This window comes from Vibrio sp. Vb339 (genome assembly GCF_902751245.1).
In the GTDB taxonomy this organism is placed as follows: Bacteria; Pseudomonadota; Gammaproteobacteria; order Enterobacterales; family Vibrionaceae; genus Vibrio; species Vibrio coralliirubri.
Genome location: NZ_CADDIS010000002.1, coordinates 518,910 through 634,252, shown reverse-complemented (window position 1 = coordinate 634,252; position 115,343 = coordinate 518,910). Strand labels below are relative to the sequence as shown.

At 43.6% G+C, this 115,343-nt stretch carries 83 protein-coding genes and 1 pseudogene (2 of these 84 cut by a window edge); 46 read left to right on the top strand and 38 right to left on the bottom strand.

All coding sequences use genetic code 11. The features are described from left to right. Nucleotides 1–13,035 carry the 3' portion of a retention module-containing protein gene (locus tag HRQ85_RS11515; protein WP_172379663.1) on the top strand. 4,887 nt of this gene lie to the left of the window's left edge, so only the last 13,035 of its 17,922 coding nucleotides appear in the window; its start codon lies beyond the left edge, outside the window; its stop codon occupies nucleotides 13,033–13,035. 73 nt (nucleotides 13,036–13,108) lie between these two features. On the opposite strand, the gene HRQ85_RS11510 is transcribed toward HRQ85_RS11515, so the two are convergent. From HRQ85_RS11510 to HRQ85_RS11490, 5 genes are all read right to left on the bottom strand, one after another. Continuing rightward, a complete protein-coding gene (locus tag HRQ85_RS11510) occupies nucleotides 13,109–13,873 on the bottom strand; it encodes a transporter substrate-binding domain-containing protein (RefSeq protein ID WP_050633389.1) in 765 nt (254 codons plus the stop codon). A gap of 303 nt (nucleotides 13,874–14,176) precedes the next feature. After that, nucleotides 14,177–15,943 carry a sodium:solute symporter family protein gene (locus tag HRQ85_RS11505; RefSeq protein ID WP_048607084.1) on the bottom strand — a complete coding sequence of 589 codons (1,767 nt, stop codon included), beginning with the start codon at nucleotides 15,941–15,943 and terminating at the stop codon, nucleotides 14,177–14,179. An 860-nt stretch (nucleotides 15,944–16,803) separates the two neighbouring features. Further along, nucleotides 16,804–17,430, bottom strand: coding sequence for a bifunctional 4-hydroxy-2-oxoglutarate aldolase/2-dehydro-3-deoxy-phosphogluconate aldolase (locus tag HRQ85_RS11500; RefSeq protein WP_017069898.1), 627 nt, complete (start codon nucleotides 17,428–17,430; stop codon nucleotides 16,804–16,806). 73 nt (nucleotides 17,431–17,503) lie between these two features. Then, complete coding sequence (locus HRQ85_RS11495; protein ID WP_172379662.1) at nucleotides 17,504–18,436, bottom strand: sugar kinase; 933 nt, start codon at nucleotides 18,434–18,436, stop codon at nucleotides 17,504–17,506. Between the two features lie 34 nt (nucleotides 18,437–18,470). Further along, entirely contained in the window at nucleotides 18,471–18,806 is a 336-nt protein-coding gene (locus tag HRQ85_RS11490; RefSeq protein WP_009846518.1) for a cupin domain-containing protein, read from the bottom strand. A 333-nt stretch (nucleotides 18,807–19,139) separates the two neighbouring features. On the opposite strand from HRQ85_RS11490, the gene HRQ85_RS11485 reads away from it, so the two are divergent. Next, nucleotides 19,140–21,329 (top strand): heparinase II/III domain-containing protein, encoded by a 2,190-nt coding sequence (locus HRQ85_RS11485; RefSeq protein ID WP_086969640.1) that lies wholly within the window; start codon nucleotides 19,140–19,142, stop codon nucleotides 21,327–21,329. Between the two features lie 2 nt (nucleotides 21,330–21,331). Continuing rightward, nucleotides 21,332–23,485 carry a heparinase II/III domain-containing protein gene (locus HRQ85_RS11480; protein ID WP_172379661.1) on the top strand — a complete coding sequence of 718 codons (2,154 nt, stop codon included), beginning with the start codon at nucleotides 21,332–21,334 and terminating at the stop codon, nucleotides 23,483–23,485. Nucleotides 23,486–23,764: 279 nt separating this feature from the next. On the opposite strand, the gene phnE (HRQ85_RS11475) is transcribed toward HRQ85_RS11480, so the two are convergent. The 4 genes from phnE (HRQ85_RS11475) to phnD all read right to left on the bottom strand — a co-directional run bounded on the left by phnE (HRQ85_RS11475) (nucleotide 23,765) and on the right by phnD (nucleotide 27,375). Continuing rightward, nucleotides 23,765–24,595 carry a phosphonate ABC transporter, permease protein PhnE gene (phnE, locus tag HRQ85_RS11475; protein WP_050621206.1) on the bottom strand — a complete coding sequence of 277 codons (831 nt, stop codon included), beginning with the start codon at nucleotides 24,593–24,595 and terminating at the stop codon, nucleotides 23,765–23,767. A gap of 10 nt (nucleotides 24,596–24,605) precedes the next feature. Then, on the bottom strand, nucleotides 24,606–25,460 hold the full coding sequence (gene phnE / locus HRQ85_RS11470) for a phosphonate ABC transporter, permease protein PhnE (protein WP_228012849.1): 855 nt from the start codon (nucleotides 25,458–25,460) through the stop codon (nucleotides 24,606–24,608). Further along, nucleotides 25,457–26,275, bottom strand: coding sequence for a phosphonate ABC transporter ATP-binding protein (gene phnC, locus HRQ85_RS11465; RefSeq protein ID WP_017069947.1), 819 nt, complete (start codon nucleotides 26,273–26,275; stop codon nucleotides 25,457–25,459). Before phnC ends, phnE (HRQ85_RS11470) begins: the two co-directional genes overlap by 4 nt. A gap of 143 nt (nucleotides 26,276–26,418) precedes the next feature. Further along, nucleotides 26,419–27,375 carry a phosphate/phosphite/phosphonate ABC transporter substrate-binding protein gene (gene phnD, locus HRQ85_RS11460; protein ID WP_048607068.1) on the bottom strand — a complete coding sequence of 319 codons (957 nt, stop codon included), beginning with the start codon at nucleotides 27,373–27,375 and terminating at the stop codon, nucleotides 26,419–26,421. Between the two features lie 266 nt (nucleotides 27,376–27,641). Here phnD and HRQ85_RS11455 point away from each other — a divergent pair, with 266 nt between their 5' ends. The 5 genes from HRQ85_RS11455 to HRQ85_RS11435 all read left to right on the top strand — a co-directional run bounded on the left by HRQ85_RS11455 (nucleotide 27,642) and on the right by HRQ85_RS11435 (nucleotide 37,220). Next, nucleotides 27,642–28,361, top strand: coding sequence for a FadR/GntR family transcriptional regulator (locus HRQ85_RS11455; protein ID WP_048613948.1), 720 nt, complete (start codon nucleotides 27,642–27,644; stop codon nucleotides 28,359–28,361). A gap of 730 nt (nucleotides 28,362–29,091) precedes the next feature. Then, entirely contained in the window at nucleotides 29,092–30,870 is a 1,779-nt protein-coding gene (locus tag HRQ85_RS11450) for a sodium:solute symporter family transporter (protein ID WP_048613949.1), read from the top strand. 220 nt (nucleotides 30,871–31,090) lie between these two features. Next, nucleotides 31,091–33,169, top strand: a complete 2,079-nt coding sequence (locus HRQ85_RS11445) for a DUF4962 domain-containing protein (protein WP_017063616.1) — start codon at nucleotides 31,091–31,093, stop codon at nucleotides 33,167–33,169. A gap of 653 nt (nucleotides 33,170–33,822) precedes the next feature. Further along, entirely contained in the window at nucleotides 33,823–34,704 is an 882-nt protein-coding gene (locus HRQ85_RS11440; protein WP_048607064.1) for an NAD(P)-dependent oxidoreductase, read from the top strand. Nucleotides 34,705–35,687: 983 nt separating this feature from the next. Next, nucleotides 35,688–37,220 carry a polysaccharide lyase family 7 protein gene (locus HRQ85_RS11435; RefSeq protein ID WP_172379660.1) on the top strand — a complete coding sequence of 511 codons (1,533 nt, stop codon included), beginning with the start codon at nucleotides 35,688–35,690 and terminating at the stop codon, nucleotides 37,218–37,220. Between the two features lie 194 nt (nucleotides 37,221–37,414). Here HRQ85_RS11435 and HRQ85_RS11430 read toward each other — a convergent pair whose 3' ends face one another. Beyond that, entirely contained in the window at nucleotides 37,415–38,173 is a 759-nt protein-coding gene (locus tag HRQ85_RS11430) for an oligogalacturonate-specific porin KdgM family protein (protein ID WP_172379659.1), read from the bottom strand. A gap of 545 nt (nucleotides 38,174–38,718) precedes the next feature. Between HRQ85_RS11430 and HRQ85_RS11425 the strand changes: the two genes are divergently transcribed. Further along, nucleotides 38,719–39,756 (top strand): polysaccharide lyase family 7 protein, encoded by a 1,038-nt coding sequence (locus HRQ85_RS11425; RefSeq protein WP_172379658.1) that lies wholly within the window; start codon nucleotides 38,719–38,721, stop codon nucleotides 39,754–39,756. Between the two features lie 236 nt (nucleotides 39,757–39,992). On the opposite strand, the gene HRQ85_RS11420 is transcribed toward HRQ85_RS11425, so the two are convergent. From HRQ85_RS11420 to HRQ85_RS11410, 3 genes are all read right to left on the bottom strand, one after another. Next, nucleotides 39,993–41,360, bottom strand: coding sequence for an MATE family efflux transporter (locus HRQ85_RS11420; RefSeq protein WP_172379657.1), 1,368 nt, complete (start codon nucleotides 41,358–41,360; stop codon nucleotides 39,993–39,995). Nucleotides 41,361–41,508: 148 nt separating this feature from the next. Next, entirely contained in the window at nucleotides 41,509–42,231 is a 723-nt protein-coding gene (locus HRQ85_RS11415; protein ID WP_048613964.1) for a FadR/GntR family transcriptional regulator, read from the bottom strand. A gap of 174 nt (nucleotides 42,232–42,405) precedes the next feature. Beyond that, nucleotides 42,406–43,182, bottom strand: coding sequence for an SDR family NAD(P)-dependent oxidoreductase (locus tag HRQ85_RS11410; RefSeq protein WP_048607046.1), 777 nt, complete (start codon nucleotides 43,180–43,182; stop codon nucleotides 42,406–42,408). Between the two features lie 342 nt (nucleotides 43,183–43,524). Here HRQ85_RS11410 and HRQ85_RS11405 point away from each other — a divergent pair, with 342 nt between their 5' ends. The 3 genes from HRQ85_RS11405 (at nucleotide 43,525) to HRQ85_RS11395 (ending at nucleotide 47,130) form a co-directional block, all read left to right on the top strand. Further along, on the top strand, nucleotides 43,525–44,244 hold the full coding sequence (locus HRQ85_RS11405) for a FadR/GntR family transcriptional regulator (RefSeq protein WP_048607044.1): 720 nt from the start codon (nucleotides 43,525–43,527) through the stop codon (nucleotides 44,242–44,244). A gap of 280 nt (nucleotides 44,245–44,524) precedes the next feature. After that, a complete protein-coding gene (locus HRQ85_RS11400; protein WP_172379656.1) occupies nucleotides 44,525–46,387 on the top strand; it encodes a DUF294 nucleotidyltransferase-like domain-containing protein in 1,863 nt (620 codons plus the stop codon). Continuing rightward, nucleotides 46,387–47,130, top strand: coding sequence for a 3'-5' exonuclease (locus HRQ85_RS11395; RefSeq protein WP_082152323.1), 744 nt, complete (start codon nucleotides 46,387–46,389; stop codon nucleotides 47,128–47,130). Before HRQ85_RS11400 ends, HRQ85_RS11395 begins: the two co-directional genes overlap by 1 nt. Nucleotides 47,131–47,269: 139 nt before the next feature. Here HRQ85_RS11395 and HRQ85_RS11390 read toward each other — a convergent pair whose 3' ends face one another. The 3 genes from HRQ85_RS11390 to HRQ85_RS11380 all read right to left on the bottom strand — a co-directional run bounded on the left by HRQ85_RS11390 (nucleotide 47,270) and on the right by HRQ85_RS11380 (nucleotide 51,466). Then, the gene (locus tag HRQ85_RS11390) at nucleotides 47,270–48,019 is read right to left on the bottom strand and encodes an oligogalacturonate-specific porin KdgM family protein (RefSeq protein ID WP_048613970.1); all 750 of its coding nucleotides are present in this window, start codon (nucleotides 48,017–48,019) and stop codon (nucleotides 47,270–47,272) included. An 852-nt stretch (nucleotides 48,020–48,871) separates the two neighbouring features. Continuing rightward, the gene (locus HRQ85_RS11385) at nucleotides 48,872–50,425 is read right to left on the bottom strand and encodes a methyl-accepting chemotaxis protein (protein ID WP_172379655.1); all 1,554 of its coding nucleotides are present in this window, start codon (nucleotides 50,423–50,425) and stop codon (nucleotides 48,872–48,874) included. 429 nt (nucleotides 50,426–50,854) lie between these two features. Continuing rightward, nucleotides 50,855–51,466: a toxin-antitoxin system YwqK family antitoxin gene (locus tag HRQ85_RS11380; protein ID WP_172379654.1), complete on the bottom strand. Its 612-nt coding sequence runs from the start codon at nucleotides 51,464–51,466 to the stop codon at nucleotides 50,855–50,857. A gap of 509 nt (nucleotides 51,467–51,975) precedes the next feature. Between HRQ85_RS11380 and HRQ85_RS11375 the strand changes: the two genes are divergently transcribed. Together HRQ85_RS11375 and HRQ85_RS11370 are read left to right on the top strand one after the other, a co-directional pair. Then, entirely contained in the window at nucleotides 51,976–53,748 is a 1,773-nt protein-coding gene (locus HRQ85_RS11375; RefSeq protein ID WP_017061461.1) for a sodium:solute symporter family transporter, read from the top strand. Nucleotides 53,749–53,833: 85 nt separating this feature from the next. Continuing rightward, a complete protein-coding gene (locus HRQ85_RS11370; protein ID WP_172379653.1) occupies nucleotides 53,834–55,450 on the top strand; it encodes a polysaccharide lyase 6 family protein in 1,617 nt (538 codons plus the stop codon). 153 nt (nucleotides 55,451–55,603) lie between these two features. Here HRQ85_RS11370 and HRQ85_RS11365 read toward each other — a convergent pair whose 3' ends face one another. Further along, nucleotides 55,604–56,116, bottom strand: a complete 513-nt coding sequence (locus HRQ85_RS11365) for a peptide-methionine (S)-S-oxide reductase (RefSeq protein ID WP_172379652.1) — start codon at nucleotides 56,114–56,116, stop codon at nucleotides 55,604–55,606. A gap of 239 nt (nucleotides 56,117–56,355) precedes the next feature. On the opposite strand from HRQ85_RS11365, the gene HRQ85_RS11360 reads away from it, so the two are divergent. The 3 genes from HRQ85_RS11360 to tnaA all read left to right on the top strand — a co-directional run bounded on the left by HRQ85_RS11360 (nucleotide 56,356) and on the right by tnaA (nucleotide 61,388). Continuing rightward, entirely contained in the window at nucleotides 56,356–57,468 is a 1,113-nt protein-coding gene (locus HRQ85_RS11360; protein WP_172379651.1) for a YcjF family protein, read from the top strand. Then, the gene (locus HRQ85_RS11355) at nucleotides 57,455–59,149 is read left to right on the top strand and encodes a GTPase family protein (RefSeq protein ID WP_172379650.1); all 1,695 of its coding nucleotides are present in this window, start codon (nucleotides 57,455–57,457) and stop codon (nucleotides 59,147–59,149) included. Before HRQ85_RS11360 ends, HRQ85_RS11355 begins: the two co-directional genes overlap by 14 nt. A gap of 766 nt (nucleotides 59,150–59,915) precedes the next feature. Then, a complete protein-coding gene (tnaA, locus tag HRQ85_RS11350) occupies nucleotides 59,916–61,388 on the top strand; it encodes a tryptophanase (protein ID WP_172379649.1) in 1,473 nt (490 codons plus the stop codon). Between the two features lie 119 nt (nucleotides 61,389–61,507). On the opposite strand, the gene HRQ85_RS11345 is transcribed toward tnaA, so the two are convergent. Beyond that, on the bottom strand, nucleotides 61,508–62,392 hold the full coding sequence (locus HRQ85_RS11345) for a LysR family transcriptional regulator (RefSeq protein ID WP_172379648.1): 885 nt from the start codon (nucleotides 62,390–62,392) through the stop codon (nucleotides 61,508–61,510). Between the two features lie 254 nt (nucleotides 62,393–62,646). Between HRQ85_RS11345 and HRQ85_RS11340 the strand changes: the two genes are divergently transcribed. Continuing rightward, nucleotides 62,647–62,886, top strand: coding sequence for a hypothetical protein (locus tag HRQ85_RS11340; protein WP_017101685.1), 240 nt, complete (start codon nucleotides 62,647–62,649; stop codon nucleotides 62,884–62,886). A gap of 213 nt (nucleotides 62,887–63,099) precedes the next feature. Further along, the gene (locus HRQ85_RS11335; protein ID WP_172379647.1) at nucleotides 63,100–63,417 is read left to right on the top strand and encodes a Dabb family protein; all 318 of its coding nucleotides are present in this window, start codon (nucleotides 63,100–63,102) and stop codon (nucleotides 63,415–63,417) included. Nucleotides 63,418–63,509: 92 nt separating this feature from the next. Here HRQ85_RS11335 and HRQ85_RS11330 read toward each other — a convergent pair whose 3' ends face one another. Together HRQ85_RS11330 and HRQ85_RS11325 are read right to left on the bottom strand one after the other, a co-directional pair. Beyond that, nucleotides 63,510–64,721 (bottom strand): DUF3103 domain-containing protein, encoded by a 1,212-nt coding sequence (locus HRQ85_RS11330; RefSeq protein ID WP_172379646.1) that lies wholly within the window; start codon nucleotides 64,719–64,721, stop codon nucleotides 63,510–63,512. A 430-nt stretch (nucleotides 64,722–65,151) separates the two neighbouring features. Then, nucleotides 65,152–67,821 carry a family 20 glycosylhydrolase gene (locus HRQ85_RS11325; RefSeq protein ID WP_172379645.1) on the bottom strand — a complete coding sequence of 890 codons (2,670 nt, stop codon included), beginning with the start codon at nucleotides 67,819–67,821 and terminating at the stop codon, nucleotides 65,152–65,154. Between the two features lie 493 nt (nucleotides 67,822–68,314). Here HRQ85_RS11325 and HRQ85_RS11320 point away from each other — a divergent pair, with 493 nt between their 5' ends. Continuing rightward, the gene (locus HRQ85_RS11320) at nucleotides 68,315–69,784 is read left to right on the top strand and encodes a transglycosylase SLT domain-containing protein (RefSeq protein ID WP_367646128.1); all 1,470 of its coding nucleotides are present in this window, start codon (nucleotides 68,315–68,317) and stop codon (nucleotides 69,782–69,784) included. A 338-nt stretch (nucleotides 69,785–70,122) separates the two neighbouring features. On the opposite strand, the gene HRQ85_RS11315 is transcribed toward HRQ85_RS11320, so the two are convergent. Then, nucleotides 70,123–70,665, bottom strand: coding sequence for a DUF3332 family protein (locus HRQ85_RS11315; protein WP_048613988.1), 543 nt, complete (start codon nucleotides 70,663–70,665; stop codon nucleotides 70,123–70,125). A 310-nt stretch (nucleotides 70,666–70,975) separates the two neighbouring features. Between HRQ85_RS11315 and HRQ85_RS11310 the strand changes: the two genes are divergently transcribed. Beyond that, on the top strand, nucleotides 70,976–71,875 hold the full coding sequence (locus HRQ85_RS11310) for a LysR family transcriptional regulator (protein WP_050621181.1): 900 nt from the start codon (nucleotides 70,976–70,978) through the stop codon (nucleotides 71,873–71,875). 73 nt (nucleotides 71,876–71,948) lie between these two features. Here the strand turns inward: HRQ85_RS11310 and HRQ85_RS11305 are convergent, their stop codons facing one another. From HRQ85_RS11305 to HRQ85_RS11280, 6 genes are all read right to left on the bottom strand, one after another. After that, nucleotides 71,949–72,788: a class III extradiol dioxygenase family protein gene (locus HRQ85_RS11305; RefSeq protein WP_050644737.1), complete on the bottom strand. Its 840-nt coding sequence runs from the start codon at nucleotides 72,786–72,788 to the stop codon at nucleotides 71,949–71,951. A gap of 2 nt (nucleotides 72,789–72,790) precedes the next feature. Next, entirely contained in the window at nucleotides 72,791–73,144 is a 354-nt protein-coding gene (locus HRQ85_RS11300) for a protocatechuate 4,5-dioxygenase subunit alpha (protein WP_052878534.1), read from the bottom strand. Between the two features lie 5 nt (nucleotides 73,145–73,149). Beyond that, entirely contained in the window at nucleotides 73,150–74,028 is an 879-nt protein-coding gene (locus tag HRQ85_RS11295) for an amidohydrolase family protein (RefSeq protein WP_172379644.1), read from the bottom strand. A 15-nt stretch (nucleotides 74,029–74,043) separates the two neighbouring features. Next, a complete protein-coding gene (locus tag HRQ85_RS11290) occupies nucleotides 74,044–75,141 on the bottom strand; it encodes a 4-oxalomesaconate tautomerase (RefSeq protein WP_172379643.1) in 1,098 nt (365 codons plus the stop codon). Further along, on the bottom strand, nucleotides 75,134–75,811 hold the full coding sequence (locus HRQ85_RS11285) for a 4-carboxy-4-hydroxy-2-oxoadipate aldolase/oxaloacetate decarboxylase (RefSeq protein ID WP_172379642.1): 678 nt from the start codon (nucleotides 75,809–75,811) through the stop codon (nucleotides 75,134–75,136). The genes HRQ85_RS11290 and HRQ85_RS11285 overlap by 8 nt, the downstream gene beginning before the upstream one ends. An 89-nt stretch (nucleotides 75,812–75,900) precedes the next feature. Further along, the gene (locus tag HRQ85_RS11280) at nucleotides 75,901–76,914 is read right to left on the bottom strand and encodes an amidohydrolase family protein (protein WP_050621175.1); all 1,014 of its coding nucleotides are present in this window, start codon (nucleotides 76,912–76,914) and stop codon (nucleotides 75,901–75,903) included. A gap of 251 nt (nucleotides 76,915–77,165) precedes the next feature. Between HRQ85_RS11280 and HRQ85_RS11275 the strand changes: the two genes are divergently transcribed. Together HRQ85_RS11275 and aroQ are read left to right on the top strand one after the other, a co-directional pair. Then, a complete protein-coding gene (locus HRQ85_RS11275; protein ID WP_253918854.1) occupies nucleotides 77,166–78,005 on the top strand; it encodes a shikimate dehydrogenase family protein in 840 nt (279 codons plus the stop codon). Between the two features lie 23 nt (nucleotides 78,006–78,028). Then, on the top strand, nucleotides 78,029–78,472 hold the full coding sequence (gene aroQ / locus HRQ85_RS11270) for a type II 3-dehydroquinate dehydratase (RefSeq protein ID WP_172379641.1): 444 nt from the start codon (nucleotides 78,029–78,031) through the stop codon (nucleotides 78,470–78,472). A 343-nt stretch (nucleotides 78,473–78,815) separates the two neighbouring features. Here aroQ and HRQ85_RS11265 read toward each other — a convergent pair whose 3' ends face one another. The 6 genes from HRQ85_RS11265 to HRQ85_RS11240 all read right to left on the bottom strand — a co-directional run bounded on the left by HRQ85_RS11265 (nucleotide 78,816) and on the right by HRQ85_RS11240 (nucleotide 85,597). Beyond that, nucleotides 78,816–80,639, bottom strand: a complete 1,824-nt coding sequence (locus tag HRQ85_RS11265; RefSeq protein WP_172379640.1) for a bifunctional sugar phosphate isomerase/epimerase/4-hydroxyphenylpyruvate dioxygenase family protein — start codon at nucleotides 80,637–80,639, stop codon at nucleotides 78,816–78,818. A 9-nt stretch (nucleotides 80,640–80,648) separates the two neighbouring features. After that, nucleotides 80,649–81,719: a Gfo/Idh/MocA family protein gene (locus tag HRQ85_RS11260; protein WP_172379639.1), complete on the bottom strand. Its 1,071-nt coding sequence runs from the start codon at nucleotides 81,717–81,719 to the stop codon at nucleotides 80,649–80,651. Between the two features lie 58 nt (nucleotides 81,720–81,777). Next, complete coding sequence (locus HRQ85_RS11255; RefSeq protein ID WP_172379638.1) at nucleotides 81,778–82,710, bottom strand: AEC family transporter; 933 nt, start codon at nucleotides 82,708–82,710, stop codon at nucleotides 81,778–81,780. Between the two features lie 15 nt (nucleotides 82,711–82,725). Further along, nucleotides 82,726–83,991, bottom strand: a complete 1,266-nt coding sequence (locus tag HRQ85_RS11250; protein ID WP_172379637.1) for a TRAP transporter large permease — start codon at nucleotides 83,989–83,991, stop codon at nucleotides 82,726–82,728. Nucleotides 83,992–84,000: 9 nt separating this feature from the next. Beyond that, nucleotides 84,001–84,495, bottom strand: coding sequence for a TRAP transporter small permease (locus tag HRQ85_RS11245; RefSeq protein WP_172379636.1), 495 nt, complete (start codon nucleotides 84,493–84,495; stop codon nucleotides 84,001–84,003). 103 nt (nucleotides 84,496–84,598) lie between these two features. Beyond that, nucleotides 84,599–85,597, bottom strand: coding sequence for a TRAP transporter substrate-binding protein (locus tag HRQ85_RS11240; RefSeq protein WP_050621285.1), 999 nt, complete (start codon nucleotides 85,595–85,597; stop codon nucleotides 84,599–84,601). A 451-nt stretch (nucleotides 85,598–86,048) separates the two neighbouring features. Between HRQ85_RS11240 and HRQ85_RS11235 the strand changes: the two genes are divergently transcribed. From HRQ85_RS11235 to HRQ85_RS11220, 4 genes are all read left to right on the top strand, one after another. Beyond that, the gene (locus HRQ85_RS11235) at nucleotides 86,049–87,260 is read left to right on the top strand and encodes a LysR family transcriptional regulator (RefSeq protein WP_052878527.1); all 1,212 of its coding nucleotides are present in this window, start codon (nucleotides 86,049–86,051) and stop codon (nucleotides 87,258–87,260) included. A 174-nt stretch (nucleotides 87,261–87,434) separates the two neighbouring features. Further along, nucleotides 87,435–88,379, top strand: coding sequence for a DUF1932 domain-containing protein (locus tag HRQ85_RS11230; RefSeq protein WP_253918853.1), 945 nt, complete (start codon nucleotides 87,435–87,437; stop codon nucleotides 88,377–88,379). Between the two features lie 187 nt (nucleotides 88,380–88,566). Then, nucleotides 88,567–89,520: a Gfo/Idh/MocA family oxidoreductase gene (locus HRQ85_RS11225; RefSeq protein ID WP_172379635.1), complete on the top strand. Its 954-nt coding sequence runs from the start codon at nucleotides 88,567–88,569 to the stop codon at nucleotides 89,518–89,520. Between the two features lie 108 nt (nucleotides 89,521–89,628). Further along, nucleotides 89,629–90,654 carry an aldo/keto reductase gene (locus HRQ85_RS11220; protein ID WP_253918852.1) on the top strand — a complete coding sequence of 342 codons (1,026 nt, stop codon included), beginning with the start codon at nucleotides 89,629–89,631 and terminating at the stop codon, nucleotides 90,652–90,654. A gap of 182 nt (nucleotides 90,655–90,836) precedes the next feature. Here the strand turns inward: HRQ85_RS11220 and HRQ85_RS11215 are convergent, their stop codons facing one another. Continuing rightward, a complete protein-coding gene (locus tag HRQ85_RS11215) occupies nucleotides 90,837–92,660 on the bottom strand; it encodes a M4 family metallopeptidase (protein WP_172379634.1) in 1,824 nt (607 codons plus the stop codon). Nucleotides 92,661–93,332: 672 nt separating this feature from the next. Here HRQ85_RS11215 and HRQ85_RS11210 point away from each other — a divergent pair. From HRQ85_RS11210 to HRQ85_RS11155, 12 genes are all read left to right on the top strand, one after another. After that, nucleotides 93,333–94,835: a reverse transcriptase domain-containing protein gene (locus HRQ85_RS11210; protein ID WP_172379633.1), complete on the top strand. Its 1,503-nt coding sequence runs from the start codon at nucleotides 93,333–93,335 to the stop codon at nucleotides 94,833–94,835. Nucleotides 94,836–95,089: 254 nt separating this feature from the next. Continuing rightward, entirely contained in the window at nucleotides 95,090–95,980 is an 891-nt protein-coding gene (locus HRQ85_RS11205; RefSeq protein ID WP_172379632.1) for a hypothetical protein, read from the top strand. A gap of 402 nt (nucleotides 95,981–96,382) precedes the next feature. After that, on the top strand, nucleotides 96,383–97,801 hold the full coding sequence (locus HRQ85_RS11200) for an SLC13 family permease (RefSeq protein ID WP_172379631.1): 1,419 nt from the start codon (nucleotides 96,383–96,385) through the stop codon (nucleotides 97,799–97,801). 6 nt (nucleotides 97,802–97,807) lie between these two features. Continuing rightward, nucleotides 97,808–99,163 carry an ATP-binding protein gene (locus HRQ85_RS11195; RefSeq protein ID WP_172379630.1) on the top strand — a complete coding sequence of 452 codons (1,356 nt, stop codon included), beginning with the start codon at nucleotides 97,808–97,810 and terminating at the stop codon, nucleotides 99,161–99,163. Then, the gene (locus HRQ85_RS11190) at nucleotides 99,150–99,623 is read left to right on the top strand and encodes a response regulator (RefSeq protein ID WP_017070648.1); all 474 of its coding nucleotides are present in this window, start codon (nucleotides 99,150–99,152) and stop codon (nucleotides 99,621–99,623) included. Before HRQ85_RS11195 ends, HRQ85_RS11190 begins: the two co-directional genes overlap by 14 nt. Nucleotides 99,624–100,079: 456 nt before the next feature. Continuing rightward, nucleotides 100,080–100,580: an opioid growth factor receptor-related protein gene (locus tag HRQ85_RS11185; RefSeq protein WP_172379629.1), complete on the top strand. Its 501-nt coding sequence runs from the start codon at nucleotides 100,080–100,082 to the stop codon at nucleotides 100,578–100,580. Between the two features lie 200 nt (nucleotides 100,581–100,780). After that, complete coding sequence (locus HRQ85_RS11180; protein WP_172379628.1) at nucleotides 100,781–101,221, top strand: hypothetical protein; 441 nt, start codon at nucleotides 100,781–100,783, stop codon at nucleotides 101,219–101,221. A gap of 61 nt (nucleotides 101,222–101,282) precedes the next feature. Further along, on the top strand, nucleotides 101,283–101,783 hold the full coding sequence (locus HRQ85_RS11175) for a hypothetical protein (RefSeq protein WP_172379627.1): 501 nt from the start codon (nucleotides 101,283–101,285) through the stop codon (nucleotides 101,781–101,783). A gap of 69 nt (nucleotides 101,784–101,852) precedes the next feature. Continuing rightward, the gene (locus tag HRQ85_RS11170) at nucleotides 101,853–102,302 is read left to right on the top strand and encodes a GNAT family N-acetyltransferase (protein WP_172379626.1); all 450 of its coding nucleotides are present in this window, start codon (nucleotides 101,853–101,855) and stop codon (nucleotides 102,300–102,302) included. After that, the gene (locus HRQ85_RS11165; RefSeq protein ID WP_172379625.1) at nucleotides 102,295–102,687 is read left to right on the top strand and encodes a hypothetical protein; all 393 of its coding nucleotides are present in this window, start codon (nucleotides 102,295–102,297) and stop codon (nucleotides 102,685–102,687) included. The genes HRQ85_RS11170 and HRQ85_RS11165 overlap by 8 nt, the downstream gene beginning before the upstream one ends. An 89-nt stretch (nucleotides 102,688–102,776) precedes the next feature. Next, the gene (gene cyaB, locus HRQ85_RS11160; RefSeq protein ID WP_172379624.1) at nucleotides 102,777–103,328 is read left to right on the top strand and encodes a class IV adenylate cyclase; all 552 of its coding nucleotides are present in this window, start codon (nucleotides 102,777–102,779) and stop codon (nucleotides 103,326–103,328) included. 27 nt (nucleotides 103,329–103,355) lie between these two features. After that, nucleotides 103,356–103,838 carry a tetratricopeptide repeat protein gene (locus tag HRQ85_RS11155; RefSeq protein ID WP_050644720.1) on the top strand — a complete coding sequence of 161 codons (483 nt, stop codon included), beginning with the start codon at nucleotides 103,356–103,358 and terminating at the stop codon, nucleotides 103,836–103,838. A 33-nt stretch (nucleotides 103,839–103,871) separates the two neighbouring features. Here HRQ85_RS11155 and HRQ85_RS11150 read toward each other — a convergent pair whose 3' ends face one another. Beyond that, complete coding sequence (locus tag HRQ85_RS11150) at nucleotides 103,872–104,318, bottom strand: hypothetical protein (RefSeq protein WP_172379623.1); 447 nt, start codon at nucleotides 104,316–104,318, stop codon at nucleotides 103,872–103,874. 84 nt (nucleotides 104,319–104,402) lie between these two features. Here HRQ85_RS11150 and HRQ85_RS11145 point away from each other — a divergent pair, with 84 nt between their 5' ends. Beyond that, complete coding sequence (locus HRQ85_RS11145; RefSeq protein WP_048606983.1) at nucleotides 104,403–104,840, top strand: MarR family winged helix-turn-helix transcriptional regulator; 438 nt, start codon at nucleotides 104,403–104,405, stop codon at nucleotides 104,838–104,840. A gap of 102 nt (nucleotides 104,841–104,942) precedes the next feature. On the opposite strand, the gene HRQ85_RS11140 is transcribed toward HRQ85_RS11145, so the two are convergent. Next, entirely contained in the window at nucleotides 104,943–105,971 is a 1,029-nt protein-coding gene (locus HRQ85_RS11140; protein ID WP_172379622.1) for a methionine synthase, read from the bottom strand. 45 nt (nucleotides 105,972–106,016) lie between these two features. Continuing rightward, nucleotides 106,017–106,994 carry a DUF1852 domain-containing protein gene (locus HRQ85_RS11135; RefSeq protein ID WP_050653353.1) on the bottom strand — a complete coding sequence of 326 codons (978 nt, stop codon included), beginning with the start codon at nucleotides 106,992–106,994 and terminating at the stop codon, nucleotides 106,017–106,019. Between the two features lie 343 nt (nucleotides 106,995–107,337). Between HRQ85_RS11135 and HRQ85_RS11130 the strand changes: the two genes are divergently transcribed. The 3 genes from HRQ85_RS11130 to HRQ85_RS11120 all read left to right on the top strand — a co-directional run bounded on the left by HRQ85_RS11130 (nucleotide 107,338) and on the right by HRQ85_RS11120 (nucleotide 111,209). Beyond that, nucleotides 107,338–108,147: a sulfite exporter TauE/SafE family protein gene (locus HRQ85_RS11130; RefSeq protein WP_029235341.1), complete on the top strand. Its 810-nt coding sequence runs from the start codon at nucleotides 107,338–107,340 to the stop codon at nucleotides 108,145–108,147. A 227-nt stretch (nucleotides 108,148–108,374) separates the two neighbouring features. Then, complete coding sequence (locus HRQ85_RS11125) at nucleotides 108,375–109,379, top strand: metal-dependent hydrolase (RefSeq protein WP_172379621.1); 1,005 nt, start codon at nucleotides 108,375–108,377, stop codon at nucleotides 109,377–109,379. A 210-nt stretch (nucleotides 109,380–109,589) separates the two neighbouring features. Beyond that, nucleotides 109,590–111,209, top strand: coding sequence for an endonuclease (locus HRQ85_RS11120; RefSeq protein WP_172379620.1), 1,620 nt, complete (start codon nucleotides 109,590–109,592; stop codon nucleotides 111,207–111,209). 407 nt (nucleotides 111,210–111,616) lie between these two features. Here the strand turns inward: HRQ85_RS11120 and HRQ85_RS11115 are convergent, their stop codons facing one another. Continuing rightward, complete coding sequence (locus HRQ85_RS11115; protein ID WP_172379619.1) at nucleotides 111,617–112,591, bottom strand: helix-turn-helix domain-containing protein; 975 nt, start codon at nucleotides 112,589–112,591, stop codon at nucleotides 111,617–111,619. Between the two features lie 393 nt (nucleotides 112,592–112,984). Here HRQ85_RS11115 and tatA point away from each other — a divergent pair. From tatA to HRQ85_RS11100, 3 genes and pseudogenes are all read left to right on the top strand, one after another. Continuing rightward, nucleotides 112,985–113,104: pseudogene (gene tatA / locus HRQ85_RS11110) on the top strand (twin-arginine translocase TatA/TatE family subunit); the annotation flags it as partial. Nucleotides 113,105–113,115: 11 nt separating this feature from the next. Beyond that, entirely contained in the window at nucleotides 113,116–114,429 is a 1,314-nt protein-coding gene (locus HRQ85_RS11105; RefSeq protein WP_172380056.1) for a membrane dipeptidase, read from the top strand. Nucleotides 114,430–114,542: 113 nt separating this feature from the next. Continuing rightward, nucleotides 114,543–115,343: the 5' portion of a hypothetical protein gene (locus HRQ85_RS11100; RefSeq protein ID WP_172379618.1), read on the top strand. The gene runs 39 nt beyond the window's last position; the window shows 801 of its 840 coding nt (coding positions 1–801); the start codon lies at nucleotides 114,543–114,545; its stop codon lies off the right edge, out of view.

Below are 115,343 nucleotides of genomic sequence, written 5' to 3'. Positions count from 1 at the left end.
AAATCGAATGGTTTTGTGGTCGAGATAAAAGAAGATTCAGCGAATCCAGGTACTTATATCGGCTTCATTACTGATGGTTCAAATGCTGAAATTCCAGTGTTCACGATTAGCTTCTCGACCTCGACTCTTGGTGAATACACCTTTACTTTATTGGAAGCGTTAGATCATGCAGATGGTCTAGCGAACAATGATCTGAGCTTTGATCTTCCGGTCTATGCGGTAGACAGCGATGGCGATGATTCTTTGGTGTCTCAACTCAATGTAACCATCGGCGATGATGTTCAAATCATGCAAGACGGTACGTTAGATATCGTTGAGCCAAATCTGGCTGATGGTACGGTAACAACCAATACCATTGATGTAATGCCAAACCAAAGTGCTGATGGTGCAACGGTTACTGAGTTTTCTTTTGGTGGTATCGTTAAGACGTTGGATCAGAGCATCGCAGGCGAACAGCAATTCAGTTTCACAGAAGGTGAGTTGTACATCACCCTTCAAGGTGAGATGCGCTTTGAGCCCAACCGTAACTTAGACCATTCCGCGAGCGAAGACATTGTTAAGTCGATAGTCGTGACATCCAATGACTTTGATAACGATCCGGTGACTGCGACCGTAACTTTGACCATAACCGATGGCGACAACCCGACTATCGATGCGGTGCCGAGTGTTGCACTTGAAGAAGCTGATCTGGCTGATGGCTCATCACCAAGTGGTAGTGCGGTTAGCCAAACAGAAACCATCACTTTTACCAACCAAAGTGATGATGTTGTAAAATTCCGCATTGAGCCGAGTGAGTTTAATACTGGCGGTACTCTGAAGTCTGATGACTTAGTTATTGAGATTCGAGAAGAGCCTGCGGGTTCGGGTAACTACATCGGCTTCACAACGGACATTTCAAATGTAGAAACCACGGTCTTCACACTTGCATTTAGCAGCACGACTTTAGGTGAATACACCTTCACGCTTATAGAAGCGATTGACCATACACCAATTCAAGGTAATAACGACCTAACATTCAACTTGCCGGTGTACGCGGTCGATAGTGATGGCGATGACTCTCTGATGTCGCCTCTGGCTGTAACGATTACCGATGACATTCAAGTCATGGTGGATGGCGCTCTCAGCATTGAAGAGCCGACAGTGGCTGACTTAGCCGCGGGTACGCCGACAACCACGACCGTCAATGTTCTTGATCAAGAAGGGGCAGACGGCACGACCATTACCCAAATCAATTACGATGGCACAGTGTTTACGCTTGACCAGAGTAATGCGGGTGAGCAAAAGTTTGTGGTTGCTGAAGGCTCACTCTATATAACGCTGCAAGGCGATGTGCGCTTTGAACCAAACCGCGATCTTAATCACACGGGCGGGGATATCGTTAAGTCGATAGTGGTCAGTTCAAGTGACTATGATAGTGATGTGGTGACTTCGACAGTCACGCTAACCATTACCGATGGCGATCTGCCAATCATCAACGTCATTCCTGGCGTGAGTCTTTCTGAAGTCGATCTGGCTGATGGTTCTGCGCCAACGGGTAACCCAGTATCGATGACTCAAGTGATTACCTATACCGAGGGTAGTGACGATGTTAGTCATTTCAGAATTGACCCTGCTCAGTTCAATACTTCGGGGGCTTTGAAGTCGAATGGCTTAGAGGTTGAGATTAAAGAGCAGCCAGCGAACTCTGGAAACTATATTGGCTTTGTAAAAGACGGTGCTAACGTAGAAACCAACGTCTTCACAATCAGTTTCTCAACCACCAATTTAGGGCAATACACGTTTACGCTGCTTGAAGCGTTAGACCATGTGGATGGCTTGCAGAACAACACCTTAAACTTCGATGTACCTGTGATAGCGGTGGATACCGATGGTGATGAGTCTGCGATGTCACCAATGACAGTGACCATTACCGATGATGTACAAGGTGTACAAGACGGGTCCTTGAATATTGTTGAGCCTTCACTGGCTGATCTCGTGGCGGGTACTCCAACTACGCCAACCATTGATGTTATGCTGACTCAAAGTGCTGATGGCGCAAAGGTCACCCAATTTATTTACGATGGTGGTACTGCTGTCACCTTGGATCCGAATGTAACGACAGAGCAGGTGTTTACCGTAACCGATGGTTTACTGTACATCACGATTGAAGGCGAAGTTCGTTTTGAGCCAAATCGAAATCTGGATCATTCAGCGGGTGATATTGTTAGAACGATTGTGGTAACGACCAGCGACTTTGATAACGATACTGATACCGCGGATGTCACATTGACGATCCAAGATGGGATTGATCCGGTTATCGATGTTGTTCCTAGCGTGAACTTATCGGAAGTGAACCTAGCAGATGGCTCAACGCCGAGTGGTTCTGCGGTGAGTTCAACACAAACCATTACCTACACCGTGGGTAGTGATGACTTAAGCCACTTTAGAATCGCGACCAACGAATTCAATCCTGGTGATGTGCTGAAATCAAATGGTCTTGTTGTTCAGTTAAAAGAAGATCCTGCTTCACCTGGCGACTATATCGGGTTTACTGATGACGGGGCCGGTAACGTAACTAATGTATTCACCATTGATTTTGATAGTGTCAGTAAAGGTCAGTTCACCTTCACGCTGATTGAGGCACTCGATCACCTTGATGGCGCGCTTAATAACAATCTTAACTTCAACTTACCTGTTTATGCAGTTGATACTGATGGTGATGACTCTGCTAAGCGTGATGTTGTTGTCACCATTCAAGATGACCTACAACAGATGCAAGATGGCACGTTAACCATCACAGAGCCAAATACTGGCACACCAACTACCTCGACCGTTGATGTTTTACCTACGCAAAGTGCCGATGGGGCAACCATTACACAGTTCACTTATGACGGTGGGTCTGCGATTACCTTAAATCAAAACATCAGCGGTGAGCAGGAATTTGTTTTCACTGAAGGCTCACTGTTTGTCACTTTGGATGGCGATGTGAGGTTTGAACCAAATCGTAATCTTGACCACTCTGCAGGCGACATTGTTAAGCTGATTGAATTTTCTTCATCTGATTTTGATAAGGATATTTCCTCTTCAACGGTAACACTCACTATCGTTGATGGTGATGGGCCAACGTTGAATGTCGTGCCGAGTGTTAGCTTGTCTGAAAGCTTACTGGCTGATGGTTCAACACCGAGTGGCAACCCAGTCAGCGTGACCCAAACCATTACTTCACTCGCGAGCAGTGATGACATCGAGAAGATTGTCGTCGAAGTAGGGTTGTTTAATACCAGTGGTGCATTGAAGTCTGATGGTCTTGAATTGAGCTTGCGTGAAGAGCCTGCTGGTTCAGGTGATTACATAGCATTCACAACGGATGGCTCCGGTGTTGAGAAAGTTATCTTCACCCTAGAATTTGATAACACTAACCCTAGTGAGTACACGTTTACTTTGTTAGAGCGTTTGGATCATGTCGACGGACTAGGAAACAACGACCTCAGCTTTGACTTGTCGGTGCATGCGCAAGACACCGATGGCGATATCTCACCGTCTAAACCGCTTTCTGTGACCATCAGTGATGACGTTCAATTGATGCAATCTGGTGCGCTTAGCATTACAGAGCCAAGTACGGGTACGCCAACTACAACGACATTTGATGTGATGCCTGCGCAAAGTGCTGATGGCGCCACCATAACCAAATTTACTTATGGTAGTCAGCCTGAAGAATCTCTAGTGCAAACCAATACTGGTGAGCAAGAGTTCGTATTTACAGAAGGTTCATTGTTTATCACGCTTGAAGGCGATGTGCGCTTTGAGCCTAATCGAAATCTGAATCATTCTGGTGGTGACATCGTTAAGACGATTACCGTCACATCAGAAGATAAAGACGGTGATATTGTTACTTCGACAGTGACACTGACGATTTCAGATGGTGCTCCACCGGTAATTGATACGGTTCCAACGGTGGCATTGGAAGAAGCGAACCTCGTGGATGGCTCATCTCCGAGCTTACCTGTGAGCCAAACTGAAACCATTACTTTCACAACAGGAAGTGATGATGTGAGCCATTTCCGTATTGATACCACTCAGTTCAACACGTCTGGTGAATTGAAATCGGATGGCTTAGTGGTTCAGCTTAAAGAAGATCCAGCCAACAGCGGAACCTATATTGGTTTCGTTGAAAGTGGAGGTGTTCAAACGGATATCTTTACCATCACTTTTAGTAGTGTGGTGCTAGGCGAATACACGTTCACTTTATTGGAAGAGCTCGACCACCTGCCTGTACAAGGCAATAACGATCAAGTATTCACTCTGCCAGTGATCGCGGTCGACCAAGACAATACCGATTCTGTGATGAAACCTTTGACCGTTACTATCACCGATGATGTGCCTGTCATTACCGACACGACAGCGACCAGCACATTTGTGGTTGATGAGGATGATCTTGGGTCTGTGGTTTCTCAAGCAACAGGTGCATTTGTTACCACAGAAGGTGCTGACCAAGTAGAGGTTTACGAACTGCGTAATATCTCTGCGCTTGAAGCGACATTGACCTCTGGAACAGAAGCGATTTCTATTACAGAAGTCACGGGAGCAGCGAACACAACGACCTATCAAGGTACGACGACAAGCGGAACTCCTATCTTCACGCTCGCGCTAGCGAATGACGGCTCTTATACCTTTACGTTGCTAGGTCCTCTAAACCATCCAACAAGCCCGAATTCCAACACCTTAACGATTCCATTTGATGTCGTTGCGGTTGATGGTGACGGTGATGATTCTAACCAATATGCATTGCCAATCGAGGTGCTAGACGATGCGCCAGTAATGAGTGCGCCAACCGGTGAAACGGTTGTTGATGAAGATGATCTTACCGGGATTGGCTCGGATCAATCTGAAGACACCATTATTAACGGGCTATTCACCGTTGATGAAGGTGCTGATGGTGTTGTTAAGTACGAGTTGGTCGATGAAAACTTAGCTATCGCGGGCTTAACCTCTGATGGCGAAAGCATAGAGTGGCTGCCTGTTTCACTTAATGGCACAACATTTACTTACGTTGCTCAAACAGTAACCAGTAACGAAGCGGTGTTTGAGATTATTTTCGATACCTCGGATAACAGTTATCAGTTTGAATTGTTTAAACCCCTTAAGCACCCTAATGGTGCGGATGAAAACGCGATTGACCTTAACTTTTCTGTTGTTGCAGAAGATTTTGATCAAGACCAATCAAACGCGATCGATCTGAAAATCACGGTGACTGATGATGTCCCATTGGTGACAACTCAATCGATCACACGAATTGAAGGCCAGGGCTATGGTAATTCCAAAGTTGACATGTTTGCTAATGCGACGGATGTCGGCGCGGATGGCGCGGTACTGAGTCGAATTGAGGGTATAACAAGTAATGGCGCAGATATTGTTTTCCGTACAGGAAATAACGGGCCGTACAGCAGCAGTTTCGATTTAAATAGCGGCAGTCAACAGGTACGAGTTTACGAGCAAACCGATGACGGTAGCGGTGGCGTGGACACCCGTGAGCTAGGGCGTTTACGTATCAACTCCAACGGTGAGATTGAATTTAGAGCTAGCGGCTATCTAGATCATGACGGTGAAACAATCGACTTCTCTATTAACGTGATTGCTACGGATGGAGACTTAGACACCTCTGAAACACCGTTAGACATCACGATTACGGATAGGGATTCTTCAAGAATCGCGCTGAAAGTGACGACCTTCGAGGATGCGGGTAGAGACTCAACGATACCTTATGCAACGGGTGATGAACCAGATCTTGAGAATGTTCAAGATAACCAAAGTGGTCTTCCTAATGCGCCTGCACAAGTTGCACTGCAAGTGAACCTATACGACCAAGATAACACTGAATCAATAGGTCAGTTGACGATAAAAAGCCCGAATGGAGGTGATAGTCACCAAGGTACGTTCTATTACTTTGATGGTACTTCTTACCATGAGCTAGTACCTGAACCAAATGGGAGCATTATATTTGGTCCTCCTCAACTTGAGCAAAGCTTTGCTCCAAATCCGAATGAACCAAGACAAACTATCGCGACGATAGACAATCTATTCTTCGTCCCTGATCAGCACGCTAGTTCAAATGAAACTGGTGGGCGCGTTCGTTATGAACTCGAAATTGATAACAATGGCACGCTTGACCACACAGTAAACTCAAACTTCAGAATTGAAATTGAAGCGGTAGCGGATATTGCAACTTGGGATGACACCAGTAGCACGTATCAGTATCAAGTGAACGAAGATGAAGACAACGTTACCTTGCAATTAAACGCAGAGTCACAAGATAACAGCCGCACTGAGACGATTACCTATGAGCTAGAAGCCGTTCAAGGTGATGGGAAGTTTGAGTTGCTAGATCAAAACGGTAACGTTCTTACTCCGATCAATGGTGTTTATATTATTGCAGCTGGTGATATCAATAGCACCGTAGTTAACCCAATCGATAACTTCTCTGGGCAAATTGAGTTTAAAGCGACGGCAATTACTGAAGAGACGCTTAATCCATACGATGATTCAGCTAACGGCGGGTTAGACAAAACGACCGCTCGCTCTGTTGAGCAAAATATTATCATTGATGTGACTGCTGATGCGGATCCTGGTTCATTCAGTGTTAATAGGATTCGTATTAACGAAGACAATATTGATGACCCAGACTACTCAGGTCCTCTGGACAACAAAGATGCCTTCACGCTAGACGAAGTCATCACAATGAACGGCTCAGTGGACACTGATGGTTCCGAAGAGTTATTTGTTCGTATCAGCAATATTACCGAAGGTGCGGTGCTTTATTTCCTTGGAACAACGACCCCAGTTCCTACAATCACCATTAATGGTGTCGATTATCAGGAAGTGGCGTATTCCGATCTAGCCAACGTAGAAATTGTTCCGACTAAACACAGCAATGTTGACTTCACGTTTGAGGTTACGGGTGTTGTAAAAGATACCGCGAACCTCTCTACTGGTGCACAAGTTGATGAAGAGATCCTAGGGACTAAAACGGTTAACGTTGAGGTTAAAGGCGTTGCTGATACTCCATACGGCGGTACCAACGGTACGGCTTGGACAGCAATCACCGATGGCACAACATCTGGCGTTCAAACCACAATTCAAGAGAGTCAAAATGGCGATAGCTTTGCTGAGCTTGATTTCACTGTATTGTCGGGCGAGAGAAGGCCAGATAGCGGCACAACACCATTACCTGACGACGGTTCAGAATCCATAACCGTTATCCTCTCGGGTATTCCTGATGGCGTTATTCTGGAAGACGGTGACGGTACCATTATTGACCTTAACTTTGTCGGTTACGAAACCGGTCCGGGTGGTAGCCCCGATCTTTCTAAACCTATCTACGAAGCGAACATCACTGACGCAGGTAAAACCTCAGGAATCCGCATCAGACCTGTCGATTCTTCAACAGAGAACATTCACATTCAGGGTAAAGTGATCGTGACTGAGAATGACGGTCATACGCTTACGTTTGACCAAGAAGTGCGAGTGTTAGTCGAACCTAGAATCGATACCTCAGCGACGTACAGCACAGTCACTAATGGCGATGAAGATACGGCGATCAGTATTGATTGGCATCCAGAGGGCACTGATTATATTGATGATGATGAGCATTTCACTTCTATTGTTATCAGTGACATTCCGACAGATGTTGAAAGTGTTGTGGTTAATGGCGATGTAACTTGGGTTTACGATGCTTCAGCAGGCACTTTAACCATTACGCCGAAGAGTGGACAGACGGCAGAAGAGTTTACTCAAATTGCACTGAACAATAATTTTATTCAGATCACACCCGAACAAGACTCGAGCGCCGACTTTACGCTTAATACGGTTGTCATGATCGAAGAGCGAGATCATGAGTATGTTGATGCGACTGATCCTGGTCAGGGCATCGCTACCGCGACAATCACGGGCTCGATTGATGTTGTCGTACGTCCAGTCGTTGAGCCGCAAGACGCTAGCAACAAGCTTATCGTCGATGATGTGCTGGGTACTGGAGCACTAGCAACCGTAGTTGCTGATGCAAACACTGGCGTGCTTAAGTTCACTACCAATAGCGATAATACATCGGTTACGGATGAGTTCGTCATTCGATATCAAGAAACAGATGCTTCGTCCGTTATCGAAGAAGTGGATCAGTTAGTTATTCAATTAACAAATGTGGACGACTCGGCTCTATCAGATGCTGTACTCAATCAACTGCTCGTTATTGGCGCTGCTTATGAAGGCAATGGGCGCTGGGTTGTAACGAATGAAGACATATTTAGCATAAGTGCACCGAACGGCCTTGTTCTTCCTTCAGGAAACAGCGGGGCTGGAGGGTTCAATGACATCAAGATGGACATCTTTAGTACGGTGATAGACCGAGGTGATGGTGCTGAGGTTGAGTCATCTACGGCCGCTCGTAGGGACGGAGAAGTCACTCTGTCATTCCCTCAGGTGGTGGCAGGGAGCAACAAGGTTGCTGCCGATATTGCGATTGTGCAAGACAGTGTGATAGACGCGGTTGAAGATACTCAACTTGATCTCGGTGCGGCACTAAATGGCATTTTGAGCTTTACGGGTCGCGATGATTCTACTGACCAAGTGACGGTGATCATTGATGGTGTTTTGGTTATTGATGCTACTACATCATTCCCCATTAGCCTTTCGGGAAGAAGTGATGTTGACTTTGTGAATGGAAAGTATGTTTATGAGACGACCGTTGAACAGGGTGTAGCTGTCGATTCATCGGGTTTGTTATTGAACCTGCCGCCAAACTACTCAGGTGATTTTAGATTGCCAATGACCATTGTGACCAAAGACATACTCTCAGGTGATGAGAAAACTTTAGTGACCGAAGTCGTCATCAAAGTCGCGCCAGATGCGGAGACGGACCCAACGATTGAGGTGAATGTCGTGGGTTCTCTTGATGATGCCTTTAATCCTGTTGATACCGACGGTCAGGCAGGGCAAGATCCGGTGGGTTATGAAGACACCTATATTCAGCTCGATTTCAATTCGACCATTTCGGATCAGGTTTCCGGTGTCGAAGGTGGCCAAGAAGTGTTTACGTCCATTACTTTGACGTTGGACGAGCCTTCTATAGGTGCATTTTATGACAACACGGGTACTTCATTAGGCACATCAGTTACGTTTAATCAGGCTGAAATCGCGGCGGGGGCGCTCGATAATGTGTTCTTTAGGGCGATAGAAAATTACCCAACGGGTAATGATATTAACCAAGTGCAGGTTAATGTTAGCGGTACAGTCACAGATACCGCAACCTATAACGATTCAGCCTCTCCGGTAGGCACGGCAAGTGACTCCGATACCTTTAATACCAGCGTCAGCTTTGAAGTGATTCCAGTCGTGGACGATGTGCTCGTAACAGGACCGGGTAGCGATCCTGATGTTATCGAGATTACGGGCACTGAAGACCAGCTCATTTCTTTGTCGGGCACAGGACCTGTATCGATTGCACTGACTGACCTTGATGGATCAGAACAGTTTGTGTCGATTAAGTTTACAGATGTCCCTGATGGCTTCCAAATGCGTGCAGACGCAACCTCGGCATACACAGTCAAGAACAACGGTAATGGTGAGTGGAGTGTTCAGCTACCTCAAGCATCAGGGTTATCATTCGATTTAAGTGAGATTTCGATCTTGCCGCCTAAAAACTTCAGTGGTACCGCTGAGTTTGGTGTGGAAGTCTTCACTCAAGAATCGTTGCTGGGTGTGCCTACTGCGGCGGCAAACTTGCCAAGCTTCAAACTGCATGTGGTACCTGTTGGTGATGATGTCGATACTAACCCGACTGATTCTGTAACAGGCAACGAAGGGCAGAATATTGATATCGAAATCAATGCGACTATTTTAGATAAAGAGTTGTCGGCCACAGGAAGCGGAACGTATACCGAAAATGCACCTGAAACCCTTCGAGTCGAAGTGGCAGGCGTTCCTCAAGATGCATCTATCTACTACCCTGACGGAACCACCTTGGGTAGTTATGACCCTATTACACAGCTCTGGACTCTAGATGTTTCAGCTCAGTCGCTCGATAAGATCGTATTTAACTCTGGCGAACATAATAGTGATGCGGGTAATGCTCTAGGTATAAATGGTCCACTGCAGATTACCGTTCGTTCTGTGGATACAGATGCTGATAACACAGAGTATTTAGGCACACCAACGAGTTTCGATGTTGATTTAGTGATTGACCCTATCAACGATCAACCGACATTTGTGAATGTGACCAACATAGAAACGCCGGAAGACATCAGTATCGCTATCGACAACTTTAGTATCTACGACGTTGATGCTAACTTTGATAATCCAGACGCTCCGTATGTTCTTACGTTGCAAGTCGATCAAACACTGCCGGGAGCGCAAGGTGTGTTTGAGTTTACGAGCTCACCTGACGTGACGTTTGTATTGCAACCTGATGGCTCATTGGTGATTACCGGTAAAGAAGCCGATATCAATACCGCATTGACCAATGGAGCAGTGACGTTCAAACCCGATCCAGACCAGAATTACCTCAACCAGAGTGGTTTAGTCACGATCAATGCAACGCTCGATGATGGTGGTAATAACGGCTTGATTGACGCGGGTGATCCGAATACTGCTCAAACTAATCAAACTACGTTCACCATTAAGGTGACGGAAGTGAACGATACGCCTGTCGCGACTAATGTTGATTTAGGTTCGATTGCGGAAGATGGTCAAATCGTGATTGTTGAAGGTGACTTGATTGCAGCGAGTTCTGATCTAGAAAACCATAACCTCACGGTAACCGGCGTAACTCTTACTCAAGGGCAAGGTCAGCTAACGCGCTTTGAAAATGCTGGTGGTGCTGATGACGCTGGGATTACGGGGCCATTCTGGATATTCATTGCAGATAATGATTTCAACGGCGACGTTAAATTCAATTACTCCATTATCGATGATGGTACAACCAATGGTGCGGATGATTTTAAAACCGATAGCGCTGAAATCAGCCTTGTGGTGACAGAAGTCAACGACCAGCCAGTGGCATCGGACATTGATTTGGGCACCATGCTTGAAGAAGGTCAGCTGGTCATTAAAGAGGAAGACCTGATTTCCGCAACCACTGATCCGGAAAACGACACGATTACTGTGAACAGTTTGGTGCTCGATCAAGGTCAGGGCCAATTACAACGTTTTGAGAACGTGGGCGGTGCTGATGATGCTACGATCACTGGCCCGTACTGGGTATTTACCGCAGCCAACGAATACAACGGTGATGTTAAGTTCACTTATACCGTTGAGGACGATGGTACAACCAACGGCGCTGATGATTTCTTAACAGATACCGGCGAAATTAGCGTTGTGGTAACGGAAGTGAATGATCAGCCAGTGGCAACGGATATCGACTTAGGAAACATCCTTGAAGAAGGGCAGTTGATCATCAAAGAGGAAGATCTGATTGGCGCAACGAGTGACCCAGAGAGCGACACGATTACCGTGACTAATCTGGTGCTCGATGAAGGCCAAGGCCAATTACTGCGCTTCGAGAATGTTGGCGGCGCTGATGACGCTATGATTACTGGCCCGTACTGGATATTTACGGCTGCTGATGAATACAACGGTAACGTTAAGTTCACCTATACCGTCGAGGATGATGGTACAACCAACGGCGCTAATGATTTCCTAACGGATACTGCAGAGATCACAGCGATTGTCGACGGAGTGAACGATACGCCTGTTGTTAATGGTGACAGTGCCACTACGGTTATTGACGAGGATGCTGGTCAGCTATTGAGTGGTATCAATGTCAGTGACCCAGATTATGTGGATGCATTTTCTAATGACTTAATGACAGTCACGCTGACAGTGGATTACGGTACATTGAACGTATCACTTCCGGCAGTGACGACAGTGATGGTCAACGGCAACAACACTGGTTCGGTTATCTTAGTTGGTACTTTGAGTGACCTAAATGCACTGATTGATACGCCAACCAGTCCAAACGGTGTCTACCTCGATGCGAGCTTGTCTCCAACCAATAGCATTGGCTTAGAAATCATCGCCAAAGACAGCGGTAACCCTTCTGGTATCGCGATTGAAACCGCACCAGTGGTTTATAATATCGCAGTGACACCAGTCGCTAATGCGCCAACCTTGTCTATTGATCCGGCATTCAACTATGTGAGAAACATTACGACCAGCTCATCTGTGGTCGCTAATAGTGGAGTCGCTTTAGTTGGAATTGTCGCTGCATTGACGGACATTACTGAAGAGTTAACGTTGAAGATCAGTGATGTTCCGGATGGTGTTGATGTAACCAGTGATGTGGGTACGGTTTCGCTGGTGGGTGATACTTGGATAGCGACGGCTGATGCGATTGATAGTCTCAGACTCGTCGAGCAACCATCAGCTGGTAAGCCGTTAACTCCGGGTAATTACACCTTGAAGGTTGAGGCGGTATCTGAAGAAACGGACAATAACGATATTGCGATATCTCAAAACATTGATCTAAACCTCAATATAGTTGCGAACCCAATAGATCTCGATCTGTCTTCTGAAACAGACGATGTGCAACTTTTAGCGAGTAACTTTGATACTAACCTCACTGGCGGATCAGGAAATGACCGACTTGTGGGTGGATCGGGTGACGATACGCTGGTTGGCGGTGACGGTAACGACACCCTGATTGGCGACGGAGGCTCAGACATTCTGACTGGTGGCGATGGTATGGATTCGTTCGTATGGCTTAACATCGAAGATGGTGTTGAAGATACGATTACCGACTTTGATTTATCGGAAGGGGACAGTATTGATTTGAGAGAAGTGTTGCCAGAGCTTAAAAACACATCTCCAGACATGACAGCGTTACTGCAGCAAATAGATGCGAAAGTGGACGGGGATGACATTGAGCTTACGATCAACCCGGATGGCTTAGGTACCACGGAACAGGTGATTGTGGTTGAAGATCTTGCTCCTCAGTTAACACTAAGTGGCAACATGCCTTCGGACATTCTGGATGCATTGGTACAGCAGAATGTGATAACTCACGGTTAAGTGAACCATTAAACCAAAACGAAAGAGGCCAGCATTGCTGGCCTCTTTTTTGTCATTATGTAATCGAAAAGAGTTACTTAAGGGAGTTGTGGATCAGGAACTCTTCTTCAACACCTTTCAATTTCATTTCATCCATAATGAAGTTCACCGTGTTCAACAAACGTTGTTCGCCTTTAGGAATCAGGTAGCCGAACTGACTGTTGGTGAACGGGGTTTCGCAGCGGGCCGCTTCAAGACGTTCGTCAGTTACCTGATAGAACAGACCTTCAGGGGTTTCTGTCACCATCACATCAACTTTGCCTTCCGCTACTGCTTTTGGTACGTCGAGGTTGTTCTCGTAGCGTGTGAAGCTTGCGTTCTGCAAGTTCGCGTCGGCAAAGATCTCGTTAGTGCCGCCAATGTTCACGCCCACACGAACAGAAGAAAGGTTCACTTTCTCAATGCTGTCGTACTGTTCTGCGGTGCCTTTCGCAACCAAGAAACACTTACCAAAGGTCATGTAGCCTTGAGTTTGTTCCGCGTTTAACTGACGCTGCATTTTACGCGTAATGCCACCCATCGCGATGTCGTACTTATCGTCGTCTAGGTCGGTCAGTAGATCTTTCCATGTGGTACGAACAATCTTCAATTCAACGCCTAACTGCTCTGCAACATGCTTAGCTACGTCAATGTCATAACCAGAGTAGGTTTTGCCGTCGAAGTAAGAGAAAGGCTTGTAGTCGCCAGTAGTGCCCACACGCAAAGTGCCTGATTTTTGAATGTCTTCTAGCTGGTCAGCTTGTGCGACACCAGAAAGTGCCAGAGCAATGGAGGCGAGTAATAGTGATGTTTTTTTCATTGTAATTGTCTGTTGTGTTTGTGTTGTCATTCAAAGTAACAGAAACAATCAGAGAAAGAGATCAAACCATTGGAAAGGTTGGAAAAGAAGATAAAACGAGGGCAGGAGATAGGTATTTCTACGCTTTATGCGCATTAATCGAGATGCGTTTCATATTCTATTTTGATAAACCGAAGACAAACAAAAAGCCCATGTTATCGAATAACATGGGCTTCATTTTGGTTTAACTTGTTAGCTGCTTATTTAGCTGTTTAGCTGTTTAGCTGTTTAGCTGTTTAGCTGTTTAGCTGTTTAGCTGTTTAGCTATTTGGCAACTGACTCGTTGTTCATCTTAGCCGGAGCTTTAGATGCGTTAACCAGTAGGATACCAACGGTTAGTACCATCGAACCACATAGTAGGAACAATAAGCGTCCTGTTGGTTCGTTTGGAATCAGAGCCATTGCTAGGATACCGAAACCGGCTGTGCTGATAAGCTTACCAAGCATTGAACGCTGTTTAGTATCTAGGTTTTGTTGCTCTTCGCCTTCCGCTACAAGCGGCGTGTTCCAGTTAGTAAATAGTTGGTCAACTTCTTTCTCACGCTCTGGCGATAGGCCTTTGTAGAAGCGAGAAGTCATGATGAAGTAACCACCTGTGAACACTACGTGAGCAGCTAAGCTAAGACCTACTTTTAAGTCGCTCCATTCACGGCCTGTAAGGGCTGTTTCTAGACCAAATAGGTTCTCGATGTCTTCTGCTTGCAGAGAGATACCGAAGATGTAAGAAACAAAACCACCAACCACTAGAGTAGACCAACCAGCCCAGTCAGGTGTCTTACGAATCCACATACCTAGTAGTACAGGGATTAGCATTGGGAAGCCAATCAACGCACCTACGTTCATTACGATATCGAACAAGCTTAAGTGACGCAGAGAGTTAATGAATAGACCAATCGCGATGATGAAAATACCCATCATGATAGTCGTTAGCTTACTTACAATAACCAGCTCTTTCTGAGTCGCATTTTTACGAAGAATTGGGCTGTAGAAGTTCATTACAAAGATACCAGCGTTACGGTTCAAACCTGAATCCATAGAAGACATCGTTGCAGCGAACATTGCTGACATAAGAAGACCAACCATACCTGCTGGCATTACGTTTTGTACGAATGCTAGGTAAGCAGCATCACCGGCTTTGTCGCCCATTGATGTGTATTGCTCAGCAAACTCAGGCATGAATGCACTTACGTACCAAGGTGGTAGGAACCAAATTAGTGGACCAACAACCATAAGGATACATGCTAGGCCCGCCGCTTTACGTGCGTTTTCACTGTCTTTTGCACATAGGTAACGGTAAGCGTTGATGCTGTTGTTCATTACACCGAACTGCTTCACGAAGATGAATACAACCCAAAGGATGAAGATGCTCATGTAGTTTAGGTTGTTACCTAACATGAAGTCACCGTCGAAGTTAGCAACGATGTTAGTTAAGCCGCCACCGTGGAAGTAAGCTGCTACCGCACAAGTGATTGTCACGGCCATGATTACAAGCATTTGCATGAAGTCAGAAGCAACAACCGCCCAAGAGCCGCCCGTTACTGCCATCAATACTAGAACCATACCCGTTACCACAATGGTCGCTTCCATTGGGATATTGAATACCGCTGCTACAAAGATAGCTAGACCGTTTAGCCAGATACCTGCAGAGATAAGGCTATCCGGCATACCTGCCCATGTGAAGAACTGTTCAGACGTTTTACCAAAGCGCTGACGAATAGCTTCGATCGCCGTTACCACACGAAGTTGGCGGAACTTTGGAGCGAAGTACATATAGTTCATGAAGTAGCCAAAAGCATTGGCTAAGAATAGGATTACAATAACGAAACCGTCATTGAACGCGCGTCCTGCGGCACCTGTAAACGTCCATGCTGAAAATTGTGTCATGAAGGCAGTTGCACCAACCATCCACCACAACATTTTGCCGCCCCCTCTGAAGTAATCACTTGTAGAGGTGGTGAACTTACGGAACATCCAACCAATCGCGATTAAAAAGAAGAAGTAGGCGAGAACAACAAAAGTATCAATAGTCATCTTTTCAGCCTTTTAAATATCATAATTAACTGGGCTTAGATTAACGCGTCTCAAGGTTTATTTGTACTACAATATGCCTTTAGTATGATCTAGGTCGCATTGATTTTTCGAGCGCCAATGCGTGACCATGTAAGTATTTGTTTTAATTGAATTTAAATGTGAGTGCATTTTGTTTGAGATCTAAAATAAATTGAGGATTAAATGTTCATATGTATTACAATATAAGCAAAGGCGCTTACTTTACCTTATCTATAAGATTTTAATTATAACCGTAACAAATGTGCTACAAATTGGTGTGTTGTGCGACGACATTCACGTTAACTTGGAACTCTATACTGAAAATTTTTGTATTGAGATTTCAAGTGTAGCTAATTGTTTTCACTTCGCTATTTTCTGTTTATCTGCGGCTATGAAGCCTTTCTATGCCATTTGTTCATTTTTTGTGCTTTAGAGGCGCGTATTTGGAATTTTTGTCACTGAGTAGGCGTTAAACTGGACGGGCGGGACACATTTTGCGGCTCACTTTGTCTATTGTGGTCTTCAGTGCATGCCATGAGAGATGTTTGACGACGTATCGAAAAGGAACATTGCTGGGTAAGGGGCTGGATAAGAAGCTAGATCGGCGATAGGGGGCCACCAGTAACGCTTCGTTAGATGCGTGCTGAAGTCGATTGAACGCTTACATTACTCCTTCTTGCCTGTCTTAGCCGCGGAGCTGTACGAGCCCATAGAGAGAAAGGCGATAAGGTGTGGGGGAAACAGAACGTTGATTGAGCATGTTTACGGTTAGTCAGCGCAATAAACGCCAGATAACAAAAAGCCCCACCGAGGTGAGGCTTCATCACTCAATCTAAAATAGATTAAGCGTTAACGTGATCAACTGCATCACGAACAAGCTTGCCTAGTTCGTCCCACTTACCTTCGTCGATAAGGTTAGTTGGAACCATCCAAGTACCGCCACACGCAAGTACAGAAGGGATCGATAGGTATTCATCAACATTCTTCAAGCTTACGCCACCAGTAGGCATAAATTTAACAGGGTAAACCGCTGTTAGTGCTTTAAGCATACCAGTACCGCCAGAAGGTTCAGCAGGGAAGAACTTCAACGTGCGAAGGCCCATTTCCATTGCTTGCTCAACTAGGCTTGGGTTGTTAACACCCGGTACGATTGCAACACCCTTATCGATACAGTATTGAACAGTGCGCGGGTTGAAACCTGGGCTTACGATGAAATCAACGCCAGCTTCGATAGATGCGTCAACTTGCTCGTTAGTCAGTACAGTACCTGAACCAATTAGCATGTCTGGGAATTCTTTACGCATGATGCGAATCGCTTCGATTGCGCATTCTGTACGTAGCGTGATTTCTGCACATGGCATGCCGTTTTCAACAAGTGCTTTACCTAGAGGGATAGCGTCTTCAGCACGGTTGATAGCGATTACAGGAATTACTTTTAGGTTTGCTAGTTGTTCATTTAATGTCGTCATGAATTCTTTCTCACGTTAAATGTGGGCTTGCTTTCAACTAAGCAAACCCTTGATTAATAGTTAAAGTGCGTAATTATAGAGACAGATCAGGCGTCGCTTCTAGAGGAATGATAGCACCTGGATGCTGAATCACAGTTCCTGCCACAATATGACCTGCGAACGCTGCATCACGTGCATTGCCACCGCTTAAGCGCTTAGCTAGGAAGCCCGCGCTGAACGAGTCGCCAGCCGCTGTAGTATCAACAATATTGTCTACTGGGTTTGGAGCAACGTACTGAGCGCTTTGGCTTTCAACTACTAGGCAGTCTTTAGCACCACGTTTAATGATGATCTCTTTCACACCAGATTCAGACGTACGTGCAATACACTGTTCAATGCTTTCGTCGCCATACAACTCTTGCTCGTCATCGAACGTCAGTAGAGCCGTGTCTGTGTACTTAAGCATCTTCAAGTACCAAGAAATCGCTTCTTGTTGGCTTTCCCAAAGTTTTGGACGGAAGTTATTGTCGAAGAATACTTGGCCGCCTTGCGCTTTAAATTTGTCTAAGAAGTTGAATAGCTGCGTGCGTCCATTCTCTGTCAAGATAGCGAGCGTAATACCACTTAGGTAAACCGCATCAAAAGAGAATAACTTATCAAGTAGAGCAGGTGTGTCTTCCTGGTCAAACATGAATTTTGCTGCAGCATCATTACGCCAGTAGTGGAAACTGCGTTCACCAGTTTCATCGGTCTCGATGTAGTAAAGCCCTGGTTGTTTGTGATCAAGCTGAGCAATTAAGCTAGTGTCGATACCTTCCGCTTGCCACTTTTCTAACATGTCGGTACTGAATGGGTCAGTGCCTAGTGCTGTTACGTAGCTCGTGTTGATATCTTGCTCTTTTGTTAAGCGAGACAAGTAAAGTGCAGTATTTAGTGTATCGCCACCGAAACTTTGCTTAAGCCCGTCTTGTTTCTTTTGTAGCTCAACCATGCACTCGCCAATGACCGCGATGTTTAATGATTTCATATGCTTACCTTAGCAACTGAGGTTGCGCTAGTTATTATTTTAGGAAATCTTCACGCGCAGGGTTGAAGATATCAAGAAGGATGCTGTCTTGCTCTAGTGCAACTGCACCGTGCATCATGTGTTTACGAGCGAAGTAAGCATCACCTTCTTTAAGGACTTTCTTTTCGCCTTCAATCTCAGCTTCGAAGCTGCCACGAACTACGTAACCGATTTGGTCATGGATTTCGTGAGTATGAGGGTGGCCAATCGCGCCCTTATCAAAACATAGGTGTACTGCCATTAGATCGTCAGTGTAAGCAACGATTTTACGCTTAATGCCGCCACCAAGTTCTTCCCATGGGTTTTCATCTAGGATAAAGAAAGAGTTCATTGTGTATCTCCTAATCTGTTTAAATCTTTTAAGTGTTACTTAACTTGCATCCATCATAAGGGAATGAGCTTAATTGTAATACAATATATCTAAATTTGTGTGATATTGATCAAGCGATACTTTATATAGCGTAAATAAATCAACAACTTAATAAATGGCTGATATTTACCATTAGTCATTTACATCAATGACTTATGGCTAATTGTGTGACTCTACTCATCATTTGGCGACGAACAGGTATAATTAAAGCTCATATTGTATTACTTTATATGGAGTTTGAAAATTTAATCAAAGTTTAAGCAGATAAACTCTTTATTGAGGGTGACAAAGAATATGACGACTAAACCAGTATTGTTAACTGAAGCAGAAATCGAGCAGCTTCATCTTGAAGTGGGCCGTTCTAGCTTAATGGGAAAAACCATTGCAGCGAACGCGAAAGATCTAGAAGCATTCATGCGTTTACCTATTGATGTCCCAGGTCATGGTGAAGCTGGGGGTTACGAACATAACCGCCATAAGCAAAATTACACGTACATGAATCTAGCCGGTCGTATGTTCTTGATCACTAAAGAGCAAAAGTACGCTGACTTTGTTACAGAATTACTAGAAGAATACGCAGATAAATACCTAACGTTTGATTACCACGTACAGAAAAACACTAACCCTACCGGTCGTTTGTTCCACCAAATCCTGAACGAACACTGCTGGTTAATGTTCTCAAGCTTAGCTTACTCTTGTGTTGCTTCAACCCTGACACAAGAACAACGCGACAATATTGAGTCTCGCATTTTTGAACCAATGTTAGAAATGTTCACGGTTAAATACGCACACGACTTCGACCGAATTCACAATCACGGTATTTGGGCAGTAGCAGCTGTCGGTATTTGTGGTCTTGCTTTAGGTAAGCGTGAGTACCTTGAAATGTCAGTGTACGGCATTGACCGTAACGACACTGGCGGCTTCCTAGCGCAAGTTTCTCAGCTGTTTGCACCGTCTGGCTACTACATGGAAGGTCCTTACTACCACCGCTACGCGATTCGCCCAACGTGTGTGTTCGCTGAAGTGATACACCGTCACATGCCTGAAGTGGATATCTACAACTACAAAGGCGGCGTGATTGGTAACACAGTACAAGCGATGCTGGCGACGGCTTACCCGAACGGTGAGTTCCCAGCTCTGAATGATGCTTCTCGTACTATGGGCATCACAGACATGGGTGTTCAGGTTGCAGTAAGTGTTTACAGCAAGCACTACTCTTCTGAAAACGGCGTAGACCAAAACATTCTTGGTATGGCGAAGATTCAAGACGCAGTATGGATGCATCCATGTGGTCTTGAGCTATCTAAAGCCTACGAAGCAGCTTCTGCTGAGAAAGAAATCGGCATGCCTTTCTGGCCAAGTGTTGAATTGAACGAAGGCCCTCAAGGTCATAACGGCGCGCAAGGCTTTATCCGTATGCAGGATAAGAAAGGCGACGTTTCTCAACTTGTTATGAACTACGGCCAACACGGTATGGGTCATGGCAACTTTGATACGCTGGGTATTTCTTTCTTCAACCGTGGTCAAGAAGTACTGCGTGAATACGGCTTCTGTCGTTGGGTGAACGTTGAGCCTAAATTCGGCGGCCGTTACCTAGACGAAAACAAATCTTACGCTCGTCAAACAATTGCACATAACGCAGTAACGATTGATGAAAAATGTCAGAACAACTTTGACGTTGAGCGCGCGGATGCAGTACATGGCTTGCCACACTTCTTCAAAGTAGAAGACGAGCAAATCAATGGCATGAGCGCATTTGCTAACGATCATTACGAAGGTTTTGACATGCAACGCAGCGTGTTCATGCTAAACCTTGAAGAATTAGAATCTCCGCTACTATTAGATCTTTACCGTTTAGATTCTGAGAAAGGCGGCGAAGGTGAGCATCAGTACGACTACTCACACCAATATCAAGGTCAGATTGTTCGCACTAACTTTGAATACCAAGCAAACAAAGAGCTGAACACTCTAGGTGAAGACTTCGGTTACCAACACCTATGGAACGTGGCAAGCGGTGATGTGAAGGGCACAGCACTGGTAAGCTGGCTACAGAACAACACCTACTACACGTGGCTAGGTGCAACGTCTAACGACAATGCTGAAGTTATCTTTACTCGCACTGGCGCTAACGACCCAAGCTTCAACCTACGTTCAGAGCCTGCGTTCATTCTACGCAGCAAAGGCGAAACAACATTGTTTGCTTCTGTTGTTGAAACGCACGGTTACTTCAACGAAGAATTCGAGCAATCAGTTAATGCACGTGGTGTTGTGAAAGACATCAAAGTAGTGGCTCACACGAATATCGGTTCGGTAGTTGAGATCACCACAGAGAAATCAAACGTGACAGTGATGATCAGCAACCAACTTGGCGCGACTGACAGCACTGAACATAAAGTAGAACTGAACGGCAAAGTATACAGCTGGACTGGCTTCTACTCAGTAGAAACAACTTTAAACCCAGAATTAGCAGAGCAGGGGAAATAATAATGAGCTATCAACCACTTTTACTTAACTTTGATGAAGCAGCAGAGCTTCGTAAAGAACTTGGCAAGGATAGCCTTTTAGGTAACGCACTGACTCGCGATATTAAACAAACTGACGCTTACATGGCGGAAGTTGGCATTGAAGTACCTGGTCACGGTGAAGGCGGCGGTTACGAGCACAACCGTCACAAGCAAAACTACATCCATATGGATCTAGCGGGTCGTTTGTTCCTTATCACTGAGGAAACAAAGTACCGTGATTACATCGTTGATATGCTAACAGCGTACGCGACGGTATACCCAACACTTGAAAGCAATGTGAGCCGTGACTCTAACCCTCCGGGTAAGCTGTTCCACCAAACGTTGAACGAGAACATGTGGATGCTTTACGCTTCTTGTGCGTACAGCTGTATTTACCACACCATCTCTGAAGAGCAAAAGCGTCTGATCGAAGACGATCTCCTTAAGCAAATGATCGAAATGTTCGTTGTGACTTACGCACACGACTTCGATATCGTACACAACCACGGCTTATGGGCAGTGGCAGCGGTAGGTATCTGTGGTTACGCGATCAACGATCAAGAGTCTGTAGACAAAGCGCTTTACGGCCTGAAACTAGACAAAGTAAGCGGCGGTTTCCTAGCACAACTTGACCAACTGTTTTCGCCAGACGGCTACTACATGGAAGGTCCTTACTACCACCGTTTCTCGCTACGTCCAATCTACCTGTTTGCAGAAGCGATTGAACGTCGTCAGCCTGAAGTTGGTATCTATGAATTCAACGATTCAGTGATCAAGACAACGTCTTACTCTGTATTCAAAACAGCATTCCCAGACGGTACATTGCCAGCTCTGAACGATTCATCGAAGACAATCTCTATCAACGATGAAGGCGTTATCATGGCAACGTCTGTGTGTTACCACCGTTACGAGCAGACAGAAACTCTGCTTGGCATGGCTGATCACCAACAAAACGTTTGGGTTCATGCTTCAGGTAAAACATTGTCTGACGCTGTTGATGCAGCAGATGACATCAAAGCATTCAACTGGGGTAGCCTGTTTGTAACCGACGGCCCTGAAGGCGAAAAAGGCGGCGTAAGCATCCTTCGTCACCGTGATGAGCAAGACGACGACACAATGGCGTTGATCTGGTTTGGTCAGCACGGCTCTGATCACCAGTACCACTCTGCGCTAGACCACGGTCACTACGATGGCTTACACCTAAGCGTATTCAACCGTGGCCACGAAGTGCTGCACGATTACGGCTTCGGTCGTTGGGTAAACGTGGAGCCTAAGTTTGGCGGTCGTTACATCCCTGAGAACAAGTCTTACTGTAAGCAGACGGTTGCTCACAACACAGTAACGGTTGATCAGAAAACGCAGAACAACTTCAACACAGCACTGGCTGAGTCTAAGTTTGGTCAGAAGCACTTCTTCGTAGCAGACGACCAGTCTCTACAAGGCATGAGCGGCACTATTTCTGAGTACTACACTGGCGTAGACATGCAACGCAGCGTGATTCTTGCTGAACTTCCTGAGTTCGAAAAACCGCTAGTGATTGATGTGTACCGCATCGAAGCTGACGCTGAGCACCAGTACGACCTACCAGTTCACCACTCTGGCCAGATCATTCGTACTGACTTCGATTACGACATGGAAAAAACGCTTAAGCCATTAGGTGAAGATAACGGTTACCAACACCTATGGAACGTGGCTTCAGGTAAAGTGAACGAAGAAGGTTCTCTAGTAAGTTGGCTACATGACAGCAGCTACTACAGCCTAGTAACCAGCGCTAATGCGGGCAGCGAAGTTATCTTTGCTCGCACTGGTGCTAACGATCCAGACTTCAACCTTAAGAGTGAGCCTGCGTTCATCTTACGTCAGTCTGGTCAAAACCACGTGTTTGCTTCTGTATTGGAAACTCATGGTTACTTTAACGAGTCTATCGAAGCCTCTGTAGGCGCTCGTGGTCTGGTTAAATCAGTGTCTGTTGTTGGCCATAACAGTGTCGGGACTGTTGTGCGCATCCAAACGACATCTGGCAACACTTACCACTACGGTATTTCAAACCAAGCTGAAGACACGCAGCAAGCAACTCACACTGTTGAGTTTGCGGGTGAGACATACTCGTGGGAAGGATCATTTGCTCAACTGTAAATGATTGACACGCAAGTTATTTAACGATGGCTTGTGTTGATGTGGTGCTTTGCGGGAACGAAGCGTCACATTGAATTCAGTCGTGATTGCAAAATCGTTCGTTGATACCAACAACGACTGAATACATCGGGAATAAGTCAAACCGAGTAACTCACTGCGAGTTACTCGGTTTTTTTATGCGTGTAGGAGACAGAATAGAACGTTTCAACAAACGAAAAGCCTACTCAGTGAGTAGGCTTTGATCTTAGCTAACCGTTTATTTGACGTTGTTTTTATTATTTAGATAAGGGCTTTTCTTGCTTTGGCTGCCACCCATTCGGAGAAGATGACCGTCACTAGAATCGCACAGAAAATCACAGTCACTTGAGGCCATGCCAGCATCGCCATCGATTCTTGCAATTTCAAGCCGATACCGCCAGCACCGACCAAGCCTAAAACTGTAGACTCACGAATATTGATATCCCAACGGAACAAGCTCGTGCCGATGAAGCTTGGCATCACCTGCGGAAGAATGCCGTAGTTCAATACTTGCAGCGGAGAAGCTCCGGTCGATTGGATTGCTGACATCTGTGTTGCGTTCACTTCTTCAATCGCTTCGTACATTAACTTCGCCACGAAGCCAATTGAACGTAGCGCTATCGCAATGATACCGGCTAACAAGCCTGGGCCGATGATTGCTACCAATAACAATGCCCAAATTAACGAGTTAATTGAACGACTTGCCGCGATGATGAACAGCGCGATAGGTCTGATAAACGTCATGCTTGGCGTTGTATTACGTGCAGCTAAGAACGCAACTGGAAACGCGAGTACGATCCCTAACAGTGTGCCAAGTGTCGCGATGTTAATGGTGTCCCACAACGGGCTCCAAAGAGACTCCAAGTAGCTCCATCTTGGTGGCCACATACGTGAAGAGATATCAGCAAATTGATTCGGTGAGTCAGTCACAAAGTACCAAATCGTATCCTTGTTCATGACTTGCCATGCGAATACTGTCAAAGCAACAAAGCAAAGCCAGCCCAGCCAAAGCATTAGGCTCTGTTTACTGTCGTAACGCTGCCATTGGGTACGATTGATGGCGCTTGTCGGTGTTTCATTTAGCGTGCTCATTGGTCGTTCCTTACTGCACATGCTTACGGATGATGGTTGATAGGTATTCACACAACATCACAATCACGATAATAATCAATAGAATAGCGGCTGCTGCGCTGTATTCGTAACGGTCCATAGCTGTGTTTAACGTTGCGCCGATACCACCTGCGCCAACAATGCCAATCACGGCAGACTCACGGAAGTTGATGTCGAGTCGGTACATCGAAAGGCCAATAAAGCGCGGCATCACCTGTGCTTGAATGGCGTAATTCACCTGTTGTAGCCAGCTTGCGCCAGTCGCGCGCATTGCAGTGAGTGGTGCAGGGTCAATGGCTTCAATCTCATCAGCAAACAGTTTTGCTAGAAAGCCAATGGTCGCGAAGGTTAGCGTGACAAAACCTGCAAAGGTACCAAAGCCAAACAGTGCGACACACAGAATCGCAACGATGATCTCTTGTAAGCTACGAGCGATTGAAATGAACGCACGACAGAATAGGTAAACAGGAGTCGGAGCAAGGTTTTTGGCTGCGCCTAATCCGAATGGTATAGAAAGAAGGACACCCGCCACGGTCGATGTGAGCGTCATGGTTAAGCTCTCAATCAAACCTTGCGAGATGTTGTTCCAACGGCCACCAAAATCTGGGTTCATGAAAGCCAAAATGAACTGCCAGCCGCGTTCGCTGCCTTCGTAAATTCGAGCCCAGTTGACGTGTACCGATTGAGTCGCAAGGTACAAGTAAACCGCGACCATGATGATTAAGCTCCAGCGCAGCCACGGGCTAGAAATCAGTGGCGGCTTTGTCCACTGTGTCGGGTATTGTTTGGAATTCTGTTTTCCTGACTTTAAATGCTGCTGAACTTGATTTGGATATGGTTGAGTCATATTGTTGCCTCAGACAGGCGAGGGCTCGTGATGATGAGGTCATCGGCCTCTTCTTCTGCTTGTTGGCTCCAGTCTTCTTCACCGTAGATTTGCGTTAAAACATCTTCAGTGAGCAGGTTTGGTTTGTCATCAAACACGACGCAACCTGCATTCAAGCCGACAACACGGTCAACAAACTGCTTTGCTAATTGAACATCGTGAATATTGATGATGGCAGGGAGCTGTTGCTCTGAACAAATCTCACTGATCAGTCGCATGATTTGGCGCGCAGTACGTGGATCAAGTGCGGCTGTTGGTTCATCAATCAACAGTAATTTCGGTTTCTGCGCAAGTGCGCGTGCAATACCAACACGTTGACGCTGACCACCCGACAGAGCATCGGCCCTTTTATTGGCGTGTTCTAATAATCCCACACGGTCGAGTAGCGCATAAGCGGCTTGGATATCCGATTCCGGGAAACGACGAGTAAAGCTTTGCCAGAAATTCACGTAACCCAAACGTCCTGAAAGTACGTTTTCCATCACCGTTAAACGCTCAATCAGCGCGTACTCTTGGAAAATCATCCCGATTTCACGGCGTGATTGTCTCAATTGTCGCTTAGACAGCGTTTCTAGATTGGTATTGGAAAAGATCACTTCGCCGCTGGTGGGTTCGGTTAGCCGATTAATACAACGGATAAGTGTTGATTTACCCGCACCAGATGGACCAATTAAACCAACCACTTCACCGGCATTGACCGACAAGCTAACGTTGGTAAGGGCTTTATCAGAACTGGAGTAGTGCTTGGTAAGCCCTTTAAGGGTAAGAGTAGACATAGAATTCCTATAAGAGCGGTGTACTAAGAGTTCGCCTGAGACAGGCATGGAAAGTAAACCGGAAAGAGTGGTGAATAACTGCAGGCGATTACACCTGCAGTTAGTTTTATCAGTGTGTGATTGGCTTTTTAGTTCGGTTGAACTTAGCTACACGTGTAAGAGACTTTGTTTGCCGTATCGATAGTGCGGATCACTTCCCAGTGCTCTTTGTAAGTAATAGGAACGAACTGCGCTTCGCCGTTACGTTCAAATTCTTCTTGAAGCTTTGTGCCTTCCCAATCGAAAGTGAAGAACGCTTTTTGAATCTTCTCTTGTAGCTCTGGCGTTAGGTTGTGCGCTGTGCCGTAAGCGGTAGTCGGGAAGGTTTGAGATTTGTAGATGCTCTTGATTTGGTCTTCTTTCACAACATCGCGTGAAAGCATGCGGTTCAATACTGAGTTAGCAACTGCTGCAGCATCGTAATCTTTGTGCGCCACACCCAAAATAGAGTTGTCGTGTGCGCCAGAGAATGCTGGTTTGAAATCTCGGTCAGGTTGAAGTTGGTATTCAGCGTCCAAAATCGCAGAAGGTGCTTTGAAGCCAGAGTTAGATGTTTGTGATGTGAACGCTAGGTTCTTATCTTTTAGGTCTTCCACTTTCTCAATGCCAGAACCAGGGTAAGTGATGATTTCCATTTCGTAACCGAAAGATCCATCTTCTGCAGCCATCATTGTGAATGGGGCAAAGCCTGCACAGTTAACCGCTAGTGGTGTAGAACCTGTGTTGAAACCTGCGATATGTAGGCGACCTGAACGCATTGCTTCAATTTGAGCAGCGTTATTTTGAACAGGGAAGAAACGAACCGTCTTTTCCGTTGTTTTTTCAAGGTGGCTCAAAAACTCGCTCCACACATCAGCGTATACTGCAGGATCTTCAACTGGCGTATAAGCAAAAATTAGCGTGTTTGGGTCAACCCATTGTGATTCATCTTGAGGAACATCAGCAACCAAGTTGCCAGAGCGATCTTCGTATCGTGTATCCATTGCTAATGCAGAACCAGAAAAAATCAGCGCAGCAGTAATAGCGCTCTTAAGCGTGAGATTTGTTTTTGTCGGTTTCATTATTTCAGTCCAATTGAGTGATGTCTTGGGAAGGGAGTATAGAAATCGAGGATGACAGAACCGATGCGTTTTGATGACGGATTTATGAATGGTGTAACATAATGTTTCTAGCTGTGCGGAATTGGGTGCTTTGTAAGTGTTTGATTCATTGAGTAATTTAATAGAGAGCGACTCGTTGCTAATTTACTCAATTGGCGCTAGGTTGAAATCCTGTTATAGTGATCCTTAAATAATACATAAACATAACATATAAAATAAGTGAACTTATGGTTAGCACTTTTAATTCAATCTCGGGCTCGAAGCGCAGCCTGCACGTGCAAGTAGCGCGTGAAATCGCTCGTGGAATCTTGTCTGGTGAACTGCCACAAGGTTCTATTATTCCTGGTGAAATGGCGCTGTGTGAACAGTTTGGTATCAGCCGTACGGCACTTCGTGAAGCTGTTAAACTACTGACTTCTAAAGGTCTGTTAGAGTCCCGCCCGAAAATCGGTACTCGTGTAGTAGATCGCGCATACTGGAACTTTCTTGATCCTCAACTGATTGAATGGATGGATGGTCTAACCGACATAGACCAATTCTGTTCTCAGTTTTTAGGCCTTCGCCGTGCGATTGAACCTGAAGCGTGTGCATTAGCTGCAAAATTTGCGACTGCTGAGCAACGTATTGAGCTTTCAGAGATCTTCCAGAAGATGGTTGAAGTGGATGATGCAGAAGTGTTTGACCAAGAACGTTGGACAGACATCGATACTCGTTTCCATAGCTTGATCTTTAATGCGACAGGTAACGATTTCTACCTGCCATTTGGCAATATTCTGACTACCATGTTCGTTAACTTCATCGTGCACTCTTCTGAAGAGGGCAGCACATGTATCAATGAACACCGTAGAATCTATGAAGCGATTATGGCTGGCGACAGTGAAAAAGCTCGTACAATGTCAGCGGCTCACTTGCAAGATGCTAACCACCGTTTAGCCACTGCAAGCTAAACACGGTTTTCAACTTCATTTGAACCAGTCAAAAAGGTATGCCAAGTGCATGCCTTTTTTGTTTTTAGAAAGCGTGTTGCACCATGTGTGGCACTGTTTTGGTTCATCCTCGCTTAACTCCTTCTTAAGTCAGTTCCTTCTTGTATACGCCTAGCGGTCGTTCTCTTTACCATCAAAATAAAAATAATATTACGCTCGATATTCGTTTTTAGACACTCGAGCTCCCCCCAAATAATTATGCGTCATCCATGATTTTTCATTTTTGTATATTTTTAATCTGCCATCGTTTGAACAGGATATGCCGCTTCAATATGGATTATATTTAAGTTGAATTCTAATGAAATTGTCCACTCTCAATAGATAAAAAACACTGGTTTATTGTGTGATAAATGAGGGGGATTTAGCTCAGATTTGGCTTTTATTATTTTTGAGGATTTTATATTTATATGTGTTTGGTTGTATTTGTTAATAAGTGTGCAAAGTCTCACTTTTTTATAAGTCTTTGATTTTAATGGGCGTGATGTTCTTTGGTCTTGGTTTTTTGAGTTTTTATCTCAAACACCAGTAATTTCCTTAATGGATTGGCCATATTCCATCCTATGTCATATATATAATTAACTTAATCAATCAAAATAAGATCGCCATCACTTATTTGGATTATTGTACTACAAATAAGGTTTGAGATTTCCTATAGTCCTCGTAACAAAATACAACGGACAAAGGATACACGATGGAACTCAACACGATTATTGTCGGCATTTATTTCCTATTCTTGATTGCGATAGGTTGGATGTTTAGAACATTTACAAGTACCACCAGTGACTACTTCCGCGGGGGCGGTAACATGTTGTGGTGGATGGTTGGTGCAACCGCCTTTATGACCCAGTTTAGTGCATGGACATTCACCGGTGCGGCAGGTAAAGCGTATAACGATGGTTTTGCAGTAGCGGTCATCTTCGTAGCTAACGCATTTGGTTACTTCATGAACTTCGCATACTTTGCTCCAAAGTTCCGTCAACTACGTGTAGTAACGGTAATCGAAGCAATTCGTATGCGTTTCGGTGCGACTAACGAACAAGTATTCACTTGGTCTTCAATGCCAAACAGTGTTGTTTCTGCCGGTGTATGGTTAAACGCACTAGCAATCATCGCTTCTGGTATCTTCGGTTTCGACATGACAGCAACTATCTGGATTACCGGTTTGGTTGTATTGGCAATGTCTGTAACGGGTGGCTCATGGGCGGTAATCGCATCTGACTTTATGCAGATGGTTATCATCATGGCAGTCACCGTGACATGTGCTGTTGTTGCTGTTGTTCAAGGTGGCGGTGTTGGTGAAATCGTGAATAACTTCCCTGTAGCGGAAGGCGGTTCTTTCCTTTCTGGTAACAACATTAACTACTTAAGCATCTTCAGCATTTGGGCATTCTTCATCTTCGTGAAGCAGTTCTCTATTACTAACAACATGCTTAACTCTTACCGTTACCTAGCGGCTAAAGACTCAAAGAACGCGAAGAAAGCGGCGCTACTAGCGTGTGTGCTAATGCTTTGTGGTGTATTTATCTGGTTCATGCCTTCTTGGTACATTGCAGGTCAAGGTGTCGACCTAGCAGCAGCTTACCCAGATGCGGGTAAGAAAGCGGGTGACTTTGCCTACCTATACTTCGTACAAGAGTACATGCCAGCAGGTATGGTTGGCCTTCTAGTTGCGGCGATGTTTGCAGCGACAATGTCTTCAATGGATTCTGGTCTAAACCGTAACTCGGGTATCTTTGTTAAGAACTTCTATGAACCAATCGTTCGTAAAGGTGCGGCTAGCGAAAAAGAACTAGTAACGGTTTCTAAGATTACTTCTGCCGTGTTTGGTATCGCTATCATCCTTATCGCACAGTTCATCAACTCGCTTAAAGGTTTGAGCCTGTTCGATACAATGATGTATGTAGGCGCACTTATCGGCTTCCCAATGACAATTCCTGCATTCCTTGGCTTCTTTATTAAGAAGACACCGGACTGGGCTGGTTGGGGTACGCTAGTAGTTGGTGGTTTTGTTTCTTACTACGTAGGTTTCGTTGTTAACGCTGAAATGGTGTCTTCAATCTTCGGTCTAGAAGAGCTAACAAGCCGTGAATGGTCTGATGTTAAGGTTGCTATCGGTCTGATTGCTCACATTACGCTGACAGGTGGTTTCTTCATCCTATCAACTCTGTTCTACAAGCCATTAACTGAGAAGCGTCAAGCAGACGTTGATAAGTTCTTCGGTAACCTGTCTACTCCATTAGTTGCGGAGTCAGCAGAACAGAAAGTACTGGATAACAAACAGCGTGAAATGCTTGGTAAACTGATTGCGGTAGCGGGTGTCGGTATCATGCTAATGGCTCTTCTGACTAACCCAATGTGGGGACGCCTAGTCTTCATCTTATGTGGTGTGATAGTTGGTGGTGTCGGTGTGCTATTGGTTAAAGCGGTCGATGACGGCGGCAAGCAAGCGAAAGCAGTAACCGAAAGCTAATACATAGAAAACGATTATAATAGAATGCGACGACTCGAAAGGGCGTCGCATTTTTTTTGCTCTGCGAAACGGAAAAACCGTCAGGTGGAAGATATCTGACCTAAATCACGAAAACTGTACAAAATGGTTCAATCGAACCGAAATAGATTCAATTGTCCTACAATAAGACGTATATTATTGCTAATTCCTTTCAATCAACTTGAAAAATAAGTGAGTTAGAATGAGCGACCAAAAATCTCTTGATGCAATCAGGAAGATGAAGCTGGAGAATGATACTTCAGCAGGTAATCTTGTAGACCTACTCCCTATCGAAGTACAGAAACGTGACTTCGACCTATCATTCCTAGACAACTTGAGCGAAGCACGTCCACGTCTTCTTGTTCAAGCAGATCAGTTAGAAGAATTCAAAGCGAAAGTGAAAGCTGATGAAGCTCACTGCATGTTTGATGACTTCTACAACAACTCGACAGTTAAGTTCCTTGAGACTGCTCCTTTCGAAGAGCCTCAAGCGTACCCCGCTGAGACGGTAGGCAAAGCTTCTCTATGGCGTCCTTACTGGCGTCAAATGTACGTTGATTGCCAAATGGCACTTAACGCGACACGTAACCTAGCAATTGCTGGTGTTGTGAAAGAAGACGAAGCGCTAATTGCTAAAGCGAAGGCTTGGACTCTAAAACTGTCTACGTACGATCCAGAAGGCGTGACTTCTCGTGGCTATAACGATGAAGCAGCTTTCCGTGTTATCGCGGCTATGGCTTGGGGTTACGACTGGCTACACGGCTACTTCACAGACGAAGAACGTCAGCAAGTTCAAGATGCTTTGATTGAGCGTCTAGACGAAATCATGCACCACCTGAAAGTGACGGTTGATCTATTGAACAACCCACTGAACAGTCACGGTGTTCGTTCTATCTCTTCTGCTATCATCCCAACGTGTATCGCGCTTTACCACGATCACCCGAAAGCAGGCGAGTACATTGCATACGCGCTAGAATACTACGCAGTACACTACCCACCATGGGGCGGTGTAGACGGCGGTTGGGCTGAAGGTCCTGACTACTGGAACACACAAACTGCATTCCTAGGCGAAGCATTCGATCTATTGAAAGCATACTGTGGCGTAGACATGTTTAACAAAACATTCTACGAAAACACAGGTGATTTCCCGCTTTACTGCATGCCTGTTCACTCTAAGCGCGCGAGCTTCTGTGACCAGTCTTCAATCGGTGATTTCCCGGGCCTGAAACTGGCTTACAACATCAAGCATTACGCAGGTGTTAACCAGAAGCCTGAGTATGTTTGGTACTACAACCAACTTAAAGGCCGTGATACTGAAGCACACACCAAGTTCTACAACTTCGGTTGGTGGGACTTCGGCTACGACGATCTTCGTTTTAACTTCCTTTGGGATGCACCTGAAGAGAAAGCACCATCGAATGATCCACTGTTGAAAGTATTCCCAATCACGGGTTGGGCTGCATTCCACAACAAGATGACTGAGCGTGATAACCATATTCACATGGTATTCAAATGTTCTCCGTTTGGCTCAATCAGCCACTCTCACGGTGACCAAAACGCATTCACCTTGCATGCATTCGGTGAAACGCTAGCGTCAATCACTGGTTACTACGGTGGTTTCGGTGTTGATATGCACACGAAATGGCGTCGTCAAACGTTCTCTAAGAACCTTCCACTATTTGGCGGTAAAGGTCAGTACGGCGAGAACAAGAACACAGGCTACGAAAACCACCAAGATCGCTTCTGTATCGAAGCGGGCGGCAACATCTCTGACTTCGACACTGAATCTGATGTGAAGATGGTTGAAGGTGATGCAACAGCGTCTTACAAGTACTTCGTTCCTGAAATTGAATCTTACAAGCGTAAGGTCTGGTTTGTTCAAGGTAAAGTATTCGTAATGCAAGACAAGGCAACGCTTTCTGAAGAGAAAGACATGACTTGGCTAATGCATACAACTTTCGCAAACGACGTGGCAGATAAGTCTTTCACTATCCGTGGCGAAGTTGCGCACCTAGACGTAAACTTCATCAACGAGTCTGCTGATAACATCACGTCAGTTAAGAACGTTGAAGGTTTTGGCGAAGTTGACCCATACGAGTTCAAAGATCTTGAAATCCACCGTCACGTTGAAGTGGAATTCAAGCCATCGAAAGAGCACAACATCCTGACGCTTCTTGTTCCGAATAAGAACGAAGGCGAGCAAGTTGAAGTGTCTCACAAGCTTGAAGGCAACACGCTAATGCTAAATGTTGACGGTGAAACGGTTTCAATCGAACTGTAATTCGCTGAAGTAACAGAAGCTAGATATTAAAAACTCCGAGTGAAAGCTCGGAGTTTTTTTGTTTTGTTAGCTAGCAAGTTGGATACTCAGTTAAATTGTATTAGTTGGCAAAGTTGGGAACCCCATGAGGTTGAAACGAAACTAATTGGCCGAGAAATCAATCGCTTCTCGATGCCAAGTCAGTAGATCGAGGGCTAAACCTGGAAGTTGATACACACAAAGACTGTGTATGTACTTAGCCACTATGCTTAATGAAAGGTGCAGGAGTAGTATACGAGACCTACATTTATCACTCTGTTAAAAGAATAGGGCGCCAACCCCTTTTTCGTAAAAACTGATATGACTTACTTCTGCGTGAACAGTCTAATCACTGGCTGAGTAGGGGAGTCGTGAACTATACATAGGTAAAGGCGTAGCTTGTGCTTACTAATCGTATGACATTTAACGTATGTTATTTCATCAATAGACGGTTTTTAAAGTGGCAAATAGTTCCTGTAAGTACAAAGCGTGACCCATATTTTCTCGTAAAGTGAACCCCCGTCACAACTTACGTCTAACCATTAAATCAATGCCCTAAAACTATTGCGTAACGAGAAAGACGTAGTTATTATAATGAGCATATAATCATACAATACTATATTTGGAGTTTGAACATGACTAAACCTGTAATCGGTTTCATTGGCCTAGGTCTTATGGGCGGCAACATGGTTGAAAACCTGCAAAAGCGCGGCTACCACGTAAACGTAATGGATCTAAGCGCTGAAGCTGTTGCTCGCGTTACAGATCGCGGCAACGCAACTGCATTCACTTCTGCTAAAGAACTAGCTGCTGCAAGTGATATCGTTCAGTTTTGTCTTACAACTTCTGCTGTTGTTGAAAAAATCGTTTACGGCGAAGATGGCGTTCTAGCGGGCATCAAAGAAGGCGCAGTACTAGTAGACTTCGGTACTTCTATCCCTGCTTCTACTAAGCAAATCGGCGCAGCTCTTGCTGAAAAAGGCGCGGGCATGATCGACGCACCTCTAGGTCGTACTCCTGCACACGCTAAAGACGGTCTTCTGAACATCATGGCTGCTGGCGACATGGAAACTTTCAACAAAGTTAAACCTGTTCTTGAAGAGCAAGGCGAAAACGTATTCCACCTAGGCGCTCTAGGTTCTGGTCACGTGACTAAGCTTGTAAACAACTTCATGGGTATGACAACTGTTGCGACTATGTCTCAAGCTTTCGCTGTTGCTCAACGCGCTGGTGTTGATGGCCAACAACTGTTTGACATCATGTCTGCAGGTCCATCTAACTCTCCGTTCATGCAATTCTGTAAGTTCTACGCAGTAGACGGCGAAGAGAAGCTAGGTTTCTCTGTTGCTAACGCAAACAAAGACCTTGGTTACTTCCTTGCTCTTTGTGAAGAGCTAGGTACTGAGTCTCTAATCGCTCAAGGTACTGCAACAAGCCTACAAGCTGCTGTTGATGCTGGCATGGGTAACAACGACGTACCAGTAATCTTCGACTACTTCGCTAAACTAGAGAAGTAATCGACGTACGACCTCGCTAGGGTATTGCCTGTCTTTTTAGGCGGCGATACCTCAGCGAGGTTCGTTTTTATCTGCCATACCAACCCTTTGTTCCCTCGTTAAAATCTTCTACTTCAATTTCCTCAGCTACACCTACTCAAAACTCTGTTTGACTATTTTACTGCCTCAATTCCTATTTTTTCTATATCTATTTGTAAATTCAAAGCCTTCTAGCACCCACTCGTTCACTCACTTTTCCTCGTAAGCTTAAAACCAGCGCACTTAACTGATTGTTGGTGATGACTTAACACCGCTCGTGTATCGGGCCTGAAAAGAAAGTAAAAAAAAGCCCACACAGCTGGTGACTGTATGGGCATGTTCGGACGAGCCGTCTGGAAAAACAAATGATCAGTAGCAAGTGAAAAAACGAATAACGAGATCCCCCGACAGTTTCTACGTTAAACGCGTTCAATGACCTTAAAGCGGCTGCTTCAATTATCACTTTGAATTGAACAAAAGCATCCAGAAAGAACTTAAGTTATGATTCAAACACACCATAACTTAAGGTTTATTGTATTACAAATAAATTTTAAGATTGAATGCCTTTAGTGAATGGTTGGTTCGTGAAAATGTGACTTAAGGCTCATTTGAAATATTAGGTTTAAGATGAGTCTTGTGTGCGGTCAATAATTTTTGTGGAGTTTTTATTGTTGCGTTTGGGCTTTGATTTTCAGGTTACTTTGGGAGTTTTATTCGGGAAACTAAAACCGTTCTTGGTATTTCGATTGTTCATAAATCACCTCTCAACACACTTTCAATAAGAAAAACTCCCAGGAATTGCGTACTATCTCATTTCTTTTATGAATTGTTTTATTTGTATTATAAGAATATGTAAAATTTAATTGTTGTCTCGATGATGTAGTTAGCTAACTTACTTTAGCATCACCATTGTCGATCTCGTTTTAGCTCTTAATGCTGTACCTAACTACAATAATGGATTTCATATGAAACAGGTCAATGTAAAAAGCGTCTTAGCTGTCTCTGTCATTCTCGCAATATCGGGTTGTGCTTCTAGCACTAAACCAAATGTTTTAACGCCGGCTGCTATCACGGCTAGCAGCCACGATGGTAACAGTCCTGATCGTCTTTTTGATCAAGATATCACGACTCGTTGGTCTGCTAATGGGGTCGGTGAATGGGCAATGCTAGATTACGGTTCAGTGATTGAAATCGATGCTATTCAAGCTTCGTTTAGTAAAGGTAACCAACGCCAATCTAAGTTTGATCTGCTGACAAGTGTTGATGGAGAAAGTTGGGACACGATTTTGGAAGAACAATTAAGTTCGGGAAGGGTGATTGGTCTAGAGCGTTTTGAGTTCCAACCAATAGAAGCACGCTATGTAAAATATGTAGGTCGTGGTAATACCAAAAACAGTTGGAACTCAGTGACTGAAATGGCAGCGGTTAATTGTGGTGTCAATGCTTGCCCAACAAATCATATCATTACAGATGAGGTGGTCGAAGCTGAGAAAGTGATGATTGCTGAGATGGCAGCAGCAAGTAAAGCGCTCAAGGAAGCACGCAAAGGTTTACGCAAAGGTAACTTTGGTGCGCCAGCGGTATATCCTTGTGATACCACTGTGAAGTGTGACACTGGCAGCCCTTTACCCGTACCAACTAATCTACCAGAGTCTCCTCTTGCAGGTAATGCACCAAGCGAAAACTTCGATCTAACTACTTGGTATTTATCTCAACCATTTGATCATGATAAAAATGGCAAACCAGACGATGTATCAGAATGGAATTTAGCGAGCGGTTACCAGCACCCAGAGATATTTTACACAGCAGACGATGGTGGCTTGGTATTCAAGACATACGTGAAAGGTACACGTACCTCAAAGAATACCAAATATGCACGTACCGAGATGCGTGAGATGCTGCGTCGTGGTGACACGTCCATTAACACCAAAGGTGTTAATAAAAACAACTGGGTATTCAGTTCCGCTCCAGTTGAAGATCTAAAAGCAGCAGGCGCTATTGACGGTGTTTTAGAAGCTACGCTTAAGATTGATCATACAACGACAACTGGTGATGCGCATGAAGTTGGCCGTTTTATTATTGGCCAGATACATGACAAAGACGATGAGCCAATTCGCCTTTACTACCGCAAATTACCAAACCATGAAACAGGAACGGTTTACTTTGCTCATGAGAATACCAACGAAGGCACCGATAACTATTTCAACTTAGTTGGCGATATGACGGGAGAGATCGGCGACCAGGGTATCGCACTTGGCGAGGTGTTTAGCTACCGTATTGATGTAGAAGGTAACACGATGACCGTTACGTTAATGCGTGAAGGCAAAGATGACGTTACTCAAGTCGTTGATATGAGTGAAAGTGGTTACGACCAAGGCGGGCGTTATATGTATTTTAAAGCGGGTGTTTATAATCAAAACATCAACGGTGAGCTTGATGACTATGTTCAAGCTACATTCTACAAAATTGAGACGTCACACGATCAATACCAGGAATAAGAGAGCAGTTGAGCATAAATAAAAATGGCGGCTTATATTAGCCGCCATTTTTGTGCTTTTTAATCGGTTAGCTTAATCTATCTCTGAGATATGCGATGAACTTGTATCATTCAGTATGATAAAAATCTAAAAAAAGGCTTAGATATTTTCTAAGCCTTTTTAGTGCACATTCTATAGGTGGCTAATGAAGACGATTAAAATGAGTATGTAATACCAACTCGTGTTTTTAACTGGCGTTCATTTTCTTCCGCTGAGCCAAAATCTGACGTCCAAAATTCCATATAAGGTCTTAAATTGTCGAATTTATAGCCGATTTTTACGCCTAAATCCCATTCCCAATCTTCGCCATTTGCTTTCACTTGATCTTCATAGCTTTTTACATAATTTGCTTCATAACTTAATTGAAGATTTTTTAAGTCTTCATTTTGGAATTTATAAGCGCCAGTTAATGTGAATTTACCTTGCTGAACAGTTTCGCCAGCTAGTGCTATTTTGTCACCGTTAACTTTTGTAAGACTGCTGCTTGAACCGTCAGTGTAATTTTGGAATTCGTGACGGTAACGTAGAGCTGTTGTTAAGCCAAAATCTGCTTTATAGCCAACTCGAAATTGTGGTTTAAATGTCGTTTTTTCATCACCAAATGTAATAGGCATACCTGGCTGTAAATACCATTTGTCATCTAACGCATAACGAACGCCCCAATCAAATTCAGAATCACCGCGCTCTAATTGGTTATATATGTCTCCTTCTGCATTTGGAGCAAATTTTTGTTCGACGCTAAAATATAGCTTTGTTTCGTCAGCTATTTTTGTACTTCCACCAATTTTAATACGATGCGCGTATTTGTCATCTTCATGTTTATATTCCGCACGGTAATCAAGAGTTGCGCCCGTCGCAGTACCTGCGAGAAGAGTTGTAGCAACAATTGCAGCGATTTTTGTAACAGAGTTCATACCTTTGTCTCACTATTATTTTTATTGTGGATACATCCAATGTACCCCTGAATTACAAGCTAACACCTTAAATGGTATTAAATTAATGTATGACAAATATGGTATTTGTTACTGCTCATCATTTCTGTGATATCTATCAAGAAGTCCTGAATAATTGATCAATTATATAGTTAAATGTAATGAATATCCCAATTTTAACCCTATTTATTAGGTTGAGCATGACTCGGTTCTCATATTTATAATGCTTAAAAATAAGGCTATGTCAATGTGTTAACATAAGACAAATAGTTTGTTTCTCTTTTAGTTTTGATGGTGATAACAATCTGGATTGTTACGGGGAACCTGTACATCCAAGAAGCCTTGTTCCTTAAACAAGAGCTTCATTTGAGTTCGATTGATAAGCCGTTAACAAATAATCGGCGGACGGTTAATCAAATTTTTGTTGTCTTATTTACGTTGAAAAAAGTAGTTATTACGAATCAGTGTTCAAAGTCGCTTCTGTACTGAGAACTAACTCGGTATTTGTTCACATTAAAGGATGAGTCATGTTGAAGAAAAATATATTAGCAGTAGCTCTAGTAGCTGCTTTACCAATGGTTGCTTTTGCAAATAATGGTGTGTCTTATCCAGTACCTGCGGATAAGTTTGATATGCGTAATTGGAAAATAACGATTCCTTCGGATATTAATGAAGATGGTCGTGTTGATGAAATAGAAGGGGTAGCTATGATGAGCTACTCACACAGTGATTTCTTCCATCTTGATAAAGACGGCAACCTTGTATTTGAAGTGCAGAACCAAGCGATTACGACGAAAAATTCGAAAAACGCGCGTTCTGAGTTACGCCAGATGCCACGTGGTGCTGACTTCTCTATCGATACGGCTGACAAAGGTAATCAATGGGCATTGTCTAGTCATCCATCAGCAAGCGAGTACAGTGCGGTTGGCGGCACACTAGAAGCGACACTAAAAGTGAATCACGTTGCGATTAACGCTAAGTACCCAGAAAAGTACCCAGCTCACTCGGTGGTTGTTGGTCAGATTCACGCTAAAAAACATAATGAGCTAATCAAAGCTGGAACTGGTTACGGTCACGGCAATGAACCACTGAAGATCTTCTATAAGAAGTTTCCTGACCAAGAAATGGGTTCAGTATTCTGGAACTATGAGCGTAATCTAGAGAAAAAAGATCCTAACCGTGCCGACATCGCTTACCCTGTTTGGGGTAACACCTGGGAAAACTCAGCGGAACCGGGCGAAGCGGGCATTGCTCTTGGTGAAGAGTTTAGCTACAAAGTGGAAGTGAAAGGCACCATGATGTACCTAACGTTTGAAACAGAGCGTCACGATACGGTTAAGTATGAAATCGACCTGAGCAAGGGTATTGATGAGCTTGACTCACCAACGGGTTATGCTGAAGATGATTTCTATTACAAAGCGGGCGCATACGGCCAATGTAGCGTGAGCGATTCTCACCCTGTATGGGGGCCAGGTTGTGGCGGTACTGGCGATTTCGCTGTCGATAAAAAGAATGGCGACTACAACAGTGTGACTTTCTCAGCGCTTAAGTTGAACGGTAAATAGTACATAGCCAGTAGGCTAGCTCGACACTGTCCTTAAGGAATGTTTTCGAAGACCACTTAACCAAATGTTGAGTGGTCTTTTTGTTTTCTATGAGATTTAAGATGAGCTGGGTATCAGCGAGAGTGTATTGAAGCATACCAATGAAAGGTGCAGTCGAAACAATACAACCTTGTCAAAAGACAAGGTTGTAATCAGAAAGCGTAGAAAGATTTTAGGACGGTAACTCGATATCGAGTTTAGCCATACATCAACTCTTTGGCTTTGTCGGCATCAAACTCTTTTAGAGACTTTCGAGCTAAGTGACGGAATGGGAAAGCTTTAACGACTTCTTCGAATGGTTGGATAGCAAAGGCCCAAAAGATAGAGCCATCTAAACCAAAGATGATCAATGCACACAATGGAATTGAAATTACCCATTGACCAGTAAAGTTGATTTTGAAGACTGCGGTCGTTTTTCCTAGTGCTCTTAGTACATTCCCATGAACCGTGTTGTAGCCACGAACAATTGGCAAGAAGATGTAGAGTGGGGCGATAACGGTCAATGCTTGATAGGTAGACTCATCCAAGTTCGGGTAAATGTCACCAATGACCAGACTTAATCCTGCGAACAAGAGTGCACAAACGAAAGAAATGACGACTGCAATATCGATACTGGTATCGACGTTTTTGACTAGGTCATCCATCTTTTTGGAGCCAATCGCTTGGCTGATAGTAATCGCGGAAGAGTGAGCCCAAGCGGTAATAAATTGAGAGACAGCCCTGATCCAAGGCATCACCAAAGTAATCGCTACGTAAGCGTTGATGTTAAGTTGCGAATACAACAATTGATATATCGTTGCGCCAATCAAAAGCATGGTCACGTTCGCTGCTACGGGGAATATTTCGATAAAGTGACGGCGAACGTTGGTAAAGAATTCAGATCTCTGAGCATCTAATTTGAGTGAAATCGCTGAGCTTAAATACACGCACAAAACCAGATACAGCAAGCGGATCGTTATTGCAATGATGCTGCCTAATGCGGCACCTTGTACACCAATGCCTTCAAAATTAGAAAAACCATGAATCAGCACATATGAGAGTACAGCATTGATAGGCAGTTCAATTAAGTAACCTTTGAATGGGACTTTAGTTCTGCCTAGTGCATTAAATAAGGCAATGATCACTTGCGTCAGTGCTGTGAAAATGACGATGTATTTCGAGATGTCTAGATAGCGGCTGATTTCTAAGTGAAGGGAAGCGTCATCTGTTAATGCTTGAATCAAGGGTTGTTCGAAAAAAGTAAGTAGAAGCCAAAACAGTGTTGCTACGCCAAGGTTGATAAATAACCCTGCCCAAAATGCTTTAGATAATGACGCGGCGATGCCAGAGCCCACTGCGCGGCTTAATACTAACTGAGTACCGTTTGCCAACGCCATTTGAATTCCCAGTACAAAGGCAACGATAGTCGTCGCAATCCCCATTGCAGCTAAAGGGATTTCACCAAGAGGAGAAACCAGCAACGTGTCGATCATCAACATCGACTGCATCAAGATACCGTTTAAGGCGAGGGGCCAGGCGAGAGAGAAATTTTTCCTTACGTACGATTGCGAAGACACAAACAACACCTTATGTGTATAACCGTAAGCTTTCTCTGAGGTGACGGAGTAGAGCGTTTAAAGAAGAAAACACTACGGTAGTTGATGGTTAAAAAATGGGTGCTAAAACAAGACTGACTTGTGTCTTTGAAACACAAGTCAGTTTGGTTAATATCGGTTATGCGATGGCTAATTCAACCCTAGAGAGCTTTTGGTTCTCATCGTCTAGCAGGACTTGAGAAGCAATTCGAGCTTGCTTGGCATCGCCTGACATTATCGCGTCGTAAATCGCTTTGTGTTCTTCTAAACAGAAGCGACCGCCTTCAGCGGAGTGGTCGATAAACTGCTTGAAGATAGTCGACAGAATATTGGCGAATGGAATGTAAAACTGATTACCTGTCGATAAGAAAATCGTTTGGTGAAACAGGTGATCGTTGGTCGTCCACTCTTCATAATCGAAGTTATTTGCCGCAATGGTCATTTTCTGGAAAAGAATCGAAAGCTCTTTGCGTTGCTCAACGGTTGCATTGGTTGCAGCGAGTGCACACGCTTCCGGGTCAATCGCTTTTCTTAAGCCTAAGAATTGAGACAAGAAGGGTTTGGTATCTTCTAAATCTTGGATCCAGTACAGCAATTGCGGGTCCAAGAAGTGCCACTGTGTTCTCGGTTTGATACGAGTGCCTACTTTTGGCTTCGACTCGATTAAACCTTTTGCCGAAAGTAGCTTAGTTGATTCTCGAAGGGCAGTTCTGCTCACTCCAAAGATATCGCACAGCTCCATTTCGCTGGGTAACTTTTGATTTTCTTCTAACTCGCCTGACAAGATCTTGCGAGCAATTTGTCTCGCCACTTGAACATGAATTCGGCGGCTTGAATCTTCCACCAATGTAAATATTGACATTTAAACCACCTGAAATTGAAACTTTGAAAACACTAAAAACCAGACGAATCTGGCGTTTAGTGTCAGTGTATACGTCGAATTTAGTGTGAGGTTTTCCCTCATCTACTCTGGTCTGTTGACCTTATATAGTGTGGCGAACTTAAATCGCTGAGTGAGCTTATATAAACCAGCTAACTAGGGCGTTATTTGTCCGCCATTAACATCTAGGATTTGACCTGTGATGTAACCGCTGCAAGCGTGCGATGCAAAGAAAGCAAATGAAGGAGCAACTTCATCAATATTGCCAAAGCGTCCCATTGGAATGTTGTTAGCAATGGTCGCTTTCAAATCGTCGCTTTTACCATCGTGAAATGCGGTGTCGATAGTGCCCGGTGAAACAATGTTGAAACGGATATTGTCTTGCGCGAACTCTTTCACCCAATTACGGTGAATATCGTGTAACCAAGCTTTAGATGCGGCATAGATGCCAGCACCAACACCACCGCCTTCGCGAGCGGCAATAGATCCTGTGCTAATCACACAAGATGTTTGCCCGGACTCAGCAGCAGACGCGCGTAAGTGCGGGATAGAGAACTTAGTTGTCATCAGCGCAGAGCGAACATTAAGGTTCATTACGCGCTCATAAAACTCATCATCGATATTTTCTAGATTGGCGCGACCACCAAGGCCACCGGCGTTGTTAATCAACACGTCCATGCCACCAAAATGATCAGTAAACTCTTTGACTAACCTTTCGCACTCTAATGTGTCCATTAGGTTTGCAGGGAAAAAAGCAACATCGCCACCCAGTGCGGTAAGTTCAGATAGAACGTCATCGACTTTTGGGCTGAAAGCACGACTATTGATGCCGATTTTTGCGCCGTATTTTGCAAAGACACGTGCGGTAGCTAAACCCATACCAGCAGTAGAGCCAGTAATTAGAATGCGTTTGCCTTTTAAATCGTTAAACATCAGAGCCGCCTATATTGTAGATTATTTACACCAATAAATCATACAATAACACTTGCCATATTCAAGGGTGTTCATCTAAAAACGGGTTATTACCGACATAAATAGTGAGAGTAAGGGTGGTTTTGTGAGTTCACGCATACATTGAAATTGTAAATGAGAACTATTTGTATGAATTAATGGGTTGAATTGGTTTTATAAACCTAAAGATGAGCAGGTTTGTGAAATATTGCTCCAGCCTTTATTGGTAGTGACCTCACGTTATTCTGATGCTGTGTTGGTGAAGATATAAATCAGTGCTATAGTCCGGGTTAAATAATACATATCTAATAAGTAAGTAGACACATGGCTGGCTCTTTCAATTCTATTTCAGGCTCTAAGCGAAGCCTTCATGTGCAAGTTGCACGTGAAATCGCTCGTGGTATTTTGTCGGGCAATTTGCCTCAAGGTTCTATTATCCCTGGTGAGATGGCTCTGTGTGAGCAATTTGGTATCAGTAGAACAGCATTAAGAGAAGCGGTTAAGCTTCTGACTTCAAAAGGTCTATTAGAATCTCGTCCTAAGATTGGTACTCGCGTTGTTAACCGCGCGTTCTGGAACTTCTTAGATCCACAATTGATCGAATGGATGGATGGTTTGGCCGATACAGACCAATTCTGTCATCAGTTTTTGGGTTTACGCCGCGCGATTGAACCAGAAGCGTGTGCTTTAGCTGCTCAGTTCGCGAGTGCAGAACAACGCATTGAGCTGTCTGGTATTTTCCAACAAATGGTAGAAATCTCTAGCGAAGAAACGCTTGATCAAGAGCGTTGGCTAGATATCGATATGAAGTTCCATAGCCTGATCTTCAATGCAACAGGTAACGACTTCTATCTTCCATTTGGTAACATCTTAACGACCATGTTTGTTAACTTTATTTCTCATTCTTCTGAAGAGGGAAGTACTTGTATTAACGAACACCGCCAGATTTATGAAGCAATCATGGCAGGTAATAGTGACAAAGCACGCCACGCGTCAGCAAGTCACCTGTTAGAAACAAACCACAGATTGCCAGCCGCTAGTTAATTGTTTTCACTGTTATTTTAGCTTTGATCGTTTTGCATTATCGACGAGAGGTCATTCTCGTAAAACTAGGGTAGTCAAAGTTAAAATTACGGTTATTCAAAAGCTAATTTCAGCAGTGACCTCTAAAAAGCACGTTTGATACGTGCTTTTTTTGCATCCAAATTTGATGAAAACCTGACTGGTGTCCAATATTTAATCTATTATTTGCTGTTTCGTTAAAAGCACTAGTAACCAGTATTTTAAGTTATATAATACTAATTAAATTATTGTGAGTGTGATTATGTCCCAGTCTCTACTGCCAAATATTCTTCAATTCATAGGTCAAATCGACCCATTCGATAAGATCCCTAAAGAAGCACTTCGCGAACTTGCCTCTAACGTGCAAATTACTTATCTCGGTAAGGGAGATGTGGTTGATTTGTGTGAGTCGGGAAAGGAAAAATCGCTCTATATCATTCGAACGGGCTCTATGGAGCAACGAAAATCGGATGGTGTGCTTCGTGCTCGTCTAGGCAGTGAAGATTTGTTCGGCTTTACGTTCTTAGATTCTGAAGTCAACGACGAAAAAGGCTATAGAGCTGTCGCAATCGAGAACACCTTGCTTTATGTGATTCCACACTCGGCACTTCAAACGCTTTTCAAAGCCTTTCCAAGTTGCGCAGAACACTTTGCTTCACAGGCGCAGGTTCGCTTGAAGTCGGCACTGGATGTAGTTTGGTCAAATAAAGAAAAAGGCCTATTCATTCGTAAAGTCGAAGAAGTGGCAAGCGGGCAGGTGGCGATTGTTAAGTCTGAGCAAACCATCCAGTCGGTTGCGGTTGAAATGCTTCATCAACGCTCACCGTGTGCCGTGATCTATGAAGGTGACACCATTGTTGGTTTGATCACCGACCGAGACATGACTAAGCGAGTGATCGCCCACGGCGTGAGTACTGATAGCCTGATCTCAGAGGTCATGACGCACTCTCCACTTACGGTAAAACCGGATGATTTAGTGCTGCATGCGGCGTCAATCATGATGCAATTCAATATCCGTAACTTGCCCGTTGTGAAAGAGAATAAGGTTGTAGGTCTTCTTACTACATCTCATTTGGTTCAAAACCACCGTGTTCAAGCGATATTCTTGATCGAGAAAATCAAATACGCAGGCAGCGTGAAAACCATGTCTTCGTTCACCTCAGAGCGCCAAGCTATTTTTGAAGCGCTGGTGGAAGGTAAAGTAGCGCCTGAAACCGTCGGCAAGGTAATGACCATGATTATGGATGCCTACACCCGCCGATTGATTCAGATAGCGATTGATAAGTTAGGCCCACCACCGTGTGATTTCTCTTGGATCGTAGCCGGATCGCATGCGCGTAATGAAGTGCACATGCTATCGGACCAAGACAGCGCGATTGTTCTGGCTGACGATGCAACCGATAGTGACCGTATTTACTTCAAGCACTTAGCGATGATGGTGACCAACGGCTTAGCAAGCTGCCACTACCCATTATGTCCAGGTAAATTCATGGCTGCGACGCCAAAATGGTGTCAGCCACTCAGCGTTTGGAAGCACTACTACAAGAAGTGGGTGGCTAACCCAGAGTACGAACGCTTGCTTAACATCAGTGTGTTCCTAGAAATTCGTACTATCTACGGCAACAGTGAGTTCGAAGGTATTCTTCGCGATGAGCTGCACAGCAATATTCGCGGTAACCGTGAGTTTTTAAGCACGCTAGTGAAAGACGCGGTCAATACCAACCCGCCACTTGGCATCTTCAATAGCTTAGTGCTAGAGAAGTCAGGTGAGAATAAGAAAACGCTGAACGTGAAGAAGTACGCGATCAACTTGATTATCGACTTAGCGCGTATTTATGGCCTTGCTGTGGAGTGCGATTTGTCGGCGACTGACGAACGTTTCGCTGCTGCCAATGAAAAAGGCATGCTGAGCGACGATGCATTCAAGAACATTCTGGGTGCTTACCAGTTCATTCTCTCTTTCCGTTTTGGTCATCAACTTGAAGCGTTGAAGAACGGGGATGTACCTGACAACAACATCAACCCAGATAGCTTTGGTAGCTTTGAGCGTAAACACTTGAAAGATGCCTTTAGGATCATTGCTGACCTTCAAGAAGCGGCGAAAATTCGTTTCGGAGCGCGTTAATGAAGCTATGTTCAACAAATAAATGTTTAAAACGAATGCTAAACTATTTTCACCCGCTTGAGCGAATTAAACGTAAACGTAAGCAATATTTGGGAACGGTTAAGTTGCCAGAAGCGTTACATGATCTCGTAGAGCAGCCTTGTCCTGAAATGACGGACTTGGCCAAAGACAGCGAATACATCATTTTAGATCTCGAAACCACGGGCTTAGACAGCGAGCAAGACCTTATCTTATCTATGGGGTGGGTCGATGTGGTTAAAGGGAGAATCGACTTAGCGTCAGCCAAGCATATTTATCTGAATAACGATTCTCAGATCAACGCTGAAACCGCTGTGATCAACCATATTACGCCGCAAATGTTAGAAGAGGGCGCGTCTATTCATGATGCGATGCTGACGTTTTTCGAAGCAGCAAAAGGCAAGATCATTGTTGCGCACGCTTGTGTGGTCGAAGAGAAGTTCATTAGCCAATACCTTCTTCGCTGCTACGGTTTACGAGCGATTCCTCTGCTTTGGCTTGATACCTTGTGTATTGAGAAAAGCATGGAGAAAGCGATCAGCAATCATGAAGAAGTCGATTTAACCTTGGCAGGGACTCGCGAAAGGTACGGGCTTCCTGAGTACAACAGCCACAATGCATTAGCCGATGCCGTTTCGACAGCGGAATTGTTTTTGGCTCAGCAGAAGCGAGTCGTGCCTAACGATGATGTGACCGTTGCCTTTCTCTATCGGATCAGTCGCTAGGAAAAGGGGCTACAAGTATGCGGCTCTAATTTTATTGAACCGATTTGAAAGGAAAAAAAGCCAGCGATTAAGCTGGCTTTTGTTTAGGTCTTAGAAAATTAGGACAGTAATTATCTTAGATTATTCATATAGCTATCGATTAGAAGCTGTAAGTTAGACCAACACGGCTACGTAGTTCACGAGTCGCTTTAGTTGATGAAGTGCTCACATCACCAAACTCTACATATGGTGCCCATTGACCCATAATATGGCGAATGCTTGCGTTTAACTCGTAGTTAGTATCATCGTTGTCGTAGATATCGTAGCCATCAGCTTTGTAGTAGTTACCTTCAAAACCAAAGCGCCAGTTGTCCATTGAGTAGTTAACGTTTGCCGTTAGACGATGACGACGTTGATTAGAAACGTTTTTATCAACCGTGATTGGTACACCGTCACTGTCAACAATAACATCACCATTGTCATCGAATTGATACTCTGAGCTACTAGTGTTCTGTCTCATATCGTAACGGTAACGAGCACTTAGGCTTAGGCCATCAACGCTATCCACTTTGTATGTTGCACGAACTTGAGGCTTGTATGTAACGCCAGATTCACGACCTTCAATTGGCATACCGTAAGTCATTGTCCAGTTATCGTTTAGCACATGACGGTAATTTAGACCAAGCTCCCAACCATTGTTCTTCAGATCTTCCATGAATTTACCGTCTTCTCCCTTGAATTTCGCTTCGATATCTACAAGGAAGTTGCCAATGCTATCGCCAAGTTTTACACGAGTAGCGTGTTGATCTGTATGACTCTTGTATTCGTGTCTCATATCGAAAGACGCAGCAGATACAGAGCCAGCAGCGAGTACAGATGCCACAGCAATCACGATTTTAGTTTTATTCATGGTATTAGTTCCATATTTATAGGTTGAGTATTGGCCATAATTACAAGCCAAATAGAGTAGTTCTTGTCTTCAATGCATTTTGTTTTTGAAATTATTTCTTGGTTATTTCAAATTTGTTTTGCATTTAAATAATACAAATATGCTAACGATTTGAAGGCGTATGATCTGTGAATTGGATCGTGTTGTAGGGATAAAACCACTATTCACAAAGGGTTACAAAGTCAATGCGTGCCGTTAAGTTTATGATTTTTAGTGGTTTATTCGTCTTTTGATAATGATTTTTAAGGGTTTTGTTCGTCAATAAATGTGCGCTACAGCAAAAAATTGAACCTTTAGATATCATTTTTATTTGTAATACATTATTATTTACTAACTTTCTGTAGCAACACATAACTTTGCTGTGTTGATTGCATGAACTGACTGTGTAAAGCCGAATAAGTAAAAGTGGTCTTGAAGCTAAATGGATTAAATCCACCGCTTTAAGAACATGAGGCATTTACTTGAGGTGATTTAAAGCTCAATCAGAGAAGGTTTGAAATGTAGTAGGCAAGGCAGTGACATAGCCTGCTATATGAGTACGAACTTGATAGGAATGAACAGGGTTCGAATAGTTACCCGTTGTTCTCATCAGCGACAAAGAAGAAATCGTTGAAGTGCTTGCGAAAGCATTTTGATTATTGCTCCCAACTATTCTAATTATAACTTCTGCTTTCGTTTAGAAAGGTAGGAGATGGTAGTCGAAGATCTGCCCTTGCGCTCATGTTGATACAGGCAACATGAGCGTTTTTTTATCTGAAATTTGAGTATAGAGTCGTTTGAGGCTCAATAAGCGTGTAAACCACGGCTTAATAGCTAGGCTTTTAGGTTGATGACAGCACGTTCAAGTGAGTCTGTTTGCTCTACTACTGAAGTTGCAGAAGCTGCGTTTTTTGAAGCACTTTTCACATTGGTCATTGTTAGTTGTTTGATGGCATCTACGTTTTCGATGATCTCTGATGTGACCTCACTTTGCTCCTTCATGGCATTGGATACCTCTAAACTGTTATTTAGAATGGTTTCCATGTCTGCGATAACCGATGTGATTCTAGAATGTGCCTTCTCACAAGAGTCGACACTGGTATTCCCTTTGTCACAGCAATTTTGAATCGTGTTAACCACCATTTGGGTCTGGTCTTGCACCCCTTGAATAATGGTTGATATCTCTTCGGTTGAAAGCTGCGTTCTGCCTGCCAAGGTTCTTACCTCATCCGCAACAACCGCAAAACCACGACCTTGTTCTCCAGCGCGCGCTGCTTCAATGGCGGCATTCAAAGCGAGTAGGTTGGTTTGTTCAGCAATGTCTTTAATCACCTCTAGCACGGTATTGATCTTCTCGGAATGAACAGAAAGACGATTCACTTCTTCACTCGCGCTCACGAGATCGGTTGAAAGGGTATTGATTGTGTCTCTGGTGAAGGCGACGTCGTTCAGGCCATCATTCGCGGTGGCGAAACTGGTTTGTGCATTTGATGACGCGTTTTCACTATTGGTAGCCACATTTTGGATATTGCTGCCCATCTGGTTTATCGCGGTCGCAATATTCTCTGTTTGTTGTTGCTGCTTATTCAACGCGCCTTCCACTTCGATACCGTCGTGTTGCAACTGGTTAGAAATGTTGCCCAGCTCCTGAATCGACCCCTGCACTTGACCAACAAGTTGGCGAATGTCTTCTAGTACGGTGTTAAACGACTTGGCAATCTCAGCAATTTCATCTGAGCCGCTGTCTTCCGCTGTGACGGTAAAGTCACGTTGTTGAGAGACGAGTAACATGGTTGCGTTTAATGAGGCTATCTTCTTTGCGACACGTGATGAGATCCCAAAAGATAAGGCCATCAGTAATACCGTGACGGCAATTACTGAGCTCACAATAAACGTGGTAATGGTTTGTTGAATCGATTCGACCTGCTGCTCTAAACGGACTTCAACGCCGGTGAATATAGAGATGATATCTTCAAACAGCATTTTCATTTCTGATTTCAGTTCACTGACCTTTTCTGGGTTGCGGTCTATCGCGTCTATCATCAAGGAAAAATCTTTGTTGTATTGCTTCACCTCTCGATTGAGCTTATCTAGCTCAGGCACCGCTATGTCTGACTCTTCAAGTAAAACAGAGAAGCTATTCATCAACTGTTGGAAGTGTGAATACTCTTTGGCGAATTCAGGCTTGAGGGTTTTATCGTGACTGATCAGAAACTCTAGTTCTGTTCGATTCAGTTGAAGCATAGAAACTTCAAGCGACTTCACCTTGATCAGGGTTTTCTCTAGTTTGATCAGCTTTAGATTGGCGATTTCAGTAAATGAAACGACAACCAATAAAGAGACAATGGATAAACAAGCAAGGCTAAAAAGGGAGGTTTTAATTTTCATAGGCGGGCACCAAAGCAAAACAATATGACTCAACAACGTATTTGGAATCGTGTTTCTCTTATTTGCGTGTAGATAGCTTACGAGGTCGGTAATTGAGATCTGACTCGCAAAGGAAACGTTTGCTTACAGTATTTTATGGAAAGGTTATGCGCAAGTTAAATATTTATTATTTTCAATGACTATTGGTGATTGTTTTATCACTAGATAGAGTGCTGTAAATAACAGTGAAGGGAGATAGGCAAAGTTGAAAGAAAGTGACGAGGGAAGAGGTAGTGAAAAGAGCAAGTGAAAAAGCCACGAACATTCACGCTTAATCACATGAATGTTCGTTTCTCTTCTCTTGTCTCTTAGTTGCAGACGTGTAGCTGCAAACTTTAACAGCAGACGTTTAGCTATATCAAAGAGCTCCGTGAGAGCCGTTCTTGAGGCTTAGCTTTCTGTAGGCATCCACACCTGTTTAGAGGTGACTTTGTGATCTTTAAAGGTCAGTTCTTCAACTTTGTCACCGTTAGTATTCCAGCGAGTAAGTTTTCCGTTCGCGACTTCACCTTCATCAAACTTCGCTTGGCTGGCCTTATTACCGTTCGGGTAGTAGTCCGTTACCAATCCATCTTTTTGTCCGTCGTTGTATTCAGCTGTCAGGCTTTGTTCCCCATTGGGATACCAGCTAGAGGCGGTGCCCGATAGTTCATTGTCTTTATAATTGAGTTCTGCTTTTTTCTGTCCGTTTGGATACCAGGTTTCGGCTTTGCCTTGCAGTTCACCTTTTACGTAATTCACTTTAGAAGCGACCTGGCCATTCGGATACCAGTTAGTTTCTAGCCCAAGTTCTAAGCCATCGGCAAACTGAGCTTGGGTCGCGACTTGGCCGTTATCGAACTTCTCTTCAAATTGACCAGTGAAGGGTTTTGAATGGTTTACTTGGTAAGCCACGCCTTTACGCATCTGTAAGTAGTCAACAGCATCTTCACGTGGTGTTGCTGCATAGCTCATAGAAGATACCGTACTAAGAGCAATTAAGATTGGAACGTATTTCTTCATAATGACACCTTTTTATTGGACGGGGAAAGTGTAACGGGTGTGTTAAAAGCATTTCACTTCAGTGTATCCCTGTCAGTATCTAATAGTGGTTTTCAAGTTTTCATTATTGGCTGCCTAATATAGGGAACTTTTAAAAGTAAATTCTCAATCTCATTTGTACTACAAATATGTTGGTTTGATTCATTTTTATAAATTATATCTAACGATATTTTTGCTGATCTTCTTTGAGCTTTGATCGTCACGAATAATAGTCTTTAACGATGACTCTTCGATATTTAGAGACTTTGTTCATGTTTTTCGGGGTTTTGGTCGAAATTTAGTGCGGATAACTGCACTGACTTGAGGAATTGCGCTCCTAGGTGGTGCAACTTTGAACTCGATCACTTGTATGATTAATTGAGTGTCATACTGTAAGATCACTGTCACGCATTTGGATTATTGTAGTACAAATATACTTGCCATCTATCTATAGTGACCTCAACAAAAAAACATAAATAAAAGGTCTAACGATGGAACTCAATACCCTGATAGTTGGCATCTACTTCCTATTCTTAATTGCGATAGGGTGGATGTTCCGAACGTTTACAAGTACGACAAGTGATTACTTCCGTGGGGGAGGTAATATGCTGTGGTGGATGGTAGGTGCAACCGCATTTATGACCCAGTTCAGTGCTTGGACATTTACTGGTGCAGCAGGTAAAGCCTTTACCGATGGCTTTGCCGTAGCGATTATCTTCATCGCGAACGCATTCGGTTACCTAATGAACTACCTTTACTTCGCTCCGAAGTTCCGCCAACTGCGCGTTGTGACGGTAATTGAAGCGATTCGTATGCGTTTTGGTAAGGTGAATGAGCAAGTATTTACTTGGTCTGGCATGCCAAACAGCGTTATTTCTGCGGGTATCTGGTTGAACGGCCTTGCGATCATCGCATCAGGTATCTTCGGTTTTGATATGACAACGACGATTGTCCTAACGGGTCTGGTTGTACTGGTGATGTCAGTAACGGGCGGCTCTTGGGCGGTAATCGCATCTGACTTTATGCAGATGGTTATCATCATGGCGGTAACGGTGACATGTGCTGTAGTTGCGATTTACCACGGTGGCGGCGTTACGCAGATCGTTAACGACTTCCCAACAGATTCATTCATTACGGGTGATAACCTGAACTACATGAGCATCTTCAGCATCTGGGCTGTGTTCATCTTCTTAAAGCAGTTCAGCATCACCAACAACATGCTTAACTCTTACCGCTACCTTGCTGCGAAAGATTCAAACAACGCACGTAAAGCAGCACTGCTTGCTTGTGTACTAATGACGCTTGGTCCAATCATCTGGTTCATGCCTTCTTGGTTCATGGCTGGTCAAGGTGTTGATTTAGCAGCTGCTTACCCAGAAGCTGGCAGCAAAGCCGCTGACTTCGCTTACCTTTACTTCGTTCAAGAATACATGCCTGCAGGTATGGTTGGCCTTCTGATTGCCGCTATGTTTGCTGCGACTATGTCTTCAATGGATTCAGGTCTAAACCGTAACTCAGGTATCTTCGTTAAGAACTTCTACGAGCCGATTCTTCGCCCTAAAGCGACAGAGAAAGAGCTAATGGTTGTTTCTAAGCTAACGTCTACTTTCTTCGGCATCGCGATCATCTTGGTTGCTCTGTTCATCAACTCTCTTAAAGGTCTGAGCCTTTTCGACACCATGATGTACGTGGGCGCATTGATCGGCTTCCCAATGACAATTCCAGCATTCTGTGGCTTCTTCATCCGTAAAACACCGGATTGGGCAGGTTGGGGTACGCTAGTTGTAGGTGGTGTAGTTTCTTACTTCGTTGGTTTCGTTATCACAGCGGACATGATTCAAAACTGGTTCGGTCTAAATGAACTAACTGGCCGTGAGTGGGCTGACCTGAAAGTGGCTATCGGCCTTATCGGTCACATCATATTTACTGCTGGCTTCTTTGTTCTTTCAACACTGTTCTACAAGCCTCTTGCTGAGCACCGTGAGAAAGACGTAGACAAGTTCTTCAACAACCTAGCGACACCACTAGTTGCTGAAAGTAATGAACAGAAGAAACTGGATAACAAGCAACGCCGTATGTTGGGTTCACTTATCGCAGTAGCGGGTGTGGGCGTAATGACTATGTTCGTACTGCCAAACCCAATGTGGGGACGCATGGTATTCGTTCTGTGTGGCTTGATTGTGTTCTCTGTTGGTCTGTTACTTGTTAAAGCAGTCGATGACAAAGTCGAGCAACAAGACGAAGTCACTCCAGCCGAAGGCTAATTTAATACGCATCCTAAATAACATCACGGCCACCTAAATGGGTGGCCGTCATTTTTATAATCCAAACTTTAATGTGAGATGTACGATGAACAAAAAACTATTATCGGTAAGCATTATTAGCGCGTTCACACTCGCTTTTGCAACAGGCTGTACAACACAAGAAAAAACAGCACCCGTAGTCAGTGTCGCTGAACAAGCTACGCCTGCTGTTAGCGAAATCGACCGTAGTTACCTATTGAGCAGTGACCGCTTAACTGAGGTCGATGGCGACACTTTAGCCGTTGCTTCGGAAGAGCAAGTGGCTGCGCTTAAAGCACAATTTGAAGACCTAAAAGATGGCGACGAAGTGGTTATCCCTGCCGGTAAATACGCGAACTTAGGTCAAGTGACGATCACGGCGAATGACATCACTATCAAGGCCGAGCAAGCAGGTTCTGCGTGGATCACTGGTTTGATTCAGTTTGAACTGAAAGGCGATGACATCACGCTTGATGGCTTGGTATTTACTGAGGGCGGTCCTAACGAACGTTTTGGCGCAGTTCGTATGATGGGTAATGGCAATGCGCTTCAAAACTCAACATTCTACTACTTCAACCATGATTACACGTACGAGCCAGATGAGCGTCGTTCTGAGTATCCAAAGTACCTTTGGGTTTCTCTATGGGGTAAAGACGGCAAAGTCATCAACAACCGTTTCGAAGGTAAGCAAAAACGCGGCACTTTGATTGGTGTACAAAAAGATGACACAGCTGACAACCACCTGATCGCGAATAACATCTTCATGGATCAAAAGCCTAACCAGTTCAACGAATTCGACATCAAAGAAGCGATTCGTTACAACGGCAACAGCTGGGAAGCGATCCGTATTGGTGATTCTAAATCTTCACAGTGGGATTCAAGTTCTAAGTTCGTGAACAACCTAATGATCGATATGGATGGTGAGCGTGAGCTTATCTCGATTAAGTCGGGCGACAACACGATCTCAGGCAACACGATCTTCCAAAGTGCAGCTCTTATTTCACTGCGCCACGGTAAAGGCAACACAGTTGAGAACAACATGATTCTGGGTAACGAGAAGCGTCTAACGGGCGGCATTCGTATCTACGATGAAGATCATGTGATTCGTAACAACTACATTGCAAACACTCGTGGTCGTGATGGTGTGATTGAAGGTAACGCTGACCTACGTGGCGGCATTGTTATTAACACGGGCATCATCGACGTAGCGAATGGTGAGCAGTTAGATCAATCGGTGAAAGGCAAAGAGCTTAACAAGCAGTGGACACCGAAAAACATCACGATCGAGAACAACTCGCTAGTTGATACTGAGTGGGGGATTGTTTACGGCAACCAAAGTCACCGTGTAAGCCTGTTCAACAACGCAGAAGTGGAAGGCATTTATGCGGGCGTTGATGTGGCGTTTAAACACAACGTGGTTGATAACTCACAGTCTCCTGAGTTTGTCAGTGTCCGTGCAACGCAAGACTTCCCATTAGTTGGCGCAACCTACACAGACGAAACTTACGTAGGTCAAGTAACGGATTCTGAACAGATCGAAGGCTACTCGGTTGAGCTGCCAAAAGTTGTTGTAGAAAACGGCATTAACGCTTATCAAGATGAAGGTGCAGACGTGTCTAAACTTGCAGTTGTGACAGCTGAAACAGCGGGTCCGGATTACGTGCTTGAAAATACGACTAAGTAATTTATTAGTTAATGGCTAATGGCTTAATGGTTTGAGCTATCAAATCAATTCAGGATAGTTGTCCTGACCATAACACTTAAAAAGCCTCAACAGATAATGTCTGTTGAGGCTTTATCGATCTTAGATCGTGACCATCTCAATCTTACGTCGTGACTATTGTGATTTATACTTATGTAGCAGATCCCAAGGGATATGACATAAGTGGTGATCTTCAGGGAAGTGACTTAAGTGATGTTGGTGGATGTCGTCGCTGGCAACATAATTGGTCAATGGCAACACCTCAACAGCGATACGGTAGGCGTCACCTCTTGAAGAAATATAGTGCTTAGCTTCGGTTAAGTGTTCTGCGTTAGTACTGTAAACGCCTGTGCGGTATTTCTCTCCGACATCGACACCTTGGTTATTGACGCTGTAAGGGTCAATAATCTCAAACAAGTGTTCCATCAGAATCGTGACTGACGTGATGCTTGGATCAAACTCTATTTGTACGCACTCTGCGTAGCCATCGTAATCGCTTTGTGTGCTGTTGCTTTGTGTTGTCGCGTTCACTGTTGGCTGGGCGCTTCCATTTGCACGGCCTGCTTCTGTGCTGATAACGCCAGGAACGTACTTAATAAATTCTTGTACACCCCATAAGCAGCCGCCAGCTAAATAAATTTGTTCCATACTTCTCTTTGAGCTCTCTGTGTTTGTTGATGTTCGTTAGGTACCCGAATCAATACGATGATACCCGCACGTATAAAAAAGCGTCTATAAAAACGAGCGCGCAAATAAAAACAAGCGTTTAGGCATTGTAAACCTGTGCGACTGAACAAACATAAGTTTAATATGATTTGTGATTATATAAGTCAGTATTGCTTTGTCATCAACTCGAATCTCAACATCAAGTGAGCGTTACTCTAAACATGTTTGATCAAATAAAAGACTTCATTAATCCGAGCAAGAACCCAGACCTTACTCAGGCCCATGAATATCAGCGCAAACATCTTCCTACATTGTGGCTGTTGGGAAAAACGGGGGCGGGTAAGTCATCGTTTATTCAAGCGGTCACGGGCGATTCCTCTGTTGAAGTGGGTAACGGTTTTGCACCATGTACCATGACGGCAATGTCGTATGCGTTTCCTCAAGACAAACCGGTCATGCGATTTCTCGATACCCGAGGTTTGGGTGAGGCCGATTACGATCCGGCAGACGATCTTAAAGAGATCGGTCAAGCGGGCAATGCGCTCGTCGTGGTGATGAAAGCCGATGAGCCTGAACAATCCGCTGTGCTTGCCGCCCTGCAACAGATTAAGAAGCAAAAGAAGATTAAGCACTTACTGTTGGTTCATACCGCTGTGTTGTCTTCCAATGAAGGCGACCGTGCAAGGCAAATTCAGTTCAACACTAACCAAGTAGAGAAGGCTTGGGGTAAAGAGTTTGAATCGGTCGCGGTCGATTTCGAAACGGATGACTCGAGCAATAACAGTGGTTCAATTTACAACTATGACATCTTGTTGGAAAAACTGACCAGTATTCTTCCGGTGATCGGAATGATGGTGCAAGACAAAGAGCACTCCACACAGGAAGAAGCCAACTTTGATCAAGTTGAAAACGAAGTGCTTTGGTATGCAGGAAGTGCGGCGGCGAGCGACTTGATTCCGGGTGTTGGTTTGGTGTCGGTACCTGCAATTCAAGCGAAGATGCTCCACAGTTTGGCGAACCAATATGGGGTTGAATGGAACAAGAGAGTCTTCAGTGAGTTGATAGGCACTCTGGGAAGCAGCTTTGCTTTGCAATACGGAATGAAGCTGGGCACTCGACAGTTGATAAAGCTGATTCCAGTTTATGGTCAAACGGTAGGCGCGGTGGCTGCAGCGGCAATGAGTTTCGGCACCTCTTATGGTTTAGGTCGCGCTGCGTGTTTTTACTTCTATCATAAGAACAAAGGTGAAGAAGTGTCTGAACAAGAGATGCAGAAGATCTACAAAGAATCCCTGAAAAAAGGAAAGGCGGCGTCGGGCTATGAAGAAAATTAGAAACCTATTTCGATTACTGGCGGTGCTATCGAGCGGCCGTTGGGGCATTGCCCTGATTTCGGCGATCTTCCCAAGCATTATCATGATGGGTTTTGGTGTCTTCTTAGCGATCAAATACGGTTACCTACTCGAAATGTCGATTGCCATTGCCGTGAGTACCTTGGTGTTCACCATTCCTTTGTTCATTTCTAGTCGTTCTTCACGCGATTCTTCAAGCCACTCTTCACGCCGATCTTCAAGTACGGAGCCCTTCTCAAATAAAGAGAGTGACGACCTTGGTGAGGGTGCTTCTGAGTCACAACATAACAAAGCTGATATCAACGATGCATTGGTTAAGGCTTCGGCTGATTGGTCTCAGAAAGAACTGTCGATTTGGAATGATTCAAAACACCATGTACGCCAACAATTAATGGTCGACATAGAGTGGGGCAACCTAGAGCAAACCGGTTTAGAAGTACTTGAGTTTGTGGCGAAAAAGTTTGATAAGAAATCACTCGATTTCTCGATTCCTGAAGGACTAAAGCTGTTCGAAGAGGTCAGCCGACGATACAAATTGGTCGTGCGAGAGCATATACCCGGCATTGAGTATCTCAAGGTTTCTTACATCAAAGCGGGCTACGAAGCCTATGATAAATATGGCGAGCTAGGGCAGAAGATCGTTAAGGCCGCTATTTGGGGGAATCACCTCAAAAACCTCTATTTGAACCCGCTAAAAGTGATTTCTGATTTGGGTCGAGAACAAGCGACGGCAACGATGACAAGAGGTGTGGTTGATGACATGCAATACGCCGCTAAACAAGCCTTATTAGATGAAGTGGCGGCGGTGGCGATTGACCTCTACAGCGGACGTTTCAGCATTGAAGATGAAGCACTGAAAGTGTCTGATGTTTCTGAACTCGACGAACAACGCTTTGCTCCTGAGTTAGAACCCGTGCGAATCGTGCTGGTGGGGCAAACCAGTTCTGGTAAATCTTCACTTATCAATGCGCTCAAGCAAGAGTTGGTTGCAGAAGTGGATGTGCTGCCATCAACGGACACTTCAACGGTTTACAACGCGTTTGTCGACGACAATGATGTTCGTGTGGTTGATCTTCAAGGGCTTGATGGCAACCCAAAAACCGAAGCCTTAATGCTGAAAGAGATGACCCAAGCCGATGTGGTGCTATGGGTGCTTAAAGCCAATCAGTCTGCACGTGATTTGGATAAGCAATTGAAAGATAGATTTGATGCTTTTTATGACGATCCTAAGAACATCTCACGCAAGAAACCGATTGTGGTGTCGGTTGTCAATCAGGTAGACCGATTAAAGCCTGTAGACGATTGGCAGCCGCCGTATGACTTAGATAACCCAACATCGGCCAAAGCGAAGATCATTGCTCAAGCGCTCGAATACAATCATATATTGTTGCAAACCGATATCGTGTTACCGCTGGCGATTGCGCCAGAAAAGGTACAGTTTGGTTTAGATACTTTAAGGCAGACGTTGATTGAGCGTATCGCTGACGCAAATAACGTTCAGAGAAACCGCCAACGTTTAGAAGCCATGAAAAGAGGGACGTCGGTTAAAGGCCAACTGAATAAAGCGGTCAAGGCGGGTAAGAAGGTTGCCCCCAGTGCATTGAAAGCAGCGACGCCAAAACTGGCTGAAATGGCCATCAAGCAAGTCGTGAAGAAGAAGTAAGTCATTCACTGCGAATACGGTTCTGGTGAGGTTTGAGAATCATCAGAACTTATCTTTTCTAGATCGGCGAGTTTTAGAGCTTAGCTTTTTAGCTCTCTAGAAGATGGCTTTTTTAGAAAACAGCTATCTTCGCCCCTTATTAGAGATGTATTGAGTGTAAAAGAGATTCGATATTATTAAGGTTCTCTCTGAACTAGTTTAATAGTATATAAACAGCTGTGATTCACAGTTTATATAACACGCTATCGTATTTAATTACCATTCTAAATATTGATCACATTTATACTTTTCTAAGCTTTATTTATAAAACAATTGCACTATATTTAAATTTCGGATCATCTTGATTTCAACGTAGGGATATATTGTGAACATGTATCTGAAATGGCAATCAACAACTTGGCTAACCTTGTTAGCTTGGTATACCTTAGATCACCAGCTCTCGTTCCACCTTTCTTCAGAGTAGTACCCTCTAGGCGTCACGCGCCAGCAAAGCAGTGAGCTTTGTATACCTATCAGCAGTTTTGATAACCTTGAACGTATGAATGTCGCACTTATTATTCCGTGTAGGGCATTCGTTTTTTGTCGTTCTCGCTAATTATCTTAGCCTCTGTTTAGGTTTGATTAATAAATCATTATTTAACTTGTTTGTTTTCACTGTTAATTTTCTGTGTGTCTTTATACGGAACTATTAATTTAATGGTGAGGATTCGTGACATCTAAAGAAAATAGATTTCGACCTGATCGGAATGTATTGAAAGGTATTATTATGGAAAACTTCAAACATCTACCAGAACCGTTTCGTATTCGCGTTGTAGAGCCAGTAAAAAGAACAACTCGCGCCTATCGTGAACAAGCCATTGTCGACGCCGGCATGAACCCATTTTTGCTCGACAGTGATGATGTGTTTATCGACTTACTGACAGACAGCGGAACAGGATCTATTACTCAGCGTATGCAAGCCGCGATGTTAATGGGTGATGAAGCTTACAGTGGTAGCCGCAGTTACTACGCATTGTCGAATGCGGTTAAGGATATCTTCGGTTACGAGCTGACTATTCCAACACACCAAGGACGCGGCGCAGAGCAGATCTACATTCCGGTTCTTATTAAGAAGCGTGAAATGGAGAAAGGGCTCGACCGAAGCAAAATGGTCGCGTTGTCGAACTACTTCTTCGATACAACACAAGGTCACACGCAAGTGAATTGTTGTGTGGCGAAAAACGTTTATACCAAAGAAGCGTTTGATACCTCAGTGAACGCGGATTTCAAAGGCAACTTCGATGTGGTGAAGCTGGAAGAAGCGATCTTAGAAGCGGGCGCAGCCAATGTTCCTTACATTGTGAGTACCATTACTTGTAACTCTGCTGGTGGACAGCCAGTGTCTATCGCCAATCTAAAAGCTGTTTATGAAATCGCTCAGAAGTACGATATTCCTGTGATCATGGACTCGGCACGCTACGCTGAAAATGCCTACTTCATTCAACAACGTGAAGCGGGTTATCAAGATTGGACAATCGAACAGATCACGCGTGAGTCTTACAAATACGCGGATGGCTTAGCTATGTCTGCCAAGAAAGATGCCATGGTCCAAATGGGTGGCTTGTTGTGCTTTAAAGACGATGCTTTCATGGATGTGTACACAGAGTGTCGAACCTTGTGTGTCGTGCAAGAGGGCTTCCCAACCTATGGTGGCTTAGAAGGTGGCGCGATGGAGCGTCTTGCGGTTGGCCTTTATGACGGCATGCGCCAAGATTGGTTAGAATATCGTATTGGTCAGGTTCAGTACTTAGTCGATGGTTTAGAAGCGATAGGTATCGTGTGCCAACAAGCGGGTGGTCATGCGGCGTTTGTCGATGCGGGCAAACTGCTTCCTCATATTCCAACGGGTCAGTTCCCAGCACATGCTTTGGCGTGCGAACTCTATAAAGTGGCAGGTATCAGAGCGGTTGAGATTGGGTCTTTGCTGCAAGGACGCGATCCTGCCACAGGAGAGCAACATCCATGCCCAGCAGAGTTATTGCGCCTTACTATTCCTCGCGCGACCTACACACAAACACACATGGACTTCATCATCGAAGCATTCGAAAAAGTGAAAGAGAATGCAGGACAAGTGAAAGGGCTCGATTTTACTTACGAACCACCGGTGTTGAGACACTTTACTGCACGCTTGAAAGAGGTTGAAACCGTTGAAAAACAGACAGAAAAAAAGAATGAACAAACGCTCGAAGAAGCATTTTAAAATAAAAACATAAGCGAATAGTCACTAGAAACATAATCAAAGGCTCCTTCGGGAGCCTTTTCTTTTTTTCGATGGTAGGGGAGTTAAGCCTTTAAGCAGTTAACCCGCTAAAAGCTGAACTACGCTTGTTTGTTTTTCAGGGTAGATTTCAACATTTGGAATAACCACTGATTTAATGGTGCATCTTTTTGTGAACGACGACAGCTCATCACATAGCTCACATCGAAAGTGAGTTTTTCAGGTAGTTCCATACTACGACACCCTTCTGGGACGCTGCCACTGAGCGTAATTCCAAAATAGTCTGAATTGAGCATGATATCGTGAATCATCGCTGGGTGATCGATATCTGCTCTAGGGTTTATTTTAAAGCCAATGTTTCTGAGACGCTCCAGAATTGGGTACTTATTGTCATTCCATCCAGGTGTTTTAAATAGAACCGTTGGATAGTTGGCGAGCGACTCAAAGTCTTTCGCAGGGTGATCGTCTCTCACAAAGAACACCACTTTCCCTTTTCCGAAGTCCATTTGAGAAATCGACTGCGGCAAGGTTTCGTCAAAATAGTGTACCGCTATCGCTTCTTCGCCATCTATGAGTTGGTTTCTGGCATTACTTCCCCACCGTAGGAATGAGTAGTGAGCATTCGGAGCTTCTTTACTAAGAGCGAAGTAGAGTTTCGATCCAAAACGTTCCCAAAACAGGGTATTCGCGTAGATTTTGATATTGCCTTGGTAAGTTTCTGGCGAAAATACTTGGTGCTTTATGGCTTCGATACTGCTGAGTATCTGCTCAAAATTTTCGATGTTGGTTTCAACAAAAGTCGTGGGTTCAAACCCGTTTTTGGTTTGAATGAACAGTGGATCGTCGAGCTGCAACTTTAACTTCGACAGGTTCTTGCTGATCGCCCCAGATGTTTTTCCAAGCGACTCTGCAACCAGTCCAACATTGCGAAGTTCATACATACGCTTGATGACGAGGATATTTTGAATATCTAGATTGATGTCCACAGTTTCTCCAAATGATTCCTTTTATAGGCAGCAATCTCTGTGCGGTAGACGTACAGAAATTATGTGACTCTAATATCATAGTGGCAGTGCAAAAAGGATAAGACAGCACAGCGTCAGAACTTCTCTAATCCCTTGATTTTCCATTTGGTAAATCTTGCTTTTCCTCGAATGGTTCATGTTCGATTGTTAGAGTTACCCCAACAAAAACACAGATATCAAACGAACAAAGAATTAGAAATACAACGAGGTGATGTATGAACAAGTTAATCGCACTTGGATTGATGGCTTTATCTATGAACACGGCTTTCGCGGCTGACGGTACTTATGCGAGTACTCTCGATATGACGAGAAGCGAAGGTAATCAAGTAAAGGCTGAGCGTGTTGAATCTGAGCCTGTGCTTGAAGGAAGAAATGACGCCGCTAATGGCGGAATAAAATTTCACAAGAGCGTCGATCAAGACCAAACGATCCAGCTTACAGGTCGTCGTGATTAACGTTAAAACGTGCTTACCATTGTCATAAGAAATGCTGCGCCCTTGGGTGCAGCATTTTTGTTTGGGGATTTGAGTTATTTTATAAACTCTAGTGCTCTAGTCTTGGCATGTTGTGTAACGTGTGGCATTTTGTTCTCCTCTAACTTAAGAACGCGACTCGGTGCTGGTTAAGCATGACAAACGAGCAAGCGAACGATTCGAAAAGGACTAGGAATGACTCGAAAAGAAACGGGAATGATTCGTCATATTCTACTGATTAAGTTCAAAGAAAACGCAGAGGCTTCAGAGGTTCAAAAACTAAAGATGTTGTTTGAAGCGATGCCAAACAAGGTTGAAGGGGTAACTGCAGTCGAGTGGGGGCTAAATGACAGCCCTGAAAACAAGAATCAAGGTCATACCCACTCGGTGTTAATGACGTTCGCCGATGAAGAAGGCCGTCAGAATTACCTTCCGCACCCTGAGCATGATGCGCTGAAAGATGTGTTTCGTCCGCTTTTAGAAGACATCATTGTGTTTGATTACTCCCTGTAATTAGGTTCTGAGTTGGTCTCTTGTGCTTTACTTAGCTTCGATAATGAAGAGTTAGGGCCTAGCGATTAAGCCCTAACTCAATAAGAAACGACTTACTCTGTTGGCGAAATCGTGACTGGTGCAAAAGATGCGACAGCATTTCCGCCAGCGCCCGGACGGTCTACATAAGGCGTGTTCTGCATTAAGGTGTAGTACACATCCACGAAGTCATCATCATTCACTAATACGCCATCAGGAATCACATCGATAATCTTGCCTGTGATCTGAGGGATGATCGCATAACCTTGAACTTCCGGATCAGGAATCATCTTCAGTATCTCTTCTGCGGCTTGCACCAAGAGTTTTGCCAGCGCTTTATAGTCTGTTCCATCATCGTGCTCCATTAAGATCATATCAGCAGCGCCCCAGCGGTAGCGAGGCCAGAAGATAACGGTCTGATTTGGGTAGTACGTCTGTTTGTCGTAATCCAGATAAGGCATCTCAACGAGGTCTATTTGTGGCTCTAAACGACTTGAATCGACACCCGTCACGATAGCGTAGATTTCCGCTTTGCCAGAGATCCAAGGTTCTTGGTCGACGGCTAAACGGATTTTGGTTAATTGTGTGGTATTCAACGGCTCAGGTTCCGACAAGGCCATCGAACGATGTGCCTTGCTCATCAAAGACGGTTTTTGAGGTTTACTCTCGTCGGCATTGGTATCGCTAATGGCATTGATTTGCGTGGTAGTACCCAGCTTTTGCATCTCAGCCTGCATTGCCATTAAGCCGGCTTTGAGCTCTTCAGCACCGTTACTATCAACCACAAACACTGGAACATCTGGCATTTGGTACACGTCTAATTGATGAACTTGTCCGTACACGTCATACGCTTCAATGTATTGCCAATTCGAATCATCGCCTGATGGTTCAAATGCAAACAGAGGGTTTTCGCCATTCTTCCAAGCTTCAATCATCGCTTCATCAGCCATGCGAATCTCTAACACAGAGTCGCTGAAATTATTGATCCCTTTCATCTTGCGATAACCAAGATCCGCTTTCTGCATCTTGCTTGAAAACGCGGAGTAGGGCTTGGCTGAGTTAAGCTTGTCTATCGGTGTAGACAGTTGCTTTTCTGTTATCTGGTCTTTTAAAGAAAGCTCAAGCTCGGCATAACGCTCGCTGATTTGTAACGCCAAAGATTGCTTTTGCGCTGCGCTACTTTCTGCAATACCTAATGAATCAGTTGTCTCAATATTTTGCGCAAAAGACTGGAAGCCAACCACTGTCGTTGCAAGCACCATACTGATCGAAATAGATGGTCTCATAAATAATCCTTATTTTAATTTTTATCATTAATAGAGCATTTGCCCTATAAGGATTAACCTATCAGCAACGTGAATGTGTTCAAAAGTCAGGCAGTCATTTTTACTTCGTTGTGCAGCACAGGATCTCAATTTAAACAATTTATAAAATATTAAAATAGTGCTGGCTTGATATATCTGAATTTATAAACCAATCAATAACTTAATGATGAAATTATTAGCTGCTAATATGTTTTGTCTATATTTTCTTCCTTGCGATTGGCTATATCGAACCTTCCAATGAAAACACTCAGCTCATTCAATCAAATTGATAAACTTTAAGTAAAAAGGAAGCCTACTTGTAATGCAGTAGGCTTCACTTGTTAGTTGTTTTGGAAGCCCAATTGACTATCGATATGTGTAATGAACAGCGTGATTGTTTTATTTCATTGGGCTATCTTGAGTTCTGGGTATAGGAAACTTCGGTCACTCTGCTGGTTCTATGCACTGAGTTAGATGCACTACGAATCAGAACATTAGATTCTACCGAAGGCTTACTGGCATTAAGATAAAGGTACCAAGATTCACCGTTGTCTGTTGAATACTCCAAATTAAGACCCGGAAACTGAGAATTCATGTGCAACTTACCTTGGATGATTTTCCCACCCGGTACCGGCAATCGATATTCGATACCTCTCATTTCCGTTTTTGCCAATTCTCGTTGACCAAGAATATTGGCAAATCGACTCCAATCATCGGTTAACATGTTCATGTCCGTATGTTCAGTTGTGGATGAATACTCGACTTCGGCTTGATACTCCAGTTCCCACTCCGCTTTGTTCCAAGCTCGTTCTGCGACCGCCATTAAGCGAGGGAAGGTCATGTACTCATATTGCGAATCAGTACGGATGGTCTCAGACCACAAGGCAGCAGAGATGCCGTAAACGGGTTGGTTCGGTGTGAGTATGCCTTTGGCTGTATAAGAATCTCCACTCCTATCCTTTGCTAGCTCTGCGTTTTGTGGCAGGTTTTCTGGTATGTATGAAAACATTTTTCGAGTGTCAGATGCTCGTGTTGCCCAGTAGTAGCCACGTTCATGCTCATCAACCTCATAAGGCATATCTAAATAGATATGGTCAGGGTTAGACAAAACGACTTGATAACCATCGTTCACGAGTTGGTTCGACGCATCGGTTGCTCCCCAGAAAACCGTGTCCCATAAGTTGACACGTGAGTTTTCGGTGGCAAGAGCGTCTGAATCCTCAACGTACTTTAGCCCGTCTTGCCACGCTTGGAAGCTCGATATGTTCTGCTCTTTCAACAGTTTTGAAACCTCGATGGCAAAATAGCTCAGCAGTGCGTCTTGGTTTTCTATTTCACCAGACTCGATTTTGGCTAAGCACTGAGGCGATTTCTCATAAGGCTTGTGTTCTTTGGACAGATCAATTTGTCCTTTGCCCGCTTGAGGTGCATCGTTTATGTCTTGGAAGCCATGGCCAAGCTTGATGTTCTTGGCTTCGTCTCCTCCGAAATGCCATTGGGTTAACGGCATACCTGCTTCTTCGTGCATGCTCTTAACTTCAGTGATGACTTTGTTTACGAACTGTGTCGAAGACTCAAGGCACGGGTTAATAAAGCTTTGACGATTGTAGAACTGAACGGTGGTCACGTTGGATTCGTCTTGTGGGTCGAGCAGGCGATACTGCTCCGCTTTTTTAACGTCACCTAAATCCATGTATTTTTGGTAGCGAGCTTCCATCGACATCACGGCAGCTCTAGCGTGCGCTGGTATATCAAATTCAGGAATCACTTCTATTTTGTATGCTTTGGCATGCAGCAAAATGTCGATGTAATCTTGTCGAGTAAAATACCCCGATCCAAAGTTATCGCTGCTAGCCCCCGAACCTAGCTGCGGCATTAAACATTGCTGCTCGTCTTCATTGAAACATCGTTGGCTGCCGATTTCCGTCAGTTCCGGTAGCCCCGGAATTTCCAATCTCCAACCTTCATCTTTACCCATATGCAGGTGCAGTTTGTTCATCTTAAAGGCTGCCATTTGTTCAATGGTTTTGAATATTGTGTCTTTAGAGTGGAAGTTACGGCCGACATCCACCATAAAACCTCGATATTCAAACCTTGGCGCATCGGTCACCTTCATGGTTGGGATGGTGTAACGAGAGAAAGGGTCGTAGACATTGAGGATCGATTGCATCGCATAGAACACGCCAATTTCATCGTTAGCGATAATGTTAATGCTGTCCGAGTTGATCTCTAGCTGGTAGCTCTCTTTATCCTTAATAAGGTAGGTATTTTGATATTGAACATTAATGCTAATACCACTTTCTAAGTTGGTAATGCCCATCATGTCAGCTTGGTTAATTACTGCTTGCTTAGTTGAATCAGATACCGGCAATGAGTCTAGGTTGAGACCTTGGATAATGGGTAAATAGCTGCCCGTGAATTCTACATGTTTCGGTGTTGGTAAAATCTCGCCCGTCGCTTCTCTAAATATCATGTCCTGATTATTTTCAAAGCGGCTTTCTGCGGTTGATCTTGGGTTGTTGTCTTCGACAGAGAATCGAACTTGAGACTGGTCCAAACCTTTAACGAACATCGTGAGATCTTCCGTATCTGTAGATGCGATGTTTTTTGCTTCTGCACCTTTAGCAAACACAAAGGCGCGCGGCATAAAGTCGGTGTAAGAGACTTGCCAGGCTTCGGATATGATCGGAATAGTGTGGGTCTTGTTCTTTTGGAAGCCAGTGAAGTGATCACTCGGTTCGATCTTGTGTAGGTCTCCGGTTATATGTGTGACCTTGAATTCTTTGTTACGGTTCTCTAAGACTGGGCGAATACTATGGAAATAGATCGACCAATCTTCGATGTTTACTTGAGATCCATCATTGGTCAGAACGATGTTGACCAAGTTGCAAGATGCGTAATCCGCTTTGAGCTCTGCACAAGCAATGCCATTTTCGTTGCCGTAGTTTGTAACGATTTCAAATGACATGTCTAGGTTGTTGGCGAGCTTGTCGACTTTAGTTTGTGTGGTGTTATGAGAAGGCGAACCACACCCTGATAGAGCGGCTAAACAGCAAATGGCAAGCAGTGATTTTTTTAACATGGTTATTCCAATGGGAAGAAAATTTCGGCCGTATTATGCAAGGGTGATTGGCTTTCGTTAATGCGGAGTAGCCTATACAAGGTATAAGGTTTTTTTATAGCACTCTGTTCTCAATGAAGAGTATTAAGACTCATTATGGGGCAATTGCACGCTAGATAATGAGCCAGCCAAGTACCAACAACAGTTATAGGAATACCCTATATCTACTATAGCCACTGCGTTATTTCGGACTTGATGGTTTCCGGTATAATTCGCCTCCCTTGATAAAAAGTAACGAATCAAAGCAACGCATAAACGATCCACAACGCTCACCAGATTGCTCTGAACATCAAACGCACTTTACACATCAACGTACTCTGTCCATCAACGTAGATTGCAATCGAACAACGTTAAGAAATGTTCCTTTACGTTGAATCGCTTCTAGCCCGATAGCTCACATGCAACACCTATCATTATTGAGGGTTTTGGCTTAAACGCATTAGGAACAATGAATATGACGAATTTTAATGGCGCTTCACGTTTATCGAAGGTGTTGGTTTTTCTTTCACTTATTTCCAAATCGACTCTTGGTTTTGAAATACCCGACAACGCACTCGAATCCTATGTGGGTGACTTCTCTGCGTTGCGTGAAAAAGGCGTTGTGCGTGTCTTAGTGTCTGGTGATATGGGGTTCTATCATATTGAAAATGGTAAGCCGAAAGGGATTCTTGCCGAGCAGATTTATTACTTTGATCAAGAGTTAAAGCTACGTGACCCTTTACTGCGCGTTAAGGTGATTCCGGTTGAGCGGAGTGAGCTACTCAATGCTTTGAATCTGGGGCAAGGTGATATTGCCATCGCTAACCTAACCGTGACCAAACAGCGTGAGCAATTGGTCGATTTCAGTATTCCCATTCGTAGCGACATTGATGAGTTACTAGTGACAAGCCGTTCTACCCCTTTGATTAACGACATCACCCAGTTACAGGGTAAAGAGGTCTGGTTAAAGCAAAACTCCAGTTATATCAGCAGCGTTCACTCAGTGAATAAACAGCTAGAGAAGAACGGTTTAGCGCCCATCTATATCCACTTGTTAAGTGACAACCTCCAAGATCTTGAATTGCTCGATTTGATTAAACGCGGACAAATTACCGCAACCATCGTGGATAGTCACAAGCTTGAACTGTGGGGAAACTTAGAGCAAGACATCAGAATCCATCGCAATCTTGCCTTTAGGCACAATGCTGATATTGCTTGGGCGATTCGCAAAAACAGCCCGCAACTGAAAGCCAAAATCGACCAATATTTGCAAGATTCAAAGCAGGGCACTTTGCTGGGTAATGTCATCGACAATCGTTATCTCGAAAGTACGTCATGGATGAATAGAGCCTCTAACCCAATGCAAAATGAAGAGCGGGACAAGCTAGAAAAGCTGTTCATGGTTTATGGGGAAAAGTTCGAGATCGATTGGTTTATTTTGTTAGCGATGGCTTTTCAAGAATCAGGCTTGGATAACTCAAAAATATCACATCGTGGTGCGGTGGGTATTATGCAAGTGATGCCTAAAACCGCAAAAGACTGGTATGTCGATATTGATAATGTTTACGACTTAGAAAGCAATATTCATGCGGGCAGCAAGTATCTGCGTTTTATCTATGACCGATATTTCGATTTGCCGGAAATCTCGGATATCGACAAGATTCATTTTAGCTTAGCGGCTTATAATGCTGGGCCGGCTAAGATCAGACGAATGCGCGTGCTTGCCGCCAAGCAAGGTTACAACCCAAATAAATGGTTTAATCATGTTGAAGTGGTCGCAAGACAAAATATTAGCCAAGAGCCTGTCAAATACGTCGCCAACATCAATCGATACTTCACTATTTACCAGCGATTGGATGAGTTTCAAGATACCCGAGAAGAGCAGCTGAGCAATATGACTCGTCAGCTCAATATCAAACGTTTCTCTCCTTATTTCGCTTATTAATGCCAAGCGTTGATTAAGTTCAACTCTTTGCTTAAATAGCGAATAGACGAATAGGCTCGCTGCGTAAACGTACATTAGATTCAGCGCTCAATTGGGGAACGGTTCACGAAGCGGGTTTGTGAGTGTTGAGTAAGCTAATGGTGGGATAAGATCATCTAAATAGCCGCAGAATGAATACACAAAAAAGAGGGTTAGCTTTATGGCTAACCCTCTTTTTTTTAAGCACTGACTGTTGTTATTAGTGATATTTAAACTATCTTAATTTACTAGCTAAAGGCGTGCACTATCTAATGAAGAGCGCAAATTTTGGGGGTGCATTAGCTATTTTGTTGTGTTACTTAAGACTGCTCAGCCGAAGCCATGTACATCTGCATCTCTTCCAAGCTTGTTTTTGCAATCACTTGGTTATCAATAGAGTAATGAACTTCATCGCCGAAACGTTGACCCGTTAGAGTCGCGCGAGTACCGTCGTTGTAGGTTAGCTCAATTGCGATTTCGTCTTGGTTAAGTACTTTCATTTCACTGTGGTCAATCACATGCTTTGCCAATGGGTCGATAGGCGCTTCTGTTAGGCTGTCATCCAGTTGGTCATTAACATCAATGTAAGTATCCACCTTAGAATCGAAGATGTGTGGCTTCTTGTTGATTGGGTTCTTACCCGTCCAAAATTCCAGTGAGTTAAACACGATGTAATCGGCAGCAACGGTAATACCGTAAGCAGGGGCAAGTAACATGTTTAAGCCACCACGAGCGTAACGGTTATCAACGGCTTTAACGTTAAATTCCATTAGTTTACCAGTTACTGCGTTACTACCTACGCAGCCAAATAAAGTCACTAGGCTCGCTGAGATTATTATCGGTTTTACAAATCGGTTCATCATTCTCTATTTCTATATGTGTCTATTTAGGAATCGGGAATTATGTCAAACTCAAGCGTCTTCTAATATAACGCCATGCCTATACTAGATATCAGGAAAACCTATATCTTTATAAAAACCAGTCTGTTACCTATTTTCGAAGTTTATTCTTTAAATACTACCGTACTAGTTCGTGTTATTTTGTTTTGGCGTTTTAACAATGTTCTGTCATAACCCTAACTAAAATATGGGAATGGAAAGCGATAATTCACAGTCATTTAAACGATATTATTTTTATCGTTTATTTAAATACATGACTGCCTGAAGAGCTCGAATGAAACGATTTAACCTCAACCTCATATATTACTTTATTGCGATATATGAAGAAGGAAACCTGACGTACGCGGCAGAAAGGCTCAATATATCTCAACCTAGTCTCAGCGCGCACCTAAAGCAGCTTAGAGACGAATATCGGGATCTCCTCTTCGTTAGAAAATCATACACACTCGAGCCTACGCCAGTCGCGAACGACCTGTACCCAATCTTCAAGCAAGCACATAAGCTGGTTTCACACTCACTCCCTGAAACTCACGATTTCGACCCGAAAGAGTGTAATTACACCTTCAGAATTGCTGCGATGAGCATTTCAAGCAGTGTGATCTTGCCTCGTATCTTGGACAGGATTCAAAAAGAAGCCCCCAACTGCGTTATCGAAGTGGTGAACATCAAAGAAGACATGGCAACGGATATTCGAGAGAAGAAGATCGACCTTGTCGTCGACCTTACTAATGCCCACCCGACACTGCAGAGCCAAGAGATCTGGGGCGATGAACTGTGCGTGGTATGCAGCCAAAACCACTCGCAGATAGAAGAACAGATAACTTTAGAACGCTACTTAGCTGAAAAGCACGTGATGTTGACGCATGATAATTATCGAGTAAACCAGTTAACCGAGCTTCACAGCCCGATCTTTTCCGAAAGAAAGGTGGCGAGAAAGCTCAATTCCATCGCTGACTTTTCGGACACCATTTATAACAGTGATTGGATTGCAACTTTCCCTAAAGGGGTCGCGGACGCGTATTTTGATAAAGACAAGATCAAGTTGCTAGAAGTGCCATTTGAATACCTTACACCATCATTGAGCGTGTATTGGCACAGCAACCGCAATGACGACATCGTGAACTTGTGGCTACGCGAACTGTTCAGTAATGAAGTGCTGAAATTGGCGTCGTGATACAAAAAAGCCTACTCATGAAAGAGTAGGCTGAAAAAGCTCAATAGCGATCAAGTTTAGAGTCGAGGAGCGACTACTTATTTTCAATCAACATAGTACCTGCGCCAGTATTTGAAATGGGTGCGTGATAGTCACTTTGTAGAACATTTAACTCACCATTCAATGCACCACGCATCCCCATCCACATGATGAATTCAGGGCCTTGAGCACCGCCATTGGCAATAAGATCGTGAATCGTCAGTTTAGATAGCTCGTCGGGGTCGCTGATTAGCTTATCCATGCAGTACAGGTCAAATTCTTTGTTGATGTAGCCCGCTCGTTCACCATCTAGCTGGTGGGATAGGCCGCCAGTACCTAACACCACAACTTTTAGATCTTTATCGTAAGAGTCGATAGCTTCACCAATCGCTTTACCTAGGTTGTAACAGCGTTTAGGTGACGGCATAGGGTGTTGCTCTACGTTCAAACAAACAGGAATCACCTTCATGTGTGAGTAGCTGTTGTTTGGCCACATCAACTGCATTGGTACTGTTAGACCGTGATCTACCTTCATTTCTTGGCAGATAGTGATGTCGAACTCACTCTCAACTAGATGATTACAAATGTGCCAAGAAAATTCAGGATCACCTGGAATTGCTGGAATTGTAGGGATTCCCCAGCCTTCATCTGCGTTCATGTAGCTCGCAGCGGCACCAATAGCAAAGGTTGGTTTCTTGTCTAGGAAGAACTCAAGGCCATGGTCGTTGTAGAACACAACTGCAACATCTGGTTTCTCTTGTTCTAACCAAGCGTGAATACCCGGGAAGTTTTTGAAAAACGGCTGCCAATATTCTGTTTCTTGAAGGTTGTTTTCAATCGCTTTCCCGATTGAAGGAATGTGTGAAGTACTGATACCACCAATAACTCTAGCCATGATTATTTCCCTGCCTCAACCAACATTTGTTTGAATTCTTCAACGCTCATGCCTGTTTGCATGGCGCCAATGTCTTGCATGTTTAAACCTAACATACCAACGAATTTCGCTAAGTAGTAGATACTGCCGCCTTCGTTTAGAAGTGCCAATACATCGCGTTCTTGGACTGCTTTTTTCTGAGCATCGCTCAGTCCAAATTTGTCACAGTATGCCTGTTCGTCGGCTTTGAATTCATCACGACCAGCCTGACCATTTAGCGTGTAACACATCTTGTTTAAGCCATAGCCTTTTATGGCCATTGTTCCATCAAACAAAACGGTGCCTGGGATATTTCCTTTATCTTTCAAATAAGTCATTGCGGTTACTCACTCTCTGGCCAGTATAATTTCATTGGGTTTGTCACAAGCAGTGCTTGTTGAAGGTAATCGGTTTCAGCAATCTGTGGAATCACATCAACCAAGTGTCCATCATCAGGTGTGTGTGATTTCATGTTTGGGTGTGGCCAATCTGTACCCCAAAGTACGCGGGTAGGGAATCGCTCGACCAAGGTTTTAGCAAAAGGCACAACATCACTATAGTTTGGTGGTGTTAATGTTAGACGCTCTGGGCAGCTGACCTTTGTCCAAATGTTTGGGTTGTTTTCCATAAGGCGGATGAACTTAGCAAAGGCTTCACTATTAATACCTTGTGCGATGTCTGGTCGACCCATGTGGTCTACAACAACCGTCATATCAAGTTCGTCGAGGAAAGGGGCAATGTCGTCGATGTCTTGAGATTCAAAGTACACCACGATATGCCAACCTAAAGGTCGAACGCGATCCGCAATTTTCTTAAGGACGTCTTTTGGTGTGGTATCAACTAAGCGTTTTACAAAGTTAAAGCGGATACCGCGCACGCCTGCTGCGTCCATGGTTTGCAGTTCTTCATCAGTGACAGTTTCATCGACGAAAGCCACGCCGCGTGCCAGTTCACCAGCGCTGTCTAGGGCATCTAGCAATGCTGAGTTGTCGGTGCTATGGCAAGAGGCCTGCACAATCACGTTACGACTAAAGCCAAGGTGATCGCGTAAGGCGAACAGTTGTTCTTTTGAAGCATCACAAGGCGTGTATTTACGCTTAGGTGAATATGGGAATTGCGCCGCTGGGCCAAATACATGGCAGTGAGCGTCGACAGCACCGGCCGGAGCTATAAACTTAGGCTTACTTGGGTTTTGATGAAACGGTAGGTAATCAGCGTCCATTATTCTTCCTTGTTGTTACTGGTGTCCAAACACTGTGCCATCAAACAGTTTTCGCGCAGTGCGAAGAATGGCAGCTGATTGAACTTGGTTGTTTTTGATATCTAAAACCACACTCATTTTTCCAATAGGATGTTCTACATCCAGAGCAACTTTCACGCTGGTTTCAGTTTGTGTAGCGAGTTGTTCTACCTGGCTCGATGAGTTGATTTGAGCAAGTTGTTTTGCTGGAGCGTTATCGAGTATGCAAGCACTGGCAACACTAACCGCGCCTAGTACACCGATAGAAGCATGGCAACGGTGAGGGATGAATGTGCGAGTAGAGATTGCGCCGCCATATTGAGGCTCGCTGACCAAAGACATCTTAGGGACAGAGAGCTCAGAAACATCACCAAGGTTCATTAATGGACCAGCTTGAAGCCGTATAGACTCCAAACGCTGTTTTAAAGCTTGGTTATTGTCGAGTTGTTCACGTGATTCGTCACCTGTGATGCCGAGATCTTTCGCACACATCACAACAACTGGCATTCCGTTATCAATTAAAGTGACATCGATACCGTCAATTGTATCAATAACATTTCCTGACGGAATTAACGCACCACATGTTGAGCCAGCAGTATCTTCAAAAGTTACCGCAATTGGCGCTGATGAAGAGGGCACGCCATCGATATGGCAGTCGCCTTGATAGGTCACTTGTTTGTTTGGGGTTTGAACTTCTACCGTAGCGATTTGCTGTGTGTTTTCCATGAAGATACGAACTGATGTAGTTCCTTCTTTGGCTTCAACTAACCCACGCTCGATAGCAAAAGGAGCGACCCCTGCAAGGATGTTTCCACAGTTTTGTTTGCTGCTAACCAATGCTTGGTCGACAAACACTTGTAGAAATAGGTAGTCGATGTCTACATGCTCTCGACTCGATGGTTCAACGATCGCGACCTTAGATGTTAGAGGGTCAGCCCCTCCTATACCATCGATCTGGCGTTCATCTGGCGAGCCCATCACCGACAGCAAAAATGCATCGCGTTCAGAAGAGTTGATAGGTAAATCATCTTTCAGAAAGTAGGCGCCTTTTGAGGTGCCAGCTCTCATCCACATGCATGGCGCTTGATTAGACATACTTCAGGCCTTTTTCTTCTAATCGACCACGCATGTCATAGATGTCTAGACCAAGCTCACCATTCGCTAGGCGAACGCGTTTAGCTTCTTCGTGCTCCATACGCTCTAGTGACGCATGCAGTACTTGTTCAGCCTCTTCACGGCGAACCACAACCACTCCGTCTTCGTCTGCGACCATGATGTCACCAGGATTAATGATTTCTTCTGCACACGTCATCTGAACATTGACTGAACCTAGCGTTTCTTTGATGGTACCTTGGCTAAATACGGCTTTTGACCACACAGGAAAATTCATTTCGCGTAAGTCACGAGTATCACGAACACCGCCTTCAATGATTAAGCCAACCACACCACGTGCCTGTGCTGACGTTGCTAATAAATCACCGAAGAAGCCGTGGTTTGAAGGTGAAGTAGGGGCGAACACCAAAAAGTCCCCCGCTTTCGCTTGCTCGATGGCAACGTGCATCATCCAGTTGTCGCCAGCAGCTCCTGAGATTGTTAGCGCTGAACCTGCAACGGCGTCACCTTGAAAAATAGGGCGTATGTAATCGGCCAATAAACCACGGCGACCTTGTGATTCATGAATGGTTGCTACGCCACATTTGCGTAAGCCTTCAATGATCTCTTTGTCTGCACGTTTAATGTGTTGAACAACGATGTTCTGACTCATGATGAATTCCTTTTGCTCTTTGCTTATGCTTCTTTTTTTTTAGAGAAAGTTTGTTTGAAGTGCCCATTCTTAAAATGGGCAGAGTGGCATTAAGATGTTTTTAGTCGGCTGAATACGCGACGAGCGTTGCCCTCAAAAATCATCGATTTCTCTTCGGCCGTGACCTTGTCACTGGCATCAATATAGCGTTTCGTGTCGTCATAGTAGTGGCCCGTCTCTGGGTCAACACCGCGCACTGCGCCAATCATTTCTGAAGCGAACAAGATGTTCTTCGCTGGCAAGATATCAAGCAGTAGGTCGATGCCTTTCTGGTGATAAACGCAAGTATCAAAGTAGATATTGTTCAACACGGTTTCTTCAAGCGGTGGCAATCCCATATCTTGCGCGATACCGCGGAAACGACCCCAGTGATAAGGTACTGCGCCACCACCGTGTGGGATGATGATTTTCAACTCAGGGAAGTCTTTGAACACGTCAGACGTCATTAATTGTTGGAAAGCCGTCGTGTCTGCGCCCAAGTAATACGAAGTTGTGGTGTGCAGACATGAGTTACAAGAGCCGCTTACATGGATCATTGCGGGTACGTCTAGCTCTACCAGTTTTTCATACAGAGGGTAGAAAGCACGATCGCCCAAAGAGGCATCTTTCCAAAAGCCACCCGTTGTATCTGGGTTCAAGTTACAGCCGATGAAGTCCATCTCTTCAACACAGCGAACCAACTCAGAAACCGATTTTGAAGGGTCAATGCCTGGTGATTGCGGCAGTTGAGCAACCGGTGCAAAGTTTTGAGGGAAAAGGTCGCACACACGACGAATAAGATCATTTTGATGTTCTGTCCAAAAGCGGCTCGTGTGCTCATTGCCGATGTGATGTCCCATCCAGCTTGCTCGAGGAGAGAAAATCGTTAAATCCGTACCACGTTCTTTCTGTAAACGAAGTTGATTATTTACGATACTTTCGCGAATCTCATCGTCTGAAATGTGAATTGAACCTTTGCTACCAATGTGGTTTGGGTTTTCAGCTAGCGCCGCTTTTTGGCTTTCGCGGTAGTCGCCCACCTGAGGTGGTGTGGTTGTGTAGTGTCCATGGCAGTCGATAATCATCTCGGCAGTCCTTTGTTGTTTTTGTTGCTAACAACTATAACGACCAAGGCTTATTCTCGACTATTTCAATTTATTTCGAAGGTATAAGATTTTGAGATAGAGAGCTGCAATGACGGCAACGAAAAAGCGATATTCCATATGGGTTGGTGCCATAGAAAATAAAAAATGAATAGGTGTTGAATAAAAGTGATTAGCGTTGAATAACGTGATTCTGGTAGCTTTAAATAAAATTCCGAAGAAGGTGAAGTGAAATGATTAATTGTCGACTTATTGGTGCCAATATTGATAAATCCAAGTCACCCGAGTTCCATAACCTATTAGCGGAACAACTTAATATAGAGCTCGATTATCAATTAAGCCCATTAGAGAGTGGAGACATATTCGATTTTCGAGCGCATTCATCTCAAATGGAAGAAAGCAATATTCACGCTACTAATGTGACTTATCCCTATAAAGAGATGGCGGTTCAAGTGGCTGACTTTTTGGATACGTCAGCGAAAATAGTTGAAGCATCCAATACATTAGTTTTTCGCCCAGAAGGTACGTTTGCTTACAACACAGATTTCTCTGGCTTTATTAATGCCTACAATGTTTTTCGGCATTGTAAGCCCGGTAAAACAGTGCTTATAGGCTGTGGCGGTGTGGGTAAAGCGGTGGCTTCGGCTCTAACAGAATTAGAAGCAGAACATATCGCGCTTTATGACCGTGATACCGAAAAAATGCATGGTTTAGCTCAGCTGTTAGAAAAAAGAAATGTTAAGGTAACTTGTCTTACAGAGACAACGTTAGAGCAGCACGTTAGAGAGGCGGATGGCATTCTTAATTGCACTCCAATAGGGCATTACAAGACACCGGGCATACCTATCTCAAGTCATTGGATAGAGAACCAGATGTGGGTATTTGACGCTGTGTACACGCCAATTGAAACTGAATTTATCAAAGCTGCGATGGGGGCGAACCTCGCGGTTTTAACTGGCTTTGAACTGTTTTTTCATCAAGCGGTTGATGCGTTTCAACTGTTCACCGACCGTGAATTAACACCCCAAGAGCTATCTCAATTTCGTCAAAATCAATTTTCAAATCCCGTCTAAGGATAGAAGTAAGGAAAGGAACAATGAAAAAATTATTAGTGTTGAATGGACCAAACCTAAACCTATTAGGAACTCGCGAGCCTCAGCAATATGGTCATGAAACACTGGCAGACGTAGAAGAAAACTGCCGCAAGTTAGCCGCTAAATATGATTGCGAAGTCGAATGCTTTCAAAGTAACACCGAAGGTCAGTTGATCGATGCCGTGCACAAAGCCGGTCGTGAATTTACTGCCGGTGAATGCGTAGGCGTGGTATTCAACCCAGGCGCTTACACGCACACATCAATAGCTTTGCATGACGCAATCAAAGGCGTCGATGTTCCTGTTATTGAAGTGCATATCTCAAATGTTCACGCGCGCGAAGCATTTCGTCATCACTCTTACATCTCGCCTGTAGCCGCAGGCACAGTGATTGGTATGGGAACTAAAGGTTACGGCTTAGCCATTCAGTTCTTATTAGACGACTAATACCTCTAATCAACATAAGCAGCAAAATTGAGCCTCTAGCATCGCTAGGGGCTTTTTTACGGCTTGGTTTTCTGAAGTAGGGTAAAACACAGTGCACTCGACTGCATCGGGATGAGTGCACTAAGAAGCTCTTGCCCAAAAACTTGTTAGCCCTTCTACAAGCCCATGAACTAAAAACACCAGAACCTAGACAAAAAAAGCTGCACTTACCGAATATGAGTAAAGTGCAGCAAAGCTCAAGAAGAAAAATAGCAAGTTAAGTAAGTTAATATATCTGCTGCCATACAAGTGAGGTTGTATCCAACGGATATATTTGGTGAAAAAAGTTAGGTAACAATGCCTGTTAGAACTGATTCGCTTGTGACGCTAGACGAATGAACGCGTTAGTCTCGCCGTATTTGCTGTAGTCTCCTACGCGTTGAACGACTTCGAAGAACAAGCCATTGATCTCTTTGGTGTAGAAATGGAAGAAGCTGCCTGTTTCGTCTTCCGTGTACAGAATGTTGTTTTCACTTAGGCGTTGAATCAACTCATCGGGTAAATCAAATTGCGCTTGAATATCCAAGTAGTAATTATTTGGGATCTTCAACTGATAGATAGGAGAGAGATCCTGAACCGCTAAGAAGATGTCTTTACACTCCATGGCAATTTGGTTGATGCTTGCACCATTAGAGTCATTCAAGAAACGTTGAGCAGAGGTTTGCTTAGCACTGGTGCTGTTCAATGCAATCTTGATCTTACTGTTAGCGCTCTTGATGGTGCGGCTAGTGATTAGGCCATTCACATCTGGCAAGTCAAAGCTCTCTTCAGGTACAAAGCCGAAGATAGATTTATAGAAGAACAGGTTAGACAGCAGTGCGTCAGGCGCTACAACTTGACCCATGTGGTCAATGCGAGTGAAGTTGTCATCCATCGATGCTTGGTCCAGGACCGGTTCAAAATCTACTTCATAGAACTTCGATGCTTCGTTCTCTTCAAGAAGGTGAATCAGCAAGTTGCCAGAGCTTTTGAGAGTAGGGATATCTAGTTCATTCTCTTGACGTGTTTGATGAATGGTTGGGCTGTTGTAACGGCTCGCTAATTCAACAAGACGGCTTGAATCTTCAGTGATAACGCCGAGCGCGCATACCGATTCACCATGACCTTCACGGTAATTTTGCGCGTTTGAATTCTTCTCGTAGTTGAATATAAAGTTGATGTCACCGCGTTGGTATAAATCAACATTCTTACTCTTATGGCAATGAGTCTTTTTGAAGCCTAGAGACTCAATCACATCCGAGAAAGGGTTGTTCTCACGCTCTTTAACTGCGAATTCAATAAAGCTGAGGTCGTGGATCTTAGGTGCATTGAACGCGTCGTTAGTTTGATCTTCTAGCCATTTCAAAGAACGCACACCATCGATCGCTTTCTCGATTGGCGCTGATGAACGGAACTCATCGTTAAAGACTTCATGGGATAAATAGTCGTTGTAGCCTTTGTCTTTAAGCGCTTTTACGAAATCGATAACTGGGAAGTCACCTTGGCCAGGAAAACAACGATAGTGGCGGCTGTATTGAAGAATATCCATCTGCATTTTTGGTGCATCGGCCACTTGAACCAGAGCGATTTTATCGACTGGAATATCGTTCTTCAACGTATCCAATGTGTTTCCGCGTGCAAACATGTGAAAGGTGTCGAGAACCACACCAAGGTTAGGGTGGTCGACTGTTTTCACTAGGTTCCAAGCGTCATCATAATCGGCAATGTGGCGACCCCATGCTAGAGCTTCATAGCCTAATTGCATGTCTTCACGCTTTGCCAGTTCTGCTAATGCGTATAAATCTTCAGCACACTGTGCAACGTTTGGAGATGACTGAGGATGCACGTTACTGCACATCATTAAACGGCAGGTGCCTAGCTGGTGGGCGAGGTCCATCTTGCGCTCAAGCATGCTGTACTTTTTTTGGCGGAGGTGAGCTGGCATGCCTTCCATGTCGCGAAAAGGTTGCAGTACAAGAATCTCTAAGCCAAGGCTGTCTGCGATGCGTTTAACGTCAGAAGCGGAACCGCGGTATTGAGTGAGGTCATTCTCAAAGATCTCAATAGCTTGAAAGCCCGCTTTAGCGGCAGCATGCATTTTTTGTTCTAGCGTGCCAGACAAGCACACAGTCGCGATTGAATATTTCATGGTGGCTCCTTACTTAAGCTGCGGTGTTACATCTTGAACGGGTACGTATTGTTCTGTTTCACAGGCTTTGATGATCGCGTCGATAACCAATAGATTTTGTAGGCCATCCCAAATGCTGACTTTTGGTGTTTGCTCTTCGCCTCGAATCAATGCGCAGAAGTGTTCAAGCTGACGTTTTAGAGGATCTTCACGGTGAATCTCTTCTTTGCGCTCAAGCATTTCGTTCCACCATGATGGCGTGACGTCTTTCGCGAATGATTTCACCTGCATAGTTGGTATAGAAAGGGAGCCATTGGTGCCCGCTACGTGGTAGCAATCTTCGGTTTCGTACGTCGCGTAAGACTTGTTCTCTTGTGAGGTTTGTTCCCAGCTGCGTGGGCTTGCTGAAGCGTCAGACAATAGGAAAGAGCCTAGTGTGCCGTTTTCAAAGCGCAGAGAGATGACTGTTGTGTCTTCGACTTCAAAGTCACGTGCACTGCTCGAGCTCATCGCCTGAACACCGACAATATCGCCAACAAGGTGACGCAGGTTGCCTATCTCGTGAATCATGTTGATAAGGATAGGGCCGCCGCCTTTTACTTTGCGCCAGTCGCCTTCATTAAAGTAGTAATCTGGCTTGTAAAATGCCGCACTGCCCATTATAGAAACCAGTTTGCCCAGCTCACCGCTGTCGATGATCTTTTTAGCGGTTTCTAAAAGCGGGCTATAAGCGCGGTGATGGCCAACCAGGATTTTACTGTTCTCATGTTTTGCATGCTTCAATAACTCAACCGCATCTTCGATAGAATCTGTCACTGGTTTTTCGACTATAGCTGCCACACCAGCGGCAATGCATTCGTGTGTCTGCAGAGCGTGTAACTTATTTGGGGTCGCGAGGATCACACCCTCTGGCTTTGCATCGGAAAACAGCTCTTCTAAGCTCTCATAAACGGGCACACCGTAATCATCGGCAATCTCTTTCGCTGCAGGGAACGGGTCAACGATAGCAGCCAGTTCGCATTGTTCATTTTCAACAATGAGTTTGATGTGTGTTTTCCCGATTAAGCCTGCTCCAGCAACAGCAATTTTAACTTTTTCCATGTTTAAGACCTTATGAGTGAACGTTTTGGTTATTGTTATTTGAGTTATGAGTTATGAGTTATGAGTTATGAGTTATGAGCGAAACAACGATAGACAAGGTAAATCCAGAGGCCAGCGTCGTTATAATCAATGTGTTTGCACAGAAGTTTTGTTGCTTATAAATCCCGCCAAGAATGGGGTAGATAGAGAGCATTGGTGATGCACAAAAGATAAGCAGTACATATTTTAAATCTCCTTCTACCGGCCAGACCAAAAGTAAGCCAAGCGCAATAATGGGGAAGCAAACCAATTTGATGCTAGTAACCAGCGCAATGCGTGATTTTTGGTTTAGCACCAGTGATTGCCCCAAAATTCCACCAATCGCAAACAATGCTAAAGCGACTGAGGTTTTGGCGAGAATGCCAACGCTTTCTCCAATCACGACTGGGAGCTGAATACCTAACAGGTTGATGCTCAGTGCCAAGGTGATCGAAACGATGATTGGATTCTTTCTTAGCCTGTTTCCAATCTCGATAAGTTGATCTTTGAGCGATGAGTCGGTTTCATTCGAGAACTCCAGTAACACCAAACACACAGGAATAAACACGAGATTTTCAATCAACACGCTCATTAGAAACGCTTCCGCGTACTGACCATCAAAAATCGACAACACGATAGGGAAGCCTATGAATGCACTGTTTGGCATCCCGCTACCTAGAGCATTGATGAAGCAATCTTGCCACTTCAACTTCATGATTAATCGGCTATACAACACTGCGATGCTCATACACAGCAACCCGCCTACGGCATAGATCAACATGTAGTTTTTGTTGATCGCTTCGCTCAAATCTAACTGAGTGACACTGCCAAAAATGACCGCAGGAAGTGAGATATAAAGAACGAATTTGCTTACGTCGCCGATGAAATGGCGAGAGAAAAAGCCATTTTTAGTCGTGAGAAAGCCTGCCGCGACAATCAGTATCAGCGGCAGCAATATTTCATATACAGACATGGTTTTGTGTGTGCTCTAGTATCCGAATAGCTGTGGCAAGAACAGCACGCTTTGCGGAACAAAAGTGATGAAGAACAACACCAATACTTCAAGTAGGAACAGTGGAATCACTTGCTTAGAAATCGCGGCGATTCCGACCTTGGATATGGTGTTGGACACAAACAGACAAATTCCCATTGGTGGTGTAATCAAGCCAATCATTAGGTTGAAGATAACCACGATACCGAAGTGAACAGGGTCGATACCAAAGCTCATCGCAATCGGGTGGAATATTGGGATAAGAATCAGCATTGCAGCAATGCCTTCGAGGAATAACCCAACGACCAGCAAGATAACGTTCACCATAATCAAAAACATGATTGGGTCGCTGATGCTGCCTAAAATCTGTTGGCTGATGAATTGAGGAACGCGAGAGAAAGTAAGAATCCAGTTCGCTACAGATACAACGGCAATCAGGATCAAGACAATTGAAGAGTCGCGCATTGAACGCATAAACACTTCTGGTAGGTCGCTGAAACTCAGAGATTTATACACGAACATACCAACCAGTAGCGCATAGAAAGCTGCGAACGCTGCTGCTTCAGTTGGCGTCACAATACCCATCAAGATTGAACCAAGGATGAAGATTGGCATTGTTAGCGGAATAAACGCCTTTACCAATGCTTTACGGCGGCTTTGACGAACCACGTTGCTTTTTATGTTGTGACGAGTCGCGTAAATAAACACGAAAATAGACAGAGCAACTGCAGACAATACGCCAGGAACAATGCCTGCTAAGAATAGGGCAGGGACAGATACGCCACTCGCTATAAGCGCATAAATGATCACTGGAATACTTGGCGGAATCATCGGCCCAATAACCGAAGATGCTGCCGTTAACGCTGAAGAAAACTCTTTGCTGTAGCCTTCTTTTTCCATTTGAGGAATAAACACGCGGCCAAGTGCTGATGTATCAGCGACTGCAGAGCCTGAGATACCAGCAAACATCACTGAAGACCAGATATTCACTTGAGCTAAGCCGCCACGGAAGTGACCCACTAATGCGTTAGCGAAATCGATGATACGGCTGGTGATACCACTCTTGTTCATTAGCTCACCCGCAAGAACAAACAGAGGAACCGCAAGGATAGAGTAAGAATCCAAACCACTAAAAATACGTTGAGCTATTAGGCTGATAGAGATGGGAGTACTAGAGACGTAGAACGACATCGCCAAGATGATGCTGAATACGAGAGGAATACCAAAAATTAGCATGGATCCCATTAAGGCAATTGAAGGCATAACGATTCCTTATACGTCGCTTTGGATAGCTTGAGTTCTTGTGGATACACGCGCTGATTTCACGTGCTGAATTAAACGCAGTGTAGCGGCTATAAACAGGCAAGCGCCGCCAACAATCAATGCTGATTGGAAGTAGTGCATAGGGACTCCAATACCAGCTGACTCAATGCCTCCGCGTTTGATCACAAATAGGTACGCTGAGTAAGTCCAGATCACCGAACATAACAAAACAGATAGGTCGACAATGACTTCCAGCGTTTTTTGAAATGCTTTTGATTTGACTGAATCAAGAACAGAAAATTTGATGTGTAAGCCTTCTAAATAACACAATGATGTAGCGAACATAACGCCATAAATCATTGAGTATTTGCTTAGCTCCTCGCCCCATAGGATAGAGGTATTAAAAAAGTAACGGCTGATTGTGGTGATCAACATCACTGCAAACAAATTGAAGAGTGAAGCCCCTGCGAGAATCGCAAGTAGCTTTTTATATTGCTCAATCATGTTCCCTGTCTCCTTGGGAAGAGTCGTTATACATCAGAGGTATAACGACTCATTTCTTATAAGTACTGCTGTAGGGTTTTTGTATTGATTATTCGGTTATGAATTAGTTAGTCGCGGTTTCTACTGCGTCTAGTGCATCATCAATCCATTTTGAATCGATAGTGCCTGATAACCATTTGATCACAGCGGGCTGCGTCTTATCGCGGAATTGTTTCTGTTGCTCTGGCGTTAGCGAAGTAATCTTCATGCCTTTTTGAGCAAGTACTTCTAAGCCTTCTGCTGAATTCACTTGCTGAATAGCTCGACCTACTGTACCTGCAACTTTTGCAGCGCGATCAATGATTGCTCGGTCTTCGGCATTCAAAGATGTGTAGAAATCGTCATTCATTAATAGGAAATCAGTGCCATAAACGTGACCGTCTAGAGTGATGTATTTTTGAAGTTCATAGAATTTGTTCGCGTTGATTACGCTGACAGGGTTTTCCTGTCCGTCGATAACGCCAGTAGTTAGAGCAGCAGGAACTTCAGGGAATGCAATAGGTGTAGGCTCTGCATCCAATGACTTCATCATTTCAACGTAAAGTGGTGTGGTCATTACACGGATTTTAAGACCGTTTAAGTCTTGCGGTGTAGTGATTTCACGCTTTGAGTTTGTGAAATGGCGGAAACCTGTTTCGCCATAAGCGAGGTTGCGTAGACCCGTCGTTTTCAAACATTGGTCATTCAACTTTTGACCAAACTCACCATCTAGCACTTCCCAAGCAATAGGAGCTGAAGGGAACAGGTAAGGGATTTCTAGTACGTTAGCTTCCTTACAAAGCTTAGAGTAGGCACCAGAAACCATAGTCATGGTTAACATACCTTCTTGAGTCGACTGAAGTAGCTCTGTCTCGCCACCAAGTTGACCTGAAGGGTAGATATTTACATTAATTCGACCACCAGATTCAGCCTCTACAAGGTTCTTGAAAACCTGTGTTGCAGCGCCTTTCTTAGAGATCGTCCAATCTTGTGAATCTACATGCCCAATAGTGATGTCCAGAGCAGCAGCAGAACCTGCATATGCAAGCGATAGAGCGAGTGTAAGTTTAGTTATTGTTTTCATTTGTGAACCTCCTGTTTCTACGTCGATAAAGTTATCACCTAAAATTAACAACCGATAATTCATATAGTGAAAGTGTTATTCAATTTTGAGATAACATTAACTATTCGTGTTGGGGTTACAGTTTGATATTCCATTTGCATTGCGCTATAAAACAGTGGGTTACTAATATATAGCTGTGGGTTATGTATTAAAAAAGGGGATTGAAAATGAATTTTTGTGTATTTCTTTTTTGGAGAATGAAGTCACATCTTTACGTTGGTGGAGTTACATTTTATCTACATTAACTCACAGATTTCAGCTTTTCTGCTGGAAGAGTATTCAAAAAATGTGCTGAATGTGTTCGATAGTTGACGGGGTTTAAATGTTGTATTTAGCACCGTTTTTGAAGTTGCTGTTTGCATTTGGAATTTGAATGTAAATGGCAGTTTGACAGCACTTTTGAGGCGATAACATGTTAAATATTCCAAACTTGAGACACCTAAGAGCGATATCAGAAGTGGTGAATACTGGAAGCATTAGCAAGGCTTCGGAAGTGGTGTTTTTGTCTCAGCCCGCTATCACACAAGCGATAGCGAAACTGGAAAAAAACATTCATAGTGAGCTGTTCGAACGTACCACCGATGGCATGAAACCGACCGAACAAGGAGAAGCGTTTTCATTTCGAATTGAACGTGCGTTGGAGTACATCAGTAAAGGCATTACTGATTCGCTAAAAGTCGCGAAAGGCCAGCGAAAAAGCAGCGTTCAGCGCTATTTATTCAATATAACAACCACTCAATTGAAAGCATTGATCGCGGTTTCTAACGGTCAAAGCTTTACTGAAGCCAGTCGTATTTTGGAAGTGTCGCAGTCGTCAGTGTATCGTGCATCTAAAGATCTTGAAGAGATCCTTGGTATCACTTTATTCGAAAAAAACAGCACGGGTATTACGATTAGTAAGGCTGGTAGCGCTCTGGTGATGTCGAGCAAATTAGCCTTCGTAGAAATCAAGCAAGGTATCGAAGAGGTTGGCTTATTGAGTAACCGCCATAACAGTGTGATTACGGTTGGCTGTTTGCCTCTTGCTCGTACATGTTTACTACCAAACACCATCAATGAGTTTTCTCGTAAGTTCCCTGATTGCCAAATTCATGTGATCGACGGCCCGTATCAAGACTTGCTCAATCACTTACGCCACGGTGAGCTAGATATCCTAATTGGTGCGCTGCGTTTCCCATCACCGAGCACCGATATTCGCCAAGAAACTCTGTTTCAATCACATAACAAAATCCTCTCTAGAAACGATCACCCACTGAGCTTGAAAGAGCAAATAACACTTGATGATTTACAAGGTTCGAGTTGGGTTGTATCTAATGTAAACACGCCTGGACGCAGAATGTTTGAAGACATTTTTACGTCTCAGGAACGTGATGTACCTACTCGAATTGTTGAGGCAAGCTCGCAGATGTTGGTAAGAGAACTGCTTTTAGGCAGCGATCGATTAACGATCCTCTCTCAGCACCAGATTACTCGCGAACTTGAAGAGGGGCACTTCACCATTCTGCCATTTGATTGCAAAAAGCAGTCGCGCCCAATCGGTTTAACCATGCGGAAGAACTGGTTTGCTACCTCGGTTCAAAACCATTTTCTAACGTTGTTACGTGAGAAAGGTGTACAGCTTTAGTTATTCTCAGTTGAGTTCAATTCGGCTTGTTTTGTTTTCTGTTTGGCTTTCTATTTTCAACTTAAATCATGACACTCAAGTGCGATCTAAAAGTGAAGGCATTTTTTCAAAATTGAATACCCCTTATATTTATTTGATTATCGCCCTGTAGATGCCAATGCTAAGGTAACTGTCATGAAAAACGCAGATAAGTTGGCAGGTAAAAAGAGAATTATGGCGACGATAACAAGAGCTGCGTTCATTGGTTTTGGTGAAGCTGCACAAGCATTTTTGGTGTGCTGGGGTGATAAAGCACCAGAAGTGATCAGTGGATTCGATATCAAAAGTAACCATGCACAGCACCGCGAAAGCATTCTCCTTGAATACATAAAGCATGGCGTTCAAGGTGCATTTGAAGCCCACGAGGCGATAAATGGTGCTGAGTTAGTCTTTTCACTGGTGACGGCCGATCAAGCCGAAGCCGTTGCAAAAAACGTAGCGAAAACATTTACGCCCAAACAGATATTCTTGGACTGTAATTCATGTTCACCCCAAGTAAAACAAAGGAATGCTGAGCTTATTGAAGCATGTGGTGCAAGCTACCTTGATGTTGCAATTATGGCCCCGGTGTTGGGAAGAACATCTGCAATCCCATTGTTGATCTCTGGAAAAAAAGCATTAGAGATTGAACCGCTACTGACCACACTTGGCTTCAACGTTGAAGTGGTGTCTGACCAAGTGGGTGAGGCATCATGCATCAAAATGATTCGTTCTGTGATGGTAAAAGGGCTTGAAGCTCTCACTACGGAATGTTTGTTGGCAGCGCGTAAAGCGGGGGTTGAAAATCATGTGCTCGAATCACTTAGTACAACGTATCCAGCTCTGCCATTGAACGATCTCGGCCAATATCACTTGGAACGTATGTTATCTCATGGGGAGCGACGTTCCAACGAGCTTAAAGAGGTATCTAACACCTTAAGCGAACTAAATTTGAATGGCTCGATGGTGAACGGTGCGATGGAGTGGCATAGCGCACTCGGCAAGATGCCGGTCGAATATCAAGGGCAAGACCTATCTACACTGAGTGATTTGGTATTAGGGCAGTTGGCCAATACTCGAACTCGCGCAGTGAATGAATAACGGGACAACCAAAAAATCGAACATCTCAGCAAGCGAATGTTGTTATTAGCTGAATGAAGAACTGGGTTAAACGTAGAAGCCATCGATTATTAAGCAATTAAGTAATTCATTAAGTAATCAAACATTAAGTAAAAAGCATTAAGCAACACCGGCCAAACAGGGCGGGTATCAAATTAAAGGAATGAATATGAACGTATGTGTTGTGGGCGCGACAGGTGCCTTTGGACGTAAACACTTGGATGCTATCCGTGAAATTGAAGGCGTTCGCGTAACTGCGATGGTTTCTCCTGAGCAAGATAAGCTTGATCTACTGATCACAGAGTATGGTCATGATTCAAAGGGCTTTACCAATCTATCTGACGCACTTGTACTTGATGAAGTGGAAGCAGTAATTCTTGCTACGCCAACACAAATGCATGCAGCACAAGCGATTGAATGTATGGAAGCAGGCAAACATGTTTTGGTTGAAATCCCAATGGCGGACAACATCGAAGACAGCTACCGCGTGGTAGAAGCGCAGAAGAAATCTGGCAAAATCGCAATGGCTGGCCACACTCGTCGTTTCAACCCAAGCCATCAATGGATTCAAAACAAGATTGCTGCCGGCGAACTTCATATCCAGCAGATGGACGTTCAAACGTACTTTTTCCGCCGCACAAACACCAACGCTAAAGGTGAAGCTCGTTGTTGGACCGATCACCTGCTTTGGCACCATGCTTGTCACACTGTTGATCTTTTCCAATACCAAACCGGTGAACAGGCAACAAAACTTCAAGCACTTCAAGGTCCAGTTCACCCAGACTTGGGTATCGCAATGGACATGAGCATTGGTATGAAAGTGCCATCAGGTGCAATTTGTACGCTGTCACTGTCATTCAACAATGATGGCCCTTTTGGTACGTTTTTCCGTTACATCTGTGAAGAGGGCACTTACCTAGCGCGTTATGATGACCTGTATGACGGCAAAGAAAACCCTATCTCACTAGAGGGTGTTGCGGTTTCTAATAATGGTATTGAGCTTATCGACCGCGAATTCTTCGATGCAATCAAAACGGGTCGTGAGCCAAATTCGAGTGTGGCGAGCTGCCTTCCTGCAATGGAAACATTAGACAAGCTTGAACAGTTACTTGAAGCTGAATAATTAAAAGCTGAGTAGCAAGTTAACGCTCAGTAGTGACTTAAAGAAGAACCGTTCTTTAAAGTCGTATTGGTTCCACAGTTGGTATTTTTAGCAGTAAAAGGATAAACGATGATGGCTAGTATTGGTGGGCAGACATTAGCGCCAGTGGCTTTAGGGTGTATGAACTTGTCGCATGCTTATGGCACTCCACCGCAGAAATTGGATGGCATTAAGTTACTCAATCAAGCATTGGATTTGGGCTATAACATGCTCGACACGGCTGCCTTGTATGGCTTTGGTGCGAATGAATCACTGTTAGCTGAGGTTGTTGATCATCGTCGTCATGAGTTTTTCCTCGCCAGTAAATGTGGAATGTTCAAAGGGCCTGATGGCAAGCGAGCGATTGATGGGCAGCCAGAAACCATTCGCAAAACGTGTGAAGATTCACTACAGCGTTTGAATACTGACGTTATTGATTTGTACTACCTGCATCGATGGGATAAAAGTGTTCCGATTGAAGAGAGTATTGGTGAACTTTCTCGTTTGGTGGAAGAAGGTAAGATCAAGCACATAGGTTTGTCAGAAGTTTCTGCCGACACCATCGCCAAAGCAAACGCGGTTCATAAGATAGCAGCCGTGCAATCGGAATATTCGCTCTGGTCACGTAATCCAGAAATCGCGGTAATCGAGCAATGCCAAAAGATAGATGCGACCTTTGTGTCGTTTAGCCCTGTTGGTCGCGGTATGTTGACGGGCGAAGTGAAAGATAATCAATTTGTCGCTGGTGATATTCGCTTAGCCATGCCACGTTTCTCTGATGAATACTTCGAGTCTAATTTGTCTTTAGTACGACAGTTTGAGTCTGTGTTGCCGATGTTTGCAGAAGAGAATGGCTTTTCGATTAATGACAATCGCGGTTCAACTCCGACTCTGGCACAACTGGCGTTAGCTTGGACTTTGAAAAAAGCGCCGAACTCTATTGCATTGCCGGGCACTACAAGCCTTCAACACTTAGAAGAGAACTGGAATGCACAACAGCTATCAGTTTCTGATGAATTGCTGCGCGTGATAGACGGTATCATTCCTCAAAACAAGATAGCTGGTGGACGTTATAACGCGGCAACTCAACGTGAGATTGATACTGAAGAGTTCTAATCACTACTCGATGATTAGTTGTACCTTACTAGCTTTATCTTACTTGTAGTATCAATGACAACTTATCCAATAAACCTCCGGTCACGCCTACGTAACCGGAGGTTTTTTATTTCAAGACCTAATAGGCAAAACAGTTTGGCCTTGTTGCTTTCCATTTAACGCGGTTCGCTTTTTACTCTAACTCAATCTAAACGCAACGTTAGGCCAGAGTAGTTCGAGTATCCGCGCAGTAACACATGATAGGTGACACCCGGTTGCGCGCTCACACTGCACTGCTCATTGTTTCCAGCGCGATAAGGGCGACAATCGTAACTTGATGTCGTTGGCTTGCTGCCTGATTTCACGTAAAGGTCGGCATCACCTGAACCGCCAGATATTGAAACTGTCACGCTTGATGCAGAATCAACAGTGAAGGTGTAGAAGCTCTCTGAGGATTGGTTTCCGCTTAGGTTTGCAATCGGTGTGCCTTTCGTCAGTACATTGCCAGTTGGAGGTGTGACACCACAGCTTGCATTCACGCCTACCGTGTTAAAAGCATCTTCAACATCGGCAACCACATAACCCATGTCTGCTGCGGCTTTCGCTACACCACACGCACCGGCATCAAAGGTACTGTTTGCTGTCCAATACAGTTGGTTTGCGACTGTGAATATTTCAAACCCCTTACGTACATTCCAACCCGATTTGTTCGCTAAAAGGTAAAAGGCGCGGTTATAAACACCGCTAGACAAGTGAACGTTCAAACCATCGTAGTATTCAGAGGCATGGTCAATCGAGCGGCCATCTTTTGATGGTTGGTCAAAGTAACGCAAACCACCTTCCGATTTGAATATGTCGCTACCGACAATCCAATCCACATTGCCACGCAAATAGTATTCAGCCGCTTCGCCTGCAATATCGGAGAAGGCTTCATTGATGCCGCCCGACATGTTTCGGTACACAAGGCCGGAGTTCTGCTCTGTGAACCCGTGGCTGACTTCGTGAGCACTCACGTTAATATCGACCAATGGATAGAAGGTGCTGCCACCATCGCCAAAGGTCATTGATGAACCATTCCAAAATGCATTCTCGTAATTCGAGCTGTAGTGAACACGCATCGTCAGCTGAAAGGTTAAAGGCGATGTGTTCATCCACTCTTTGTACATATCGAATACGACATTACCAAAATAGTGCGCATCGTTAAGAGGCGAGTAAGCCCCGTTAATGTATTTATGATCGGTGTAGTTAGTTCCGTCGGCACAGTTGTAGCTGTAGGCTGCGCTGCCAGAGGTTCCATGATTTAAGTTGACCGTCTTGACCGAATCGTTTTCTAACGTACAAGTTGTGCCTGTTTTGTCGATAGGAAAGCTAGGGAAGTCACTGCCATATTCATATCGAGTGGTTTTGAGGTTGCCACCGGGGCCAGTACCTAATGCTTTAGCGTGGTTTAGCCCATTCCATTTTTGGAGGACATCGCCAGTCGTGGCATCAATAAAGTAGAAAGGGCGCTCTGGCATTGAGGACGCGATAAAGAAATCGACCAGATACACCACTTGGGCGGTTTGGTTCTCGTCCAATCTCACCATCAGTTTCGCGTTTTTATTTTCAATCGACTTTTTGCCGACGGTAAACGTGCGGTGAGCGGAGAGAGCAGCTTCAATTGCTTGTTCCTGATTCAGCTTTGGCGCGATGCTGGATAAGTCACCACTGATCCCCTGTGCCATTGAACCGAATACCTGAGTGGGTTGGTTCTTGGAAAGGGTAGCGACAACCGAAGTGTCAAAGACGGGTAAACCTAAGTGAGTTTGTTGATAGCGGACTTTGGTTTTTCCATTGGGCAATACCACCCGTTTAACTTCAGAAAAACCTAATTCTAGTGGGGCAACACTCTTCGACTGCGCGATGAGGCTCTGTTGGAGTAATGCATCATCATCGACCCTGACCATTTCTGCAGCGTGTGCATTAAAGCCAAAAGACGTACCTAGAATAGCTGCTATTTTCCAGCTTAGTTGACGTTGTTGGTTCATTTTTCGTTCCTGATTTTAATATAAACTCCTTCTTCCCAACGGCTTTATAGGAAGTCTATATGCAACACGCTAATGCCATGTGTTGCGAATCAAGATTGGAAGAGCATTTCGGCTTATGACAAGTTTTTTAGGGAGATTGAATTTTAGAGTATGTAATTCAAAGTTTACAAAAAAACTTATTGATCAAATTGTTTTTATAAAATCTAATTTTATTATTTATCGTAACTCGATGATGAGATGGAAGTTATTAAAATCCGCTTTGTTTGAATCTATAGAATAACTTTATCTACGTTAACTTCAATATTTCTCAGTTTTTACCTTAATTACAAATGAGCAAATAACCGAGTTTTTGGAAGTAGGGATATTGTCTTTATTATCAATAGCGAGTGTGTTTTAACAACATTGTAACCCATTGTTTTCATCTTTTATCTAATAGCAGTTAAGCGTCTGATTTTAATTGACAGTATCGTATGCTTTTAGTTTAATACTCACATGCCTATAGAGGCGAGCGGACACCCTTATTACTCAAAGATTCCTTTTATATTCGTGGATGACAGAGCCGGTCCTTTAGGAGATAAAACATCTTTCTAAAGTATGTAGTGACTATCTTTTACGTAGGTTGTGTCCGTGAAATTAACCCAGCGAAAGCTGGGTTTTTTTTAGGAGAAAAGAGTGGATTTACATGAAAAAATTACGTGGTATATAGAAAACGAAGCTGAAAAATTGGCTCTTCGACACCACGCATACCATAATGCTTTACATGTTGAGAACGAGAGGAAATTAAAGCGCTCTTCTGCACCAACAAACTTAAAAACAGTAGTAAAACCTCCCCATTGGTCTAACGATAGAAAGTTTGACCCGTTTTATGTAAAAAAGCACGCGAAGACAATTTCACATTCGATAGCAAGAAAGATTGAAGCTCAGACCTATGAACCTTTCCCTCCTGCGACTAATAATGTAGCAAAATCTTCGGGTGGTTACCGTGAAGTAGCAATGTATCAAATCCCTGATGCAGCTATATCTACATTTTTTTATCACCGCCTGCTTAAAAAGAACAAACATCGATTTAGTTCATTTTCGTATGCTTATCGTGATGATCGTAACGTTCACTTTGCTATTCAAGATATAGCCGTTGAATTGTCTCAAAATGCTAGGCTCTTTGTCGCAGAGTTTGATTTTTCAAAGTTTTTTGACACGATCTCACACCAATATCTTTTTGAGCAGTTTGACCAAAATGGTTTTTTTATAAGTAACGAAGAGCGATCTGTAATTAAGGCCTTTTTGAAAGGGCGTGATAAAGGCATACCTCAAGGAACATCAATTTCTCTATTCTTAGCAAATTTAGCCTGTTGGAAACTTGATAAACAATTAGAGAAAGAGGGCCTACAATTTGCTCGGTATGCTGATGATACAATTATATGGTCACAAGACTATACTAAGATAACAAAAGCTTTAGATATTATGAGTGCGTTCTCAAGAGAAGTCGGTGTTGCGCTTAATGCTGATAAATCTGAGGGTATTAGTATTTTGTCAACAGATGCAAAGAAATCTGAATTTTTAAAATCAAAAGAAAATATTGAGTTCTTAGGTTATTCAATTTCTATTGACAAGGTATCAATAAAGAAGTCATCTGTAATTAAAATAAAGCGTGAAATTTCTTATATTTTGTATAAGCATTTAATACAACCACTGAAATCTTCGCCTTTGAAAGCATTAAAAATTCCCGCGAATAATGAGGATGAAGCTCTGCTGAGTGCTATTTGCGAAATTCGAAGGTATATGTACGGGAACTTGTCAGAAGATATGCTTTCAGCATACTTAAATGGACGAAGCAATCGTATATTTTTTAAAGGTATAATGAGTTTTTATCCCCTGATTAACGATGAAGAGCAAATGAAATCATTGGACGGTTGGCTTGTGAATGCAATATTTAAAGCTATTCGTCAACGTTCTTCTCTATTAGCGTTCCATCACCAACCTCGAAATCATATTTTTCCATTTAATGTTTCAAGGAAAGAGCTCTTAAAGGGGTGTAATAGAACACGTATTCATGGAATGAAGTTATTAAAGTATCCAAGTTTTCTTACTATATACCATGCAATGAGAAAAGGGCTAATAGAAGTTGGTATTGCAGGTGTTACTGGTTCGAAATCTAATACGTATAATTACTTTTAGTTATTATGGTTCACTTAAAGGAAAATAAGAAGATAGCCAACGTATGGATTATTTAGTTTTATAATATTAATTAATATCAAGAGTTTTATTAAATTTAATTATAAATTCAAAGCGGCGACCTTTTATTGTCGCCACTCTTACTCAGAATCCAGTGCATATGGTAAATATGTCGGTGTAGACCGTTCGATTTGCTTCTCAAAGATGCTAGTCATATAACAATCAAATCTATTCGGTCTTATTTTCAAGGAGGAAACATGACAAGCGACCAACTATTAGAAAAGGCACTTTATAGCAGTGCTAGCATCCATCAACCTCATTCTTTAAAAGCTTATTTGGCTGCGAATTATCTGAATGCTTATTTCGTTAAATCAGACAATGTCTGGCTTAAAACGAGTGAGCTGATAAACCAAACTGAGATTGAAGCTTTAGGCGAGTACTCTGCAATGCTACAAGCGCCAAAGTTTACGGATTTTCGTATTCATAGGATATTGGATAATGGGGTATACCCAGCGTCGTATGCTGCTTTAATGCAGTGGCATGAGAATAAGGGCTTTCAAGATATCTTCTCGCATTACGTTTCACAGGCTTCTCAAACCAGTGAATATCTTTCCCACAATGTGACTATCTTATTGGCGCTGAATCGTGTTTACAGTGAGTTAGAGCCGTTTCAAGTTCCTGCATTTCTTAACCGCTTCACTGAATTTGTTACATCGACCCGTTCTGATGGCGACCGAAACACCGAAACAAGCGAATTCGTAGAGCTCAATAGCGTATTACAAGCATGCTTCAAACAATTTGGTTTCTTTGGGCATAACCTCATTACACTTACGTGGATACTGCGTTGTAAGGAAGAGGTGTCGAAAGAGCAATATGACGCAATGCTTTCTAATCTTTATCGACAGGCCAATAGCCCTTTGGAAGATCCAGACGATGAGATTGATCAAGCTATCTTTGCGCAGTGTAAAAGCTCAGATAATTCAGATGAGCTCTATGACAATATCCACCGATTGGTTTTTGGCTATACATTGAACCTGCACCAGATAACGCTAGCGGATGCATTGTGCTTTCTTCACGAACGATTCCCTGAACATACATCGGAGCTAAAGCACATTGCCGAGTATCAGTGTTGTTTGTTAGAACAGTAAATCTAGAGATAGAGCCACCCGTTTTGTGGGGTTCTTAGTCGATACGACAAGTTTCAGGCATACCTAACCCAGTGAGCTTGTTCTACGTTTTTATCAGAGGTGGCCCTCAATTTATAGACATGACTTTAAGTGACGGATCTGTTCTGACAGTACCTAGAATAACTGGAACGGAGTATGACTAGAAACGTAGAAACCACTCTCCTGAATTTAATTTCAACAATAAATGACATACAAACATTGAGGTAGCGCACAGAAACGAAACTGGGGGTATCGCGATCACGTAATCATTGATCTAGCCGATAGTGAGATAGCGATAAGAGCTCGATAATTCGTTGTCGGATCTAAATTAGAGCTGTAAATCTAATTTCTAAGTAGTTGTTATCTCAGGAAGAGTTTTGTGCTATGCGCCCCTATATTAAATACATTATCCCTATTTTAATTCCTTTTATTATCCTCGTAATGCCGCTATCAGCGTTTCCATTTGAAGGCCTTACGATTATTCAACAACGCGTTATCGCGATCTTTTTATTAGCGGCATTGTGCTGGGTGTTCGAGCCTATCCCGATTTACGCGACGTCTGTTGTTATTATCGTTCTGCAATTATTGATGTTGTCGGATAAAGGGCTGATCTTTCTAAGGTTTGATCATGGGGAAGAACATTTCGGTGAGTTGTTAAAATACAGCGACATCATGGCGACGTTCGCCAGTCCAATCATCATGCTGTTTTTAGGTGGTTTCTTCTTAGCGATGGCTGCCACTAAATATCGATTAGACGTAAACTTAGCGCGCGTGTTGTTGAAGCCATTTGGGCAAGACCCAAAGTTTGTGATGCTCGGCTTAATGTTGATCACTGGTATCTTTTCGATGTTTATGTCTAACACGGCAACAACGGCAATGATGCTCTCTATTTTAACGTCGGTACTGGCTGTGTTTGGTCCGAAAGACCCCGGTCGTGTAGCGTTTGCGCTTTGTATCCCTGTTGCCGCTAACATCGGTGGCATTGGTACCCCGATCGGTACCCCTCCGAATGCCATCGCACTAAAATATTTAGTTGGCGATAACCTCATTACGTTCGGCGAATGGATGGCATTTGGTGTGCCGTTTGTCGTTATTATGATGGCGTTAGCGTGGTTTTTAATCGGCTTTATGTACAAAGCTGACCAAAAGAAAATCGAACTAAGTATTAAAGGTAAATTCCTTAAAACACCAAAAGCCATTGCGGTGTACGTCACTTTTGCGCTCACCATCATTCTTTGGTTAATGGGTTCAAGCCATGGCATGAACTCTTATACCGTCGCTCTGATTCCTGTTGCTGTGTTCTCTCTTACTGGGATCATCAATAAAGAAGACCTGAAGAAAATTTCTTGGGACGTATTGTGGCTTGTATCAGGTGGTATTGCGCTTGGTTTAGCACTCGATAAAACTGGCTTAGCAAAGCTGGTGGTCCACAGTATTCCGTTCGATGCTTACTCACCCTATGTGGTGTTGTTCGGAGCGGCGTTCTTGTGTTTGCTAATGGCAAACTTTATGTCTCATACCGCAACGGCCAACTTGTTAATGCCAATTATGGCTGCATTAGGTTCGTCTATGGCTTCACTCACGCCACTAGGCGGTGAGATAACGTTAATTCTGGTTGTGACCTTTGCCGCTTCATTAGGTATGTCGCTGCCAATCAGTACACCACCGAATGCGTTGGCTCATGCCACTGGTCATGTGCAAAGTAATCAAATGGCCAGAATCGGTATTATTTTGGGTGTGGTTGGTGTGCTACTGAGTTTTGTTATGGTGTGGCTGCTACATTCAATTGGTCACATAGGATAACGATACGTGTATCAACATAAGTTAGAAGCACTTATCGAGCGCTATTTTAACCAAACAGAACGTCGGGTGACGTGCCGTGCCGGTAACACCATTATTGAACAATCAGCGTTAAACACACGTTTATATTATGTGTTTAGTGGAGAACTGGAAGGGTTTTATACCGATGCGAATACACCGCAAGTGCGAGTATTTAGCGCGGGTAGTGGGGCTTTTATAGGCGTTCATAGCTTCTTTTCAGGTAATTGGACAGCATCTTCAACGGTTGTTGCTAAAACCGATGTTGAGTTAGCGTGGATCGATAAAGACACGCCTGCAGAAGATGAACGTAAATTTGGTCCTCTTACTGCACAGTTCACACCTGTGATTGTCAACGAGTTGTCGCGTCGTCAACGCCGTGCAACACAAGAAGCAATAGCGAAACAAAAAGCGCTAGAGAAGTTACATACTGCTGAGCAAATGACGACCTTGGGTCAATTAGCTGCAGGGATTGCTCATGAGCTTAACAACGCTATTGGTGTCGTAAATAGTAAATCTGGTCGACTTGAAACGGTCATCATGGATCTGCTTGAAGAAGTGCATCCAGAAGCCAGTCAATTTTTCGATTTTGGGTTAATGCATGGTCAGAAAACGTCGTCGTTAGAAGCACGAACACGTGGGCGACAATTTGAAAGAAAGTATGGTTTAGACAAAAACACTGCTCGCTCTCTTGCAAAGGCGATTCCAATTGACGCGTTATCTGCAACAGACGCTATTTCAAAGCACTGGCTGAAAAACCCAGAAGAAGCGATTCGTTTTTGGCAAATGGGCTGTGATTTACATGATTTACGTTTGGCATCTAGACACACCGTCGGCATCGTAAAATCGGTTAAACAACTTGGCAGAACTGATATCGACACGGAAGAAGCAGTTGATATTAACGACTCCATTAACCATGCCTTATCGTTGTTACAAAGTGAGTTGCGTAGAGTGTCTGTGCGATTGAGCCCTGCGGATTTACCGTGTTTTAAAGGCTCGAAAACAGAGCTCGTTCAGATTTGGGTCAACATTGTAAAGAATGCTTGTGATGCAATGTCGAATTCAGACGATGCCACAATAGAAATTCAAACCAGATTAAGTAAGAAACGAATATTAGTTACGATCACGAATAACGGCCCTGAGATAGATGAGGCGACTCGTAGAAAGATATTTCAGCCCAACTTCACCACTAAAAAAGGTGGTCTATCGTTTGGGTTGGGATTGGGTTTATCAGTAGTTAAGCGGATTGTGGCAGGTTATGGCGGAAGTATCATTGTGAAAAGTGATGCTTCTAAAACTGTATTTAGAATCAAGTTACCAATAGAGGGTGAACATGGAGAAGCTTAATTTAATCTGTGTCGATGACCAGAGAGAAGTACTGAGCGCAGTGATACAAGATTTAGAGCCGCTGGCGAGTTGGCTGAATATTGAAGATTGTGAATCAGCGCAAGAAGTGCTTGATCTCATTGATGAACTTGACGCAGAAGGCGAACACATTACCGTCATCGTGTCTGATCATGTGATGCCAGGGAAAACGGGTGTGGAGTTACTCACTGAAGTGTTCCATGACAGCCGCTTTCCGAATACAAAGAAAATTCTTCTTACGGGGCAGGCCACTCATACTGATACCATCAATGCGATTAATGCAGCAGGTATCGACCGTTACTTTGAAAAGCCTTGGCAAGCAAGCACATTGGTTGAGTGCATTCGTACTCTTGTCACTGAGTACATATTTGATCAAGGACTTGATTACACGGACTATCAGAATGAGCTTGACCAACAGGTTGTGTTGAGACGCTTACGCTAGTTTCTTATGTTAGCGACTTACATTAGTCACTAGTGTAAGTCGCTTGAAATTGTATGCACCGAAGGACGCTTTCTGAAGGGTTTTTTCTTTGAAAGATGTAATCTTTCGGTGCGTATATTACCTATCTCTCTTAGTCGTTTAGGTTTTAGTACTCAGTTATTAACACACTGGTTGCTGGCTAAAGTCTAAAACTCATACGCTACGCCAACGGGTGCATTGTGTTTTCTTCACGAACGATTCCCTGAACATGCAGCAGAGCTAAAATGTGTCGCAGAATATCAGTGTCGTTTGTTAGAAAAGTAAGTCGAAAGTATTCAAATGTGATTCCTAACGCGTGGTATTTGGAGTTCTAAGTCAGATCGGTACTTACAACGTAAAGGACTAGGCTTTTCACGGCTGACTGCGTAATAATGCATTCGCCCACAAGTGGGGGTTTATAGTCAGTAGGATTTGAAAATGAGTGAGATTGCTCGCTTTATATCTGGTGAAGCGCCGGATAAGTTTGGTCGTAATATTGAACAATTGTTAGCTTATAATCACTTTTGGTTGGAGCATGACCATAAGTACATTCAAGTATTTTTCCCAATAGATGAGGGGACTAAGTTTAATCAACATGCACCGTTGGTTACTCAAGAAGACAGGGTGATTTTTGCTGACTCAGAAGCACTTCGCGCTGCTCATCTACAAGTACTTGACCTGATGCTTGAGTTTTGGGGTATGCAGCGCAACGGGAGTGTAATATCGTCATCGTTGCCACTTAGCCCGGCGAATCACGTATGGCTTAAAAATCATGACCATAACCAATTGAGGCTAACGCGAGCGATTCGCAGTTTATACTTGTTAGGTAATGAAGAGGTCGCAACTCGCTTATGTGAGTTTCTAGTATCAGCGGCGAGCGAGACAGGCTCGGTGTCGGAGAAAACCGTTCAGTATTGGCGCAATGCCTTGGAAGGTTAGGGCTTCTCTGTGCAGAGCTTTCGGCACTGCCCATAATTGATTCTCAATGCGCGGCATTTTCGTACGATGTCGCTTTCTCTATATTCAACATTTGAATGCAATTTGTGGAATATATCAAAATTAATTAAATTGATATTAAGTTATTACTTTTCATTATGTTAGGGTTCTTTTCTTAAGGTCAGCGGATTAGGAAGAGGATAATGAAAAAAGGATTTGTGATAGCGATATCAATCAGCTTTGTTGTCTTCTTCCTCGTTGGTCGTGAGCTCCAGTGGTTCGGGTCCAGTAATTCCGAGTCGTTTCCTAAACTTCCTGATAGTCCCCAATTTGTTCCCTCTACCGATTTCGACGGTGAGTGGCTAGGCCGCCGTATTAACACCACTGGCAATAATATGTGTGAACGCACAACCATCACCGGAACTATTCGTGAGGGTAAGGCTACTCTAAGGCTTACCTACAATGGAACACCGTTAGAGGGTTGGGTTACGGAAAGCGGCGACTTACGTTTATATGCTAAACATCGCCAATGGGATTATCGTTTTTCCGCACATGGCAGTGGCAATAGATTTGATGGCCGATGGCACTTAACCAATGGACCGTGCCAAGGAAGTTGGTTTATAGAAAAGGTCGATGGCAAGTAGAGCTGTTACTACAAGACGCCGTTTAAAATTGACCAGCATAAGGTTCTTTTAGGAGAGATAAGTGATCAGATTAATCGCCGTGTTCATTGTGGCTTTCGGGCTAGGCGCATATGCGAGCTTACATGTTTTGACAGACTATGTTGTGAGCATTAAAGACAGTCATAAAGCTGCGGTACGGCAAGGTTTTGAAACCTATAAATATGCCAATACAAAAGACCTTGCCCCATTAATTAAAACATCGAACTTGTTAGCTCGTTATAGTGCTTGTGAATTAGAGGGAGATGAAGGCGATGCGATTGCATTAACCCTGTCTGTTAACGCTATTTCCTTTGGGATGTTATCGAAGCAAGCGTCTGACCTCGATCAAGACACCTTTAGGACTGGTTTGATGATGTACGGAAAACTCAAAGACAACGAGAAAGCGTCTGCTCAGTTAACTGAAATACTTACTTCGTACTGTAAAGATAGTCTTCGCTATCTATACGACTGTGAAAAACTTTCTAATTTGTTAGGCGAAGAATGGGATACACAATGGGAGGAAGTGAAACCAGAATGTACCTAAAAGTGATTCAACATATGCGGCATTTTTCTATGCCGTATTCAGATGTGATTTGAAAACAAAGGACACAATATGGAAGTAAGGTTGGTCAAAGGTTCAGATCCTAAGTTCGCTGAATCGATCACCAAAACGAATATGGCGAGTTACTACGATGCGCTTGGCATCGCTTGGGGTCATAGCCAGTTTTTACGGAGCTGGGATGAGCTGGATAACTATGAAATTTATGTGGAGGATAGCCGTATTGGTGTTGTTCGCTTCAGTTACGCTAGTGGTACAACGTTTCTTAGGGACTTGCAGATATTAGCTGACTATCAAGGTCGAGGTTTTGGCTCTAAGTGTCTCGATTTGGCTATTGAACATGCGAACAATCAAGCATCAACTCAGTTAGTGCTACGTGTGTTCAGTGAGAATCCCGCGATTAAGCTTTATCAATCAAAAGGTTTTACTCAGTTGTCTGAAGTGAAAGGGCTCGTTGAAATGGAGCTGCTTTTAGGATCATCATTGAGAGGGTGTCATGGATAACCGTATCCAATTAAATTTTGTTAAATACTTATTTTCAGAGTTACTGTTTATTGTTATTGCACTAGGTATTGTCTATTGGATATCAGACGGTGATCGTTCATCGCTGCTAACCATAGGGCTGATAATTTATGTTCCTCCATTAATAAAAATTCTAATGTTGTGGTGGAAGCTTCGCGATAGCTCATTTGAAATCACGAACGGTCATGTACGTTTAAATGGCGTTGCTTGTGATGTGACTTTACAGCGTAGCTTTCTTCCGTTTGAAATTGGCTCATTCATCAAGCTTTCATACACGAAAGGCGCAATGCAGAAGCACAATATTTACCTTTCTAAAGGCGCTATGAGCCGAGAAGAATGGCAGCGTGTATTAGCGTGTCGAACATAGTTCCACTGCTTTAGTTTGTGTTGTGCGTCAGTTTGTATTTCGGATGCGGTTCGTGTGCTAGTATCGCCTTTTTTGCACCGAGCTATCTTATGACCAACGACCATTTCAAAGGCAAATATGAGGTTGAGCTGAAGTATCGACTTAGCTCTAAGTCTGAGTTCTTGAAAACTTTGAACCTAATTCCTCATGAAGTAATGCTGCAAGACAATCAGGAATGTGATTGGTATTTCGATAGCCCTGATAGAAGCTTACAGGCTCAGAACAAAAGCTTGTGTATTCGTACCATGGAGCCGTCGGGCATCAAATTATGGATCGTAAAAGGCCCAGAGTCTGATCGATGTGAAGCGACAAACATCACCGATGCTTCGAATGCGAAGAGTATGCTTGAAAACTTGGGTTACGAAGTGATTCTAAAAGCGCAGAAAACTCGCAGTATTTACTTTGTTGGAGAGTTCCATATCACGGTTGATTCTCTTGCGGGTATCGGTGATTTTGCTGAATTTGCAATCATGACGGACGATGAATCTAAGTTGTCTGTGTATAAAAGTGAGCTTGAGTTGTTAGCCAATAAATTCGGGCTGACTCAATCGGCACTGCAAACTCAGTCTTACAAACAGATGTTCGAAGAAATGAACGCATAGCACAGCGCTTAAGCGACAGGGAGAGTTATGGACACCATTATCAAACAAGCTATCGAATTGCGAAAAGAAGAAAAGTATCAAGAGTCGCGTGACTTACTGGCAACGCTACTCACTGATGAAAACTATGCGGCGAAAGCTCATTTACAGATTGCGTGGTCTTACGACAACCAAGGCAAAGAGCAACAGGCGATTGAGCACTATGTATTGTCTCTGTCTGGCGTGCTTTCTTCAGTAGAGCGTTTTGATGCGTTGTTCGGCTTGGCGAGTACTTATCGAAGCCTTGGCCTTTATGCAGAGGCTTTAGGCTATTTCGAACAGACGATGGCTGAGTATCCTGAATCGATAGAAGTGAAACCTTTCTACGCAATGTGTTTGTACAATTTAGGTCGCCATAAAGAGGCGACATCGCTGTTACTTGAGCTTTTAGTTTCCACGACGAATAGCGAAGCGATCAAAGAGTACCAACGAGCGATCTCTTTGTATGCTAAAGACCTAGATAAAACCTGGTAACAGCCACGTATAGTTTGCTTAAAGACAATGAGCTTAGCCTTGTTTCGCCTTTTTAGGACGAAACTTTCTGCCGTCCATAATATTCAAAGACATCAGTGTTAGGTTGGTCGCGCCAGCTATCAGTTCTAAAACCTGAACACCATAAAACACAGAGTCGAACTCTCCTAAATTTGCCCACTGATTCAAAAAGTACGCGGCCGGAATCAAAATAACGATCCCGTTGAGCGCGATAATTGGCATGCGTCTACTCTTGCGCTCAACTATTTTTCCTTTACGTTGTTTTGCCATAGATGCACCGGTCGCACCAGTGATAGCAATGGCAGGGACAAGAATAAACAAGCCCGGAAAAACGATCATCGATTTGACTAGCTTCACTGATTCCAAAGTGCCAAACAGTTCTACAAGTAATGTGCTGGTAAAGAATGTCGCGATACACAGTGTTGCTGTTAATGCTGCTGTTTTGTGGATTATTGGTTTCATATCATTCTCGCTGTCAATTTGGTAATATGTTGTCAATTTGGTTTAAGTCTAATTTAATGACAGCATGTTGTCAAAGTGGGTGTTATGGATACGAATGGAGAAGTTTTTACAAAGATCGCACTAGAGATCTTTAAGGTCAGTGGTCTATTGAATGCTGAGGGTGATAAATTAACCGAAGAATTAGGGTTAAGCAGTGCCAGATGGAAGGTGATGGGGGCGATCGAAAAGTCCGATGATCTGGTCACGGTTTCTCAAATTGCTCGTATTATGGGGCAAAGCAGACAAGCGACTCAGCGTGTTACAGATATTATGGTGAAAGATGGATTACTAACTTGGCTTGATAACCCGAATCACAAAAAAGCAAAGTTGGTTAACATGACTGAAAAGGGTAAAGAAGCGTATTCGCTATTAGATAAAAAACAGGAAGTATGGGCTGAAAGTGGCGCTGAAGGCATTGAAAGAGACGAGCTTGATAAGGCGCTAATCACTTTGAAGAAGATGGCTACCTTCTTAGATAGATAAAGGTTAGATAAATAGAGAGTGGAAGTTGAGAAGAGTACGGAAGCCTAAGCATCGATGTGATACTTAGGCTTCAGGGGATAGCTTTTGTTCTTTAGGAAAGCGTTACGCTGAAAGCTCTTTACGAACGATCTCTGCGCCAGCACTGAGCGCATTAAGCTTCGCTGAGGCAATTTCGCGAGGTAGGGGAGCCATACCGCAGTTGGTGCAAGGATAGAGCTTGTCTGCATCAACGTACTTAAGTGTTTCTCTAAGAGTGCTAGCCACTTCTTCCGGTGTTTCAATCGAATTGGTTGCCACATCAATCGCACCAACCATCACTTTCTTGCCTCGCACCAGTTCAAGTAGCTCAAGAGGTACATGAGAGTTGTGACACTCTAAAGAGATAATATCGATATTCGATTGCTGCAGCTTAGGAAATACTTCTTCGTATTGACGCCACTCGGTGCCTAGTGTCTTTTTCCAATCCGTATTCGCTTTGATGCCGTAGCCATAGCAAATATGTACTGCGGTTTCGCATTTAAGCCCTTCAATGGCTCTTTCCAAACAAGCGATGCCCCAATCGTTCACTTCATCAAAGAACACATTAAATGCGGGTTCATCGAACTGAATAATATCCACGCCTGCCGCTTCAAGTTCTTTGGCTTCTTCGTTGAGGATCTTCGCAAACTCCCACGCCAGTTTTTCACGGCTTTGGTAATGCGCATCGTAAAGCGTATCTATCATCGTCATAGGCCCCGGCAGAGCCCATTTAATCGGTTGATCCGTTTGCTGACGTAAGAACTTTGCATCTTCGACAAATACGGATTTTTGGCGAGAAACAGGGCCAACCACTGTAGGCACACTGGCATCGTAACGGTCGCGAATTTTAACGGTTTCACGCTTTTCAAAATCAACGCCATTCAGATGTTCAATGAAGGTCGTTACAAAGTGCTGACGTGTTTGTTCGCCGTCACTCACAATATCAATGCCTGCTTGCTGCTGCTCGTGCAGAGAGACACGCAGCGCATCTTGTTTGCCGTCTGTGAGTTCATCGCCTTGAAGTTTCCATGGTGACCAAAGCGTCTCTGGTTGTGCAAGCCAAGACGGTTTCGGCAAGCTGCCCGCTGTTGAAGTCGGTAATAGTGTTTTCATAATAATACTGCCTATCCTTGGGTGGTTTGAAAGCGCAATAGACGATTAAAGTGCGTAATTTGCCGACCAGTTCTCTAGAACTGATTGGTATGGCTTAATGAACTTCTCTTCTGCGAATTTACCTTGTTCAACCGCTAGCTGGCTTCGCTCTTCACGGTCATACACGATTTGAGTCAGCGAGTGATCCAAGTTTTTCAAGTTTGGTTGGTAACAGTTACCCGCAACCGCGTTCGCGTTGTAAATCTCAGGACGGTAGATTTTCTGGAAAGTACCCATGGTACTGATGGTGCTGATAAGCTCTAGGTTAGAGTAATCGTTCAGCAGATCACCAAAGAAATAGAAAGCCAGAGGAGCAACACTGTTTGGCGGCATGAAATAACGAACCTGTAATCCCATCTTCTTGAAATATTGTTCAGTTAAAGAAGACTCATTCGGTTGGTATTCAAAACCTAATACAGGGTGTTGGTTTTCAGTGCGGTAATAGGTTTTATTATCTGACACGCTTAAGCAAATAACAGGTGGTTTATTAAAGTTCTTTTTGTAAGCGTCAGAGTTAACGAAATATTTAAAAAGCTTACCGTGTAAGTCACCAAAATCTTCTGGAATGCTGAATTTATCTTGGCCTTTATTATGATCCAATAGACGTACGCTAAAGTCATAATCTCGAACATAAGAAGAGAAGTTATTTCCGATAATGCCTTCAATACGCTCGTTAGTTTTACGGTCTACAATATTGGTTTTCAGCACTTCAATTGAAGGGAATGCTTCGCCGTTGCTTTCAATATCCATATCAACAGAAATGATTTCAAGCTCAACAGAGTAGCGGTCGCCCTTCGGATTGTCCCAGTGTGCTAACGCATTGAAACTGTTGTCTATCATTTGTAGTGCATTACGTAAGTTCGCTTGACGGCTGTCACCGCGAGCCAGGTTAGCAAAGTTGGTTGTGATACGCGTGCTGTCTGCAGGCTGGTAGTTTTCGTCGAGGCTAACGCTCTTAATCGTAAAATTAAATTCTTTATTCATGCTGATTTGGTATCCCAATTTGTTTTCTGATTCTCTCGGTCTTTAGTATTAAAACGGCTTTTATTTTTTGCTTGTGACCGGATTAAGAATCGAAGGCTATGCTGTCTGAAATTAATGCTTAGTAGAATTAATGTCGTATAAAGTTAATCGCTTAAGGTTTTTATACGTGGATAGGTTGACCATTAACAATGGTATTACTTCACATTCAACATGAGGAATATTCATGATCTATTCTGTTTGAATATTTAAGTCGGTGTCAGTTATATTAATTAGCTTGATGAAAATATAACCACATTAATAATGTGTTATTTAAGACGATTAATTTAATTAAGAGATGGATGAAATGAGTGAATTGCTGTTGTTGATTTTCTACTGTGCGTTACTGGGCAGTGGTGTTGGGTTTCTAGCCGGTTTGTTAGGTATTGGCGGAGGGCTGATCATTGTTCCCGTGTTAAGCAGCATTTTACTTTATTTAGAAGTTCTTCCGTCCGACCAAGTGGTTGTCGCGGCGATCGCTACCTCGTTGGCATCGATTCTGTTCACCTCTACGTCTTCTGCACTTGCTCACCACAAGAATGGCAATGTGCCTTGGGATTTGGCACCTTGGATCATGCTCGGTGTTGCTCTGGGAGCTCTGGTTAGTGGTTTTATGGCGGCGTTGTTACCGGAAAAGGTCGTTCGTATCGTGTTTGCCGTGAGTGTGGTTCTTATTGCGATCAAGATGTTCTTAAGCAGCAAAAATGATGCGCCTAAGGAACGAAAACTGCCGAACAAAGGCGTGCTCACTGTGTTGACAACCATTACGGGTGGCTTGTCTGCCATGATAGGGATTGGTGGCGGTGCATTGCTGGTTCCGCTATTAACGTTCTTCTCTGTCGATATGAAAAAGGCGATTGGCTGCGCGTCGGCTTGTGGCATTGTGATCGCGTTGTTTGGCTCGATAGGTTACATCAGTTCAGGCAGCAGCCATTTTGCTCTATCAGACGGTTTTGCTGGGTTTGTTTATCTGCCTGCGCTGCTGGGTATCGTGTGCACTTCTTGGTTTACGGCTCCGTTGGGCGCAAAAGCTACCAACCATTTACCGGTTCCAACGATTAAGAAAATCTTCTCAGTATTGCTGGTGGTTATCGCAGCAAGCATGGTTGCTCGTTAATTACAGATCGTTCAAGTGTGAATATATAGAACAAAAACGAATAAATTGATCCACCACCAATAATTAGAAAAGGGCAGTTTCATAACTGCTCTTTTTTTGTTTATCGGTCTATGCTTATACAGCTATATACCTGAGTATATTGATAAAACCGTTTAGTTATGAACAGTTCACTGCTATAGCTAAATGTATCTTGTTTGATTCAACGGAATGCTATCAATGAGTGGTTTATGGATCCTTTAACGCAGGGCGCGTTAGGCGCTTCTTTGTCACAATCGGCCAGCAAAAAACAACATTTGGTTGTTGCTGGGGTATTAGGGCTGCTCTCCGGGTTGGCTCCAGATTTAGATGCACTGATTAAGTCTCAAAGTGACCCTTTGTTGGCTTTGGAGTTTCATCGACAATTTACCCATTCACTCTTCTTTATCCCCGTTGGCAGTTTGATCTGTGCCTTGGTTCTGCATCATCTGATTGCAAAAAGACGTGGGCTTTCTTTCAAACAAAGTTGGCTGTTTTGTGCTCTGGGTTATGGCACTCATGCACTGTTAGACGCTTGTACCACTTATGGTACGCAGTTACTTTGGCCTTTCACCAACGCGCGTTTTGCTTGGAACACCATATCAATCATCGATCCCGTTTATACGCTTCCCATCTTAATTTTACTTGTGTGTGCAACGTTGAAACGAGCGCCTTGGCTCGCGCGTGTCGCGTTTGCTTGGGCGCTAATTTATCCAACATTAGGGATGATTCAACGAGACAGGGCAGAGGCGGTTGGGTGGCAATTAGCGCAAGAAAGGCAACACACACCGATTCGATTAGAGGCAAAACCAAGCTTCGCTAATATCTTGGTGTGGAAAGTGGTGTACGAAACAGAGGCTCAATATCATGTAGACGCAGTGCGGGTTGGCACATCGGTAAATGTATCTCCCGGAGAGTCGATTGCGAAACTGAATGTGAGTCAGGATTTACCTTGGCTAGACCCAGATTCCCAACAAGCCAAAGACATTGAACGTTTCCGCTGGTTCTCGAATGGTTATATTGCTCAGGACCCAACAGATGAGCTGCGTATTATCGATGTCCGATATTCAATTGTACCGAACCAAATGAAAGCACTTTGGAGTATCAAGCTATCAAAAACTGTTGATGCAAACACACATGTAAAATACGAAACTCACAGAGACAATACACCAGAATCGAGACAGATCTTTTTTGGTATGCTCAATGGCGATAAATGAGCTAGTTCTAAACAGTAAAAAGGCTGAGTCAGATAACCTGCTCAGCCTTTTTTATTCCTTTATTTAACAGGTCGATGTTACATTGATTTACATCACATATATTAATAAAACCCATAATGATTACATTTATAAATGTGATGTATACCTCCATTAATTTTTTGATTACTTTCTAAGCTTAGTTGGTTTTTATCCCATTAAACAGAAGGTTATATGATAAATAGAATAATAACACTAAGTGGCGTTGCATTACTTTGTTCAGCGAGTGCGCATGCGCAAATGCAAAATGGAAGTTTCGAAAACTGGGAAGGAAACGTACCATCTGGTTGGAGTGTGATTGACTCCGGCATTGCACTTTCGCTCTCTACCGATCCTGTAAATAACGGCAGTTTCTCAGCACAAGTAACAGTGAATACAAGTACTCAAAGTAATACCGACTTTCTTCAAACGATACGTGTTGAAAAAGGGAAAACTTATGATTTCTCTGTCGATGTTTACCACACGGAAGGCAACGTGAAAGCTCGCCTTTTTGTTGATGGCTATTTAGGTTACTCGAATAATGGTTTAACGAATCAGTGGCAAGCATTGACTCACTCGTACAGCGCTACGAGCACTAAAGATATCGTTGTGGGCGTACGATTTTATGATGATGCAGGTTTTGATGGTTCGGAAGCTGTGTATTTAGATAACTTTCAGCCTACGGAGTCTCCACCAACACAAAGCTGCAATGACACAAGTGCCGCACTCACGCTAGTTACGGATAACTATGGTTCTGAAACCAGTTGGTCTCTCAAAAACTCAGTTTCTCAAAATCTTTATTCTGGTTCAGATTATAAAAATAACACCATCAATGAAGTGGAAATGTGTTTAGCAGATGGTAACTACACCCTAGAAGTCTCAGACTCTTATGGAGATGGAATGTGCTGCAGTGTGGGGAATGGTTCATACAGTTTGTCGGTAAATGGAACCGTTGTGGCATCTGGTAGTGATTTCCAAGCAAGTCAGAGTACAGAATTTACGATTGGTGGCTCAACGACTACACCACCAACTGAACCTCCAGTGTTAGGTGAGTATTACAAAGACGCTGAAGGCAAAGTGGGCTTTGCGTTAAAAACGGCCTTATATCAAATTATTGATAATCATAGTAGTCAGGGTTACACCGCTATTTGGAGGTTGGTGTCTGAGGCTGACCTAGACGCATACTATGACACTGATGGGTCAATTCTCGATATGTATTCTGAGAAACCTTCAGGCTTAGATTCAATCCAATTTACTAAGGTGGCCGATCAATGTGGTCAATACAGCAAAGAAGGTGATTGCTACAACCGTGAGCACTCATTCCCGAAAAGCTGGTTTGGTGGGAAAGTCGAACCAATGAACTCTGACGGTCACCATTTATTTGCCACTGACGGCTACGTTAACTCGAAACGTAGTAATTGGCCATTTGGTGAGGTGAGTAGCGCGACATACACATCAAGCAATGGTTCTAAGTTAGGCAATGCAGCGAACTCTCTTGGTTATGTGGGTACGGTGTTTGAGCCAATTGATGAATTTAAAGGTGATTTCGCAAGAGCATATTTCTACATGGCAACACGCTATGAAAATGAAATCGCTAATTGGGAAGGGAACTCTACAAGCTCTGATGCGGTTCTAGATGGAACCAATACAACTGTTTTTGAACCTTGGCTACTTACTATGCTAAAGCGTTGGCATTCTGATGATCCAGTAAGTCAAAAAGAAATCGATCGGAATAAGGCGGTGCATGATTTTCAAGGGAATCGTAATCCGTTTATTGACCATCCAGAGTTTGTAAGCCAAATCTGGGGAAATTAATCGGAATATAACCACCGTGACAATGGTTTCATGATTATTGAATTGAGCCCAACCCTTTGTTTGGGCTTTTTTATTGAGAGGCAGTAGAGAACATGATTTTAAATATTTGAAAAAGCATATTGTCTGAAGACCCGTATACTTGTCAGTGATCTGCACCATCAATACTGGACGCTACGTTAAGCGACTTTCCATAACTTTAGTTATCTCTGAATTGTTGATTTAGGGGAAGCTGTAACTCATTTATGCCCCAAGGCAAGTTACGGCTGACTACTACTCAAAATAAAAGAAGTAGATTTGCCTTACATTAAGTAATTCTGAAAATGTAGAAGTAATACCAGGTTGCCCCTAGATATTAACGATTTATTTAGTGCTTAGCTACGGACTAAACCATCAGAGATAGATGGCAGTTAAGAGTTTGTTTTCCTATATTTTAAAGGTGTAATACCGAAATGCTTTTTGAATGACCGAATGAAATTCGGTGTATTACTGTAACCAACCTCAGCCGCAACCAAATCAATTGATAGTGATTGATTGAGCAACAGTGTTGTTGCTACTTTCATTCGATACTCTAGTACCAAGCTAGAAAAATCGCTCTTCTTACGCTGCAATTGAGCTCTTAATTCTAGCTTAGAGACGCCGCAAAATTGGGCAGCTAATTCCATGCTCAAATTGTTAATATTGCTAGCAATGTACTCATTCACTCGAGATGTAAAATCTATGCTTATTTTCTCCTCGGTGAGCAATTCAGCGTTACTTTTAATTGTTGATGACGATAGGTTTAACCAGTTACTAGGAAACTGTATTGCAAGCCGGTTTTTAAATGCTTTGATAACGGTGAATGGCGCAGAGGGAGGTATCGCTTCAGGGTGGGGTAATTTAATAATAACTTTTTTCGAATCAGCCGCTTTGTCTAAATGACTTAATATTGCTGTAGCCACAAAGGTGCAGAAAAATGAGTCTGCTTGCCAAGTTGATCCTTCGAGCAATTGGCTCCTATCACCGTAAATGATTACATAATCTTTATTGATCAGTAGGTTGTATTCACTAATGGCTGATTCTGTGTCGAAGTTCAATACGAGTTGGCTCAGTGCGGTAAGCAAAGAGTCAGAATGAATTAGGATTTGAGTGAAGGGATTCAGGTTGTCATTGATGAGTTGTTTGCCAACAGTATGCCCTAGATATGGATCGTCCATTTCATCCGATATTTTGTTTACGAGGCTGTTAATCAAAACCGATGACAACACATCACTAGGAGTAATCTCATTAATTGTCGATACACCTAATTCTTGCTGAAAATCTGATACTAAGCCACCTTTCAATTGGTATTGCTTTAAGAAAGGAATTAGAAACCTAACTCGGTTTACTGGTACATTCTGAGCCACAATTTGTAGTCCTTTATTTACGGAATCTATTGTTGTTGACGGTGGTGTGTGTGAAATTTTAGTCGCTTACTCACGATCATTCTTGCTTCTCTTAAACATTAAACTCTCTCTTAAAATCCTTAATAAGCGCGCCAATTAATCAAAAGATTAGGTCCTTACATTAACGAACTCAACATATAAAATTATCATTTGTGATAAGGATATCACTCAGTAATTCTCCAATGATAATTTTCACCAAGTTTACATATTCCCCCGTACATTTTTGCTTTTTAATAGCGTCATCTCTTACGAAATAGCCAAATTGTTTCAAAGAAGTTATTGCTTACTTTGGAAAGCTAAACAGAAATGGCCTCAGAAAATAGCCGGTCAAAAATTAACATTGAGGGTGAACTAATGGCTCCATCACCAGCACAACTATTAATCATAGCGGTAATTATCGCTCTTATATTCGGAACAAAAAAACTACGCACTATCGGTAAAGATGTAGGCGGTGCAGTTAAAGATTTTAAAGAGGAAACAAAATAATGAATTCACGTCGCAATTTTTTAAAAGGTATTGGAGCTGTTGGCGTTGCTACAGCGGGTGTTGCAGTTTCATCTGGAGCTTTAGCTGGTGTAAGTTCTAAAGCGTTTGCAGCCGATCTAACCGCCAAGGCAAAGCTTGATGAGCGTGGGTTCATCTACTTTGGTGAAGAAAAAAACGTTCAAGAAGACTATATGAAGTCAATGACGATGAGGGCTAAGCCGTTTGACTTCGGACTATCAGCAGAACAAGAAGCCAAAGCTTCTGCTATCACCTCTCGCACAATGGTATTTGATGGTGAGTTTGAGGTTGACTACTACAAATCACTGTTCCCCAACATGCTAAGTAATAAAGCTAAAGCCGTTGGCGGTTCGATGACTTTAGGCGTAATGGGGCTCGACCTAATAAATGGCCGTAGTGGTAATGAGATGGAAGTCATTCCAACAGATTGGTTCCATATGAATACACTAGATCGTGATCTAGAGTTTGTTAAGCAAATGGAGGCCAATGAACCTATCAAGATCTGTACGTCGTATGACGACTATATGCAAGCTAGTCGAGAGGGTAAGGTTGGTGTTTTCTTTGACGTTCAAGACTCTAAGTGGTTGGATAATGACTTTGACCGAGTGAAAGAATACAAAGAGAAAGGCATTCACCGCATGCAGTTGACTTACAACTCAAATAACCATTTAGGTGGTGGTTGTATGGACACAATGGATCGTAGCCGCGATCCGGGCGTAACTGGTTATGGTCGCCGTTTTATTGATGCGATGAACGAAGCCAAAATACTGGTTGATGTTGGCCACTGTTCACCTAACACTGCGGTTGATGCAGCTACTCATTCAAAATCACCAATCATTTGTTCACATGCTGGTATCCGTGACCTTGCACCAAGCAATCCACGTACACACTGGCTAGCTGACATGAAAAAGGTAGCAGATAAGGGGGGGGTTTTTGGTATTGTAGGTGTACCAGGTGCACTAAAAGATGGTCTTACCGTTGGTAACGTTGGTCACTTTGTTGATGCAATACACTTCGCTGCTAACTACTTAGGTGTTGACCATGTAGGTTTTGCCTTAGACCAAGTACAAGCAGCTTCGTTTGACGAATTCATGACATCTCCTGACTGGCCAAAAGAAGCTGTTGAAGCTGTAAATGTTGACGTGTGGCCTTGGCAACAAAACTTTGCTGGTATGGAAAACCAATCTGGTTACTTCAATCTAGTACGTGGCCTAGTAGGCAAAGGTTACTCTGAAGCTGACATCCATAAAATCATGGGTGGCAACATGCTTCGTCTTATCAAAGAGGTCTGCTAACTCCCTCATTATAGTTCGACACCTTGCGATATTTTTGTCGCAAGGTGTAGTCACAATTTAATGTGCCCCATAACTAGTGGCGCTGTACGTCTAACAATAAAATGACCATAAATATGAATCCATATAAAAAATTACTGACTCTAGTTTTACTAGTAGTAGTTTCTGGAGCTATGGCAGAGGATGGAGTCTCTAAGAAAAATAATGCCCAATCAGAAGAAGAAGCCGCAGCGAGGGAGCTTGCGAACCCTAATACCGCCTATGCGAGTTTAAATTTTAAGTTTCAAAACTTTAGTGGCTATGAAAGTGGTGGGAGTAGCTTTAATACAACCTTCCAACCGGGGCTTCCTTTCCCACTGGATAACGGCGACAAAGTGATTTTCCGACCAGCAATCTCTTATATGAGTAATGATTTTAACATAAAGGGTCAGAAAGTAGATTCAGGTGTGTCAGATATATCATTTGATTTGGCTTACGCTGCATCTTTTGCTGGTGATCCAACAAACTTGATGGCTGTGGGGGTGTTTGCGACGGTCCCAACAGGCTCTGAGTCTTTGACTGGTGATCAGTTTGCAGCGGGACCAGAATTGTTTCTAGCGAAGCTTAGTAGCAAGCGCATAGTTGGTACTTTAAATACGCACCAGTGGGGTATCAAGAACAATGGGACAAAAGAGGATGTTAACCGTACTGGCATTCAAATCCTTTGGGTTGAGATAGCAAGCGGCGGCTGGACTTATGGCTCTACACCGCAGATGAGCTATGACTGGAATACTAATCAAGCTGAGATACCTTTGAACTTAATGGTATCAAAAACAACAATGATAAGTGGGCGCCCCTGGAAGTTTTCGATAGAGGCGAACTATTATCTTGAGAAAGATGAAAAATCACGTCCCGACTTCATGCTAGGTTTTAACGTG

What these genes read in the sequence shown, in the direction of transcription:
- HRQ85_RS11480 (WP_172379661.1), top strand. Translation starts at nt 21,332, where the DNA reads ATGAGCTATCAACCACTTTTACTTAACTTTGATGAAGCAGCAGAGCTT.
- HRQ85_RS11485 (WP_086969640.1), top strand. Translation starts at nt 19,140, where the DNA reads ATGACGACTAAACCAGTATTGTTAACTGAAGCAGAAATCGAGCAGCTT.
- HRQ85_RS11305 (WP_050644737.1), bottom strand. Translation starts at nt 72,788, where the DNA reads ATGGCTAGAGTTATTGGTGGTATCAGTACTTCACACATTCCTTCAATC.
- HRQ85_RS11105 (WP_172380056.1), top strand. Translation starts at nt 113,116, where the DNA reads ATGAATTCACGTCGCAATTTTTTAAAAGGTATTGGAGCTGTTGGCGTT.
- HRQ85_RS11325 (WP_172379645.1), bottom strand. Translation starts at nt 67,821, where the DNA reads ATGTTAAAAAAATCACTGCTTGCCATTTGCTGTTTAGCCGCTCTATCA.
- HRQ85_RS11135 (WP_050653353.1), bottom strand. Translation starts at nt 106,994, where the DNA reads ATGAATAAAGAATTTAATTTTACGATTAAGAGCGTTAGCCTCGACGAA.
- HRQ85_RS11170 (WP_172379626.1), top strand. Translation starts at nt 101,853, where the DNA reads ATGGAAGTAAGGTTGGTCAAAGGTTCAGATCCTAAGTTCGCTGAATCG.
- HRQ85_RS11205 (WP_172379632.1), top strand. Translation starts at nt 95,090, where the DNA reads ATGACAAGCGACCAACTATTAGAAAAGGCACTTTATAGCAGTGCTAGC.
- HRQ85_RS11335 (WP_172379647.1), top strand. Translation starts at nt 63,100, where the DNA reads ATGACTCGAAAAGAAACGGGAATGATTCGTCATATTCTACTGATTAAG.
- HRQ85_RS11215 (WP_172379634.1), bottom strand. Translation starts at nt 92,660, where the DNA reads ATGAACCAACAACGTCAACTAAGCTGGAAAATAGCAGCTATTCTAGGT.
- HRQ85_RS11380 (WP_172379654.1), bottom strand. Translation starts at nt 51,466, where the DNA reads ATGAAGAAATACGTTCCAATCTTAATTGCTCTTAGTACGGTATCTTCT.
- HRQ85_RS11260 (WP_172379639.1), bottom strand. Translation starts at nt 81,719, where the DNA reads ATGGAAAAAGTTAAAATTGCTGTTGCTGGAGCAGGCTTAATCGGGAAA.
- HRQ85_RS11310 (WP_050621181.1), top strand. Translation starts at nt 70,976, where the DNA reads ATGAAACGATTTAACCTCAACCTCATATATTACTTTATTGCGATATAT.
- HRQ85_RS11505 (WP_048607084.1), bottom strand. Translation starts at nt 15,943, where the DNA reads ATGACTATTGATACTTTTGTTGTTCTCGCCTACTTCTTCTTTTTAATC.
- HRQ85_RS11200 (WP_172379631.1), top strand. Translation starts at nt 96,383, where the DNA reads ATGCGCCCCTATATTAAATACATTATCCCTATTTTAATTCCTTTTATT.
- HRQ85_RS11150 (WP_172379623.1), bottom strand. Translation starts at nt 104,318, where the DNA reads ATGAAACCAATAATCCACAAAACAGCAGCATTAACAGCAACACTGTGT.
- HRQ85_RS11370 (WP_172379653.1), top strand. Translation starts at nt 53,834, where the DNA reads ATGAACAAAAAACTATTATCGGTAAGCATTATTAGCGCGTTCACACTC.
- HRQ85_RS11250 (WP_172379637.1), bottom strand. Translation starts at nt 83,991, where the DNA reads ATGCCTTCAATTGCCTTAATGGGATCCATGCTAATTTTTGGTATTCCT.
- HRQ85_RS11510 (WP_050633389.1), bottom strand. Translation starts at nt 13,873, where the DNA reads ATGAAAAAAACATCACTATTACTCGCCTCCATTGCTCTGGCACTTTCT.
- HRQ85_RS11400 (WP_172379656.1), top strand. Translation starts at nt 44,525, where the DNA reads ATGTCCCAGTCTCTACTGCCAAATATTCTTCAATTCATAGGTCAAATC.
- HRQ85_RS11330 (WP_172379646.1), bottom strand. Translation starts at nt 64,721, where the DNA reads ATGAGACCATCTATTTCGATCAGTATGGTGCTTGCAACGACAGTGGTT.
- HRQ85_RS11355 (WP_172379650.1), top strand. Translation starts at nt 57,455, where the DNA reads ATGAAGAAAATTAGAAACCTATTTCGATTACTGGCGGTGCTATCGAGC.
- HRQ85_RS11315 (WP_048613988.1), bottom strand. Translation starts at nt 70,665, where the DNA reads ATGATGAACCGATTTGTAAAACCGATAATAATCTCAGCGAGCCTAGTG.
- HRQ85_RS11410 (WP_048607046.1), bottom strand. Translation starts at nt 43,182, where the DNA reads ATGTTTAACGATTTAAAAGGCAAACGCATTCTAATTACTGGCTCTACT.
- HRQ85_RS11390 (WP_048613970.1), bottom strand. Translation starts at nt 48,019, where the DNA reads ATGAATAAAACTAAAATCGTGATTGCTGTGGCATCTGTACTCGCTGCT.
- HRQ85_RS11140 (WP_172379622.1), bottom strand. Translation starts at nt 105,971, where the DNA reads ATGAAAACACTATTACCGACTTCAACAGCGGGCAGCTTGCCGAAACCG.
- HRQ85_RS11405 (WP_048607044.1), top strand. Translation starts at nt 43,525, where the DNA reads ATGGCTGGCTCTTTCAATTCTATTTCAGGCTCTAAGCGAAGCCTTCAT.
- HRQ85_RS11180 (WP_172379628.1), top strand. Translation starts at nt 100,781, where the DNA reads ATGAAAAAAGGATTTGTGATAGCGATATCAATCAGCTTTGTTGTCTTC.
- HRQ85_RS11185 (WP_172379629.1), top strand. Translation starts at nt 100,080, where the DNA reads ATGAGTGAGATTGCTCGCTTTATATCTGGTGAAGCGCCGGATAAGTTT.
- HRQ85_RS11245 (WP_172379636.1), bottom strand. Translation starts at nt 84,495, where the DNA reads ATGATTGAGCAATATAAAAAGCTACTTGCGATTCTCGCAGGGGCTTCA.
- HRQ85_RS11290 (WP_172379643.1), bottom strand. Translation starts at nt 75,141, where the DNA reads ATGTCTAATCAAGCGCCATGCATGTGGATGAGAGCTGGCACCTCAAAA.
- cyaB (WP_172379624.1), top strand. Translation starts at nt 102,777, where the DNA reads ATGACCAACGACCATTTCAAAGGCAAATATGAGGTTGAGCTGAAGTAT.
- HRQ85_RS11455 (WP_048613948.1), top strand. Translation starts at nt 27,642, where the DNA reads ATGGTTAGCACTTTTAATTCAATCTCGGGCTCGAAGCGCAGCCTGCAC.
- HRQ85_RS11240 (WP_050621285.1), bottom strand. Translation starts at nt 85,597, where the DNA reads ATGAAAACAATAACTAAACTTACACTCGCTCTATCGCTTGCATATGCA.
- HRQ85_RS11425 (WP_172379658.1), top strand. Translation starts at nt 38,719, where the DNA reads ATGTTGAAGAAAAATATATTAGCAGTAGCTCTAGTAGCTGCTTTACCA.
- HRQ85_RS11360 (WP_172379651.1), top strand. Translation starts at nt 56,356, where the DNA reads ATGTTTGATCAAATAAAAGACTTCATTAATCCGAGCAAGAACCCAGAC.
- HRQ85_RS11280 (WP_050621175.1), bottom strand. Translation starts at nt 76,914, where the DNA reads ATGATTATCGACTGCCATGGACACTACACAACCACACCACCTCAGGTG.
- aroQ (WP_172379641.1), top strand. Translation starts at nt 78,029, where the DNA reads ATGAAAAAATTATTAGTGTTGAATGGACCAAACCTAAACCTATTAGGA.
- HRQ85_RS11165 (WP_172379625.1), top strand. Translation starts at nt 102,295, where the DNA reads ATGGATAACCGTATCCAATTAAATTTTGTTAAATACTTATTTTCAGAG.
- HRQ85_RS11120 (WP_172379620.1), top strand. Translation starts at nt 109,590, where the DNA reads ATGATAAATAGAATAATAACACTAAGTGGCGTTGCATTACTTTGTTCA.
- phnC (WP_017069947.1), bottom strand. Translation starts at nt 26,275, where the DNA reads ATGTCTACTCTTACCCTTAAAGGGCTTACCAAGCACTACTCCAGTTCT.
- HRQ85_RS11275 (WP_253918854.1), top strand. Translation starts at nt 77,166, where the DNA reads ATGATTAATTGTCGACTTATTGGTGCCAATATTGATAAATCCAAGTCA.
- phnE (WP_050621206.1), bottom strand. Translation starts at nt 24,595, where the DNA reads ATGAGCACGCTAAATGAAACACCGACAAGCGCCATCAATCGTACCCAA.
- HRQ85_RS11430 (WP_172379659.1), bottom strand. Translation starts at nt 38,173, where the DNA reads ATGAACTCTGTTACAAAAATCGCTGCAATTGTTGCTACAACTCTTCTC.
- HRQ85_RS11500 (WP_017069898.1), bottom strand. Translation starts at nt 17,430, where the DNA reads ATGACGACATTAAATGAACAACTAGCAAACCTAAAAGTAATTCCTGTA.
- HRQ85_RS11130 (WP_029235341.1), top strand. Translation starts at nt 107,338, where the DNA reads ATGAGTGAATTGCTGTTGTTGATTTTCTACTGTGCGTTACTGGGCAGT.
- HRQ85_RS11145 (WP_048606983.1), top strand. Translation starts at nt 104,403, where the DNA reads ATGGATACGAATGGAGAAGTTTTTACAAAGATCGCACTAGAGATCTTT.
- HRQ85_RS11125 (WP_172379621.1), top strand. Translation starts at nt 108,375, where the DNA reads ATGGATCCTTTAACGCAGGGCGCGTTAGGCGCTTCTTTGTCACAATCG.
- HRQ85_RS11230 (WP_253918853.1), top strand. Translation starts at nt 87,435, where the DNA reads ATGAAAAACGCAGATAAGTTGGCAGGTAAAAAGAGAATTATGGCGACG.
- HRQ85_RS11300 (WP_052878534.1), bottom strand. Translation starts at nt 73,144, where the DNA reads ATGACTTATTTGAAAGATAAAGGAAATATCCCAGGCACCGTTTTGTTT.
- HRQ85_RS11255 (WP_172379638.1), bottom strand. Translation starts at nt 82,710, where the DNA reads ATGTCTGTATATGAAATATTGCTGCCGCTGATACTGATTGTCGCGGCA.
- HRQ85_RS11320 (WP_367646128.1), top strand. Translation starts at nt 68,315, where the DNA reads ATGACGAATTTTAATGGCGCTTCACGTTTATCGAAGGTGTTGGTTTTT.
- HRQ85_RS11340 (WP_017101685.1), top strand. Translation starts at nt 62,647, where the DNA reads ATGAACAAGTTAATCGCACTTGGATTGATGGCTTTATCTATGAACACG.
- HRQ85_RS11295 (WP_172379644.1), bottom strand. Translation starts at nt 74,028, where the DNA reads ATGGACGCTGATTACCTACCGTTTCATCAAAACCCAAGTAAGCCTAAG.
- HRQ85_RS11395 (WP_082152323.1), top strand. Translation starts at nt 46,387, where the DNA reads ATGAAGCTATGTTCAACAAATAAATGTTTAAAACGAATGCTAAACTAT.
- HRQ85_RS11375 (WP_017061461.1), top strand. Translation starts at nt 51,976, where the DNA reads ATGGAACTCAATACCCTGATAGTTGGCATCTACTTCCTATTCTTAATT.
- HRQ85_RS11155 (WP_050644720.1), top strand. Translation starts at nt 103,356, where the DNA reads ATGGACACCATTATCAAACAAGCTATCGAATTGCGAAAAGAAGAAAAG.
- HRQ85_RS11190 (WP_017070648.1), top strand. Translation starts at nt 99,150, where the DNA reads ATGGAGAAGCTTAATTTAATCTGTGTCGATGACCAGAGAGAAGTACTG.
- HRQ85_RS11225 (WP_172379635.1), top strand. Translation starts at nt 88,567, where the DNA reads ATGAACGTATGTGTTGTGGGCGCGACAGGTGCCTTTGGACGTAAACAC.
- HRQ85_RS11490 (WP_009846518.1), bottom strand. Translation starts at nt 18,806, where the DNA reads ATGAACTCTTTCTTTATCCTAGATGAAAACCCATGGGAAGAACTTGGT.
- HRQ85_RS11495 (WP_172379662.1), bottom strand. Translation starts at nt 18,436, where the DNA reads ATGAAATCATTAAACATCGCGGTCATTGGCGAGTGCATGGTTGAGCTA.
- HRQ85_RS11435 (WP_172379660.1), top strand. Translation starts at nt 35,688, where the DNA reads ATGAAACAGGTCAATGTAAAAAGCGTCTTAGCTGTCTCTGTCATTCTC.
- tnaA (WP_172379649.1), top strand. Translation starts at nt 59,916, where the DNA reads ATGGAAAACTTCAAACATCTACCAGAACCGTTTCGTATTCGCGTTGTA.
- HRQ85_RS11265 (WP_172379640.1), bottom strand. Translation starts at nt 80,639, where the DNA reads ATGAAATATTCAATCGCGACTGTGTGCTTGTCTGGCACGCTAGAACAA.
- HRQ85_RS11235 (WP_052878527.1), top strand. Translation starts at nt 86,049, where the DNA reads ATGTTAAATATTCCAAACTTGAGACACCTAAGAGCGATATCAGAAGTG.
- phnD (WP_048607068.1), bottom strand. Translation starts at nt 27,375, where the DNA reads ATGAAACCGACAAAAACAAATCTCACGCTTAAGAGCGCTATTACTGCT.
- HRQ85_RS11285 (WP_172379642.1), bottom strand. Translation starts at nt 75,811, where the DNA reads ATGAGTCAGAACATCGTTGTTCAACACATTAAACGTGCAGACAAAGAG.
- HRQ85_RS11440 (WP_048607064.1), top strand. Translation starts at nt 33,823, where the DNA reads ATGACTAAACCTGTAATCGGTTTCATTGGCCTAGGTCTTATGGGCGGC.
- HRQ85_RS11365 (WP_172379652.1), bottom strand. Translation starts at nt 56,116, where the DNA reads ATGGAACAAATTTATTTAGCTGGCGGCTGCTTATGGGGTGTACAAGAA.
- HRQ85_RS11450 (WP_048613949.1), top strand. Translation starts at nt 29,092, where the DNA reads ATGGAACTCAACACGATTATTGTCGGCATTTATTTCCTATTCTTGATT.
- HRQ85_RS11415 (WP_048613964.1), bottom strand. Translation starts at nt 42,231, where the DNA reads ATGTCAATATTTACATTGGTGGAAGATTCAAGCCGCCGAATTCATGTT.
- phnE (WP_228012849.1), bottom strand. Translation starts at nt 25,460, where the DNA reads ATGACTCAACCATATCCAAATCAAGTTCAGCAGCATTTAAAGTCAGGA.
- HRQ85_RS11385 (WP_172379655.1), bottom strand. Translation starts at nt 50,425, where the DNA reads ATGAAAATTAAAACCTCCCTTTTTAGCCTTGCTTGTTTATCCATTGTC.
- HRQ85_RS11445 (WP_017063616.1), top strand. Translation starts at nt 31,091, where the DNA reads ATGAGCGACCAAAAATCTCTTGATGCAATCAGGAAGATGAAGCTGGAG.
- HRQ85_RS11220 (WP_253918852.1), top strand. Translation starts at nt 89,629, where the DNA reads ATGATGGCTAGTATTGGTGGGCAGACATTAGCGCCAGTGGCTTTAGGG.